105 protein-coding genes, 1 tRNA gene and 1 pseudogene (1 of these 107 running past the window's edge) are annotated in these 115,343 nt (G+C 47.5%); 63 read left to right on the top strand and 44 right to left on the bottom strand.

Annotated features, from left to right (window positions below; genetic code table 11):
* Window positions 1-149, bottom strand: the 5' end (the start) of a protein-coding gene (locus KME12_07310) for a SpoIID/LytB domain-containing protein (GenBank protein ID MBW4487581.1). The gene continues 1,492 nt to the left of window position 1, outside the view; 149 of the gene's 1,641 nt are visible here — the first part of the coding sequence; it begins with the start codon at window positions 147-149; its stop codon lies beyond the left edge, outside the window.
* Between the two features lie 252 nt (window positions 150-401).
* On the opposite strand from KME12_07310, the gene KME12_07305 reads away from it, so the two are divergent.
* From KME12_07305 to KME12_07285, 5 genes are all read left to right on the top strand, one after another.
* On the top strand, window positions 402-665 hold the full coding sequence (locus KME12_07305; protein MBW4487580.1) for a ParB N-terminal domain-containing protein: 264 nt from the start codon (window positions 402-404) through the stop codon (window positions 663-665).
* A gap of 139 nt (window positions 666-804) precedes the next feature.
* On the top strand, window positions 805-1,296 hold the full coding sequence (locus tag KME12_07300) for a DNA starvation/stationary phase protection protein (GenBank protein ID MBW4487579.1): 492 nt from the start codon (window positions 805-807) through the stop codon (window positions 1,294-1,296).
* 102 nt (window positions 1,297-1,398) lie between these two features.
* Window positions 1,399-2,100 (top strand): helix-turn-helix domain-containing protein, encoded by a 702-nt coding sequence (locus KME12_07295; protein MBW4487578.1) that lies wholly within the window; start codon window positions 1,399-1,401, stop codon window positions 2,098-2,100.
* Between the two features lie 140 nt (window positions 2,101-2,240).
* Window positions 2,241-2,780, top strand: a complete 540-nt coding sequence (locus KME12_07290) for a DNA starvation/stationary phase protection protein (protein MBW4487577.1) — start codon at window positions 2,241-2,243, stop codon at window positions 2,778-2,780.
* A 278-nt stretch (window positions 2,781-3,058) separates the two neighbouring features.
* The gene (locus KME12_07285) at window positions 3,059-3,259 is read left to right on the top strand and encodes a hypothetical protein (GenBank protein MBW4487576.1); all 201 of its coding nucleotides are present in this window, start codon (window positions 3,059-3,061) and stop codon (window positions 3,257-3,259) included.
* Window positions 3,260-3,263: 4 nt separating this feature from the next.
* On the opposite strand, the gene KME12_07280 is transcribed toward KME12_07285, so the two are convergent.
* Complete coding sequence (locus tag KME12_07280; protein MBW4487575.1) at window positions 3,264-3,677, bottom strand: response regulator; 414 nt, start codon at window positions 3,675-3,677, stop codon at window positions 3,264-3,266.
* A 238-nt stretch (window positions 3,678-3,915) separates the two neighbouring features.
* On the opposite strand from KME12_07280, the gene KME12_07275 reads away from it, so the two are divergent.
* Entirely contained in the window at window positions 3,916-4,188 is a 273-nt protein-coding gene (locus KME12_07275) for a hypothetical protein (protein MBW4487574.1), read from the top strand.
* A 383-nt stretch (window positions 4,189-4,571) separates the two neighbouring features.
* On the opposite strand, the gene KME12_07270 is transcribed toward KME12_07275, so the two are convergent.
* The 5 genes from KME12_07270 to KME12_07250 all read right to left on the bottom strand — a co-directional run bounded on the left by KME12_07270 (window position 4,572) and on the right by KME12_07250 (window position 7,920).
* The gene (locus tag KME12_07270) at window positions 4,572-6,116 is read right to left on the bottom strand and encodes an AAA family ATPase (GenBank protein MBW4487573.1); all 1,545 of its coding nucleotides are present in this window, start codon (window positions 6,114-6,116) and stop codon (window positions 4,572-4,574) included.
* A 376-nt stretch (window positions 6,117-6,492) separates the two neighbouring features.
* Window positions 6,493-6,566: transfer RNA gene (locus tag KME12_07265), tRNA-Pro, on the bottom strand.
* 46 nt (window positions 6,567-6,612) lie between these two features.
* Complete coding sequence (locus KME12_07260; protein ID MBW4487572.1) at window positions 6,613-6,978, bottom strand: DUF1818 family protein; 366 nt, start codon at window positions 6,976-6,978, stop codon at window positions 6,613-6,615.
* Window positions 6,979-7,075: 97 nt separating this feature from the next.
* Window positions 7,076-7,696 carry a hypothetical protein gene (locus tag KME12_07255; protein MBW4487571.1) on the bottom strand — a complete coding sequence of 207 codons (621 nt, stop codon included), beginning with the start codon at window positions 7,694-7,696 and terminating at the stop codon, window positions 7,076-7,078.
* Window positions 7,693-7,920: a DNA-directed RNA polymerase subunit omega gene (locus KME12_07250; protein MBW4487570.1), complete on the bottom strand. Its 228-nt coding sequence runs from the start codon at window positions 7,918-7,920 to the stop codon at window positions 7,693-7,695. The genes KME12_07255 and KME12_07250 overlap by 4 nt, the downstream gene beginning before the upstream one ends.
* Before the next feature lie 160 nt (window positions 7,921-8,080).
* Between KME12_07250 and KME12_07245 the strand changes: the two genes are divergently transcribed.
* Window positions 8,081-8,797: a G-D-S-L family lipolytic protein gene (locus KME12_07245; GenBank protein ID MBW4487569.1), complete on the top strand. Its 717-nt coding sequence runs from the start codon at window positions 8,081-8,083 to the stop codon at window positions 8,795-8,797.
* Here KME12_07245 and KME12_07240 read toward each other — a convergent pair.
* From KME12_07240 to KME12_07225, 4 genes are all read right to left on the bottom strand, one after another.
* Window positions 8,783-9,289, bottom strand: coding sequence for a pentapeptide repeat-containing protein (locus KME12_07240; GenBank protein ID MBW4487568.1), 507 nt, complete (start codon window positions 9,287-9,289; stop codon window positions 8,783-8,785). The two genes, KME12_07245 and KME12_07240, sit on opposite strands and share 15 nt — an antisense overlap.
* Before the next feature lie 35 nt (window positions 9,290-9,324).
* Window positions 9,325-10,020 carry a hypothetical protein gene (locus KME12_07235; GenBank protein MBW4487567.1) on the bottom strand — a complete coding sequence of 232 codons (696 nt, stop codon included), beginning with the start codon at window positions 10,018-10,020 and terminating at the stop codon, window positions 9,325-9,327.
* 99 nt (window positions 10,021-10,119) lie between these two features.
* Window positions 10,120-13,248 carry a phosphoenolpyruvate carboxylase gene (gene ppc / locus KME12_07230; protein MBW4487566.1) on the bottom strand — a complete coding sequence of 1,043 codons (3,129 nt, stop codon included), beginning with the start codon at window positions 13,246-13,248 and terminating at the stop codon, window positions 10,120-10,122.
* A 264-nt stretch (window positions 13,249-13,512) separates the two neighbouring features.
* Window positions 13,513-13,740, bottom strand: coding sequence for a hypothetical protein (locus KME12_07225; GenBank protein ID MBW4487565.1), 228 nt, complete (start codon window positions 13,738-13,740; stop codon window positions 13,513-13,515).
* A 388-nt stretch (window positions 13,741-14,128) separates the two neighbouring features.
* On the opposite strand from KME12_07225, the gene KME12_07220 reads away from it, so the two are divergent.
* The 3 genes from KME12_07220 (at window position 14,129) to recR (ending at window position 20,307) form a co-directional block, all read left to right on the top strand.
* Window positions 14,129-17,494 (top strand): hypothetical protein, encoded by a 3,366-nt coding sequence (locus tag KME12_07220; GenBank protein ID MBW4487564.1) that lies wholly within the window; start codon window positions 14,129-14,131, stop codon window positions 17,492-17,494.
* A gap of 78 nt (window positions 17,495-17,572) precedes the next feature.
* Window positions 17,573-19,063, top strand: a complete 1,491-nt coding sequence (locus tag KME12_07215; GenBank protein ID MBW4487563.1) for an MBOAT family protein — start codon at window positions 17,573-17,575, stop codon at window positions 19,061-19,063.
* 626 nt (window positions 19,064-19,689) lie between these two features.
* Entirely contained in the window at window positions 19,690-20,307 is a 618-nt protein-coding gene (gene recR / locus KME12_07210) for a recombination mediator RecR (GenBank protein ID MBW4487562.1), read from the top strand.
* A 57-nt stretch (window positions 20,308-20,364) separates the two neighbouring features.
* On the opposite strand, the gene KME12_07205 is transcribed toward recR, so the two are convergent.
* Entirely contained in the window at window positions 20,365-20,931 is a 567-nt protein-coding gene (locus tag KME12_07205; GenBank protein ID MBW4487561.1) for a response regulator, read from the bottom strand.
* Window positions 20,932-21,416: 485 nt separating this feature from the next.
* On the opposite strand from KME12_07205, the gene lipA reads away from it, so the two are divergent.
* Window positions 21,417-22,379 carry a lipoyl synthase gene (gene lipA / locus KME12_07200; protein MBW4487560.1) on the top strand — a complete coding sequence of 321 codons (963 nt, stop codon included), beginning with the start codon at window positions 21,417-21,419 and terminating at the stop codon, window positions 22,377-22,379.
* Window positions 22,380-22,559: 180 nt separating this feature from the next.
* A complete protein-coding gene (locus KME12_07195; protein ID MBW4487559.1) occupies window positions 22,560-22,697 on the top strand; it encodes a photosystem I protein PsaX in 138 nt (45 codons plus the stop codon).
* Window positions 22,698-22,757: 60 nt separating this feature from the next.
* Here the strand turns inward: KME12_07195 and KME12_07190 are convergent, their stop codons facing one another.
* The 5 genes from KME12_07190 to KME12_07170 form a co-directional block, all read right to left on the bottom strand.
* The gene (locus KME12_07190; GenBank protein MBW4487558.1) at window positions 22,758-23,657 is read right to left on the bottom strand and encodes a branched-chain amino acid ABC transporter permease; all 900 of its coding nucleotides are present in this window, start codon (window positions 23,655-23,657) and stop codon (window positions 22,758-22,760) included.
* An 86-nt stretch (window positions 23,658-23,743) separates the two neighbouring features.
* Entirely contained in the window at window positions 23,744-24,232 is a 489-nt protein-coding gene (locus tag KME12_07185; GenBank protein ID MBW4487557.1) for a CYTH domain-containing protein, read from the bottom strand.
* Complete coding sequence (locus KME12_07180) at window positions 24,232-25,218, bottom strand: carbohydrate kinase (GenBank protein ID MBW4487556.1); 987 nt, start codon at window positions 25,216-25,218, stop codon at window positions 24,232-24,234. Before KME12_07180 ends, KME12_07185 begins: the two co-directional genes overlap by 1 nt.
* 299 nt (window positions 25,219-25,517) lie before the next feature.
* Complete coding sequence (locus KME12_07175) at window positions 25,518-25,919, bottom strand: DUF4168 domain-containing protein (protein MBW4487555.1); 402 nt, start codon at window positions 25,917-25,919, stop codon at window positions 25,518-25,520.
* An 80-nt stretch (window positions 25,920-25,999) separates the two neighbouring features.
* Window positions 26,000-26,329 carry a hypothetical protein gene (locus tag KME12_07170; protein ID MBW4487554.1) on the bottom strand — a complete coding sequence of 110 codons (330 nt, stop codon included), beginning with the start codon at window positions 26,327-26,329 and terminating at the stop codon, window positions 26,000-26,002.
* Between the two features lie 655 nt (window positions 26,330-26,984).
* Between KME12_07170 and KME12_07165 the strand changes: the two genes are divergently transcribed.
* Genes KME12_07165 through hisS form a run of 3 tightly spaced genes read left to right on the top strand, consistent with a single transcriptional unit; the run spans window position 26,985 to window position 28,913 of the window.
* On the top strand, window positions 26,985-27,260 hold the full coding sequence (locus tag KME12_07165; GenBank protein MBW4487553.1) for a helix-turn-helix domain-containing protein: 276 nt from the start codon (window positions 26,985-26,987) through the stop codon (window positions 27,258-27,260).
* 19 nt (window positions 27,261-27,279) lie between these two features.
* Window positions 27,280-27,576: a hypothetical protein gene (locus KME12_07160; GenBank protein ID MBW4487552.1), complete on the top strand. Its 297-nt coding sequence runs from the start codon at window positions 27,280-27,282 to the stop codon at window positions 27,574-27,576.
* A gap of 32 nt (window positions 27,577-27,608) precedes the next feature.
* Window positions 27,609-28,913 (top strand): histidine--tRNA ligase, encoded by a 1,305-nt coding sequence (gene hisS, locus KME12_07155; GenBank protein MBW4487551.1) that lies wholly within the window; start codon window positions 27,609-27,611, stop codon window positions 28,911-28,913.
* A gap of 125 nt (window positions 28,914-29,038) precedes the next feature.
* Here hisS and KME12_07150 read toward each other — a convergent pair whose 3' ends face one another.
* Entirely contained in the window at window positions 29,039-29,281 is a 243-nt protein-coding gene (locus KME12_07150) for a hypothetical protein (protein ID MBW4487550.1), read from the bottom strand.
* 353 nt (window positions 29,282-29,634) lie between these two features.
* Between KME12_07150 and KME12_07145 the strand changes: the two genes are divergently transcribed.
* The gene (locus KME12_07145; protein MBW4487549.1) at window positions 29,635-31,236 is read left to right on the top strand and encodes an Hsp70 family protein; all 1,602 of its coding nucleotides are present in this window, start codon (window positions 29,635-29,637) and stop codon (window positions 31,234-31,236) included.
* Window positions 31,237-31,274: 38 nt separating this feature from the next.
* On the opposite strand, the gene KME12_07140 is transcribed toward KME12_07145, so the two are convergent.
* Window positions 31,275-31,793 carry a L,D-transpeptidase gene (locus KME12_07140; protein MBW4487548.1) on the bottom strand — a complete coding sequence of 173 codons (519 nt, stop codon included), beginning with the start codon at window positions 31,791-31,793 and terminating at the stop codon, window positions 31,275-31,277.
* 83 nt (window positions 31,794-31,876) lie between these two features.
* The gene (locus KME12_07135; protein ID MBW4487547.1) at window positions 31,877-32,524 is read right to left on the bottom strand and encodes a bifunctional 4-hydroxy-2-oxoglutarate aldolase/2-dehydro-3-deoxy-phosphogluconate aldolase; all 648 of its coding nucleotides are present in this window, start codon (window positions 32,522-32,524) and stop codon (window positions 31,877-31,879) included.
* Window positions 32,525-32,878: 354 nt separating this feature from the next.
* On the opposite strand from KME12_07135, the gene KME12_07130 reads away from it, so the two are divergent.
* From KME12_07130 to KME12_07120, 3 genes are all read left to right on the top strand, one after another.
* On the top strand, window positions 32,879-33,787 hold the full coding sequence (locus tag KME12_07130) for a DUF2382 domain-containing protein (GenBank protein MBW4487546.1): 909 nt from the start codon (window positions 32,879-32,881) through the stop codon (window positions 33,785-33,787).
* 166 nt (window positions 33,788-33,953) lie between these two features.
* The gene (locus tag KME12_07125) at window positions 33,954-34,970 is read left to right on the top strand and encodes a DUF2382 domain-containing protein (protein MBW4487545.1); all 1,017 of its coding nucleotides are present in this window, start codon (window positions 33,954-33,956) and stop codon (window positions 34,968-34,970) included.
* Between the two features lie 658 nt (window positions 34,971-35,628).
* Window positions 35,629-36,057 (top strand): YsnF/AvaK domain-containing protein, encoded by a 429-nt coding sequence (locus KME12_07120; protein MBW4487544.1) that lies wholly within the window; start codon window positions 35,629-35,631, stop codon window positions 36,055-36,057.
* A 139-nt stretch (window positions 36,058-36,196) separates the two neighbouring features.
* Here the strand turns inward: KME12_07120 and ftsH3 are convergent, their stop codons facing one another.
* The 3 genes from ftsH3 to KME12_07105 all read right to left on the bottom strand — a co-directional run bounded on the left by ftsH3 (window position 36,197) and on the right by KME12_07105 (window position 39,828).
* The gene (gene ftsH3, locus KME12_07115) at window positions 36,197-38,044 is read right to left on the bottom strand and encodes an ATP-dependent zinc metalloprotease FtsH3 (protein ID MBW4487543.1); all 1,848 of its coding nucleotides are present in this window, start codon (window positions 38,042-38,044) and stop codon (window positions 36,197-36,199) included.
* Between the two features lie 84 nt (window positions 38,045-38,128).
* The gene (locus tag KME12_07110; protein ID MBW4487542.1) at window positions 38,129-38,935 is read right to left on the bottom strand and encodes an aminotransferase class IV; all 807 of its coding nucleotides are present in this window, start codon (window positions 38,933-38,935) and stop codon (window positions 38,129-38,131) included.
* 95 nt (window positions 38,936-39,030) lie between these two features.
* The gene (locus KME12_07105; GenBank protein MBW4487541.1) at window positions 39,031-39,828 is read right to left on the bottom strand and encodes a hypothetical protein; all 798 of its coding nucleotides are present in this window, start codon (window positions 39,826-39,828) and stop codon (window positions 39,031-39,033) included.
* A gap of 167 nt (window positions 39,829-39,995) precedes the next feature.
* Here KME12_07105 and KME12_07100 point away from each other — a divergent pair, with 167 nt between their 5' ends.
* The 17 genes from KME12_07100 to KME12_07020 all read left to right on the top strand — a co-directional run bounded on the left by KME12_07100 (window position 39,996) and on the right by KME12_07020 (window position 60,940).
* A complete protein-coding gene (locus tag KME12_07100; protein MBW4487540.1) occupies window positions 39,996-40,826 on the top strand; it encodes an ABC transporter permease in 831 nt (276 codons plus the stop codon).
* Window positions 40,827-40,841: 15 nt separating this feature from the next.
* Window positions 40,842-42,128: an ABC transporter ATP-binding protein gene (locus tag KME12_07095; protein ID MBW4487539.1), complete on the top strand. Its 1,287-nt coding sequence runs from the start codon at window positions 40,842-40,844 to the stop codon at window positions 42,126-42,128.
* Window positions 42,129-42,142: 14 nt separating this feature from the next.
* Window positions 42,143-42,874, top strand: a complete 732-nt coding sequence (locus KME12_07090; protein MBW4487538.1) for a hypothetical protein — start codon at window positions 42,143-42,145, stop codon at window positions 42,872-42,874.
* On the top strand, window positions 42,871-43,584 hold the full coding sequence (locus tag KME12_07085; GenBank protein MBW4487537.1) for a class I SAM-dependent methyltransferase: 714 nt from the start codon (window positions 42,871-42,873) through the stop codon (window positions 43,582-43,584). Before KME12_07090 ends, KME12_07085 begins: the two co-directional genes overlap by 4 nt.
* Window positions 43,585-43,726: 142 nt before the next feature.
* Window positions 43,727-44,953, top strand: a complete 1,227-nt coding sequence (locus KME12_07080; GenBank protein ID MBW4487536.1) for a glycosyltransferase — start codon at window positions 43,727-43,729, stop codon at window positions 44,951-44,953.
* Complete coding sequence (locus KME12_07075; protein MBW4487535.1) at window positions 44,941-45,777, top strand: methyltransferase, TIGR04325 family; 837 nt, start codon at window positions 44,941-44,943, stop codon at window positions 45,775-45,777. Before KME12_07080 ends, KME12_07075 begins: the two co-directional genes overlap by 13 nt.
* A complete protein-coding gene (locus tag KME12_07070) occupies window positions 45,761-46,489 on the top strand; it encodes a class I SAM-dependent methyltransferase (protein ID MBW4487534.1) in 729 nt (242 codons plus the stop codon). The genes KME12_07075 and KME12_07070 overlap by 17 nt, the downstream gene beginning before the upstream one ends.
* Before the next feature lie 4 nt (window positions 46,490-46,493).
* A complete protein-coding gene (locus tag KME12_07065; protein MBW4487533.1) occupies window positions 46,494-47,486 on the top strand; it encodes an NAD-dependent epimerase/dehydratase family protein in 993 nt (330 codons plus the stop codon).
* A gap of 14 nt (window positions 47,487-47,500) precedes the next feature.
* On the top strand, window positions 47,501-48,589 hold the full coding sequence (locus KME12_07060; GenBank protein ID MBW4487532.1) for a DegT/DnrJ/EryC1/StrS family aminotransferase: 1,089 nt from the start codon (window positions 47,501-47,503) through the stop codon (window positions 48,587-48,589).
* Entirely contained in the window at window positions 48,576-49,532 is a 957-nt protein-coding gene (locus KME12_07055; GenBank protein MBW4487531.1) for a hypothetical protein, read from the top strand. The genes KME12_07060 and KME12_07055 overlap by 14 nt, the downstream gene beginning before the upstream one ends.
* 16 nt (window positions 49,533-49,548) lie before the next feature.
* Window positions 49,549-50,457, top strand: a complete 909-nt coding sequence (locus tag KME12_07050; protein MBW4487530.1) for a glycosyltransferase family 2 protein — start codon at window positions 49,549-49,551, stop codon at window positions 50,455-50,457.
* A 9-nt stretch (window positions 50,458-50,466) separates the two neighbouring features.
* A complete protein-coding gene (locus KME12_07045) occupies window positions 50,467-51,390 on the top strand; it encodes a glycosyltransferase (protein ID MBW4487529.1) in 924 nt (307 codons plus the stop codon).
* Between the two features lie 33 nt (window positions 51,391-51,423).
* A complete protein-coding gene (locus tag KME12_07040; protein MBW4487528.1) occupies window positions 51,424-52,200 on the top strand; it encodes a WecB/TagA/CpsF family glycosyltransferase in 777 nt (258 codons plus the stop codon).
* A gap of 133 nt (window positions 52,201-52,333) precedes the next feature.
* The gene (locus tag KME12_07035) at window positions 52,334-53,803 is read left to right on the top strand and encodes a sugar transferase (GenBank protein MBW4487527.1); all 1,470 of its coding nucleotides are present in this window, start codon (window positions 52,334-52,336) and stop codon (window positions 53,801-53,803) included.
* A gap of 17 nt (window positions 53,804-53,820) precedes the next feature.
* Window positions 53,821-56,391 carry an O-antigen ligase family protein gene (locus tag KME12_07030; GenBank protein ID MBW4487526.1) on the top strand — a complete coding sequence of 857 codons (2,571 nt, stop codon included), beginning with the start codon at window positions 53,821-53,823 and terminating at the stop codon, window positions 56,389-56,391.
* A 75-nt stretch (window positions 56,392-56,466) separates the two neighbouring features.
* Window positions 56,467-56,862, top strand: a complete 396-nt coding sequence (locus tag KME12_07025) for a tetratricopeptide repeat protein (protein MBW4487525.1) — start codon at window positions 56,467-56,469, stop codon at window positions 56,860-56,862.
* Between the two features lie 40 nt (window positions 56,863-56,902).
* Complete coding sequence (locus KME12_07020) at window positions 56,903-60,940, top strand: glycosyltransferase (protein ID MBW4487524.1); 4,038 nt, start codon at window positions 56,903-56,905, stop codon at window positions 60,938-60,940.
* Window positions 60,941-61,027: 87 nt separating this feature from the next.
* On the opposite strand, the gene KME12_07015 is transcribed toward KME12_07020, so the two are convergent.
* From KME12_07015 to KME12_07005, 3 genes are all read right to left on the bottom strand, one after another.
* Window positions 61,028-63,274: an O-linked N-acetylglucosamine transferase, SPINDLY family protein gene (locus KME12_07015; GenBank protein ID MBW4487523.1), complete on the bottom strand. Its 2,247-nt coding sequence runs from the start codon at window positions 63,272-63,274 to the stop codon at window positions 61,028-61,030.
* 169 nt (window positions 63,275-63,443) lie between these two features.
* On the bottom strand, window positions 63,444-63,977 hold the full coding sequence (locus KME12_07010; GenBank protein ID MBW4487522.1) for a type IV pilin-like G/H family protein: 534 nt from the start codon (window positions 63,975-63,977) through the stop codon (window positions 63,444-63,446).
* A gap of 136 nt (window positions 63,978-64,113) precedes the next feature.
* On the bottom strand, window positions 64,114-65,433 hold the full coding sequence (locus KME12_07005; protein ID MBW4487521.1) for a methyltransferase domain-containing protein: 1,320 nt from the start codon (window positions 65,431-65,433) through the stop codon (window positions 64,114-64,116).
* Window positions 65,434-65,528: 95 nt separating this feature from the next.
* Between KME12_07005 and KME12_07000 the strand changes: the two genes are divergently transcribed.
* The 4 genes from KME12_07000 (at window position 65,529) to KME12_06985 (ending at window position 69,813) form a co-directional block, all read left to right on the top strand.
* Complete coding sequence (locus KME12_07000) at window positions 65,529-66,683, top strand: glycosyltransferase (GenBank protein ID MBW4487520.1); 1,155 nt, start codon at window positions 65,529-65,531, stop codon at window positions 66,681-66,683.
* A gap of 129 nt (window positions 66,684-66,812) precedes the next feature.
* The gene (gene trxB / locus KME12_06995; GenBank protein ID MBW4487519.1) at window positions 66,813-68,183 is read left to right on the top strand and encodes a thioredoxin-disulfide reductase; all 1,371 of its coding nucleotides are present in this window, start codon (window positions 66,813-66,815) and stop codon (window positions 68,181-68,183) included.
* A 95-nt stretch (window positions 68,184-68,278) separates the two neighbouring features.
* Window positions 68,279-69,184, top strand: coding sequence for an ABC transporter permease (locus KME12_06990; protein ID MBW4487518.1), 906 nt, complete (start codon window positions 68,279-68,281; stop codon window positions 69,182-69,184).
* 44 nt (window positions 69,185-69,228) lie between these two features.
* The gene (locus KME12_06985) at window positions 69,229-69,813 is read left to right on the top strand and encodes a hypothetical protein (protein ID MBW4487517.1); all 585 of its coding nucleotides are present in this window, start codon (window positions 69,229-69,231) and stop codon (window positions 69,811-69,813) included.
* Between the two features lie 28 nt (window positions 69,814-69,841).
* Here KME12_06985 and KME12_06980 read toward each other — a convergent pair.
* Window positions 69,842-71,095: pseudogene (locus KME12_06980) on the bottom strand (transposase).
* Between the two features lie 178 nt (window positions 71,096-71,273).
* On the opposite strand from KME12_06980, the gene KME12_06975 reads away from it, so the two are divergent.
* A complete protein-coding gene (locus tag KME12_06975) occupies window positions 71,274-72,206 on the top strand; it encodes an ROK family protein (GenBank protein MBW4487516.1) in 933 nt (310 codons plus the stop codon).
* 1 nt (window position 72,207) lies between these two features.
* On the opposite strand, the gene KME12_06970 is transcribed toward KME12_06975, so the two are convergent.
* The 4 genes from KME12_06970 to gcvH form a co-directional block, all read right to left on the bottom strand.
* On the bottom strand, window positions 72,208-72,420 hold the full coding sequence (locus tag KME12_06970; protein ID MBW4487515.1) for a hypothetical protein: 213 nt from the start codon (window positions 72,418-72,420) through the stop codon (window positions 72,208-72,210).
* A gap of 41 nt (window positions 72,421-72,461) precedes the next feature.
* Window positions 72,462-74,102, bottom strand: coding sequence for a CTP synthase (locus KME12_06965; GenBank protein ID MBW4487514.1), 1,641 nt, complete (start codon window positions 74,100-74,102; stop codon window positions 72,462-72,464).
* Window positions 74,103-74,396: 294 nt separating this feature from the next.
* Window positions 74,397-77,429, bottom strand: a complete 3,033-nt coding sequence (gene gcvP, locus KME12_06960; GenBank protein ID MBW4487513.1) for an aminomethyl-transferring glycine dehydrogenase — start codon at window positions 77,427-77,429, stop codon at window positions 74,397-74,399.
* Window positions 77,430-77,633: 204 nt separating this feature from the next.
* Entirely contained in the window at window positions 77,634-78,023 is a 390-nt protein-coding gene (gene gcvH / locus KME12_06955; GenBank protein ID MBW4487512.1) for a glycine cleavage system protein GcvH, read from the bottom strand.
* Between the two features lie 146 nt (window positions 78,024-78,169).
* Here gcvH and KME12_06950 point away from each other — a divergent pair, with 146 nt between their 5' ends.
* Window positions 78,170-79,006, top strand: a complete 837-nt coding sequence (locus KME12_06950) for an alpha/beta hydrolase (protein ID MBW4487511.1) — start codon at window positions 78,170-78,172, stop codon at window positions 79,004-79,006.
* Between the two features lie 77 nt (window positions 79,007-79,083).
* Here KME12_06950 and pyk read toward each other — a convergent pair whose 3' ends face one another.
* Together pyk and KME12_06940 are read right to left on the bottom strand one after the other, a co-directional pair.
* The gene (gene pyk / locus KME12_06945; GenBank protein ID MBW4487510.1) at window positions 79,084-80,865 is read right to left on the bottom strand and encodes a pyruvate kinase; all 1,782 of its coding nucleotides are present in this window, start codon (window positions 80,863-80,865) and stop codon (window positions 79,084-79,086) included.
* A 394-nt stretch (window positions 80,866-81,259) separates the two neighbouring features.
* Entirely contained in the window at window positions 81,260-82,003 is a 744-nt protein-coding gene (locus tag KME12_06940; protein MBW4487509.1) for a COP23 domain-containing protein, read from the bottom strand.
* A 517-nt stretch (window positions 82,004-82,520) separates the two neighbouring features.
* On the opposite strand from KME12_06940, the gene KME12_06935 reads away from it, so the two are divergent.
* On the top strand, window positions 82,521-83,492 hold the full coding sequence (locus tag KME12_06935; GenBank protein ID MBW4487508.1) for a fatty acid desaturase: 972 nt from the start codon (window positions 82,521-82,523) through the stop codon (window positions 83,490-83,492).
* Window positions 83,493-83,572: 80 nt separating this feature from the next.
* On the opposite strand, the gene aroH is transcribed toward KME12_06935, so the two are convergent.
* Together aroH and sppA are read right to left on the bottom strand one after the other, a co-directional pair.
* Window positions 83,573-84,004, bottom strand: coding sequence for a chorismate mutase (gene aroH / locus KME12_06930; protein MBW4487507.1), 432 nt, complete (start codon window positions 84,002-84,004; stop codon window positions 83,573-83,575).
* Window positions 84,005-84,162: 158 nt separating this feature from the next.
* Window positions 84,163-84,993, bottom strand: coding sequence for a signal peptide peptidase SppA (sppA, locus tag KME12_06925; GenBank protein ID MBW4487506.1), 831 nt, complete (start codon window positions 84,991-84,993; stop codon window positions 84,163-84,165).
* A 491-nt stretch (window positions 84,994-85,484) separates the two neighbouring features.
* Here sppA and KME12_06920 point away from each other — a divergent pair, with 491 nt between their 5' ends.
* The 4 genes from KME12_06920 (at window position 85,485) to KME12_06905 (ending at window position 90,235) form a co-directional block, all read left to right on the top strand.
* Entirely contained in the window at window positions 85,485-86,582 is a 1,098-nt protein-coding gene (locus tag KME12_06920) for an EamA family transporter (protein ID MBW4487505.1), read from the top strand.
* 302 nt (window positions 86,583-86,884) lie between these two features.
* Window positions 86,885-88,177 carry a HEAT repeat domain-containing protein gene (locus KME12_06915; protein ID MBW4487504.1) on the top strand — a complete coding sequence of 431 codons (1,293 nt, stop codon included), beginning with the start codon at window positions 86,885-86,887 and terminating at the stop codon, window positions 88,175-88,177.
* A 79-nt stretch (window positions 88,178-88,256) separates the two neighbouring features.
* The gene (locus KME12_06910; protein ID MBW4487503.1) at window positions 88,257-89,348 is read left to right on the top strand and encodes a glycosyltransferase family 4 protein; all 1,092 of its coding nucleotides are present in this window, start codon (window positions 88,257-88,259) and stop codon (window positions 89,346-89,348) included.
* Complete coding sequence (locus tag KME12_06905; GenBank protein ID MBW4487502.1) at window positions 89,345-90,235, top strand: LD-carboxypeptidase; 891 nt, start codon at window positions 89,345-89,347, stop codon at window positions 90,233-90,235. The genes KME12_06910 and KME12_06905 overlap by 4 nt, the downstream gene beginning before the upstream one ends.
* Before the next feature lie 39 nt (window positions 90,236-90,274).
* Here the strand turns inward: KME12_06905 and KME12_06900 are convergent, their stop codons facing one another.
* The 4 genes from KME12_06900 to radA all read right to left on the bottom strand — a co-directional run bounded on the left by KME12_06900 (window position 90,275) and on the right by radA (window position 93,995).
* Window positions 90,275-90,751 carry a tetratricopeptide repeat protein gene (locus KME12_06900; GenBank protein MBW4487501.1) on the bottom strand — a complete coding sequence of 159 codons (477 nt, stop codon included), beginning with the start codon at window positions 90,749-90,751 and terminating at the stop codon, window positions 90,275-90,277.
* 306 nt (window positions 90,752-91,057) lie between these two features.
* A complete protein-coding gene (locus KME12_06895; GenBank protein MBW4487500.1) occupies window positions 91,058-91,741 on the bottom strand; it encodes a HEAT repeat domain-containing protein in 684 nt (227 codons plus the stop codon).
* Window positions 91,742-92,076: 335 nt separating this feature from the next.
* Window positions 92,077-92,478, bottom strand: coding sequence for a biopolymer transporter ExbD (locus KME12_06890; GenBank protein MBW4487499.1), 402 nt, complete (start codon window positions 92,476-92,478; stop codon window positions 92,077-92,079).
* Window positions 92,478-93,995: a DNA repair protein RadA gene (gene radA, locus KME12_06885; GenBank protein ID MBW4487498.1), complete on the bottom strand. Its 1,518-nt coding sequence runs from the start codon at window positions 93,993-93,995 to the stop codon at window positions 92,478-92,480. Before radA ends, KME12_06890 begins: the two co-directional genes overlap by 1 nt.
* Window positions 93,996-94,167: 172 nt before the next feature.
* Between radA and KME12_06880 the strand changes: the two genes are divergently transcribed.
* From KME12_06880 to KME12_06850, 7 genes are all read left to right on the top strand, one after another.
* Window positions 94,168-94,899, top strand: coding sequence for a response regulator transcription factor (locus KME12_06880; protein MBW4487497.1), 732 nt, complete (start codon window positions 94,168-94,170; stop codon window positions 94,897-94,899).
* A 319-nt stretch (window positions 94,900-95,218) separates the two neighbouring features.
* On the top strand, window positions 95,219-96,253 hold the full coding sequence (plsX, locus tag KME12_06875; protein MBW4487496.1) for a phosphate acyltransferase PlsX: 1,035 nt from the start codon (window positions 95,219-95,221) through the stop codon (window positions 96,251-96,253).
* Complete coding sequence (locus KME12_06870) at window positions 96,250-97,248, top strand: ketoacyl-ACP synthase III (protein MBW4487495.1); 999 nt, start codon at window positions 96,250-96,252, stop codon at window positions 97,246-97,248. Before plsX ends, KME12_06870 begins: the two co-directional genes overlap by 4 nt.
* A 41-nt stretch (window positions 97,249-97,289) precedes the next feature.
* The gene (fabD, locus tag KME12_06865) at window positions 97,290-98,171 is read left to right on the top strand and encodes an ACP S-malonyltransferase (protein ID MBW4487494.1); all 882 of its coding nucleotides are present in this window, start codon (window positions 97,290-97,292) and stop codon (window positions 98,169-98,171) included.
* 24 nt (window positions 98,172-98,195) lie between these two features.
* The gene (locus KME12_06860) at window positions 98,196-98,834 is read left to right on the top strand and encodes a 1-acyl-sn-glycerol-3-phosphate acyltransferase (protein MBW4487493.1); all 639 of its coding nucleotides are present in this window, start codon (window positions 98,196-98,198) and stop codon (window positions 98,832-98,834) included.
* Between the two features lie 142 nt (window positions 98,835-98,976).
* On the top strand, window positions 98,977-100,080 hold the full coding sequence (locus tag KME12_06855; protein MBW4487492.1) for an AI-2E family transporter: 1,104 nt from the start codon (window positions 98,977-98,979) through the stop codon (window positions 100,078-100,080).
* Between the two features lie 34 nt (window positions 100,081-100,114).
* The gene (locus KME12_06850; protein MBW4487491.1) at window positions 100,115-100,411 is read left to right on the top strand and encodes a DUF2288 domain-containing protein; all 297 of its coding nucleotides are present in this window, start codon (window positions 100,115-100,117) and stop codon (window positions 100,409-100,411) included.
* Here KME12_06850 and KME12_06845 read toward each other — a convergent pair.
* On the bottom strand, window positions 100,408-101,070 hold the full coding sequence (locus KME12_06845; protein MBW4487490.1) for a YdcF family protein: 663 nt from the start codon (window positions 101,068-101,070) through the stop codon (window positions 100,408-100,410). The two genes, KME12_06850 and KME12_06845, sit on opposite strands and share 4 nt — an antisense overlap.
* 286 nt (window positions 101,071-101,356) lie before the next feature.
* Here KME12_06845 and KME12_06840 point away from each other — a divergent pair, with 286 nt between their 5' ends.
* From KME12_06840 to KME12_06830, 3 genes are all read left to right on the top strand, one after another.
* On the top strand, window positions 101,357-102,730 hold the full coding sequence (locus tag KME12_06840; GenBank protein ID MBW4487489.1) for a beta-glucosidase: 1,374 nt from the start codon (window positions 101,357-101,359) through the stop codon (window positions 102,728-102,730).
* A 25-nt stretch (window positions 102,731-102,755) separates the two neighbouring features.
* Window positions 102,756-103,124 (top strand): hypothetical protein, encoded by a 369-nt coding sequence (locus KME12_06835; protein MBW4487488.1) that lies wholly within the window; start codon window positions 102,756-102,758, stop codon window positions 103,122-103,124.
* A 501-nt stretch (window positions 103,125-103,625) separates the two neighbouring features.
* Complete coding sequence (locus tag KME12_06830) at window positions 103,626-104,426, top strand: hypothetical protein (protein ID MBW4487487.1); 801 nt, start codon at window positions 103,626-103,628, stop codon at window positions 104,424-104,426.
* 69 nt (window positions 104,427-104,495) lie between these two features.
* Here KME12_06830 and KME12_06825 read toward each other — a convergent pair whose 3' ends face one another.
* Complete coding sequence (locus KME12_06825) at window positions 104,496-105,404, bottom strand: alpha/beta hydrolase (protein ID MBW4487486.1); 909 nt, start codon at window positions 105,402-105,404, stop codon at window positions 104,496-104,498.
* A 417-nt stretch (window positions 105,405-105,821) separates the two neighbouring features.
* Between KME12_06825 and KME12_06820 the strand changes: the two genes are divergently transcribed.
* The 3 genes from KME12_06820 to KME12_06810 all read left to right on the top strand — a co-directional run bounded on the left by KME12_06820 (window position 105,822) and on the right by KME12_06810 (window position 107,857).
* Window positions 105,822-105,962 carry a hypothetical protein gene (locus KME12_06820; GenBank protein ID MBW4487485.1) on the top strand — a complete coding sequence of 47 codons (141 nt, stop codon included), beginning with the start codon at window positions 105,822-105,824 and terminating at the stop codon, window positions 105,960-105,962.
* 109 nt (window positions 105,963-106,071) lie between these two features.
* On the top strand, window positions 106,072-107,355 hold the full coding sequence (locus KME12_06815; GenBank protein ID MBW4487484.1) for a CIA30 family protein: 1,284 nt from the start codon (window positions 106,072-106,074) through the stop codon (window positions 107,353-107,355).
* A gap of 79 nt (window positions 107,356-107,434) precedes the next feature.
* Window positions 107,435-107,857, top strand: coding sequence for a DUF1824 family protein (locus KME12_06810; GenBank protein MBW4487483.1), 423 nt, complete (start codon window positions 107,435-107,437; stop codon window positions 107,855-107,857).
* Between the two features lie 4 nt (window positions 107,858-107,861).
* On the opposite strand, the gene KME12_06805 is transcribed toward KME12_06810, so the two are convergent.
* A complete protein-coding gene (locus KME12_06805; protein MBW4487482.1) occupies window positions 107,862-108,569 on the bottom strand; it encodes a phycobilisome rod-core linker polypeptide in 708 nt (235 codons plus the stop codon).
* Window positions 108,570-108,640: 71 nt separating this feature from the next.
* On the bottom strand, window positions 108,641-109,114 hold the full coding sequence (locus tag KME12_06800) for a phycobilisome protein (GenBank protein ID MBW4487481.1): 474 nt from the start codon (window positions 109,112-109,114) through the stop codon (window positions 108,641-108,643).
* 251 nt (window positions 109,115-109,365) lie between these two features.
* Here KME12_06800 and KME12_06795 point away from each other — a divergent pair, with 251 nt between their 5' ends.
* From KME12_06795 to KME12_06785, 3 genes are all read left to right on the top strand, one after another.
* Window positions 109,366-109,845, top strand: a complete 480-nt coding sequence (locus tag KME12_06795; GenBank protein MBW4487480.1) for a hypothetical protein — start codon at window positions 109,366-109,368, stop codon at window positions 109,843-109,845.
* 349 nt (window positions 109,846-110,194) lie between these two features.
* Window positions 110,195-110,992, top strand: a complete 798-nt coding sequence (locus KME12_06790; protein MBW4487479.1) for a DUF2993 domain-containing protein — start codon at window positions 110,195-110,197, stop codon at window positions 110,990-110,992.
* Window positions 110,993-111,144: 152 nt separating this feature from the next.
* On the top strand, window positions 111,145-111,792 hold the full coding sequence (locus KME12_06785; GenBank protein ID MBW4487478.1) for a MotA/TolQ/ExbB proton channel family protein: 648 nt from the start codon (window positions 111,145-111,147) through the stop codon (window positions 111,790-111,792).
* Window positions 111,793-111,859: 67 nt separating this feature from the next.
* On the opposite strand, the gene KME12_06780 is transcribed toward KME12_06785, so the two are convergent.
* Window positions 111,860-114,838, bottom strand: a complete 2,979-nt coding sequence (locus tag KME12_06780) for a GAF domain-containing protein (GenBank protein MBW4487477.1) — start codon at window positions 114,836-114,838, stop codon at window positions 111,860-111,862.
* Window positions 114,839-115,343 lie beyond the last annotated feature (505 nt).

Genomic DNA, 115,343 nt, shown 5'->3' with positions numbered 1-115,343 from the left:
GCTTGGAGCGTTAGCTCATCGGTAGGTTTGGTGCCAAATCGTTGCACTACGCCAATTTGTAGCTCTGGTTCAGCTGGCGCTGCCGACACCCTCACGGAGGTGCCTAAACTAGCCAAGCCAACGGCGATCATCAGACCCGATAACCGCATTAGCCAAGGGAGAGGCAATTGGTGGTTTTGAATCTTCAAGTTTTTAGATTTGGGGTAATCAATCGGCTGAAGCGTTTGACTCACAGGTCGCTGCATTGCAAGAAGACTTCTTTGACAGAATACGCCAGTTCGACGAAAAAAACAGGGGAAAAGATCCGCAAAAATCATTAGTGAATCATAAAAAATATTGCAACTCATAGTCATAATGAGTATGATTTAGAATATAAGCAACACATCGCTCGGCAACATCCGATGTCAAGAGTTGAAGATATCCCCATCCAAAAAATTCGTCGTCCCTTATTCCGCCAAAACGACCAAGCCAAAGTTGCAGCTCTGATGACCTCTATTCAAGCAGAGGGCTTGAGAGAACCGATTGATGTCTTGGAAGTTGAGGGCGAGTACTACGGGTTCTCTGGTTGCCACCGCTTCGAGGCTTGTAGTCTCTTAGGTCATGAAACGATTCGCTGCAATGTGCGTCGGGCTCCGCGATCGGTTTTGCGGATGCACCTGGCATAAGGCAAACCGCAGCAACTTGGTAAACTGCCTTTTGGGTTTACCCTGACGCTTGGCTGTAACTATCCACCTGCCCTGCCATAATCTAGAAGCAAGCTGGACAGTGAGCTAACAAAATCCTTTAGTTAATTACGGAGATATTATGCAAGCCCAATCTAAAGGTATCGCCATTAATATCGGTATTGATGAAGCCGATCGCAAGGAGATTGTGGATGGACTTTCCCGTCTGCTCGCAGACACCTACACGCTTTACCTCAAAACTCATAACTTCCACTGGAACGTAACGGGTCCAATGTTCCAGACTCTCCACCTCATGTTCGAGACTCAGTACACCGAATTGGCTCTGGCCGTAGATCTGATTGCGGAGCGGATTCGGGCCTTAGGATTTCCTGCTCCTGGCACCTACAGCGATTTTGCTCGCCTTAGTTCCATTGAGGAAACCCCTGGTGTCCCCTCGGCTGATGAAATGATTCGTCTTCTGGTAGCAGGTCAAGAATCTGTGGCTCGAACTGCTCGTTCTGTCTTCCCGGTCACGGAGCGGGTCAATGATGAACCCACTGCTGACCTGCTAACCCAGCGGATGCAAATTCATGAAAAAACCGCTTGGATGTTGAGAAGCCTACTGGATCAGTAAGATCTCGAATTCATCAGTTCAGGCTGGATTAACTTTGGGCTCACTAACGGGTAGAACATGAGATGGTATTACTTCATAGCTACCCGTTGAACTGTAAGTAGGATGATCCAATCAAACGCTCCAGACTACACCCATCAGTTGCGACAGCTTATGCAACAGGTGGGTGTTTCCAGCTTTAAAGCCCTCAGCCAAAAAGCTAGCGTGTCAGAGTGGCAGGTGAGGCAACTGCGGCAAGGCCAAGCGGCTCAGATGCGAGCAGAAGCTTTGATCAAGCTGAGCCATGCTTTACAAATTTCGTTACCTGAACTGATCAGCACTTTCTCTCAGTCTCTAAAGCTAGAGCTACCCTCTACTCTGCCTAGTAGGGATCAAGCTAGCGGGGGTCAAGCGGCTTTAGCCACTGACTTAGCAGCTGTAAAGTTGGAATACGAGCGATCGCAAGCTCAGCTAGCTCAACAACGAGAGGTGCTTTGGCAAGAGTTTCAACAAGCTACGTTGCAAGCGATCGAATCTTGGCTGTTGCAATGGCCCACAGCGGCTTATGCGGCCCAACAGAACCCGCAAGCTCCAGCTCTGAAACTTCTGCCTTTACTTCAACCTATTAAAAACCTGTTGCAGGAATGGGGTGTAGAAGCGATCGCGGAAGTTGGAAAAGAACTACCTTACGACCCAACCCAGCATCAACTGATGGAAGGAACTGCTCAGCCTGGTGAGCTTGTGCGAGTGCGCTATACAGGCTACTGCCAAGGAGAAAAGCTACTCTATCGAGCTAAAGTAAGTCCCGTAGTGCTCAGAAAGCCCTGAGCCAGCTTAAAACCTAACGTTTTAGCATCCGCCAAGATTCAGAACCTGTATCTCTTGCATAATCTCTCATTCGACTGATGCTGCAATTGTGTGGATTTGTTGCAGTAGTAAGGAGAGCTAAAGCGTGGAGAACAATAAAAATGCGTAAGTTAAATATTGGTTTGACTGAAGAACAGCGTCAGGGCGTGGTTGGCTTGCTTAATCGCGATTTGTCTGATGCTTATTTACTTTTGATCAAAACTAAGAAGTACCACTGGGATGTCGTTGGTCCTCAATTCCGCTCTCTACACCAGATGTGGGAAGAGCATTACCAAGCTCTAACTGAAAGTATTGATATGATCGCTGAGCGAGTCCGCATGCTAGGTGGCTACCCTGTCGGAACTGCTCAAGGCTTTTTGGAAAATGCATCTATTCAAGAGCATGGTGGTGATATTCCCACAGCGGAACAAATGGTCTTTAACTTAGTCGGTGACCACGAGCAGGTGATTCGTAATCTGCGTGACCATGTGGATCAGTGCGGCGACAACTTCCATGATCAAGGAACGGCTGACTTCCTCACAGGCTTGATGGAACAACACGAAGAAATGGCCTGGATGCTACGTTCCTTTATTGAAGGACAATCCATCCAACCCGATGGTCAGACTAGCGCGGAACCCAAGCTAACTGTAGCTGCTGGCTAGATTCACTAGATTAATTTTGTAGGGCGTAGGAGGTGGAATCTAATTTCCACCTCTTTTTATTTGGTTGTTTGGGTAAAATTAGCTTTTGTGAAATGAAGCGATCGCAAAAGGCTTTTTTTGACTTGTTTCTGTAAAGGTAATTAGTAGGATTGAATGGTTAGGCGGAATCGCTGATAGAGGTTGAGTCATTTGGCTAGGGGAGTTTAGGGGTCTGCGAGTACAGAATTGGATAGTTAAGCGCAAATATTCCATTTCTGGCTTGAAGAGACCTAATCCCTATGACACCGGAAGAATTTAGAGAGGCTTATTTAGCAGCTCAAAATGGCTTGGGCAATGATCTGCAAACTTTAGTGAGTCTATCTAGAAGTTTTAGTGAACTGGCAACTAAATTTAGCGACTTAGCAGATAAAATTCCTGTAAATTACAGCAAAATCAATGAAATTGTTGAATCATTCATTGAGGAGCAAGAGGAACCATAATGGGTCATAGAATTGAGCAGATAGCTTCTAGCTGAGCTTCAATTGTTTTTACCAAATTCTCAAGAGCGATCGGTTTTGTGAGATAAGAACTAGCTCCTAAATCGATCGCCTTTCGCTTCTCGCTCTGGAAGGCATAGGCAGAAGCGATGATGACTGGAATAGCAGCCCAAGGAGATGCTTTCAACTGCTGTAACAGTGTAAAACCATCAATACAGGGCAACTTGAGGTCGAGTAAGAGCAAGTCAGGCTGAAACTTGGCTACAGATGGAAAGAAGTTGAGTCCATCAGGCAGGCTGAGAACGGTGTAACCCTCGGCTTCTAAGCAATCATGAGTGATTAGGCGATGAAGCTCATTGTCCTCAACGATCAAAATTCGCTTTTTAACCGTTGTTGAATTGCAAAGCTTAGTGATTGGCATCAGGCTCTCTATATCAAGTTTGTGTGAAGTTACAGACTCCCTTTATTGTGCGCTCAGTTTTCTCTACTGTACTCACTAAACTGGCGGAACTATAGTTAGCGAAATCGCTGAATAGCGGCTTTCCAATACCAGGCTGCAGGATGTCCGCTTGCTAAAACGCTCTTTTCGTAGAGCACCATTGAAAACATAGCCAAAGGGCTTGATGCAATCTTAAGGGTATATTTCATTCATGTGGTTAATGCTGATCTCTTTAGCTGCGCTCACCGGAGGCATTTGCGGCTGGATTTTCCAGGGGTATCGTTCCGTTATTCTAGGAGGTGCAATTCCTTGGTTTGGGCTGCTGGCGTGGCTACTCTACAACGAGTATTTCGTCCCCTACCAAGGAGGTGGAGCATCAATGTGGCCGATCGCTCAACTTTTTGCTGGCTCTATAGTGGCTGTGGTGGGTGTCCTTGCAGCGGTTGCTGTCCGTGAAGTCAAAGCGAGATGGCGAGGAAACAAGAGACTATAAAACTGGGCGTGCACAAATTGAACCCGTGCGAATCGCTCCCCTATTACCCTTCGTTGCCATTTGCTGACGGAATCCGGGAACCTGAGCGCGGAGATGAAGGCAGGCTCATGACGATTCAGTGGAAACGGGTTTTGGTGATGATCGCTCTAGGCAGTAGAACTGTATTTTACTCTCACCATTTGCAGCTTATGGGCTGCATCGTTACCGAGTTCATGCGGCGGGTGAAGTTTGATGCTTTCGCGCTCTTGCAGATGGTCGAGAGCAGGTTTTGTATAGGGAGGTTGACTGCGACTTGACCCCTAAGAGCGTTGTTTCTTCACCTCAGTAGGGCGATCGTCTTCCTATTGTCCCTCGTCATTGCTATTGCTGACAGCACACAAAAGCTACTGCTGAGGTGAAGCTAAGTTAACTTCTATTTGTTTCAGAATCGAAATAACTTCTGCTGCTGATGTCACAAAGGCAGTTTTAGCTGCTTCAGGATTCTCGTTAATCCAAGTTTCTACTTCATCAAAGAGATTTTTTTTAAGGCTTCGCTGAGGTTTTTTGTCCGATTGAAAAACTTGGCCCACCTTTGGTTGAAATTCCTGAGGATAGTACAGTTCAAAATCATGTTGCTGAAATTGTAAGAAGTGATCTTCCTGCCATCCACTAGAGACATATTGATTCTTTAGATCCTCAATCACTTCCTTCTCTTTGCTACCTCCATCAATGATGACCCAAACTAAATTTTTGTAGATGGGCTGAAGATGCAAAAATACAAATAGTCTATTAAAAGCCTCAAACTTATCTTTGACCTCGCTTAACGAGCGAGCTGAAAATGTTCTAAGCTTACCTTGTAATTTAGGAGCAAACCAAGGGATTAAATAGTCTCTAATAATTTTTTCTGCTGTGGCTTCTTCAAGAAATAGCCAAGCAGACCACAGATCGAAATCAAAAAACTCGTAACCTAGTTCTTCAAGAATGAGTGAGCGGGCTTCTCGGGAATTACCTACTTCTTCAACTCTTGAGGTGGGAATTCTATTTTCAAAATTCATTTTTACTTGAAATAGTTTAGTTTCAGGCTGTGCTCCTAAATACTTCACAACAATGTTTGAATGAGTTGTAATTATGAATTGATTATTTTCAGACTTCTCAGTAATAAGATTAAGAAGTTTCTTTAGGGCCTTTGGGTGAACATCATTTTCTGGCTCCTCAATCAAAAAAAGCTTATCATCAGCAATACACAAATCCACAATAAGGCCCACTAAGTTAGCAATACCTTCTCCCATTACTTCTAATGGTATGCTCTCAAAATCGCTAACAGTATAAGCTGCCTTTTTTCCACCTACTGAATTTACTGCTGTTATTCGAAATCCTATTATTTCTTCGCATGCTTTAACATATTGTTTATTTGCTGGTATGTCAGGGTTGGATAGGCGATCAATTTTTGCATACAGGTTATAAAAGTTTCCTGACACAAGATTAATGTGATCTAAATTGACTTGCTCTCCATAAGCGGTCACTTTTCTCTTTGATAAATAAGGGTATATAAAGTTTTTTGGCTCAGAATTTGAAATACCATAAGTATAGGCATTCGTAGTTTGAACTCCGCCGCCTGACTGATCTCCTACTAAACTAACATCAGAATTTTCCAGCTTAATTATTCCATTCAAAAATAGGTAGACTTTAAGTGTTTTTCTTAACTCAGCTTTTTTGCCAAAATATTTCTTGGGATTGTCAAATCGTAATTCAATGAAGCCATTATCTTGAAAAATACGCAAATCGCTAGTAAATACTTGAAAACCCTGCTGAACCCACGACACAGACTTTAGTAGTGTTGACTTTCCTGAGTTATTAGGTCCAATAATTAGATTGATTCCTTTGGATAAATTGATATTTGCGTCAACAAAACTTCTAAAATTTTTTAACTTTATTTCAGAAATACGCATGCAATTCTCTCTATTTACAGAAGTGGAACTAAGACTACATTTTTTGCTTTCGAAAATCAGGTTAGTTTAGCTAATTTAAGTGTCTCTTTTTCTATTTACCACCTCAAGTCGAACAAATGTATAAAAATCTTTCATATATTATGCTGTTCAGGTAGATTAAGGGATACGCTTCACCTTTACTATTAACTTACCAAGACCTCAGTCTTATCTATTGCTCGTGTCAAAGAAGATAGCCAAAAGGCGATCGCTCCCTCCCAAAAAACAACCCACTAGTTGCAGACTTTGGGGTTGTGAGCTGGCGATCGCTCAGTTCGGTGTAAAAATTTCTGTTTAAAACAACAAAACCTGCCCAATTAAATGAGCAGGTCTTATACGATCGGAGCGGCGGGATTCGAACCCACGACCCCTACTACCCCAAAGTAGTGCGCTACCAAGCTGCGCTACGCCCCGTCGTGCTTTACAAGCATAGCATAACTCTCCAATTCAGCACAAAAAATTAGAAAACCTTTAGTACCTGAAGGGCTTGCAGAAGATCGGGCACCGCTGAAGCAGGCCAACTGCCCTCTCCCCGTCGCCCAGATTGCAAAATAAAGCGCAAGCTGTAGGCATGGGGATAGCCTTCTGTTTCTAGCCAGAGGAGATCACTTTCCGCCTCACAACTGATCTTTTCTTCATCCATTAGCTCAGTTGCCATGTGCTGCATCGTGCCAGCCAGCTGTTCACTGAGTCGGCAAAGATCGTTTAATTCCGCCTCCGTCAGCTCGATCGCCCAGTCTTCGCCACCCACTAAACCCTGAAATTCTAGGGCGTTAGGGTCCCAGCCCAGCCGCCAGCCAGACCCACTCTTGACTAATCGTTCCATCTCGTCGCTTTAACATTCACAAAAAAATAGGGATAGCTGAGTGAACCAAGATCTAAGCGTCACTCAACTATCCCTCAAACTAAGTTGAACCAAACTCTTAGGGCAAGAGCAAGCGGGCATCCCCTGGCTTGGGTTGAAGTAGCCGAGGTGGTGCTGTTGCGGGTGGCTGAACCGCCCTCGATGGCACCCGATTACTTGGCGGCGCTTGAGTAGGAGTCGTCTGGCCTGTCCGAGGGCTAAACGCATTAGCCAAAGCTTGGGCTAAAGTATCGCGTTGGGATCGATTCAGCCGACCAATAGCAGTGCGATCGCCCTCTAGAGGATTCGTTTTTAGGCTGTCATACCCTGGATACCGGGATTCCTGCATCAGGCTATTCACACCCAAGTAATCCGCTAAGGTCAGCTTCCAGTCGAGGCGGTATCCCGGTGGTCGCCCTTTCACATAGACGTGATAGCGAATCATTCGCCGCACTAATGTGTTGTTAGGGTCTATTTTCCCCGTTTCTGTACTGACGTACTGGTTTTCACGGGGTAAGTTGGGAACCTGCTGGTAGACTTGCGGCCCAACATCCTCCAGTCTCACCAAGCTTTGCGAGAAAGCAGGAGTGGGATGGAATAAGCTAGGGTTGCCCAAAGTCATGACAGCCGCGATCGCAGTCAAACCCGCCACGCTAAGAACAGTCGCAATAAACTTTAGAACTCGATTTCGTCTTTTCACTCGCCGATAATTTCTGGTTGAGTTAGCTCATCCGACATTTCCATGATCGCCCGCAACACAGGTTTCATCTTGGGGTCATCAATGCTGTCAAAATCTTCAAACCGACGACGCTTCGCCCGGTTGGCAACTTGAACCGTGATTCGATAACGATTAGAAGCGGCACCAATCAAATCTTCAGCCCGTCGCATGATTTGGGTGGTATCGAACACAGAACGCTTGTGCATAGAATTTCTAACTTGGGAGAGCAATCTCTAGTCTATCAGGAGTCTCCAAGACGCTGTTTGATCGGTCAAAGTTGCCTTTATGTCTGCTTCTATAGGTGCATCAAGATTTGCAAAGTTTTTGTTTGAATGATAAAGTCCGATTCAGCGTTCAGGCGATCGCATGCGAACCCTTGAATCTCCTATTTCTCAGCAACAACGCGGGCTTGTCTTCAAGCATCACCCTCAAAAGATCGTCGCCCTAGGTGACAGCATTGTGTACGGATTTGGCGATCCAGTCGGGGGTGGCTGGGTAGATCGGCTCCGTCGCAGTTGGATGCTTCCGGACAGCCCTGGCCATGTCCTTTACAACTTAGGCGTGCGGGGAGACGGAGTCCAACAGGTAGCACAACGTCTAGAAAGCGAGTTTCGGTATCGCGGAGAGCTAAGAAACCGAGTACCAGACCTAATTGTGCTCTCGGTTGGTGTAAATGATTCAGCTCGCCTAGGCCGACCGACCGGACGCAACTTTACCGACTTTGAGCTGTTTCAAACTGAAATGAACGGTTTACTGGACCAAGCTAAGCAACTATGCCCAGTCTTGTTTGTGGGTATGGTGCCAGTGGACGAAGCCAAAATGCCGTTTCTAGATTGCTTCTATTACAGTCACTCGGAACAGGTACGCTACCAAGAATGCACGCAATTAGCCTGTGCAGAGCGGCAAATCCCTTATCTAGATGTATTCCAAAATTGGATAGAGCGGGGTGAAGACTGGTGGCGATCGCGCCTCTGTGACGATGGCCTTCACCCCAATGTAGCGGGATATCAGTCACTGCTAGAGGATGTCTTAAGTTGGCCCGCAATGGCTCAGTGGGCAGGACAAACGCTAACGACAGCCTAAACTATCGCGCGTCGCTACTTCTGTGACTGGATTAACTCCTTCAGCTCGTTTGCAAAGCTGAGCAATCTCGTAGCGATCGAGCACAGCATCGGTGAAGTCTGCCCCAGTAACAGTCGCACCCTCAAAGCTGGTGCGGGTCATGATGGCTTCCTGGAAAATCGCATTGGAAAGATCTGCCCCTTGTAAAAAGACGCGATCGACCAAGGCTCCAGTGAAGTTAACTCCCCTTAAGTTGGCATTGAGGAAGACACCTTTCGTTAAGATCGCGTTGGTCAAATCCGCCCCCTGAAAATTGCTCTCTCGCATTTCGGCAGCGACAAACGTTTTTCCGACCAAGTTGGCATGGGAAAAGTCTTGGTTGTTTAAGTTGGCGTTGTTATAGTTCACCGTATCTATCTGTGCCCAAGCTGGAGTAGCCGACAGAATAATCCACAACCACGCCAAGCTCAGCAGCAAAATAATTCCTAAGCAGCGCCGCAAAATAGGTTGAATTGTTTTCACAGAGAATAAACCTCCTGCACATTTATCTAGGTTAGCGGAGGCGTTGGGCCTGCTGCTTGTATCAGTTGCCAAGCTTGGTCTACGGCCTGAACCGAAAAACCAGCTTCAATTAATAGCTGACGCGCTTCATCTACAGTCACAAATTGTAAGTCTGGAAACTGGGTCACGTCATAGGTGTCTGATTGGGATCGCGCCATTGCCTCCGCCCAAGTTCGCAACTCCGGTAAGCTGGACGATGCAACGGGGGTAGTGATTGACTGTGACTCATCACCCATCGTCTCAGAACTAAGTTGCTTGGCCGTCAGAAGCGCCAATAGACAATACAAAACTTCTGCTTGGAGTGAAGTTAAGGCGGCAGGAACTGCTGTGATTGCTGGCTCTGGGGAAGCGATCGCAGGTGGAGGAGGTGCTGCTTTTGCTGCTGCTTTTACAGGCTTTTTGTCTGGGAAAGGCGTAGTTGAAGAAATAGTTTTTGCGGTTTTACGGGTTGCCACACCCGCTAAGAAAGCTCCTAAAATAGCTCCAGTTCCTAGCCCCGTGAAACTTCCTTTCCACATAGCTCCGGGAGCAGTAGCAACTTTGCAAACCAATTTAGGCCCCAAAAAGCGAGCTTCACAGGCCCGATTTTGGGCAGAAACGCCAAGCTGTCCTCCCAGGTACGCCCCAAAAACACCTGACGTGAGCGCAGTAACCGTGCAAATTAGGGTACGTCTAGGAGACATCAGCGCCTCTGGCGGGACTTTTAGATGGGCTTACCAAGCTGACTTAGGTTTATTCTAAGCCAGCTTTTTAATTCAGCCTAGCTTTTTAGCTCAGCTAGATCAGCCCGTATTCCGCATACCCGCAGCAATGCCGTTGATGGTGAGCAAAGCTCCCCGGAGCAGTTCTCCCTTGCTATAGCGGGAGCGAATAATGGCAGTAGTAGAGCTGCTACGATGCTGGCGCAAACGCTTGAGCAGAGAAACCTGCAAGAATCCCAGCGGAACAATCGTGCCATTGCGAAGTTGCACCGATCGCTGTAGCTCTGGGTCACCATCCAGTAAGCGCTTATGACCCGTGATAGTTAGCACCAAATCTCGTGTCAGGTGGTATTCCTTAGCGATCTGCTCGTACAAAGCTTCAAATCGGGCACGGTCTTCTGGCTCTGACAGCTCTCCTACATAGTGGTGGGCAATTTGTAAGTCCACCTTGGCCAAAGTCATTTCCACCTTAGAAATCACCATCTTGAAAAAAGGCCACTTGTAGTAGAAGTAGCGCAACAGCTTCAGATGCTCTTCTGGTTCCTCTTGTAAAAATTGATCTAGAGCAGCGCCGACCCCATACCAAGATGGGACTAAGAAACGGCTCTGAGTCCAGCTAAACACCCAAGGAATAGCCCGCAAACTGCCCAGGTCTTTTTTGCCGCCCCGACGCGCTGGCCGAGAGCTGATTTGCAGTTGACTAATTTCTTCGATCGGGGTGACTTGGTGGAAGAAGTCAACAAAGTCTGGCTGCTCGTAGATCAAAGCGCGATAGTGGGTCCGCGATCGCCGAGACAGTTCCTCCATAATTTCGTTCCAGGGTTGAATGTCATCAAACCCGTTCCGCAGCAAGCTGGTTTGAATCACCGCAGTCGTGACGGTTTCCAAGTTAAAGAGCGCCAGTTCGGGCAAAGAATACTTAGAAGCTAAGACTTCTCCCTGCTCGGTAATCTTGATCCGACCGTTGACGCTCCGACCGGGCTGCGCCAAAATCGCTTCGTAAGCAGGGCCGCCACCGCGACCGACCGATCCACCCCGACCGTGGAAGATCCGCAGATGAATTCCGTAGGTTTCGGCAATCTGCTGCAATGCTTGCTGAGCCTTATGAATTTCCCAGTTGCTGCTGAGGAAGCCAGAGTCTTTGTTGCTGTCCGAGTAACCCAACATCACCTCTTGCAGCATCGGCAGCATCAGCTCTGGGTTGGTTGCTGCTACATAGCCCCCTGCCAGAAAAGCCCGATACAAAGGCAGTTCAAAGATATCTAGCATCACCGAGGGCGCTTGCTTCAAGTCTTCCACGGTTTCAAACAGAGGCACAACCTGAAGCGTCCCCATACCCGTAGCGGGGTCGTAAAGTCCTGCTTCTTTGGCCAAGAGCAGCACTTCTAGCAAGTCGCTAGCCTCGTGACTCATGCTAATCACGTAGGTTTGGCAAATTTCAGGGCCAAACTCCTGCTGCAATTTCCGCACGACCCGGAAGGTTTCAATAATTTCGCAGGTTTTTTCGGAGAAGGGCAGCTCGGCTGGAATCAACGGTCGCCGCGTTTGCAACTCAGTAGCAAGCCAGAGCGATCGCTGTGCCTCTGACATGTCGTTGTAGGACTTGGGCAGAATTTGCAGATATTCTGCCACTTCGTTAAACACATCTGAGTGGCGGGAGCTTTCTTGACGAATATCCAAATGAGCCAGGTTGAAACCATAAATCTCCACCTGACAAATCAGATTCTCTAGCTCGCGGCAGCTCAGCCCCGTCGCGGTCAAGTTGCGATGAATCAGTTGCAGTTCTGCTAAGAACTCAGCCCCAGAGCGATAGGTATTGGCAGGCTGGCTCTCTAGAATTTCGTTTTGCAAATAATCGCCCGTCTGCAAGCGGGAGTTGCGTGCCTGAGTATTTTCTAAGCGTTGGAGGACGTAGGCAAGCTTGAGGCGGTACGGTTCTTGGCGATAGCGAATGGCCAATCGGTCATACACGTCAGGCAGTTGCATTTGGTCCTGTTCTAGAGATTCCAGCAGGTCAGGTAAAACATCGCACCAATGCAACGAGAGGCTCAATAAGTTGGTGAGCCGCCGCACCGACTGGAGGTATTTTTCTAGAACTAAGTTGCGCTGGTAACAGGCCGTTTGCCAAGTAATTTGAGGCGTAACAGAAGGGTTGCCGTCTCGGTCTGACCCAACCCAAGAGCCGAATCTACAGAAACTATGCTGAGGCGGACGCAAACGCGGGAAAGAAGTGTCAAGCGCCCGTTTGAAGCGTTGATAGAGCTGAGGAATCACATCAAACAACACTTCTTGGAAATAGTGCAACGTATAGTCCACTTCATCCAAGACCGTGGGCTTAAACTGGTGCAACTCGTCGGTACGCCACCAAAGCCGAATTTCTTCAGTCAGTTGTTCTCGCAGGGCTTCCAATTCCCAGGAAGAAACGAGGTTGGCTGCATCACCACCTTCCTCAATGCGATCGAGCTGGCGCAGAATTTTGGCAATCCGTCGCTGTTTGTCCCGAATCGTATGGCGAACAATCTCGGTGGGGTGCGCAGTGAAGACCAGACGCACATCCAATTGATCAATCAATCTTTGAATATGCTGCGGGGGCACATTCAGTTCTCGTAGCTTGGGAAACAGCCCGTGAAATGTCCCCATCTCTCGGCGGGGTGGGTTGGTTTCTTGCAGGCTCTTTTCTAGGAGATTGGCCTGTAAATCTAGTTGTGGCTCGGCAGCAGGCTGTTCGAGGGGTTCGCCCATGAGCGAGGCGATTAAGTCTTGGGAGCGATCGCTATTTTGCGATCCACCCCCCTCGTACGCAGCTCGATATTGTTGCTGTTGGCCCCGCTGCTCGTAATGCTGCTCGACAATATTGATTAATTGAAAGTACAGCGCGAAAGCACGAGCGGCCCGAATCGCTTCGTTGAGGTCGAGCTTTTCGACGACCTTTAACACCTCTGGTTCCAAAGCATTGGCGGCTTGTCCTTCCGGCGAACACATGGCCCGCAGTTGATTTAACAAGTCCACCAGCTCTTGACCGCATTCTTGCTGTAGCACCGATTCCCACAAGTCTTCCACGACTTTTAGGCGTTCGCGTAGGGGAAATGGCGTTTTTTGATGCGGAAACAGCTCTGAGGTAGTGCTCACAGCCATTGTTTGTGATGCCTCTGGGGCCGACATGGCTACAGAGCTGTAGGCATCATCTGACGAATGGAAGGTTGAACTCATGGAGTCTGTTCCAGCGCAGTTAAAATACTCAACAATTTTATGGGTTAAGCTCTAGTTTTGGGGGTTTTAGCGTCAATAAAGCCTGACTCTACCCCAATCTTTCGCTTGTTTCAGTTCATTACTAGCATTGAGAGCTGTCGCTTTCTTCAGGCAGTCTGGCAAACTAACTTCAAGTAGTTATTGAGACCAATCTCAGGCAGTATAACGAGAACTCGCTAGATTTTAGAGTTAAAAAATAGTATCAGAATTCCAGTGACTTAAAGTTCACTCAGAAATTTCGGAGTTAGCTGGATGAGGCGTTGGAAAGTCTATAGGGGGTAGGCGATCGCCTCTAAATACTTCCTCACTCATCTGCCCCAACTCTTGCATCCACTCGGCTAAGGCTTTACCGCCCAACAAGGCTATAAGTAAAGGGCCAGTAGCTAAGCTCAACCAGGGGTTAGGGTTGGCTCTGGATCGATCAGGGTTAGGTCGCTTTGAGGTGGATGGCATAGCAAGGCCCTACAGACTGCTAATCAAGCGTTGAGTTGGAAAACTGTCAGGTTGAGGCGGCTTACTAGTCTTAACTAGCATGTGGTACGCTGCGTCAAAGCTCACCCTGTTATAGTCAGACGGACAAACCAGTTGTAAAGCTTTTTTAGCAATCCTCAGCCACTTTTGGAGCTTGGTATTGCTCTAGTAATACTCTAGTAATAAAAGACTTAAGCTGGTATTTGCACAGCGTCTTAGGATGAGATAGTCTTCGTCAGTATAACGTTTCTGGAAGCGATCGCATCTGTCTTAGAAGTTTAACCAAACTTAGGGGTTTAACCAGGCCAGAGGGCGTTATTCGTAAAAGGCGGGCTGCTCAGTTGAATCAATCCAACGGGTCGGGGCTTTGATGGTGAATGTAAATGAACGGGCTTCAGGTCGTCAGGCCGTCATCGCACAGTGGGTTGTCCGTGCCATTAATTTGCATGGCGTACGGGTCCACGTTAGGTTGCGCGGAAATCTCCTCCATATTCTGTGTGAAGGACCGCAACCTCCGGACTCGGCTGTCGTGATGAGTCGCGTGGTAGAAGCGCTAGCTCAAGCAGATTTGGCTGCCTTGCTGCCTCCCGATCCACATCCGATTTACCAGATTTTCCTCTATGGTCGTGGCTTAGGGAGCGATCGCCCTAGTTGGTCAGAGCCCATCTATCTCAACCAGCTCGATCAGCATTTAGAACAGCTGAAGCATCTCCAACCCCCACCTCCTGATCTCTCTAGCTTTGCCTTACGGCAACCGCCTCTACAATCCCGTGACTCAGCCACGACTGCGCTCAAAGCAGTTCCTACGACTCAGAAAGCCAATAGACCACCCTCTAATAAACTGGCAAGTTCGCCAACAGCAACTCAACCCAAAGCTCCTGCCCCTACAGCTCCTCGCTCTGCCTCGGCAGCAGGTACAGCCCTCTTGGTTCCCAACCGCACTTTAGCAAAGCAAGGTAAACCAGAGGCGATCGCTCGTTATTTGAGTGAAACCCTGGGAGCAATGGGAGTTGCGGTTGAAGTAACGGCTAAGGCGATTCCCTGTACGCCTGATGCTGCCACCGATCACCAGCATCGCAACCAGCGGCTTTGGATTATCTGTGAAGCACCCTACAGCCCCGATCCTGCGACTCTCGCCGAGCCGATCGCGCAAAAGCTCCGAGGTTTGGAACTAGATAGTTTTCGAGACGCTCTAGTTTTTAGTCAGGTCAGCGGTGAGGCTCGACCCGATTGGCGGCTGCAGGTTGACTTAACCCCTCCCGATGAAATGCTCAAAGACTGGGCGCGTTGGGGAGATGTACAAGCGATCGCCCGCCTCCTCAATCGCCCCCTGGCCGTAGAGAAAATTGAAGTGGTAGCAGAGCTAAAAGAATCAACCCTGCATCTACTTTGTAGTATTGCTAACTCGGATGGCAAAAAAACGAGTGAAGCGCCCAGCCGAGCAACGGTAGTCCCGACAATTTCAACTTTACTGGAAGCTTTAGCACCCCAAGGGATTCATGCAGCCACTCTTTACGGGCAGGTGGCGGGTCAGGAAGCGCCTGCTTGGGTAGATTGGCTCAACTTACCTGCGGCTCAACATGGCGCATTAACAGACTCAGCGCTGGTATTGGCGCAACAAGGCGATCGCCCTGCCTTGCAGTTTTTATTGAGTCGCCTACTCAACCCCAACCTCGATCGGCGCTTGGCGACTGGAGGAGTACGCATTCAAGTCCTAGATCGAGAGGATTTGTTGCACATCATGAGCGATGCGCCCGTTTGCCCCAAGCAAAAGCAGGTGGGGCAAACCGTCGCTAAATTTGTGCGGCAACTCAAGATTTCTCACGTAGCAGGCATTCGGGTGTATGGCCGCCGCGCAGGTCAGAAGCGTCCATTGTGGAGTTATGGCGCTGACTTTGCTACCCGCGATCGCCTCGTACCAGAAGCCACTCCAGAGTTTGCCGCTTCAGATGCTTATGTCAATGAGTTATTAACCCAACCCAACGAAATTGGTCTACGCCCTGAGCTAACTTCTGAAGCCCTACAGGCAGCAGTCAGCCAAACGACCCAGCGCGTAACTCAAACGCTGCAACAGATTTTGCTGCGATCGCAGTTATTCCTGCCCAACGATCAACCTTTGGGGCAGCAAGGCAGCTATAAGGCAACAGCAGTGGCTGTTGTTTGGGGTACCTTAGGTCTGCTGTTAACCCTGCAAGCAGACTGGGTCTTGGGGCAAATTCTTCAAGTGAGAACCAATGTAGCCTCGGTAGATGCTCGGCCCACAACTGCATCCGCTAAAGGAGCGGTAGAAGGATCGGCAGAAAGATCGGCCACTCAAGAGTCTGTAGCTACGAAATCTGCGGCCACCCGACCACGTCCTCCCTTAGCTGTGCCTAAACCCCCGGTATCGCTCAAGAAACCTCAGGGGAATGATCAAAAAGTCTTTAATGCATCTGGCTTTACCGAATCAATTACTCCAGTAGAAGCCTTGGCAAATGGCAGTGGAATCGCCCCCAAACCTTTACCCGCAGAACCGCTAAAAACGACTGCCACTTCAGCTGCTATTCTGGCCGCAGCCCGATCGCCTTATCCCACCTTCAACAGTCGTCAATTAGATGAAAAGTTAGCCCTTTACTATCAGCGTCTCGCGGAATCTGGCCCCCCCGACATCTTGGTTATAGGAAGTTCCAGAGCCTTGCGAGGCATTGACCCCGCCGCCCTCCAGAAAGCTTTGGCCACTCAAGGTTACGCTGGCTTGAGTGTGTTTAACTTTGGGGTAAATGGAGCGACCGCTCAAGTTGTAGATGTCATTTTGCGCCAGGTGCTCACGCCTGACCAGATGCCGAAGCTGATTGTGTGGGCGGATGGGGCGCGAGCGTTTAACAGCGGTCGAGTTGACATTACTTACAACGCGGTCGCTGTTTCTGAAGGGTATCGGCAAGTTTTGGCGGGTAAGATCCCTGATACACCGAATGGTGCGGCTTCGAGCGCTGCAACTTCAGTCGCCACAAACAACCTGAGTACTGCAACTCCAGCAGGGACGCCCTCTGATACCAACCAGGCTGTTGGCACTTCTTTGGCAGCTAGTTATCAAGCCTTGAACCAATGGATGAATGAATCCTTGGGTACCTTTTCGGCAACCTATGCCCAGCGCGATCAACTGAAACAGTTATTGCAGCAACAATGGTCAGGTGTGTTGAAGCAAAATCCAACTTTAGAGGAATTACTGGCGACTCAAGGCCAATTTGCGGCAAAATCAGCCTCGCCTAATGCTGAGGGAGTTGAAGCAGATTCACTCCTCTATGCAATCGATTTTGATGGTTTCTTGCCACTGTCTCTGCGGTTTAATCCCGCGACTTACTATCAGAAATACGCCAAAGTTTCGGGAGACTACGATAGCGACTATGATGCATTTGAGTTGAAAGGCAAGCAAATGCAGGCCCTCACGTCTTTGGTGCAGTTTACCCAAGCCCAAGACATCCCCCTAGTTTTTGTGAACCTACCCCTGACCCAAGACTATTTAGATGCTGTCCGGATGGAGCATGAAGTTGAGTTTCGCCAGCAGATGCTCCAGCTAGCCACTGAGAATGGATTTGTCTTTCGAGATTTGAGTCAGCTTTGGCCTGCTGAAAATGACTATTTTTCTGACCCTAGTCACCTGAATCGCTACGGAGCCTACGAAGTCTCAAGCCGCTTGGCTCAAGACCCCCTAATCCCTTGGCCGCGATCGCAAACTTCAACCGCTAACACCCCCTAAACTTTGCCAGTCCCAGATAGCCATTTCTGATGGGACAATTCTGTCGTATCCTCGGCCCAGTTGGTTCTGCTCCTACCCATGACCTTTCTTTCGCTGACCTACGGACTCTTTCTGCTCATCATTCTCGGCATTTACTGGTCGGTTCGGGAACCGTGGTGGCGGTTGTGGACCCTGTTGATTGCTAGCTTGGTGTTTTATGCCTCCTTGCAGGTGGTCTATATTCCCCTGCTGTTTGCGAGTTTGTGGCTAAATTTTCGGGTTGGGCAAGCGATCGGTGAGCCACCCGATTGGCGAATTGAAGACTGGCAGTTCGCGCAACAGGATTGGAATCGCCGTCGAGCTCAGTTATTGTGGTTTGGCATCATCGCCAATGTCCTGCTGCTAGTGGGCTTTAAGTACGTGCCTTTCTTACTCTCCAGCCTAGGAGGTGGGCTAAATTGGGCCGCTGCGCAGCAAAATGCTAGTTGGCTAGACGCAAACCTAGTAGTACCGCTAGGACTAAGCTTCTTTACGTTTGAGTGCATTGCCTACTTGGTCGATGTCTATCGCGGTGCTCCCGCCACCCAGCAATTTCTCAAGTTCTCTGCTTATAAACTGTTTTTTCCCAAGTTGATTTCTGGGCCGATTACCCGGTTTCACCTGTTCGCCACCCAATTTAAAGCACAGCGGTTTCCGAAGCCAGATCAGATAGTAGAAGGGATCTGGCTGATTGCCTGTGGTGCGCTCAAAAAAGGGCTTTTGAGCGACAACATTGGTACTTTTGTCGATCTTTGTTTTGGGAATATCCAGCGGGCGGGTAGCGGTGACTTGTGGCTCGCCACTTTTGCCTACGGCTTGCAACTTTATTTAGATTTCAGCGGCTACGTTGATATTGTCCGAGGCAGTGCCATTTTGCTCGGCTTCAACCTGCCACAAAATTTTGACTTTCCCTACCTCTCCACCAGCATTGCCGATTTTTGGCGACGTTGGCATATGACTCTGGGGGACTGGCTGCGGAACTACCTTTACTTTCCGCTCGGAGGCTCCCGTCAAGGATTACAGCGAACCTGCCTCAACCTGATGATTGTGATGCTGATCGCGGGAATTTGGCACGGAGCCGCTTGGGGCTTTGTGGTTTGGGGAGCCATCCACGGGCTGGCTTTGGTGGTGCATCGACTCACACAGGCTTATAGCGATCGCGTCCCTGCACTCAAAACCTTCTGGCTCAGCATTCCGGGTGGGGTTACTGCTTGGTTGATTACGCAACTGATGGTGTTTACAGCCTGGATTTTCTTCCGCCTCCCCAATTTAAAAGACTCGCTTTGGGTGGTGCAACATCTTTGGGGTCACACAGCGGATGCCCAATTTACCCAAAAGATTTATATAGAAGGGTTAAAAATGGAGCGACCTCAAATCGCCCTATTGTTGTGGTTAATTGTGGCGTTAATGGGCATTGCCTATGCTTTTAGCCGAGGCCTGAAGTTACAAATCAATTGGCCGCTAAAACTGCTGCTAGTCCCGATTAGCTTCTACCTAGTTTGGTTGCTAGCCCCTCAAGGCAGTCTGCCCTACATCTACTTTGACTTCTAGAGCCATCCCTAGGGGGTTCTAAATGAAGCGCTAAAAGCAACTTTAAAACAAGGAAGCCCTGGTCAAATTGATCAGGGCTTCTGTTTATTAAATGCCAGCTAATTTATGTAAGTCGCTGGCGGCTTTTATTTGTTTTTTATTTGTACAATCATCTTCGCTAACTTCTGGCTCCCAGGCTAGGGTTAATCTACCCATTCATTACCCAAGGCTTGTAGGTAGCGGCTTTAGAATCTTTTTATGATTGCTTCGACAAGACTCTAGCTGCGGAAAAAACCAAATAATTATGATACCAAAATTCCTTTACAAAAATTAATTACTCTGTAGTTGAACACTCCCAAGGAACGAACATTATTTAACAACATTGAGGAGAGAAATTAGGTTAAACCTATATATTAGGTAGCCAGGTTTTGGCCCCCTTAACTGCTTCATCTCAATACATCCAAGCAAGTTAAAGGCTCTCTCCACACAGAGGGCGCTTTTTTCATTAGGCTAGAAATAGAATCGGGTGACGTTACAAGAGGCTACCTGGACGAGGTGAGTACCTTTTGCGGCCTGAGCTTCACTCACAAGCGATCGCCAGAATTTTTGTGAGTCGAGCAACTGCAACCGTTATGATTTGAGCTTGGATGAATTTAGGAGGCAGTCCCACGGTTTACGCACGTCCCTTAGCTCGCTTAATTGAGCAACTACAACGCTTACCAGGTGTGGGGCCTAAAACCGCGCAACGGCTCGCTTTACATATTCTCAAACGTCCAGAAACAGAGGTCCAAGCACTTGCTCAAGCTTTGATGGAAGCAAAGCAACAGATTGGCCTGTGTTCTGTCTGTTTTCACCTGTCGGCTGAACCTGTTTGTGAAATTTGTCGCACCGCAAATCGCGATCGCACTACGCTCTGTGTCGTAGCCGATTCACGAGATGTGATTGCGATCGAAAAAACCCGAGAATATCGCGGTAAGTATCACGTATTAGGCGGCTTGATCTCACCGATGGATGGAATTGGCCCCGACCAACTCTACATCCATCAATTGGTGCGGCGAGTCAGCCAGGATAAGGTTCAAGAAGCCATTCTAGCCATTAGCCCTAGTATTGAGGGTGAAACGACCACCCTCTACGTCGGCCAGCTATTGAAGCCGTTTACAAAAGTGACTCGGATTGCCTTTGGCTTGCCAATGGGGGGCGACCTAGAGTATGCCGATGAGGTGACGTTGGCAAGGGCACTAGAGGGCCGACGAGAGTTGGACTAGAAGTAAGTTTATGGCACTAAAACGGTAGGCGATCGCCCCTCACCCACCTGCCATAAACTACTTCAGCTTTTGCTTAATGAAGGTGACAATCTGCGTTAGTTGTTTCTTCAGCCCATCAATTTCTGTCTGCATCTTGGCAATCTTCTCATTCAGCGCTTGAATCTCAGCAGCCGATGCTCCTGACTCTGTAGGTGCTGCTGCGGTTGCTGTGGGGGCTGCGGCTGCGGGGGCTGGTTGTACCCGTGGCAGTTTTGCTTTAGCCATTGAGGCCTTAATCGCTTCAATTAGCTCTTTCTGCTCAAAAGGCTTTTCAATAAATTCGAAAAACTCAAAAGGCTCAGGGATTTTCTCGGTCACTTCTTCGCGACGCCCTGACATCACCACGAGGGGAATGCTTTGTAAATCGGATTGATTCTGAATCTGTTGAAATACTTCCCAGCCACTCATCCGGGGTAGCAGAAAGTCTAGCATGATCAGGTTTGGCCGTTCTTGCCGGATTAAGTTAAGACCTTCAACCCCATCTTTTGCTTCGAGAACTTCAAAGTTACCTTTGGGTAACATATCTCGCACTCGCATCCGGATGACTCTGCTGTCATCGATAACTAGGATCTTGTGACTTGCCACAACTGACTCCTTAGGGGGTGACTCAAGGTTTAGTGAAGATTTGGATTATTATTTCTCGACCGTCCTGCTGTTTGATCCTGTCGGAGGATAACCTTAGGTGAAGAATTAATCAATGCACAGTTAAGTAGAGAAATTTGGTATACATCACTCAAGTGATGTTGAGTACAGGCATAGTGGTAATTCTATGACACCATAAACCAGCGTAGCTTCTGCAAGTGAAATTACTCTAATTTCGGCTGGGTTAAACACCTGTCTGGTGATGTTGGCACAGGACAGGCATTCTAATATGCCCAAAATCTCCCCAAAATTAATCTAAAAGCAAAAGCGATCGCGCTACCGTTGACTTTCGCATAGATTGCGTTTTGGTGACTGCCGCTATTATCAGTGACGCGAAAAGTCAAAATTGCAATTTCGATAACAAGTTCTAGAATTTGTAATCAGACGACCTGAACTCGCTAACCCCTGGCTGGAGCCACCCAAGTTTTATGCCTGCCGAAGTAGAGCCAACCCTACAACCAACCCTACAGCCAACTTTACCGACCCCATCTGCTGCTACCCGTCGAGCTGAGATTACCAGCATGCCCGAATGGCTCCGGCGTCCGGTGGGTAAGGCTAGTGAGATTTCTACGGTTCAAAAGATTATCAAGCAGCGGCAGATTCACACAATTTGCGAAGAGGGACGCTGTCCGAATCGGGGAGAGTGTTACGCCCAAAAAACGGCAACCTTCCTGCTGATGGGGCCTATCTGTACTCGTGCCTGTGGCTTTTGTCAGGTGGATAAAGGCCATGCCCCGATGCCACTTGACCCTCAGGAACCAAAGAAAATTGCTGAATCAGTTAAGTTACTAGGGTTAGAGTATGTAGTACTGACCTCAGTCGCGCGAGATGACTTGCCCGATCAAGGAGCGAGTTGGTTTGCAGCTACGATGGCAGCGATTCGCAAAACGAACCCCAAAACTCAAATTGAAGTGCTGACCCCTGATTTTTGGGGTGGCCGAGCGGCTGATTTAGAGGCAGCAGAGATGCAGCGGCAGCGAATTGCTAAAGTGGTTTCGGCTCAGCCTGCTTGCTACAACCACAACATTGAAACAGTGAAGCGCTTACAAGGCCCAGTCAGACGTGGTGCAAAGTATGAGCGATCGCTGCAAGTCCTGCAAGTGGTGAAAGAGCTAAACTCCCAGATTCCGACCAAGTCTGGCTTAATGTTGGGGCATGGCGAAACCGAATCAGAGGTGATACAGGCCCTGAAGGATTTGCGGGCCATTGATTGCGATCGCCTCACCCTGGGTCAATACATGCGCCCATCTCTAGAACACTTACCCGTCCAAAGATATTGGACTCCCGAAGAATTTGAGCACTTAGGGGCGATCGCCCGTGAAATGGGGTTCTCTCATGTGCGCTCTGGCCCCTTAGTGCGTAGTTCTTACCATGCTGGGGAAGCGGTTTAGCCAGCCTAAGGGTTTAGTAGGGAAGTCCCTCGCGGGATTGAGAAAAATCTTCGCTAAAGCAAAATAAAATCTTCCTACTGGCGCGTGTGTTCGACCCAGGCTCTTTGGTATCTCTGTTTAGTAGAGTTACACAGACACAGTCGAGTTACACAAGGAGCTTGTTTAATGAACGCTCAATCAATGAAATCATCTGTTAAAACCAAAGCAGTTGTGGATGAGTCTAAGCCCCCTTATCCATACCGCACTATTGTTAGCTTGGTTCTCTTAGCTGGCAATTTCTTGGTTGCAGCTATTTACTTCCGTGCGATCAACCCTTAGTGGTCTCAGACTTCTGCTTTGGTTCGGTTTTGGTCTACTTAGGTTAGGCGCTAGTGTTACTCAAATTGTGCCCTTAAATAAGCCTTGTGGCCGCACGAGTAGCACTAGCACCATGATTAATAAAGCTACTCCTAGCTTGTATTCGGTGGGTAGCCAGTAAGTGCTAACTTCTTGGGCCACCCCAATAATCAAAGCACCCGCGATCGCGCCATAAGGATTACCAATCCCGCCTAGGATGACTGCGGCAAACATGGGCAAAATCAGAAACCAGCCCATGTTAGGACGCACGGCGGTAATTAGACCGTACATGCCACCCCCCAAGGCGGTGAGGCTACCCGCAATCACCCAAGTCCAGATTACGACTTGGTCTACGTTAATTCCCGACACCCGGGCTAAATCGATGTCATCCGCCACAGCTCGCATCGCTTTACCGATTTTGGTGTTTTGTAAGAGGTAGTGCAGGCCCAAAATCACTAAAATCGCTAGCCCCACAACAATCAGGCGATAGTAAGCAATTCGAATCCCAAAAAGGCTGACGGCAGAGGCGACTGGTAGGTCGTAGTTTTGATTCCCACCGCCCCAGAACAAAATAATGCCGTTGCGAAGAAATAGGGCTAGACCAATGGAAATGATGATTAGGGTGGTGGAAGAAGCTCGGCGATCGCGCATAGGCGACCACAACAGTTTTTCGATGAGCAACACTGCCAAAATAGTCCCGACCACGCCCAGGACTACGGCCAGCCAAATGTTAAGCCCAAAACCGTTAGCTAAGAGCGTGAGGTAGGCTCCTAGCGTCAGAAAATCACCGTGGGCAAAGTTAGCTAAGCGCAAAATTCCATAGGTGAGTGTCAGACCGACAGCTGCCAGAGCAATGATGGAGCCGACTGCAATGCCATTCACAAGGAGTTGAGCCAACTGCTGACTGAGGAGCTGACCCGACAGCTGAGCCAATAAATGCATAGTTTGGGTAACCGTCACATGTTCTATCGCTCTGATTGTCCCTAAACCAGAGCCGTTTGCAAAGCTAACTCAGCCACCAATCTCAATTACCAACGATTAAAGGGATGCTTGGCTAGATTAGCGTTGTAATAACGAGGGTCATGGGAAACTTCTTCGCCAGCCCAATTGGGTAAGGTAATAGCTTGGTCCGCATCGCTCAGTTCAACTTCCGCCACCATTAACCCTTGGTTGTCGCCAGCAAACTCATCCACTTCCCAAATTAAGTTGTCCCAAGCAACTTTATGGCGAGTTTTTTCGATTAGAGGCGGCTCACAAAGATGATTGAGCATGGTTTCTGCGTCGGCTAGCGGAATACTGTACTCAAACTCCGAGCGAGAATAGCCAACCGTGGGGCCTTTGATCGTGATGAAACCGCGATCGCCCGCAATTCGGATTCGCACCGTTTTAGTGGCGCTAGAAGAAATGTAGCCTTGGCGATAGCGGGTGCTGCTCAGCAAAGTGGGATCAGAGCGCTGCTGGAATTGCTGCCACTCTTCCGGTTTAACGAGAAATTTACGTTCGATTTCAGTAGCCATTAGCCAGATAGTTGTTGATTGAGGTAAAGAAATGCCTCAACTTCTGCTGGGGTCGGTTGAGCGGCGATCGCGCCTGGTCGTGTGGTGGTTAAAGCTCCAACCGCACTGGCGTAGGTGACGACCTTTTTGGCTGTTTCGGGATCGCTGAGGCTTTGCAGCCCATTTTGAGCCACTTGATGCAGAAACCCAGCGACAAAGCTGTCACCTGCGCCTGTCGTGTCTTCTGATTCCACCTCAAAGGCGTTTAAGTGACCTTCATTCCCGCCCAAGTAATAAGCGCAGCCCTTGGCTCCAGCCGTCACTAGCACACTCTCGGTGTTCCCCAGACGATGGGCGATCGCGCCGGGATCACTAGTGCCGAATAGCCACTCCGCTTCTTCGTCCGCGAGCTTGAGAAAATCAACTCGCTTTAGCAAATCTTGAATCATGGCAGGCGCAATTTCTGGATCAGGCCAGAACATGGGTCGCCAGTTTACATCCACTAAAGTCTTGACATAATGCTGCTCTGCTAACTGCAAAGCCCGTTCTGTAGCGGCTCGGCTCTCTGGGTAGGCTAGCTCCAAGGTGCCTAACACCAAGAAATCAGCTGCCTCAAACAGCTCAACTGGTAGCTGGTCAGCTTGCAGGTGAGTATCGGCAAATTCTGCCGTATCTAGATCCCCAAAGCCAGAAAACATGCGATCGCCTGTCTCTGAACGCAACACATAAACTTGGCGCGTAGGAGCGGTGGGATGCTGCTGCACTCCCCTGGTGTCCACGCCCACAGTTTGCAACAGTTGAACCAAACTGGCTCCTGGCTCATCTTGACCGACACAGCCGACGAACCCAGCTGTGGTGCCGAGCTTAACCAGCGCACAAGCGACGTTAGCTGGAGCCCCACCAGGATAGGGAGTCCAAGACTCTACTTGCTCTAGCGATCGCCCCAATTGATTCGCCAAGCAGTCAAATAAAATTTCGCCAAGACAGAGGACTCGCGGGTGAACCACACCAACACTCCTTCTTCATTTCTCCAAGCCTATCAAACACCGCCTTTTAGTAGCGGTCTTTAGCCAAATTGCCGCTTTCCCAAGAAACTGCAACTGAGCTAAGTTAGAGCCTTATACAAGTAACAGACCCGACTGTCAGGAACCACCCTAGACGCCTATCATCATCAGAAAATTGGGTCTGAAACCCCGTGCTTCTAGCACGAGCAGAAAACTTAAGTCGTGAGGCTTGGGAATCACCGCACTTCTAGGGTGGTGAGGATGTCAAAGGGGCGAATTTCACTTTTCTCGCGGGTCAGAGCTTAATCAGTGGCCTCCTGGATCTGAGCTGCCACCCGCTCTCCAAATTCTGAATCTGTATTGGCTAAGCCCAATAGTTGCAGATATTCGGTTTTGGTGAGTCCTACGGTCGCAATAATTTCTAGGGCTTCAGTTTCTATATCGCGTTGAACTTGCAGAGATTCGGATTCAGTTTCGGCTCCCTGTAGCTCACCTTCCCGGCGTTCAATCAGATCCAGTACTTGCAAAAAAGCATGGACAAACTGATTCACCTTCTCGGACGGAATATCGTTTGAGTCTGGGCTGGTGCGACTAGATGCAGAGGGCTCTGTCGATAGTTCTAGCCCCTCGGAAGCTGCGGATAATGATTCTGCCCAGGCGATCGCGGGTATGCTCTCCACAGAAATTAGCAAAACCACGACCATCACCAAGGCCAGTAATCTAGCCCGGACAAAACTCCGTAAAAGTTGCATCCAGCCGCACGTCATAACGCGGGAAAGCCAGATCAGGATACAGCGCCCACTAAGCTAGGAGTGAGTGGCTCTGCCAAGGATGGTTCATATTCGGGCCAGGGAGAGCGTAGGCTAATCCAGAGAATGTAACGTTGGTCAGCAGGGGCCGTATTGCGATCGCTGATGCAAGTAATAACTGCCTGGATACCTCGTTGCGCAAGAGCACAGCCTAAGCTGTAGGCATGATTGCGCCGATGGGTACTAAAAGTTCGAAAGTGACGAAATAGCTCATTGCTGTAGCACATGCCTTCATGCACGGCATCGTTGTGCCAAAACTTGAAGTACGAGGAACTTTGCTGCTCAGTGACGACCAATGGTTGCATAAAAACGTTTACCCTCAGGCAAGAATGTAGCGTTTGGCATTGGAGTTAAAAAATTCTTTAAATATGGATGCTTATTGAAATCAAAAGGTTAACGGCAGGAGCCTTGAACCTCCAATTTCATTGAATTCAAGCTTGCGAAAACAGCGGAAGAACCCACTGACGGTTTTTAGGTAGAAGCCTAAGTTTTGCAATCAACTGATCGCAAACTCGCAATAGCGACTCACTACTCTAAATCAACTCACCAAGACCAGGACACACACCTTAGGAAGGCCACGTTACGGCAGGGAACTAAACAAACATCGAAGTAGGTTAAACACCTAGGCGATGGGGAAACTAAATGACACTTGGTAAGTTCCTACTCTAAATTACCTCATCTAGAGTAAAAAAACATCGGAAAGCACCAGTGTATCAACCGCTACACTGGTGCTTTCCTCACCATAAATTCAAGTTTCTTCGAGCGATCGCCGTAAAAATTTGAAAGAACTTTACGCGAGTTCACGATTATTCGCTTTGTTATATGCTTGCAGCCGTTTGCCCCTCTTTAGGAGGAGAGATCAAAAATTAGTCATGTAACCCTCTGAAACTGGGGTGTTTATGAAAATTACCTCTAGAATTAGAGTAGGAATAAGTAAATATACACGGATAGGGATAGGTTATGTCTGGTGTCGGGTCTCAGAACCACGGAGTCCTCTCAGACCGAGAGTTGCAAGTGATTGAACTAGTGGCTGCTGGCTTGACTAACCAGGAAATCGCAGAAAAATTGGCCATTAGCAAACGCACGGTTGACAACCATATCAGTAATATTTTGACTAAAACCGCTACAGAGAACCGAGTAGCACTCGTTATGTGGGCATTACAGTGGGGTAAGGTTTGCCTCAATAATGTGAACTGCTGCCCTTTACCTTCTGCCAACGACGAAGTAATTAGTTAAACGTAAGTTTTAGACAAAAATGCAAGCTGCTAATCAGGAACAGTTAAGGCATGAATTTTACAATCCCACTTTACCCCTAGCTGTATACCGAGAAATTGTGGCTCACCTCCATCAGGTTAGTGGAGTCAAAGCGGGACTGATCCCTCAATCAGCCAAAGAGTTTGATTACACCTATAGTCAGGTGGGCGGCTTGTGGTTAGAGTATCCACCGGAAGGTGACCAACCTGAGCTGAGTCGAGCAATGCGACGACGGATTGATCAGATTTTGGCCTACTATAGCGATCGCTATGGTGCTTGGAAAGCCCAGCAAGATTGACAATACTTTTTGTAATTGGAACCTGAGAGGGAATGGGCGCGATTCAAGCATTACGCGGAACCCGTGATATTCTGCCGGACGAAGTTAAATACTGGCAACAAATAGAGTCGGCGGCTCGGACGATTCTCAGTCGCGCTGCTTATCAAGAAATTCGCACCCCGATCTTCGAGCAAACAGAGCTGTTTGAGCGGGGCATTGGCGAAGCGACCGATGTAGTCGGCAAGGAAATGTATACCTTTAAGGATCGCGGCGATCGCTCAATGACGCTGCGACCCGAAGGCACGGCTGGGACGGTTCGCTCTTTTATTGAACACAGCCTGCACGCACAGGGTGGAGTACAGCGCCTCTGGTACACTGGCCCCATGTTCCGCTACGAACGCCCTCAAGCAGGACGGCAACGCCAGTTTCATCAAATTGGGGTAGAAGTTTTAGGTAGTGCAGACCCCCGCGCTGATGCGGAGGTAATAGCGATCGCTACAGATATTCTCAGAACCCTAGGTGTGGTTGATCTACACCTACAACTCAACTCGGTGGGTAATGCAGATGATCGTCAGCAGTACCGGGATGCCTTAATTGCTTACTTCACTCCCTACAAGGAAGAGCTAGACTCCGACTCTCAAGATCGTTTGACGCGCAATCCACTCAGAATTCTAGATAGTAAGGATGGCAAAACTCAGGCGATCGCGCAAAACGCACCTAGCATCCTGGATTATTTAGGATCTGAGTCTAAGCGCCACTTTGATCAAGTTCAGCAATTTTTAACTGACTTAAACATTACTTATCAACTCAACCCTTGCCTAGTGAGGGGCTTAGACTATTACACTCACACCGCTTTCGAAATTCAGTCTACTCATTTGGGTGCCCAAGCAACAGTCTGTGGCGGAGGTCGCTATGATGGCTTAGTTTCCCAGTTGGGCGGCCCTAACACCCCAGCAGTGGGTTGGGCGATCGGGCTAGAACGCTTGGTGTTGCTGCTACAACAATTGAGTGCAGCCCCTCAATCAACACTAGATTTCTACTTAGTGTCACGGGGCGATCGCGCTGAAGCTCAAGCTTTGGTTTTAGCTCAGAAACTGCGTCAGGCTGGCTTTGCAGCGGAGCTAGACCTAAGTGGTAGTGCCTTTGGTAAACAGCTCAAACGGGCTGATCGCAGCGGAGCATTAGCTTGCTTAATTTTGGGAGACACCGAGGCAGAGAACCAAACCGTTCAAATTAAGTGGTTGGTTTCCGGAGAACAACAGGCGATCGCCCAAGCAGAACTGCTAAATAGTCCTGACGAGCTGAAGCAGCGCATTGCAGAGTTAAGAACACGTGCTCACGTAGAAGCAACTAAATAGTTGACTTTGAACGAGCTACCGTAGCTACTGGCAAACAAGACGTAACTTCAGGGTGCTGATTTGGCGATCGGTACCCTTCTTGGTTAGTGCGCACAGTTCTACACAGCATTTTGACTGCACTATTCTTAAGTTCGGTTCACGGGTGCCCAAGGCAATAGCTTGAAAGAAGCAGGCTTGAGAAATAACCAACTCAGAAAGAAAAAGCTAGCTGTCAAGAGCTGCATCAGGTCAATGGCGGACAGGTAGCCATCTGCAAGAGAAGCAATGCTTCTATCAGTGATACCGAATAACCAGGAAGAAACTCCTAAGAGCCAAATTCCATTCTTAAGAGTGCCCATGAAATCGTCTGTAGAACGTCCGTTATCCATGCCGTTATTCATGATGGGGCCGTTTCCTAACTAACTGGGTGGGAAAACAGCGGCACTGCTACTTGAGGACGACTGACAACCTCATGGCCGTTGTTACTACTATGTTAAGAAATGTCATTTACACTTGCCATAGATCCAGGGATATACATTGGAAACAACAAAACTACGACTCTCCTATATCCGGGCTTACCTTACCGAAGGCCAAATCCAGCTTCATTAGAGCCGAGATAACTAGATATCTGCGTAGACTCCAACCCTGGTAGAGAGTCCAGCCGAGCAGAAATTGAGATAAAATTTGCCTCGGTTCAACTTCACCGGATTTGTGGAATCTCCCTATCGGGAACAGAGACTGAATGGATATTGCAATTGATTTTGGGACTAGCAACACAGTTGTCGCTCGTTGGAATCGCGCTACGCAACAGCCAGAAACCCTCGCTTTACCAGGCTTATCATTTCAGTTGGGGCAAAATCCGCCTTTAATTCCTAGCCTGCTTTACGTAGAAAATGCTGCTGAGAATCGAATGGTATTGGGGCAAGCAGTCCGCGATCGCGGCCTCGACCTCAGCAGCGATCCTCGCTTTTTCCGCAACTTTAAGCGTGGGATTGGCTCCCCCATTTCAGGCTTTGTCCCAGAATTGGATGGTCAGCTAGTCACCTTTGATCAAGCAGGTACTTGGTTTCTAGCTCACATCATTGAAGAACTCAAAACCAGTTATCCAGAAGTTAAAGAATCACTGGTGTTTACGGTGCCAGTAGACAGCTTCGAGGTGTACCGCAACTGGCTCGGACAAGTTTGCCAATCGCTACAAATTGAGCAAGTCCGGATGCTGGATGAACCCACGGCGGCAGCACTGGGTTATGGACTGGCGGATCAAGAAATTCTGCTGGTGGTTGACTTTGGCGGCGGTACCCTAGACCTTTCGCTAGTGCGTTTAGATTTAGGAAAACAACCCAATAACAAGCCTTTGGGCTTCATTTTGCAGTGGGGTCAGAAATCCCTGGCTGACAGTACTAGCCAACGACCCAAAATAGCTCGCGTTCTAGCCAAAGCAGGTCAAAATTTGGGTGGAGCCGATATTGATCACTGGTTAGTTGATTACTTTGCAGCCACTCAGGGACTCGCAAAAACCCCGCTCACCACCCGCTTAGCAGAGCGCCTAAAAATCCAGCTATCGCTCCAAACTCAAGCCAACGAAGTTTACTTTAACGACGAAACCTTCGAGAGTTATGAATTAGCCCTCGATCGCGATCGCTTTGAATCAATCTTGCAGGAAAATCAGTTTTTCGATCGCCTGGATGACAGCATGACTCAAGTGCTACGCCAAGCCAGACAACAGGGCATCGAAATTGAGGACATCAGTGGCGTGTTGCTGGTAGGAGGAACCGCGCAAATCCCCGCCGTGCAAACCTGGGTGCAGCAGTATTTTGATATTGCCAAAATCCGCTCCTCCAAACCCTTTGAGGCGATCGCTCAAGGAGCCTTGCAACTGAATCAAGGGGTAGAACTCAAAGATTTCCTCTACCACAGCTATGGTGTGCGCTACTGGGACCGTCGCCAAAACTGCCACAACTGGCACCCGATCGTCAAATCGGGCCAACCTTATCCGATGACAGACCCTATAGAACTGGTACTAGGAGCTTCCGCAGAGGGACAACCCAGCATTGAACTGATTTTGGGCGAAATGGGGTCTGAGTCAGGTGGTACAGAAGTGTACTTTGATGGCGATCGCTTGGTGACTCGGAGCTTAGCGGGTGGTCAAACCCAAGTGCAACCCCTAAACGACCGCGAAGGTGCCCGGACGATCGCTCAACTCACACCGCCTGGATATCCAGGTAGCGATCGCATTAAGATTTTGTTCCAAGTTGATGCTCAGCGTTTCCTGCGGATCACCGTCGAAGATTTGCTGATGAATCAAACCTTGCTCGATGACCAAGTTGTGGTGCAACTCAGCTAAGCGATCGTTAAAATTAGCCAAATCTAATTAGCCAAATCTCAAGAATGTACGACTACTGAGGTACCCACCGTCGCCCAGTCGAATAGCCAGTTGGCGTGGTTCACGGCCACATTGACGCAGCCATGACTCACTGGTGTCCCGAATCTGTGATGCCAATAAGCACCATGAATCGCGTAGTTGCCAGAGTAATACATGGTGTAGGGCACGTCAGAAATATCGTAATCAGCCCCTCGCATTCGCGCTTGACGATGCTTGGTTTGAATGGCAAAAGCCCCTGTACGAGTAGGAGTTGAGGACTTCCCCGTAGAAACGATAATGGCGTAAACCGGAGTTTGGCCTTCCCAAGCAATCAAGCGCTGGGATGAGAGATCAATTTCAATCCACCGCTGATCCGATTGACGCAACGCCTGCATTTTGGTCACGAGTGGGCCTGCCTGCTGAGCCGCAACCTTTGCCGTAAAGGCAGGTTCTACCCCCAACACCGCTAATGCCAACGCCGTACTCAACCAAATTCGGTGCCAACGTTGCTCCCCTTTAAATTGGGTAATACTGCCCATCCTAATAGCCTCCTAAAAAACGAGAGGAATATTTGCCAATAGATAAAGCACCCGGATGGCTATTTTTCTATGTTCACCATAAATCATGAAATCGAGACATTTGCAACTTGCTGGCGCAGATTTCTTGCTTGTTGGGCGATCGCTTGCCAATTACCTGCTTGAATCGCTGCCACTGGAAATAAATTACCCGATAAGCCTACGGCGATCGCCCCTGCTGCCAAAAAGTCTTTGGCATTCTCAAGGGTGACCCCACCCGTCGGGATGAGAGGAATCTGACCCAATGGCCCCTGCAAGTTACGAATATAGCTAGCGCCCCCGACTGCCTGAACCGGAAATACTTTGACGCTACTAGCTCCAGCTTGCCAAGCCGTCACAATTTCGGTTGGCGACAAAGCCCCAGGCACAATCGGTACGCCTTGCTGTAAAGCCAATTGAATCAAGCCAAAATCCACATGCGGCGTAAATAAAAATTGCGCTCCAGCGGCGATCGCAGACTGCAAATGCTCACGATTTAGCAAAGTACCTGTACCAATTAAGCAGTTGGGTAACTCAGAGCGCAGAGCCGCAATCAGCTCGGGAGCGCGATCGCTATTCCAAGTGATCTCAATTAATCGCATACCGCCTGCCGCCACTGCCCACGCCATTTGTTGACCTAGCTCAAACGTAGGAGCACGAATGACCGCGATCGCCCGTTCTTGTTTTAAGGTTGATAACCAAAAATGCTCAGACATATTTTCTGATAATTTCACTCAGGCAATTTCGCTGCCAAAAGTTTTTCAAATTTGCCTAAGCCTCATTCAATTTAAGGAACTATCACTCTACACTCACTCTTTCGGCGTACCAACTTGTGTCGAAAAGCCAATTTGATCCCATTTGTAAATTTATCACCAATAGATTTGCTAAGCCTTGAGGACACTAGCTTGTATTCATTACTCCCAACTGTAGATGGATCACAATTTTAATTAGTTTTCAGAAGAAAGAACTTCGTTTAGGTCAGCCATCCGGGAGATGAACTTCAACTCACAGCTTCCTAACCTGGGAGGTGAATGCAAAGTTGTTTTAAACATTACTTAGGAGGAGCATTCATGGCTCTCACAAAACTTGAAACCTATTATCCAGATTACAAAGACCACAACAACGGTGATGACATCAAATCTTTAGATGTTTACGCCCAAAATGACAAAGTTGGTTCAATTAATGACGTTTTGGTAGATGAACGTGATGGTAAGTTCCGTTACCTCGTCGTTGATACAGGCTTTTGGGTCTTAGGCAAAAAAGTATTACTTCCCATTGGTTTGGCTCAAGTTGACTACTCTCAGCGTCGCGTCAACGTCAGCGGCCTGACCAAAGAACAAGTCGAAAACTTACCCGAATTCACCGACGATCTCAAAATCGATCAAGACTACGAAGAAAATGTCCGGGGAGTCTACCGTCCGATGGCAGCTGGTAGAACTGGTACTGCCCAGACAGGTAGTACTGCTGCTAGCACCGCGAGTACGGCTAGCACCGCTGGCAATGTGCCCTTCAACCGTGACACCTATGACTACAAGCAAGATGCCACGCTATATGACATGAACGAGCGCGACCATCAGACTCTACGGTTGTATGAAGAGCGGTTGGTTACTAACAAACAGCGCCAGAAGACTGGAGAAGTCACAGTTGGTAAGCACGTTGAAACCGAAACTGCCAGAGTTTCTGTACCTGTAGAAAAAGAGCGAGTCGTCATTGAACGCACCACTCCGACTGGTGCTGGTACTCCAGTTGCACCTGGAGACGCTGCTTTTCAAGAAGGCACTGTAGCTCACGTCGATATCTACGAAGAAAGAGCCGACGTACACAAGGAAGCTTTTGTCCGAGAGCAAGTCAACATCCGCAAGGAAGTTGAGCAAGACACAGTGACCGCCGAAGAGCAGATCCGTCGTGAAGAGTTAGACATTGATGATGCAGGTCGCGGCATTATCGACCAAGGAACCACCAACCGCGATCGCCGTTAAATCAGCCTGAATCTTCTAGGCCACTGATAGGCCGTTAAGTTGATTCAATACCAAGGGTGCAGGGAGGCTTGACCTGCCTGCATTTTTTCGCAAATCTAGCGATCGCCTTTTCTAAACCAAATTGGGGTGAGGCGATCGCTGACATTAACCTTTTAGGAGCAAGTCTATGGCTCTCTACAAACTAGATGATTTCTATCCTGACTACCGTCAAGAATTATTTGACGGTAACGATGTCAAAGGACTAGATGTCTACACCGAGCAGGACGAGAAGATTGGCAGCATTCACAACGTTCTAGTTGATGAAGAAGGTCATTTTCGTTATTTGGTTGTAGACACAGGTTTTTGGATTTTTGGCAAAAAAGTATTGCTTCCTGTAGGTCGCTTCCGTAGCGATCCACAGGCTCAGCGGATCTACACGGTTGGCTTGACGAAACAACAGGCAGAAAACTTGCCTGAGTATAACGACAGCATGACCGTGGACTACGACTACGAAGAACGAGTTCGTGGTGTTTACCGTAGCCCTGCGTTAGAGTCCTCAGTCCCCCTTGAGGCATCTGCTCCTCTCGAAGCTTCTGTTCCGGTAGAACGGACTTACACAGCAGGTAGCACTCTTTATAAACAGAGTCAGCCTGCACCCGTCGAAGCTTCTATTCCGGTAGATAGTGCGGCTCTAAGAGGTCGTGACCAAACTCGTCCAGTAGCTCCTACTACCCGCCCAGCTTACGATTACCACCAAGAACCAGCTCTCTACAATATGAACGAGCAGGATCACCAAACGATTCGGCTATACGAAGAGCGATTGGTCGCTAACAAACACCGTCGCAAAGCGGGAGAAGTTTCTGTTGGCAAGCATGTCGAAACGGAGACTGCTAGAGTTGCGGTGCCTGTCGAGCGGGAACGAGTGGTCATTCAGCGCACCAACCCGACTCAAGTTGGCACTTCTGTGACACCTGGAGCTGCTGACTTCCGCGAAGGTGAAGTTGCCCGGGTAGAAGTTTACGAAGAAACAGCAGACGTGCATAAGGAAGCCTTTGTGCGAGAGCAGGTCAACATTCGCAAAGAGGTCGAACGTGATACTGTTACCGCCGAAGACAAAATTCGTCGCGAAGAACTGGACATCGATACTCAAGGCCGTTCTATTCGAGATAACCGCCCAGGTAGCTCTCCTCGCGATCGCCGCTAAACTAACCGCTTCGTCTGAGTTATAGATATGACTCAACTAGAGGAAGCGCCAACCAAACGGTGCAGGTAGGGCAATGTTAAGCTCTGCCTGCATTTTTTCACCCGAATTTTAATTTTTTACTTCTTGATCACTCAACGGGTGTTTTATGAATAATTCACTATTTCCAGGTCAATCCAAACCTGATAGCAAACAAGCTCGTCTCGATACTTTAGTTAATAAAGTACGCCACAAACTGAAAAATTTTGCGGTGAGAGATAGCCAAGGCGAGTTAGTGGGTGAGGTACGAGATGTGCAGCTCACATCCGATCGCCAACTTCAGTTTGTGGTTTCTCTACCAGACGCGCATAAAGGATTCCGCCTAGTTTTGTTAACTAGCAAATCCATCCACAGTATTGACTCCGCCAACCGTTCAGTGCTGACTCATCTGAGCGCAGCGGAAATCGCCCAATTGTCCGAATCCTCGCTATCTAGCCCAGTGGGTGCTCAATCCTCAGCTTTACCCTCCAAACCTGTGGCCTTACCTTTTGAAGCGAGTAGCCCCAATTCTCCCCAAAGTTCTAATTCAATCCCAAACCCTATGGAAAGTTTCACCGATTCAACCCCAAATCAAAATCCTCTAGATCTTCCTATTGAAGACGATCGCATCGATGACACAGCCATGACTCGGGTTGTCGAAGAAGAAGCCATTCGCTTATTAGAAGAACGCCTCGTTGTAGACCGTAGCAAGCATAAAATCGGCGAAGTGATTGTCCGCAAAGCCGTCGAAACTCAAATTGTGGAAGTTCCAGTACGCCGCGAAAAACTAATTGTGGAGCAACTCAGCCCAGAACGTAGGCAACTTGCAGAAATTGATTTGAGCCAAGGCGACCTGAGCGCGGTGGAGCTAGCCAACGTGATGACTGCTGACAATCAACAGTCTGTGGTTCGCGGTGAGTTCACTTCCCCTGGTGCAGCCAGCCAGTTCCTGGATGCGATCGCTAAAACTCATCGGCATGGCTGCGAAAAAATCCAAGTTGAAATCATCTTATCCGATCCAAAGCTGCAAGAAACTTACGCTAACTGGCTCGCGCAGTACTCCGCTCATTAATCCCAAATCACAAAAATAAAATCAAATCATAAAAAGAGTCGAGGCTCAAAACCTGAGAATTTCAGGACTGACCTCGACTCTGCAATTTTAAGGAGGGTTAACCGTTTTCGGAGCGATGTTGCTTATGCCTAACTGGGGCTTACGCGATCGCTGCGATCTTCACGTCATTGTTGCCAAGCAACTCTTGCAACTCTTCCGCATCCACCGTTTCTTTCTCAACCAGCATGTCTGCTAGCTGATCTAAGACGTGACGGTTCTCGATCAAAACTGACTTAGAGCGACGATATGCTTGCTCAACCAAGTTACGAACTTCGTCGTCAATCGTGGCAGCAGTCTCTTCCGAGAAGTCCCGCTCAGCAGCAATATCTCTTCCCAGGAACATGTTGCCTTGTTGGCGACCCAACGCAACGGGGCCGAGGCGATCGCTCATGCCGAAGCGAGTTACCATTTGGCGAGCCACACGAGCCACTTGTTGTAGGTCGCTGGCTGCACCAGTCGTCACTTCTTCTTCGCCAAAGATGATTTCTTCAGCAATACGGCCACCTAAAGCTACCGCCATCTGGTTTTGCAAATAGGAGCGGCTGTAGAGACCAGAATCCATGCGGTCTTCACTAGGAGTGAACCAAGTCAGACCACCTGCACGACCACGAGGAATAATGCTGATCTTTTGCACGGGGTCGTAATCTGGCATCAGGGCACCAACAAGTGCGTGACCTGCTTCGTGATAAGCCACTAGCTGCTTGCGCTTCTCGCTCATCACCCGGTCTTTCTTCTCTGGACCTGCCAAGACGCGATCGATCGCATCGTTAACTTCATCCATCGAGATTTCGGTTAAGTTCCGACGCGCCGCTAGAATTGCCGCTTCATTTAGCAGGTTAGACAGGTCAGCACCAGTGAACCCAGGGGTACGACGCGCAATCCGGTCTAAGTCCACATCCTTAGCTAAGGTTTTGCCACGAGCATGCACCCGCAAAATTTCTGAACGACCGGCAAAATCAGGGCGATCGACGACAACTTGACGGTCGAAGCGACCCGGACGCAACAGCGCTGAATCTAATACGTCTGGGCGGTTGGTTGCCGCAATCACAATAATGCCATTGTTGCCTTCAAAGCCATCCATTTCGGTCAGCAACTGGTTGAGGGTCTGTTCCCGCTCGTCGTTGCCACCACCTAGACCCGCACCCCGCTGCCGACCAACCGCATCAATTTCATCAATAAAGACGATACAGGGAGCATTGGCTTTGGCTTGCTCGAAGAGGTCACGGACGCGAGAAGCACCCACGCCTACGAACATCTCTACAAACTCTGAACCAGAGATGGAGAAGAAAGGCACACCTGCTTCACCCGCCACTGCACGAGCCAGCAGGGTTTTACCTGTTCCCGGAGGGCCGACTAGCAGCACACCCTTAGGAATCTTGGCTCCAACGGCGGTAAAGCGATCGGCGTTTTTAAGAAAATCTACAACTTCATTTAGTTCTAGTTTTGCCTGGTCAATTCCCGCGACATCGCCAAAGGTAACCTGGGTTTGAGGCTCCATTTGGACTCTAGCCTTGGATTTACCAAAGTTCATCGCTTGGCTACCAGGGCCGTTTTGGGCACGACGCAGTAGGAAGAACAAACCAACCAGCAATAAGACTGGGAAGAATAGACTGCTCAAGGCCTTGAGCCAGAAGCCATCGTCGGTTTGAGGCAGAACTGAGATATCAACATTATTTTTAGTCAAAGTATCAATCAGCTCAGGATCGCTGGGCAGATTAACCAAAACCTTACTACCGTCTTGAGCTGTGACTAAAGCTCTGGAGCGATCGGAGCTAAGGCTGACTTTTTCTACTCGATTGCCTTCAACTTCTTGAATAAACTGACTGTATCGCCACGTCTCTCGACTCTGGGGTTGCTTATCAAAGAGTGCAGTTGCCAGTGCAACCACCACAATTGCTAGAAGCGCGTACAGTCCCGCATTTCTCCACCGTTTGTTCACTGAGGTCAATCCTCCTAGTTGTAAGTTGCGGGGACTTTTTTCAAATTTGCTTTGTTAACTAATATTAACCTAATTTCAGAATCAGGTTAACAATCAACCCAGGAAAAGCCCCCGCAATTGCTGAAAACCTTGATGGGTGGGGTCATAGGCAAGCTGAGAGTGATGTCTCAGAATTCCGTGAATCGGGACGATTTCTACTACGCTATTACAGTAGGCGATCGCCTCAAACTCCATTACCAGATCCAGACACCAAGGTTCTTCTCTTATTGTCCTATTCTGGCTCATCAACCAAGAAATTAGCTGCGATCGCATCAGTCCAGGTAAAATTCCTGCCTTTAGGGGGGGAGTCCACCAATCGCCATCAAGCCATCCCCAGAGATTGCCCGTACTAGTTTCTAGCCAATCTCCCTGATGATTCACCAAAATCGCTTCTTGTGCCCCCTTCTGCATAGCGCTTTGCCGAGCTAGCCATGCTGGTAAGTAATTTCCTGTTTTATGTACGGGTAGCGATCGCTCAAACCGAGAAGATTCAGCCAACCAAGCTACAATTCCTTGCTGTTGCCATTCACCCAAGCTTGCAGGGAGCGATCGCCCAGTAATCCACTCCCGACCATCGGGAAACAGCGTAATCCGAAGAACGGGAAAGTAAGGGATTAAAGCCTCAGCTCCTTGCCGCACTCGTTGCCAGTTTGGAGCTTGCCAACCGAGCGATCGCAAACTCCGCTTTAACCGCTGGCAATGTCCTGCCCAGTTGGTTAACGGTGCTTCTAATGATTGGGAGTAAATCCGCAATGTCGTAAAGAGAGTAGCACCATAGAGCAGCCCTGGTTCATCCACAGGCAGCGTCACAGAGCCAGCACAAACCAGTTCCCCAGCGTACCAGAAAAATTGCGAGTTCAAGTTCAGCAACTGCCCGCCTGACCCTAGTTGAAGAAGATCCAGACAAATCTTACAGTTCCGAGCAAACGGGGATCAATGGTGCTCGCTAGACTTGATTAATCTCGTGGGGGTGACTTAATCCTGGATGTTCCATCTGGGCCTGTGATCACATCTCCGCCTAAAGCCCGAATCCGTTTAACCGCAATCTGACGAGTACGGTCATCGGTGGCATTGCTTAAAACTTGGGACCACGTTGCCACCTGAGCAAACTTACTTCGAGGATTACGAGCTAAAAACTGAGCGGTGCGCCGCGAAAATGCAGCGATGCTTTGACTCTCTGAGTCTGTATAAGTACTAGCCCAATTTGCTGCCATCTCAAAAGAGTGCTGCGCTGCCTTGGAGTCACCTAAAAATAACAGTTCATCAGTTCCCTTGTAACGCCACACATAGTAAGCATTAGGAGGGACCTTGGGAGAGAGACGTTGCAAGCTTCGGTTCATAATGTCAACAGAACGCTCTGGCATACCTGCAAATAAGGAGGTACTGCTAGAGAGAAAGAAGTAACCATCTAAGAAATAGGGATCGCGGCTGAGAATAACCTCAAAATATTCTGGGCTTAACTCATAACCAGTTTTTTCTCGGGCTTCATCATCACCAAAGTATTGCAAAAAATTTAAGAAGACCCAATCTGCTAGCAAGTTACTGAATCCGAAGGTCGGTAGCTTTTCTAGCAAGTTGAGGCGCAACTTCTCCGCCGCAAGTTCTCGGTTCAGAACCGCCACGGGAGCCGTACTGGTTTTGGTACTGATCTTTCTTAGTTGCGGCAATTGCGTGGCCCCAATAACAGCGGCACAGGCTAATGCAACTAGGGAAGGACCAATCAGCTGGCCCCAAGCTTGCCGAGAGAACACCATCATTTGTCCTAGTTACAACTTTAGCTACCGGATTCAGGCTGCAAACTACTGAAAAACTCGCCAAGGCGATCGCTTGAGCTAGATTCTAGGGCATTCTCAGAATCAAGTTACTCTAATATTCATATCGAGCGATCGCCCCCACTCTTACTCGCTCACTTTGCCCGTCTATGAGTCCACATCCTCCAGAACTGATCATTGAAGCAGGTCGTACAGAGAGTCAATATTGGAAAGACCTCTGGCGATACCGAGAGTTATTTTACTTCTTGGCTTGGCGAGACATCCTGGTCCGTTATAAGCAAACCGTAATTGGCATTGCTTGGGCATTGATTCGCCCCTTCCTCACCATGATTGTGTTCACCATCGTCTTTGGCAATCTGGCTAAGCTACCATCTGGCGGTGCGCCCTACCCAATCTTAGTCTTTGCTGCCATGCTACCTTGGCAGTTTTTTGCCAGTGCCTTAGCCGAGTGTAGCAATAGCCTCATTGTTAATTCCAATCTGATTTCTAAGGTTTACTTTCCCCGGCTGATTGTGCCTTCCAGCGCTGTAATCGTTAGCTTTGTAGACTTTCTGATCTCTGGAATAATTTTGCTGGCCTTAATGATTTGGTTCAACTTTGTACCAGATTGGCGAATTGTAACTTTGCCTCTATTTATTCTGCTGGCCTTTGCCGCTGCGATGGGGGCAGGTTTATGGCTGGCAGCTCTAAACGTGAAGTACCGCGATTTCCGCTACATTGTGCCGTTTATTGTGCAATTCGGCCTCTATATCTCCCCCGTAGGCTTCAGCAGCAGCATCGTGCCACCACAATGGCGACTGCTCTACTCAATTAACCCAATGGTGGGTGTTATTGATGGCTTTCGTTGGGCAATCTTAGGAGGTGAGGCTCAGTTGTACTGGCCAGGATTTATGCTCTCAACAGGTCTAGTTGCGCTACTGTTGCTGAGTGGCATTTGGTACTTCCGCCAAACCGAGCGCACGTTTGCAGACGTAATTTAAGTAGGAATGACGGGTGTGTCTGATACAGTCATTCGAGTTGAAAATTTAGGCAAAAAATATATTATTGGGCATCAGCAGCAGGGGCGATCGCGCTACACAGCCCTGAGAGATGTGCTTGCTGATGGTGCTAAATCTGTTGGTCGTCGAATCCTCAATCCTTTTGCTCAACAACCTCTCTCACCTACAAAAGAGGAATTTTGGGCACTCAAAGATGTGTCATTTGAAATTAAGCAAGGCGAGCGCGTTGGCATCATCGGTCGCAACGGCGCTGGAAAATCTACACTTCTGAAACTATTAAGCCGAATCACTGAACCTACAACAGGCCGTATTTCGACCAAAGGCCGTGTTGCCAGTTTGTTAGAAGTAGGCACAGGTTTCCACCCAGAATTGACAGGCCGCGAAAATATATATCTCAACGGTGCCATTCTTGGCATGAGCAAAGCTGAGATTAAAAAAAAATTTGATGAGATCGTGGCCTTTGCTGAGGTAAAGAAGTTCTTAGATACCCCAGTTAAGCACTACTCTTCTGGAATGTATGTCCGTCTTGCATTCGCCGTTGCTGCTCATTTGGAATCAGAAACGTTGATTGTAGATGAAGTCTTGGCAGTCGGTGATTCTATTTTTCAGAAAAAGTGCTTAGGAAAAATGAGTGATGTAGCACATAAAGAAGGAAGAACAGTTTTATTTGTCAGCCATCAAATGGCAGCAATACAAAATCTATGCCAACGAGCGATCCTGCTCAAAGAAGGAGAAGTCTTGGTAGATGATAAAACAGATTTTACAGTCAGCAAGTACATCAGTGAGTTCTCTAATTCACCTCAAATATTACTAAATAATAGAAACGATAGACAAGGAAGCGGCCATATCAGATTCACCTCCGTTTCTCTTCAGGATCTCAATGGGGAGAGTGTTAATTCATTCTACAGTGGCCAGGATGTGCAGATTCTATTCAACTACAGGAATTATCTGAATCAAATAATCAAAAATGTACATCTTGCAATAGGAATCGACAACCAGTTCGGTGAAAGGATAACCCTGTTAAGCAGTGAAATGTTAGATCAGAACTTATCGGAGATAACACCGGATAATGAGTCCATAAAAGTATGCATTGAGAAATTACCGCTTATGCCGGGAAGATATGCATTTACAATTTACTGTGCCATCAACGGCATTGTTGCTGATTGGGTACAAAATGCAGGATTTTTTGATATCGAAGCAGGGGATTATTACGATACTGGCAAAATACCGCCAGAAAGCCAAGGATTTTTTTTAGTTGACCACTATTTTTCAACATCACATTAAACCTCCCCTTAACGATGCTACCATTCAAAAAAATTAAAAATTCTTATATTTATATACAAGAATCTATTAAGTTAAAAGCATCAAATCCAGAACATTCTTACAGCCAGGATTTGCGCTATTTCCCTCGATGGGAACACAGTTTACAAGCCCTTGCAAATCCCTTAGAAGATGAACAGCCCTGGATAACATTTCCAGCTATAAATTTTCTAGAGAAAATCTTAATGAAACATATGAGCGTCTTTGAATATGGCTCAGGCGGTTCTACTGTTTTTTTTAGTAAAAGAGCAGAGGAAGTAGTCTCGGTTGAGCATGATAAAAGTTGGTATTTAAAGGTTTCAAATTACTTAAAAGTAAAAGATTATACAAATTGCCAACTCCATCTAATAGAACCAGAATCAAACTTAGCTTCCACCATTAAAAATAGTGCCGATCCAGGCTCATACATTTCAAGTTCAGACATATTTTGTGAGAAATCATTTAGGGGCTATGCTAGCAGTATAGAAAAATATCAAGATAATTATTTTGATGTGGTTTTAATTGACGGTCGTTCACGGCCATCATGCTTTCATCATGCATTTTCTAAAGTAAAACAAAATGGTTTTATCTTATTAGATAATGCAGAACGATCACATTACTCTTATATACATGAATACCTATACGACAAAGGCTGGAGAAAATATGACTTTTCTGGCCCAGGTCCTTACAATCACTATTTTTGGAAAACTTGTGCTTGGAGAAAGCCATGAACCAATTAGTTCAGTTTGAATATAAAATAAAAGGTTATTTAAAGGAAGCACTACCATTCTCACTCAAGTCACTAAAAAGAGGATATGGACCCGAACTAGATCGGTATTCATACCAAACAAAGTATATTAATTTTAATATAAAGCCAGACGAAAAAGTTCTTGATATTGGTAGTGGAGGTTATCCATTTCCTTTAGCAACTCATTTAGCAGATCGCTACGAAGGTTCTACTACTCATAGAACTGAGAAACTCAAACGGGATTCTCGGCCACTTACTATTTGCAGCGTTGAGCAAACTCCCTTTCAGGACAACGAGTTTGATTTTGTTTATTGTTCACATGTTTTAGAGCATGTCTCTGATCCGGCTAAAGCCTGTCGGGAAATAATGCGCATTGGAAAACGAGGATATATTGAGACACCGTCAAAGCTCTCAGATGTGATGTTTAACTTCACGAAGTTGCATGATCATCACAAGTGGCATGTCCAGTTAGTGTACAACACTTTAATTTTTATTGAATGGCAAGATAGCGAAAGACGAGATTTAGGTACTGACTACTTCTTTCGTCAGTTTCATTCTCGCTGGAAAAATCCCTTTCAAGATCTGGTTCATAAAAACCGAGATTTATTTGTCAACATGTTGTTATGGAAGGAAAATTTCAATTACATAGTTATAAATAAAAATGGAGAGATTTTAGATAAATTCAGCGATTAGAAACACAGATATAGTATATTCAACCCAATCCGAATTCAAGATTAAGCACTTTTTCTCTAAATTAAGAGTTAAATCAAAATACTCAACCACGAATATTATTTCATCGAAAATATTATTTCTTTGTCTAATCTAGAAAATTAAAATGAGAATATTAAAAATTACTACTGCTTATCCAGCATATTTGAAAAGATTTTACAATAGCTATTCTGATCTTCTTAGTACTTGTCATCATGAACAAAAGTCAAGACTAGATTACGATGCTTTTGGCTGGAGCGATTTTTGGTCTCATGCTCTTACTCCTTTTGGCTATGAAATGATGGAGGTTTTGGCCAATGCAAAACCCCTTCAGATGAGTTGGGCTTTAGAAAGGGGATTAGAATTTAGCCTAGGTAATTGGCTTTTGGATATCACTTTTGAACAAGTTAAAAGCTTTCAACCAGAAATTTTGTTTATGGAGGACTACTCTACATTTAGTTATGCATGGCTTAAAGAGATACGGCAGGTTTGCCCATCTATTAAGTTAGTGATGGGTTGGTGTGGTGCACCTTATGAAGATGCAACTGTCTTTCAAGCATATGATGTTGTTCTATCATGTGTTCCGGAGCTAGTCGCACAATTTCAAAGAATGGGGCACTTAAGCGAACATATTAATCACGCTTTTGATTCCCGATTACTTGAGCGTATCGACAGATATAGTCAACCAACAATTAATTTCTCTTTTATTGGCCAAATTGTTTCCAACTATAAATACCATTCTGAACGAGAACTGATTTTAGAGAAGCTAGTTAATGAGCTTGCAATAGAAATATACTCACCTAGCACCTTTCATCAATGGAATAGTGAGTTAAAGGTACTATTGCAAAATAAGATTTACAGATTCATGCAAGGATTACAAAGAATAGGTATATCGCAAAGTTGGTTGAGGAAGCTACCTAAAATAGGTAAATTTGCTTCACAAGGTAGTATGCCAACACAGATAGTTAGCCCTCGGTTACGCCCTTTTATAAAGCCTGCTGTCTTTGGCCTTGAAATGTTTCAAACACTTCAAAACTCCAAAATAACGTTCAATAATCATATTAATATTTCACCTCGCTCAGCTTCTAATATGCGTTTGTTTGAAGCTACTGGAGTAGGGACATGTTTGGTCACAGATTGGAAAGAAAACCTTGCAGAATTGTTTGATCCTGACAACGAAGTAGTAACTTATCAATCTGCTGATGAATGTGTTGAAAAAGTTGAGTGGTTACTTGAGCATCCTCAAGAGCGAGTAGCGATCGCCCAAGCAGGACAGGCTCGAACCCTCAAAGATCATACATTTGAAAAGCGGGCCCTTCAATTAGATCAGATCATTCGTAAATGGCTACTATAAAGTTTCAAAAGCTAAAGTTCATACTTAAAGAGCTAATACCTCCAGTTATATTGGAGGCTTATAGATCCAGGAATCGGGCATATAGTTTTTCTGGCAATTATAAGTCTTGGGCTGATGCTCGAGAAAACTCCTCTGGATATGATTCGGATTTAATTCTAAGTAAAGTTAAAACTTCGCTTTTGCAAGTCAAAGAGGGCAGAGCGGCTTATGAAAGAGATTCTGTTGTATTTAATAAGTTAGATTATTCTTTTCCGCTCCTTGCTGGATTATTAAGTATCGCGATTGAAAACAATAATTGTTTGAGCGTATTAGACTATGGAGGCTCTTTGGGTAGTTCCTATTATCAGAACAAGAGATTTCTGTTAAAACTAAAAGAATTTCAATGGAGCATTGTTGAACAGAAGAATTTCGTCAGTTGCGGCAAGGAGCTATTTGAAGATGAGTATTTAAATTTTTTTAATGATATTCAAAGCTGCGCACAATCCCGAAATCCAAATGTAATACTGCTTTCTAGTGTTCTTCAATACTTAGAAAATCCATATGGTGTTTTAAGAGAGCTGATTGACCAAAATATAGAATATATTATTGTCGATAGAACTCCTTTCATAGAGAGCAATGTGGATAGGTTGACGGTACAAAGGGTATCTTCTAGGATTTATGACTCTAGCTATCCAGCATGGTTTTTTAGTAAGCCAAAGTTTTTAAATTTCTTCAATAAGGAATATGAAATTATATTTGAATTTAATTCAACCGACAAAGCAAATATTCCCTCTCAGTTTAAAGGATTTACTCTTAGAAAGATGGCTTATGTTAAAGCAGATTAAGGAAAAAATCAAAAAGGAGCAATTTAATCCGTCTGTTCTTGGCATATTCATTAATCCCTTCTATTTTGCTCGTAAGGGATTGATTAATCATATTACTGATTTAAGCCAACATATTCATGGTAAAACCTTGGATATAGGTTGTGGACAGAAACCCTATCGAAGTCTCTTTCACGTTTCTGAATATTTGGGACTAGAAATCGACTCGCCAGAGAATCGTGTTCATAAGTCTGCCGACTATTTTTACGATGGTGGAGTTTTTCCATTCGAGGATAAGCAATTTGATTCTATTGTTATTAATCAAGTTTTTGAGCATGTTTTTAATCCTGATCATTTTTTAATTGAAGTTCGACGAGTAATCAAACCTAAAGGAAAATTGCTTATAACTGTTCCTTTTATTTGGGATGAGCACGAACAACCTTTTGATTACGCTCGATATTCATCTTTTGGTCTTAGATTTATCTTAGAAAAAAATGGTTTTGAAATCAAGGAGTGCAGAAAAAGTGTTAATGATATCAGAGTGATTTTCCAACTGATAAACACTTATTTATACAAAAAAACCAACACAACCAATAAATACCTTAATTTCTTGGTTGTACTATTTCTGATCGCTCCATTCAATATTTTTGGGGAACTCCTTGGAAAAATTTTACCTACAAATGAAGACTTATATTTAGACCTTGTTATCTTGGCTCAAGAAAATAGTGCGGAATGAATTAATGAATCATATCCAGAATCTTGAAAACTCCAATATTCTTATCACTGGAGGGTTAGGATTTGTCGGCTCTTCTTTAGCTCGCCGATTGGTGCGCTTAAATAGCAAGGTAACCTTAGTAGATAGCTTAATTCCCCAGTATGGAGGAAACTTATTTAATATTCATGATATTAAGGATGACGTGAATATAAATATTACAGATGTACGTGATCCTTATGCAATGGCCTATTTGGTTCAAGGCCAAGACTTCTTGTTTAATCTAGCAGGGCAAACAAGTCATATTGATTCAATGACAGATCCGTTAACTGACTTGAATATTAATGCATCTGCTCAATTATCAATTTTAGAAGCCTGTCGAAGACATAATCCAAAAATTAAAATTATTTTTGCCAGCACTCGTCAACTTTATGGAAAACCTGAGTACTTACCTGTAGATGAAAAGCACTCAATTCGGCCAGTAGACGTAAATGGAATTAATAAGCTAGCGGGTGAGTGGTATCACTTGCTATATAACAATGTTTATCAAATCCAAGCCTGTGCCCTACGACTCACAAATACTTACGGGCCTGGTATGCGAGTAAAAGATGCTCGACAAACATTCTTGGGTGTGTGGATTCGTAATTTAATCGAGGGCAAGCCTATTCAAGTATTCGGTGATGGTGCTCAACTACGTGATTTTAATTATGTTGATGACACGGTAGAGGCATTATTGAGGGCTGCAATTGATCCAAAGGCTAATGGGGAAGTATTTAACTTAGGTAGTAGCGAATACATCAACCTTAAAGACCTGGCCGAGCTTATGGTTGAACTTTATGGAGAGGGTAACTATGAACTAGTACCTTTTCCGCCTGACCGGAAGGCAATAGATATTGGTGACTATTACAGTGATTACTCCAAGATTAATCAGGCATTAGGGTGGTCACCGATTGTCTCTCTCCGAGAAGGACTCAAACAAACCTTGGCTTACTACATCCAGCACAAATCGTATTACTGGTAGCAACTATGATCCTCATGAATGACTTTCAAGCAGAACCAGAAGCTCTTCTAGAGCAAGAGCTGGTTGCTGTCGAGAGAGTGCTAAGGTCTGGTTGGTATATCTTAGGAAACGAAGTTAAAAACTTTGAGTCAAAATGGGCGAAGCAATGTGGTACTAGCTTTGCCCTTGGGGTTGGTAACGGCATGGACGCAATCGAAATTGGCCTTCACGCCCTTAAGATTGGCCCAGGTGACGAGGTGATTACGACTCCTATGACAGCTTTTGCCACTGTTTTAGCAATTATACGAGCAGGAGCAACTCCAGTTTTAGCAGATATTGACCCAACAACAGGTTTGCTTGATTCGTCTAGTGTAGAACGTTGTCTGTCGCCTCATACCAAAGCCATCTTGCTAGTACATTTATATGGCCAGATACGTCAGATGCATCAATGGCATGAGTTATGCGATCGCGCTAATATTCATCTTTTAGAAGATTGTGCCCAAGCTCATCTAGCCTACAGCAATGGTAGGACGGCTGGGAGTTTTGGTGCCTGGGGTGCCTATAGTTTTTACCCTACTAAAAACTTGGGAGCAATCGGAGATGGAGGAGCGCTTGTAACCAATAGTGAGGCGATCGCTCAACAAGCTCAAATACTCCGCAATTACGGTCAAACACAACGTTACTATCATCAAGAAATCGGGTTAAATAGTCGTTTAGATGAATTACAAGCTGCCTTACTTTCAGTACGATTAACCTGGCTAGATACTTTCACTAACCGACGGCAACAGATTGCTAGAGCTTACTTTAAGGGCATTAGTAATTCCAAAATTAAACTGCTTGCCAAACCGCTACAAGCAGAAAACCACGTTTATCATCTCTTTGTTGTACTTTGTGAGCAACGAGAGCACTTTAGTAATTTCCTCAAGGCTCATGGAATTAGTAATCTTAGCCATTATCCAGTTCCTATTCATCATCAGCCTCCTGCTAAAAACCTCAAATGTGACCCAAAAGGTTTGCCCAATGCAGAGTTATATGCTCAATCGTGCTTATCAATTCCCTGCCATCCTCAGATGAGTGATGCAGATATTAATCGAGTAATCACAATAGTGAATGAGTACCAGTAAAACGACCGAGCATTTTTGCACGCTGTTTGACTATAATTTTCTTCCAATGGGAATGACATTGCATCACTCATTAATGATGCATGCTCAACCGTTTCATCTATGGATTCTATGCATGGATTCAAGCGTAGAAAAGCATCTGCAACAACTCGCTTTACCTCACGTTAGCTTAATTCCTCTTCAGGATGTTGAAACTCCTGAATTGCTAGCAGTCAAAGCAGGAAGAAGTAGAGGCGAGTATTGCTGGACCTTAACCCCCTTCAGCTTTGAAGCTGTCTTTAAACAAAATCCTTGTGTGCAGCAAGTTACATATCTAGACGCTGATCTTTTCTTTTTCGATGATCCGCGCATCTTGCTACAAGAGCTTCAACTCAATCAAAAACAAGTTTTAATTACTGATCATGCCTATGCACCTGAATATGACCAGTCCCTAGTGAGTGGGCGCTTCTGTGTGCAATTCATAACCTTTAAACGGTCAGAAGCCGCGGCTAATCTGATGCATCAGTGGCAGGCTCAGTGTCTAGAATGGTGTTTCAATAGATGCGAGGATGGGAAGTTTGGCGACCAGAAATATTTAGATTCTTGGCCCACTCATTTTAATAATGAAGTTCACATCTTACAAAAAGTTGAAAAAACTTTGGCTCCTTGGAACGTCAATTTTTTTACCAAGCGGCAATTAGATAAACTGCATCCAGTTTTTTACCATTTTCATGGATTTAGAATTACCAGTCCAACCCATATTCAACTGTTTTTTGGGTATCGAATTGGCATTCGAGGACTAGGACTTTATGAAAAATATATTGACTCACTTCTAGAAAGTATCACCTACCTCCACCATAGCGGCATTTCAATACCTTATATTGCCTTTCAAAAAGGAGTGTATGCAACCGTACGCCGTTGGAAATATTTAATTACAGGCGAAGCCCAATATAGGCGAATTCTATAGCTTTGGTAACTGAATTATGTGTCGAATAGAAAAGTTACCTGTTCATATCATTATTCCAGTACATAACCGTAGGCGGATCAGTTTATCTTGCCTATGTACGCTTCATAAAGTGGGAGATTTACAACGCTACCATACATTCATAGTGGATGATGGCTCAACCGATGGCAGCGCGGAGGCAATTCAAAAAGAATATCCGGACGTGCAGATCCTGAAGGGAGATGGCAATCTGTGGTGGACGGGGGCAATCCATAAGGGGATGGCCTATGCCTATGAGCAGGGTGCAGAATTCTTGATTTGGCTGAATGATGATTGCCGAGTAGAACCAGGAGCGATCGCAGATTTAGTTAGCTTTTGCCGTGAACGCCCCAAAGCAATTGTAGGGGCACAGGGCTTTGAGACTGATAGTCCAAATCAGCTTTCCTTTGGGGGTAAGGTCAAGACCTGGAAGGGGTATCGGTTCATTCAACCAACTCCAGGGCAAGTCATCCCCTGTGATTTGCTCAGCGGCAATTTAGTGTGCATTCCTCGAGCAGTAGTAGATGCGATTGGCTATCCTGATTGTAAAATCACACCTCACTATGGTGGCGACTCTCTGTACTTGATCCGGGCTCAAAAAGCAGGATTTCAGCTTTTTGTAGATACTCGCCATGCTGCTTGGAATCTCCCTGGTGAGCCTCGGCTGTACCCCTCCAATTGGTTATTGGCTGATGGAGATCCTCTCAAAATTTTGAAGCTAGTCTTTGTACTGCAATCTGGCTTAAGTTGGCGGGTATGGTGGCAGCTGAATTGGGAAGCCTATGGACTGTGGGGTCTGGTAATGTTCTGCAAGAAGTATGCATCAATCGTGCTGATCAGTGCCATGCGGCTCTTGCCTATAGGATTAAGACAGCGAGGTGCTCATTTGCTTAAAACTTTGAACTCATAACTCCACATGATGACAGCTGTTAGCAATATTAGTGTGGTAATCACCTGTTACTCAGAGGGGGAGTTGCTTTGGGATGCGATTCATAGTATTCAGCAGCAGTCTTTTCCGGCGCTAGAAATTCTTGTGGTGAATGATGCTTCAAGGCATCCTGACACAGTCAATGTATGCCATCAGTTAGAGATGCAACCTGATGTTCGGGTGATTTGGCGACAGCTAAACGGCGGGCCCTCAGCAGCGAGAAATGACGGCTTCAAAGCAGCGAAAGGCGAGATTTTAGTGCCTTTAGATGGAGATGATGTGCTGCCTGAACATGCTTTAGCAGCCATTCATCAAGCGTTTCAAGAGCATCCAGAGGCTGGTTTTATTTACGGCGCTTATTTGCGGCAGGACCGTGCCGAGGGTGACGCGATCGCAGTTCATCCAGGCGATGTATCTCTGCAAACCATGCTGCGCTCTAAGCCTTTTTCCCTAAGTTCAAACTGGAAACTGATCGGAACAACCCCCCTGCGTAAATCTCTCTGGCAGTCTGTAGGTGGATACGATACAGAGTTTGGTGTAGACGATCTACATGACGTCGAGTTTTGGATACGAACGATCGCTACTGAGTGCGACTATCACGCAATTTCCCAAACTATTTATACATGGCGCAAATACTTAGGCAGCAATAGTCGTTTAGTGACACCTTTGGCTTGGTATCGGGTGGTTAAACGCCATTTCGATCTCTATCGTCAGCTTGGCTTAGAGTACCGGGCCTATGAACTGTTATTGCTGGGCAGTAAATGGCTAAATCAAGCTGAAGATATTAAAAATAATAGCCAAGCTTTGATGCGTTGTCTCCGCAATGGGCAATTTCGCTCTTCAACCCTGGTAGCTTTAGCAATTCCAGCCTTTGGATTGCGAGGCTTGGCAAGTTATGCGCGTCAGCGCCGGTAAGCAGGCAAAGCCTTAGAAGGGCATAGGAGGAATATGAGCAAAGCAAATCAGGAATGTCCTGTTGTCACTGTCATCTTAACTCCTGTTTATGCGACGAGCTATATTGATGCCTGCGATCGCATCCAAATTTGGGCTGAGGCCCGAAACTCCTGCTACATCGTCGCTGCCAATGTTCATGTGGTGATGACGGCTTATTGGCAGCGGCAGTACCAACAAATCATTAATCAAGCGGCTCTGGTCAGTCCGGATGGCATGCCGCTTGTCTGGGCCTTGCGACTGTTGGGAATCAAAGACCAAACCAGAGTGTATGGGCCAGATTTAATGCTGGCTTGGTGCGATCGCGCAGCTCAGTTAGAAATGCCTATCTATTTATATGGTGGCACCGAGTCAATGCTAGAGAAGCTAAAGCACAATCTGACTCAGAAATTTCCGGATTTGGCGATCGCAGATAGCTATGCGCCCCCTTTTAGGTCTCTGACTCTAAAAGAGGAGGAGTCAGATGTGCAGCGGATTAATGACTCTGGCGCATCTGTGGTTTTTGTGGGGTTAGGCTGTCCCAAGCAAGAAGAATGGATGGCTCGGCAGCAAGGCAAAGTTGCTGCTGTGATGATTGGTGTGGGAGCAGCTTTTAGTTTCCACAGTGGTGAAGTGGTTCAAGCCCCCCGGTGGATGATGAAACTAGGGTTGGAGTGGTTATATCGTTTTTCACAGGAGCCAAGGCGCTTGTGGCAGCGTTATTGCATCAATAATCCTGCCTTTGTCATTTTGTTTGGTTGGCAGTTGTTACGTCACTGGCTGCGACTCAAATAATTCAATTTTGGGTTCTGTCAGGTTTGTTTGGATTTTGCGGAATACTGAATGAAGTTGCTGCTTCATCATTTCTTCAAAAATAGTGATAGCCGAAGCAATTCCTACTGCATCTCCGCAATCTGCTTATACTGCAATGATTGAGTTTTCTGGCAGAGCTTCCAACAATTCCAAGCTAGATATTCGTGCTCCTGGCAAGTTGAACTTGTTACAGCTTCGCGGTTGGCAAGGGTATCGAATGCTAGCACTACTGCTCAGCGACGTCTTAGCGTTGGGAATGGCTTGGCAGATTGCGGCACATTTGAATCAATTTTATTCACCTTTACCACCGGAGCTGAACTGGTGGAGCTGGTTGGGTCTGCCAAGTCTATTTTGGCTATTTGCTGCTGCGACGTTGCTGTTTTTTGCTTACGGGGGGTTGTACTCCTCGGCAACGCAATGGAAGAACTACCTCCGGGCAGGCAAGTTGGTGAGCATGGTTTATTCGCTCTCCTTAGTGATGGGGTATTTTTATGACCCTAAGCTAGACCCACCGCGATCGCTATTCTTTACAGCCTGGTTGAGTAGTGTCGGGTTAGTAATAGGATTTCGGCTGTTAACAACCTTAATTTTGCGTCAGTTTGAGCAAAGCCAGTCTCCGATTCCTGTTTTTTTGATTGCCCCAGGCGATCGCTTGTCAACTTTGGCCCATGTATTAGAACAGCGTTTAAATTTCAAGGGTCAGGATGCCTCACGTTATCAAGTCGTTGGCGCAGCACTAGCAACCACCGCTCATGCTCCGACTACTCTACAAACCATTTTGGCATCCAAGGCCAAAGAGGTTTTAGTCGAGAACTTACCCAACACTGCACTGGCCTCAGCGCTTTATTGGCAGCTACGTCGTCAGGGCATTACTTTGCGCTTGCTACCTTCCAGTGTAGATATGTTGCATCGTCGCGGTCTGCCTGAGATCTTTGCTGGTTTACCAACTCTGCGGGTAGAGCCGCGTTTCTTAAGCAGTTTGGAGTATAGCTTAAAACGTTGGATGGATGTCTTCGGGGCTTTAGTTGGTGTGATTCTGCTGTCGCCTCTCTTTTTGGCTGTGGCGATCGCGATCAAGTTGTCTTCTCCAGGCCCGATCTTTTTCCGGCAAGAACGAATGGGGTTGCATGGCAAAGTCTTTCATATGTGGAAATTCCGCACAATGGTGACAGAAGCCGAAGCGTTACAGGCTCAGTTGGAAGCTTGTAATGAGATCAAAGGCGGAGTCATGTTCAAGATTAGACATGACCCTCGAATTACTCGCCTGGGTCGTTTCCTGAGATCTACTAGTATTGATGAGTTGCCCCAACTATTTAATGTTCTGCTAGGCCAGATGAGCCTGGTTGGCCCTCGTCCTTTGCCCCTCCGAGATGTGGAGCGCTTTGACACCTGGCACCACATTCGCCATCAAGTTCTGCCTGGGATTACAGGGTTATGGCAGGTTTCGGGCCGCTCTGATATTGCCGATTTTAGTGATGCAGTCCGCCTAGACCTTTACTACATTGACAACTGGTCGCTCAATCTCGATCTTGATATTTTGGTAGAAACTTGCCGCATCGTTTTGTTTGGTAAAGGTGCCTACTAAACTCTCCATACAAGCCCATGACTGGCGATCGCCCTCTAATTAAAAAAGCCCCACCCGCAACTTCCAATCCCAAAGGCTCGCTTTTAGGATTGTTAGTCACCTGTTTCTATATACTCTTCACACTGCTTCCTGACAGCAATACCTTAGTTGTTTCATGGCCCTGGGTATTTCTCTGGCAAGTAGGTTTAGCTTGCCTACCTTTATGGCTTTTGTGGATGGTATGGCGTCGGCAGGAATGGCTCTGGCTGGGTAACGGCTTTGATGCGATCGCGGGTCTTACTGCTATTGGCCTGATTACTTCAGCTGCTGTCGCTGAGTTTCCTATGCAAGCTCGTTGGTACGCTTGGGCCACTTTATGTTTTCTGGCTGGCTTGTATGCGCTCAACTATAAAGTTCTGACTTCCCGCGATCGCTACAACCTACTAGTGGGGCAAGGGTACTTAAATCTAGCCTTTATTGTCGTGAGCCTTGGTTTGTGGTTAACCCAAACGATCTTGCCAGAACTGGATCGGTTGCAAGCCCTACGCCAGTCAGGTGTTAATCTTTCACTAAACCTCTCAACGTTAGAGTTACGCAATTGGGCACCGCTCGGTCATCCCAACTACGTAGCAGGCTATCTCCTCTTAGCTCTCCCTTTGCTCCTGGCGCTGAGTATTCTGCAAACTGGAAAGCAACGCCGGCTTTGGCTGACAGGAGTAGGACTGGGGTTGATTGCTCTTTACACCACGGGTTCGCGGGGGGGCTGGTTAGGACTCGCAGCGCTTTGTATCGTCGGGTTTGTTCTACTACTATTCCGCAGCTCTCTGCCACGTCTTTGGCTAGGCTTAGGAAGCCTTTTCATGCTGGCTTTTTTGAGCCTGTCAGTACTCACAAACGATCGCCTTAAAACAGCAATTACTGCCATACTCAGCGGTCAACTAAGCGGCGACTTTGCCTACCGGATGATTACTGCTGTAACAGGTTGGCAGATGGGAATCGCGCATCCAGTCTTCGGGGCTGGGCCTGGTAGTGTTCCGATTGTCTATCAGCAATATCGCCCTGGATGGGCAGGCCGAGAAGCAGAACTAACCTACCAACTTCACAGTACTCCAGTGCAAATTTGGGCTGAACTAGGTTTGTGGGGAATTGGGACGAGTGTAATTGCGATCGCTCTCCTCACCTACTTAAGCATTCGCTGGCTTAGTAAAATCTCAGCTCAGCCCGTTTCCCGTCAACATACAGACCAAATTCTTGTTTGGAGTATATTGGCAGGTCTTTTAGGTTATGGGATCAGTAGCTTGACCGATTACCAGCTCGATAATGTTTGCATCGGTGGCACTTTAGTTCTCTTCATCGCTATCCTTGCCGCTGTATTTCGCGAGACTTTTTCCGAAACTTCAGTGAGCGCCCTACCTAAATTTTCAATTACAGGACGAGCGGCCCAAGGCGTAACTTATGCTGGGTTAGGCCTGCTGCTCGTGGTCAGCGTCTGGCTAGTTCCGATTCATCGAGCTTGGCAATTATCGAGTCAGGGTTTTATTGCTCTAAGCCGAGAAAACATCCCTGGGTTTGTGCAACGCCTCAGCCAAGCTGCTCAGTTAGCGCCTTGGGAGCCATATTATCCTTACCAGCTAGGTTGGAACTTGGGGAATCTGAGTTTGCAAACTAACGATCCTCAACAACAAAGCCAACTTCAGGCCGATGGCATTACTTGGTTACAGAAAGGCATCCAAGCCTCTCCCTACCAAGAATTTGGGCATACCAATCTAGCTTGGCTCTTATTAAATCAAAATCCTCAAGCTGCAACCCAAGAGTTTATTCGCTCTGCTCAGCTAGTTCCTGCTAAGAGAGGGGTGTTTTATGGGTTGGGGCTTAGCTTATTAGCGCAAGGTAAAGTCGATTTGGCGACAGAAGCAGTAGCTTTGGAAGCATTACGTGATCCGCTGCTCATTACCAGCCCTGTTTGGCGAGCGCCTACCATCCAGCCTCTCTACACACCCATGCTGGATCGTGTTGCAGCAAAATGTACAGAGCTATTACAGGCTCCTGCTCAGCCGGAACAAATTAGTACCTACTGCTACCAACTGCGGGGTGGGGTGAACTGGTGGCGAGGTGATTTCGAAGCAGCGCATAAAGACTGGGATAGTCACGGTACTCCCTTAAGCCAAGTCATCCTACAACTTGCAGAAGGCAAAAATGTAGAGCCACAAATACAAGCCTTACCTAATTCACCAGGTAAATTAGCGATCGCAGCTTGGCTCAACCCTGGTCAACGCCAATCTCTTTTGCGAGAAGCATGGATACAAGCAGAGCAAAACAGCCTACCCCCCGAACTTTGGGAAGCTCTAGTCACAAGCATGAATCGTTCATCATCCTTTGATGAATGGCTGAAACGGAATGCACCGAGTCGTCAATATCGTCGCACCCGTACTGGATTCGGAGTTCTCAGTCGCCATATTGATGGTTCTGCTCCTGTCGATTTCCTTACTGTTGCAGACAGTGTTGTAGTAACTGAACTATTACCTGAGATTTTGTTCTCACCTCTCTATTTTTCTGATTGGGATTTAGTTTTGCAAGCATGGCGTGATGCTTTAATTCAAAAAACTTGAAAGACTTCAAGACTAGAGTGGGTAATCTAAAGAGTGAAGAGCCTTTCACTGAAGTTACACAAACTGGAATTCAGCATGAGCAGTTTTAATAATTATGTAGAGCTACGCCAAACTCAAATCAAGCGTAAACAACGATTGATAGCATTCGTCTCTACTGGGCTGTTTTTAGGGTCAACAGTATTTGCAGTGGGAGGTTTCTTTGCTGATACCTTCCGTCAGATCACCCAACCAAAAATGAGTTCTACAATAGTACAATCACAGCCAATGATGGAGGAAAAAGGATATGAGCTAGTACTGCAACGAGAACCAGAAAATCAGGTAGCTTTAGAGAGCTTAGTGCAAATACGTATAAAAAGGGGTAACTTAGAGGGCGCTCAGGAGCCTCTGAAAAAATTGATTAAGCTTAATCCTAATAATGCTACTTATAAAGCATTGTTGACCCAAGTAAAGAAAAAAGCTGGCAATCGCTAAAAAATCCTTGGCTAAAATTATAAATTTTTACGAGATTTCTGTGAATATGATTAAACATATCTTATTGTCAACCACTGATCCTGGTGTTGGCGGTGTTGCTCAATATAACCACTCTATTCTATGTTTTTTGATCAAAAAAGGATATAGAGTTACCTGTTTGCAACCTCAGAATGATCATGAGAAGATTGTGTATCAGAAGAGCTTGGGTATTCATCACATCTGGTGTAATGGTAGCCAAGAAAAAGAGTTCAAAGAAGTTTTAACATCTTTAGAATACAAGCCTGACCTATTGATTTGTAGTAATACAAATCCTTTTTCAAATTTCTCTACCAAGCGAGTCTGTATTCAACTTGGAATACCCTACATTGTAGTTGAAGGTCTCGTTGAACCTTGTTTGGCTAATCAATTTTCTAGCTACATAGATGAGTTGGCAGAGCATTACGCAAAAGCTAAGTCAGTTATTGCGGTTTCTCATAATAACCTGGATTTGCTACGTGAGCTATTTGGTCTTCCTAAATGCAAGGGGAAGGTCATACATTATGGACGACCTCGTCATTATTTTACCCCCTGCGATCTGTCTATCAGAAAAGAACTGCGAGAAACTTTAAGCATTCCTGATGACGCTATAGTTTGTTTTACAGCTGCTCGTATAGAAAGCCGTAAGGGATATCAATATCAACTAGAAGCTATTAGACAATTAATGAAAACTGCTGTCTGGCCCCAGCTTTATTTTGTATGGGCTGGGGGCGGGATTTTTGAGCCGCAGCTTGAAACTCACCTGAGGCAAGTTGTAGAGCAACTTGGAATTGCAGATAAGGTAAAGTTTTTAGGCCAGCAATCAAATGTTTTAGAGTGGCTCAATATCGCTGATATTTTTATCCTTCCTGCACAGCTAGAAGGTATGCCTTTGTCTGTTATGGAGGCAATGGCTAAAGGACTACCAGTTATTGCCACATCTGTTAGTGGAATTCCTGAAGAATTAGGTTCTACTGGCAAGCTAGTTTCTGACCCTAATTCTAATTCTCAATCTACAGTAAGAGAATTGGTGAAGGCAATTCAAGATTGGTCTGTAAGCCCAACTCTACGCATGTCTGTTGGCCAAGCTTGCAAACAACGGGCAGAGGTAATGTTTCAAGAAGAAAGAATGCTCGAACAAACACTGAAAATTATTGAAGGTGCTCTTTTGCCTATTAGAGATTACGTTTCGCCAGGACTATCAATCATTCAGCCTGACTATGCCTTTCCTGAGATGGTTGCAGGAAATCCAAGCACCTGTGCTTGGCCATATTTACGTCGAGATATTCCTCACAACTGGTATGTTGACAGGCGGCAACCAACAATAGGGTTTCTTAGCCGAGATGAAGCACATATTCTTTACAATACTGCTCTCAAGTTTGAAGGTAAGAAAGGTCTAGAAATTGGTTGTTGGCTAGGATGGTCGGCCTGCCATATAGCGCTTGCAGGCGTTGAGTTAGACGTGGTTGATCCTGTATTGGGTAGGCCTGAGATTTTTGAAAGTGTTAGCACCTCATTAGAACGGGCTGGGGTTCTTAATACAGTCAATTTAGTAGCAGGTTATAGCCCCCAAAAGGTAGAGGAATTAGCTGTTCAATTGCAACGAAAATGGCCTTTTATCTTCATTGATGGTAATCACGAAGCACCAGGGCCTCTTGAGGATGCGATCATTTGTGAGCAGTTAGCAGAAGAAGATGCAGTGATTGTATTTCATGATCTAACTTCCCCTGATGTAAGCCAAGGTCTAGACTACCTGAAGCATAAAGGCTGGAATACCATGATTTACCAAACTATGCAAATCATGGGTGTTGCTTGGCGCGGGGAAGTTGAACCAGTTATGCACCAGCCAGACCCAGAGGTTGATTGGACTCTGCCAGAGCACTTGAAGCAGCATGCTGTGAGTGGGTTTTCACATCAACTAGCTACTGATGAGTTTCAACAGATACTCAGCATAATTCGTCCTTACACCCTATTAAGTGAAGCCCGCTTGTTTTCTCTTTACTCGTTAGCAAAGCAGATTTGCTTGGAAGATATTCCTGGAAGCTTTGTTGAATGTGGTACCTATAAAGGAGGGGCAGCAGCACTGCTAGCTACTGTTATTCAGCGTTACAGTTTGCGTCCAAGGCTTTTGTATGCCTTTGACACATTTGAAGGAATGCCAGATCCTATAGAGGTTGATCGGCATGACGGAATTCCAGCAAACTTAACAGGCTTTGGAGTAGGTACTTTAAAGGCCCCTATCGAAGAAAATTTAAACAAAGTTTGTCAAGAACTTGGTGTGACCGATATCGTCGTTCCTGTAAAAGGTTTATTCGCAGATACCTTACCTGAATACAAATTACATATTAACGATATTGCCCTTCTACATGCTGATGGGGATTGGTATGAATCAACTATGGATATATTCAATACGCTTTATGAGTGTATTGTGCCTGACGGAGTTATCCAAGTAGATGACTATGGCCATTGGGAAGGTTGTAGAAAAGCTTTACATGAGTTTGAGGCTCTTCAAAACGAGAAATTTAATCTCACGAAGATTGATGATACTGGAGTTTGGTTTCAGAAATTTACAAAAGCTAAGACTGGTAAGCCAACCATTGTAGTCGATGGGGTCTTTTTTCAGCTCTATAAAACTGGGATTGCTCGTGTCTGGAAATCTGTACTAGAGGAATGGTCTACACAGAGCTTTGCACAGAATATTGTTGTCCTCGATCGCGCTGGTACGGTTCCTAAAATTCCTAATATTCGTTATCGACTTGTGCCAGCTTATAGTTATAGCGAAACTGAGTTAGACCGCCAGATGTTACAGCAGGTGTGTGACGAGGAAGGCGCTGATCTATTTATATCAACTTATTACACAACACCAATAGCAACTCCTTCTGTGTTCATGGCTTATGACATGATTCCAGAGGTACTAGGAGCAAATCTTCAAGACCCAATGTGGCGAGAAAAGCAGTTGGCTATTCAACATGCCTCAGCTTATATTGCAATTTCTGAAAATACGACACATGACTTATGCAGTTTTTACTCAGATGTACCTCTGGAGGCCGTGACAGTTGCCCATTGTGGAGTGCAACCTAGCTTCTCACCCAGTAGCACTGTAGAAATTAATGCCTTTAAGTTGAAGTATGGGATTTCTAAACCCTACTTTCTTTTAGTGGGTGGTGGAGCAGGCTATAAGAACTCTCTACTGTTTTTCCAGGCATTTGCTCAACTGCCAAGTAAGCAAGGTTTTGATATCGTTTGTACTGGTAGCAACTCTCTGCTAGACACTGACTTTAGAACCTATACGGCTGGTGTAACTGTTCATATGTTACGGCTAGATGACGATGAGCTAAGAGTTGCTTATTCAGGTGCGATCGCTTTAGCTTATCCATCCTTATACGAAGGTTTTGGACTGCCGATTGTGGAAGCAATGGCTTCAGGCTGTCCAGTAATCACCTGCCCTAATGCCTCAATTCCAGAAGTTGCAGGGGATGCGGCTTTATATGTGGACGACAATGATGCGACTGCTCTAGCCAATGCTCTATGTGAGGTGCAAAAGCCTGAAGTACGTCAGGCTTTAATCGAGATGGGCTTAGAACAAGCTGCAAAGTTTTCTTGGTCAGCGATGGCAAACAAGATTAGCTCAGCGCTTATTACAGCTACGCTGACGCCTTTAAATCTAAGAGAAATTAATTTGCTGATTTTTCCTGACTGGAGTCAGCCAGAAGAAATGCTTTACTCAGAACTAGGAGCAGTAATTCAGGCGATCGCTTATCGTCCCGACAAAAGCCAGATCACTTTGCTTGTGAATATGAGCAACATCTCTGAAGAGGAAGCGAACCTGGCACTGTCGGGCCTTACAATGACGTTACTTTTACAAGAAGAAGAATTAGACGTAACGGAGGGTCCGGAAATATCTCTTGTAGGTGGTTTGAGTAGCATCCAGTGGCAAGTCTTGTTGACTCGTGTTCAATCTCGATTGCCACTGGAGCACGAAGACCAGCAAGCGATCGCAGCAGTTGGAGCAGGTAATCTTGCTATCTCAAATCTGGAAACTCTCGAACAACATTTAACCTGACCAAGTTGACTTAATCGAAAAGGACTCCAGCATCTTGCATCAAAACAATACTGGAGTCCTTTCTGAGTTATGGCACCTGAGCTCTAATCACTTTGCTTCAATGTACCTCATCCACATTTGTTCGTAAGCATTTTCCATTTCTTGGGTAAACTGCTTTGCATTCCATAACGGAGATGTCTGACGTGATGCTCGCATTTTCCAAGCAATCTGTTGGCGTAGAGCCGCATCTTTCCCTAGCCGTACTCCCCACTCCACGTATTCTGCATCAGTCCAAGCAATACCCTCAGTTACACCAATGTTCATCATCATGGTGTAGCTATTCCGACTAACAAACTGTTCTCCAACTCGTGTAACTAGAGGAGTTCCCATCCAAAGAGTTTCTAGAGTTGTAGTAGCCCCATTGTAGGGATAAGTATCTAGGACAACATCAGCAATCCCTAAGTTGGCTCTATGAATAGCTTCTCCTGCAACTTCTGGCAAGAAACGCAAGCGATCGCAATTCACGCCCTCTTCTTCCGCAATTTGATTGAAAAAGCTTTTGATGGATTTCTCATCACCTAAGCCTTTAATCAGGAAGTAGCTGTTAGGTACTTGCTTTAAAATTTTCATTTGCAGTCTAACTGCATCTGGATGACGCTTATGTCCCTTTTGAGCACTTAGGTATACTACTGCATCATTAGGAATGCTCAGCGCATCTCTCCGCAACGTAGGTATACCAATCTCAAACCCATCAACTGCAATATATGTTTGGGGCAAACGCCAGATCTTCTCGGAGTAGTACGTTTGCGCGGCCTCAGGTAAGACATAAGGATCAGCAATATAGTAGTCAACAGCTGGGATTCCTGAGGCGTCCCAACCTAACCAAGTTACCTGTATGGGTGCTGGTTTCAAGGCCATGACTGCACAAGTAATATCAACCGTAATACTATCTAGGTCAATTAATATATCTATCTCATCTTGGTGAATCTGTTGAGCGATTTCTGACCAATTTATACCTAAGTAATGAGCTTGATGTACTTTCTCAACAAACCAATTTTGTGTAAATAAATCTTCTTTAGGCTGATTGATAAAATAGGTATAAATTTGAAAGCGTTCGGAGTTGTGATGTTGAAATAGCCAACGAGCTAACCAGCCTACAGAATGCCGCTTCAAATAGGCAGAAATATAGCCGATTCTTAAACGTCTACCAGAAACTCTCTGAGAGGATAGTGTGCTGTGACGCTGGCTAAACTGTTCAACTAAATGCTGGGCTGAGCGTTGGAGATTGATTTGTCCAAGGTTAGCAACTTGATTGTGAAACCAACGGTTCTTTTGGGGATCATCTCTCAAGTAAGGAGCAAAGAACGTAGAGGTAAACAGGCTCGTGACTTCACTAGGATTTAGTTCTTCTGGTTGCTGAACCAGGTTAGAGAGAGACTGTTCGTGTTCTTCAAAAACCTTGTAAGCTTCTTGCCAAGATCCGCCAGCGCTCAGTAAACCTCTTAGGACTAAATAGCTGCCATGAATTCGCCTCGCTAGGGATTGAGCCAAATCATAGAAATGCCTTGCGGTTTCTACTCCCTTATCGTGATCACCCATCTTTTGATAAAAGGCAGCCAGGTGACTTAAAGGCTGAGGATTAGTAGGAGCTATTTGTAAGCAAAACTCTGCTAACCGAGCAGCAACCTGTACTTGCCCCAAGGAGTACCCAATTTTGATGGCAGCAGGCATGAAGACATCAAGTAAAGACTGGGGATCATCTACTAGGGGAGGTTTGCCTGCTAAAACCAAGCAAGCTTCTGCGAACTGTAAAGTTGCAGGATGGACCGGGTCATACTCCAAAATGGCACTAAGCGTACTCAGTAGTAGAAATAAATCAAGACTAGTAGGCTGTTCCGACTTCAGTAGCTTAATTAATTGAAAGGTTTCTAAATCTTCACCCGTGAATGTATCTAGCTCAATTGCCAACTGAACAATTTTTAAGAGGTTATCAAAGTCGGCTGGAGTAATTTCTCGTATATGCTGACGAATGGCCCAAGCCAATTTGTATTCTTCTAATGCTGCTTGTCGTTCAGCTTCTGTATTAAGAACTTGTAGTAGCTCATTAGTCCAAACTTCCACCTCATCTGGTTCTGCCTCGGCTAGAGGTAAAAACCAACTAGTTTGAGCTTCCTCTTCCTTACCCTGAAGGAGAAATACTAGTCCTAAATACCAATAGTTTAATCTGTTACTTGGTTCAGCCTCGATCGCTGCTTCATACAAGCTCACAGCCTTGCTATAGTCACCCTCAGTGAAGGATTGGTAAGCTTGCTGTTGCAATTTTGTCAGGCTAGAAGCAGTGTGCTCAGAGGACATACAATTGATGGGGGAATGAAGGATTGCTAAAAGCTCTACACTAGTTTAATCGTCAGGTAAAATTAGCTGTAAAAAAGCAAAGAGCGGGTTAGATATCTACCCACTCTAGCTGTATATATTTTACCTATGCCATCAAGACATTCCTAGCTTTGAAATGCGAGAAGGGAGCTTACTTGGTATCGAGGGGCTTAAAGTCGGTAGCACAGGCACCGTTAGATGCAGCAGTGTTAGTTGTTTGGCTTGCAAGAGGCTTCACGGATTCACACAGCAGAGCTAGCGTTGTTGCTTCACTGGTAGTTGCTACTGTTCCTAGCCATACTCTGCCGTTATAGTGCTTGAGAGCCTTTTTGGTCGGCTGTGGAGTACCGAGGTTTGTGACAGCACTGTTAGTATTATCAAGCGTTACGACATAGCTGTAGTTGGTGGTTTGGGTTTGGATACCAAGACCCAAGTTGTCAACACTAGAGCCAAATTCACTGTTTTCTAGATAGTAAGCTTGTTGAGCGCGGTTCATGGAACCAACGTATTGCTTAGCTTCAGATTGCTTCGCTTTGTTAGCTTGGTTTAGGAAGGAGGGCAGCGCGATCGCAGATAGAATACCGATGATGATGATAACAACGAGAAGTTCAATGAGGGTGAAACCTTGATCTTCTTTCTTCTGAGCTAGGTGCTGTAGAAATCTAGCTTGAAATTCAGTCTTCATTAATTTATCTCCTTGAGGTGCGGTGCGCAGTGGTTTCTAACTCCTGAATTTAATTTACCCAGGATGATCAGCTTTCATATCATCCACCTGTAAAAACTTTTGGTCACACAGTTTCAATTCCGGGACTGAGGCCGCTCTAAAACTCTAAAAGGACGTATAGATAAACCTCTAAGCTACTTAGGAGTTGCTTCGTTTCCTCAAAGGCTGTTTGTGCACTCACAGGTTCTAAGGTGAGCGCATTTACAGGCTGTACAGTCTGCCAACGCTCAACCAAGGACATAAAAGGTTGCGGCCCCTCCCAAAGAGGTAACAGGCAAGCTGCTGCCATCTGGTTATCGACAGTAATGGAGGTGAGCGCAGGTAGAGAAATCAACTGACTGATTTCAAAAGGCCGATGGGAGTTCACACAGTCAATCAACTTCTCTTTAGCTGATTGTGTTTTAAGTTGGGGATGTAGGTGTACCTGAGCTTGCTGCCAATCTTGAGTACTCCACTCACTAACAGGTAGGTAGTCCTCTGCTTGATTAGGGTGAGCGCACCAGAAATCTAACAAGCGGTGAACTGGATGTAGCAGTTCAAACAGATATAGTCTTTCTTCTAAGGGAACTTCAGGCAAACTCATGGCCAAGAACGCTGGCAGGTTTGCTGGGTCTTGAAACAGATCCATCAATTCCCAGTGCCGCCAATTCACCATGCTGACAAACTCTAAATTGGCAGCCTCAAGAGCTGCAAAAAGCTCTTTAACAGTAGAGCCTTTGTCCCCTTTCATCAAAAAGTTCACACGTACTCTTTCGGCATCTGTATCAAAGTATGGCTTCCATACAAGCATTTTGAGATAGACATCACTCTTCAGCGATCGCATAATTTCTCGGAGAAGCTCAACCTCTAGCTCGTTTGGTGCTTCGTCCATCAACCCCATCATTTTGAAAACCTTCTGGGCTCGGAAGTAAAACTCTCGCTGTAGAGAGCTATGTAGGTTTGCGCGGATGATGCCATTCGGTTTAAGTACCGACTGCATAGCCTTTAGTCCAGCCACTGGGTCGGGTAGCAAATACAAGACCTCATCACAGTTGATGTAGTCAAACTGGAGGTTTAAGCTTGGCAGTTCCTCAGCCGCTAAAGTATAGAACTCTGAGTTTGCAAACCCGTGATACCGCGATCGCTGGCGTGCTAGATCCAACGATTTCTCGGACATATCTATGCCGACAATTTTGGCTCCTGGATTGGCTTCAGCTAGCGTCAGTGATGTGTATCCACTACCACAACCCACATCTAAAATTAGTTTCTCTCTTGTATCGATAATCCTATGGTTTCTCAGGTAAAACGGAGTTACCAAGTTATGGAGGTATAAACTATTGGCATCTCCTTGGGGAGAGGTTTCCAGAGGAAGCTCTGGATAGGGAGTTGTCTCCCATTGCTGGCGAATTTTCTCGCGTTCAGATTCATGCCTATCCATACAAAAATCCTTGTTTTTCTTTTGAGTGACAAACTAAGGCTAGGTTTGATCTGTCATCTTCTTCCATTGTTCTCACAGTTTGGATCTGTGTATCCATGACCAGTTCATCAGTTTCATCCACACCCCTGCTTTCACTGTGCATGATTGTCAAGAACGAACAGCAGAACTTGGCTCGCTGCTTAGCCAGTGTGCGATCGCAAGTTGATGAGATGATTGTGGTCGATACTGGCTCTGAGGATGGCACGATTGCGATTGCTCAGCAGTATGGTGCGCAGATCAAGCATTTCCAGTGGTGTGATGATTTTGCTGCGGCCCGGAATTTTGCGATTGCCCAAGCTTCTGGTAAATGGATTTTGATGCTAGATGCTGATGAAGAGCTAGTAGTGGAGTTTGAAGGCTGGCGTGAGCAGCTGAGTTTAGAACAGACAGCTTTAGCCTATTGGATACCTCTAACAGACCTTCACCAGGCAATGACCAATTTGCCTACTCTGCGACTGTTTTGCAATCTACCAGATCTAAGATACGGCGGACGCTATCACGAGCAGTTGCTGTATCGTGAGCAACTTATTCCCGCAGAGCTTACCCACAATGCCAAGTTGCTCAAGATTCTGCACTACGGCTACGAAGAGCAGCTACTTCTCCACAAGAATCTCAACCGAGATATTCCTATATTAGAGCGAGTACGACAGCAAGAGTCTCTCAGCCTCCTGTTACTGATGACTCTGGCAGATACCTACGTACGGACTGGCCAAGTAGAAAAAGCAAGGAAGTGTTGGGCAGAGGCTTTTGAGCGCATTAGCTCAAGTTTGTTGACTGGGAGTTTACCTCAAGAAACGGTTCGACTGCCAGCTCTGCTATTTACGCTGGGTCTGGACTTACTTCATGAACAAGAAGACTATGAAACAGCTACATTGGTGTGTCGGCGAGGTTTGGAATGGTTTCCTAACTATCCACCCCTCAACCATTTAACGGGTTCCTTATTCATGCAGTTAGGGTTTCCTGTGGCCGCGATCGCCTACTTTGAGAACTGTCTGCAAATGGGCCGAGATGGTACTCATTTTCAGCGAGAACCCTTTGATTTGCGCTTTCTAGGCGTATGGCCAGCTCACGACCTGGGCTCGGTTTACATGGAGCTGAATCGTATCCCAGAAGCGATCGCCGCTTTTGAATTGGCCCTCTCATTTGAAGCGGATTACCTTCCTGCCCAGGAAGATTTGAAAATAGCACAGCAGAAACTACAGCAAAACTGAGTTTAGTGAGCAGTAACTCAGTAGAGACCTCTAAGCCTAGGAATAGTTAGGTGAAAACCCAGCACTGGATTTTTGTCCAGAACTTGTTACACTAACTAACATGTAGTCGTTATGAGTTTGTCTAGACCCATGACAAATCCAACTGTTGAAAATTTAGTCATTATTGGTTCTGGCCCTGCGGGATATACGGCTGCTATTTATGCTGCAAGGGCAAATCTGAAGCCGTTTGTGTTTGAGGGCTTTCAGGCAGGGGGGCTACCGGGTGGGCAGTTGATGACGACCACTGAGGTGGAGAACTTCCCTGGCTTCCCGGAAGGAATCACGGGACCGCAGTTAATGGATCGGATGAAGGCTCAAGCAGTGCGCTGGGGAGCTGAACTGGTCACTGAGGATGCGGTGTCGGTGGATTTCAGTCAGCGTCCTTTCGTGGTGCGTTCTGAAGAGCGGGAAGTAAAAGCGCACAGTATTGTAATTGCAACAGGTGCGACAGCAAAGCGGCTAGGTTTACCTTGCGAACACCAGTTTTGGAGTCGTGGCATTTCGGCTTGTGCCATTTGCGATGGAGCAACGCCAATTTTTCGGTCTGCTGAGTTGGCGGTTGTAGGTGGGGGTGACTCGGCAGCAGAAGAAGCTGTGTATTTGACCAAGTATGGGTCGCATGTGCACCTATTAGTACGCGGTGAGAAGATGCGGGCTAGTAAGGCCATGCAGGATCGAGTGCTGAAAAATTCCAAGATTACCGTTCATTGGAACACGGATCTTTGGGATGTGTTTGGGGAAGCGGAGCACATGAAAGGGGTTCATCTCCGTAATAACAAGACAGGGGAAGCGAGTGAGCTACATGTGCGGGGTTTGTTCTATGCGATCGGTCACACCCCCAATACCTCATTGTTCCAAGGGCAGCTAGAACTCGATGACATCGGTTACATTGTGACGAAACCTGGTTCTGTAGAAACGAGCATTGAAGGTGTGTTTGCTGCTGGTGATGTCCAGGACCATGAGTATCGACAAGCTATCACGGCAGCGGGCACGGGTTGTATGGCGGCTATGCTGGCGGAGCGTTGGTTATCGGCTCAGGGTTTGGTGCAAGAATTCCATCAAACAGAGACATCGGAGAAGCCAGAAGCAGAACAGGTGGCCAAAAAGTCAGAAGCTGATCAAGAGTCTGAATTTAGCGTGGATGCAACTCGGCATGAAGGTGGGTATGCGCTCCGGAAGCTTTACCACGAGAGCGATCGCCTGATTGTGGTGAAATATGCTTCGCCTAACTGTGGACCTTGCCACACATTGAAACCCATCTTGAATAAAGTAGTGGATGAGTTTGAGGACAAAGTCCATTTTGTCGAGATTGATGTGGAGCAAGACCCAGACATTGCTGAGGCCGCAGGTGTTATGGGTACGCCAACCATTCAGTTCTTCAAAGACAAAGCCAAAGTGGGTGAGATGAAGGGCGTGAAGCAGAAGAGCGAGTATCGCCAACTGATTAGTAGCAATCTCTAACTCATTCGGATTCGTAACTAATCCGGATTAGCAAGGGGGGACTGAGCTTGGTAGATTAGATCAGCCTATCGCGATCGCTGGCTTGCACTAATTTTATGGCCTCTACTAAGCTCTGGTTACCTCGGTTTCGATTTGCCGAACACCCCAGCCTTTCCATGCGAATGATGGGGGTTGGGCTAGTCATTACAGTTTTCTTTATTCTGGTGGCCCTCCTTGCGCCTGTGTTTCAGGCTTGGGGCTGGCTCCAGAGCCCAGACACTTTTTCATTAATTGATCCGACTAAGTCACCCCCTTCAGCAAGTCATTGGTTTGGGACCAATTCTGAAGGTTACGATGTTTTTTCACGGACGTTGTTTGGTAGCCAAGTCGCGCTGCAAGTTGTGATTTTAGCAACAGCGTTAAGCTTGGCAATCGGCGTACCACTGGGTTTAGTGAGTGGCTACGTGGGGGGGAGGCTCGATCGCGGGTTACTGTTCTTGATGGATACGATCTATACCTTGCCAGGATTGCTGCTCTCGGTGGCACTGGCGTTTGCGGTAGGCCCAGGGGTATTAAACGCTGCGATCGCTCTGAGTATTTCCTATGTGCCGCAATATTATCGAGTGGTACGCAACCACACCGTTTCTGTGAAAACAGAATTATTTATCGAAGCAGCTCAAGCAATGGGTGCTTCTACTTGGACGGTACTCTCGCGCTATCTACTACTCAATGTGATTCAAAGTGTGCCAGTGCTGTTTACGTTGAATGCGGCGGACGCAATTTTAACACTAGGGGGTTTAGGTTTCTTGGGCTTAGGACTACCTGCGGACGTACCAGAGTGGGGGCGTGATCTGCAAAAAGCTCTAAGTGGTCTGGCAACAGGAATTTGGTGGCCTGCTTTTTTCCCTGGTATGGCAATGACCTTAATGGTGGTGGGCTTATCTTTGCTAGGGGAAGGATTGAACGAGTTTGTCAATCCGCTGCTGCGACGAGAAAACTGGAACCGGAAAGCTGGTAAGTAAAAGCGTATTTATTAGCATCGTCAGCTCGCTCGGATGTGTGCCCTATGCCACTCAAGACTTCACTGCTCATGACAGCCCTTTGCTTCACGTTGGTTGCAGCGGCAAACGGTAGTTTTCGAGCGAACTCTGAGCAGGGGCGATCCTCTGATGCTGCGGTTAGTCTGGCTCCTCGCTCTGGCAGCTCCCTGACGGCTGGGACTGAGCCTGCTGGGACTGAGTTGCCTAGCGATCGCACCGCTCATCCGGATGAGCCTGTTAAAGATACACTCGATCAAAGATTTTCCGTTGAGAACTCACTGGCAAGAATGCAGCAAATTGAGTCAGCTCTGACGAGTTTTCGGCAATTGACCGCGAAAAGTCAGAAAAACTTGGGGCAGACTGAGGTTACTGAGGTTAGCAATACGGACTGGGAAACCCAGAATTTAGGCTTCCATAATTGGGTAAGTGCGGTAGAAGGAACTCTACTGAAACAAAATCACCAAATTGCCCAATTGGAATTAGAGTTAGCGCAGCAGCAGTATGCAGCGGGGAAAATCACCAAAGCTGAACTAGCCCAGAAACTTGCGCATGAGAAAAAAGCAGCTCAAGAATTTGAGCAATTCTGGGAGTCTTTTAGCGTTGCCGACTAGGGAAGCTTTGACATCCTCTCCACGCAAATCAAAGATTATGCGCGGAAATTCCTTGGGTCGCCTCAAAGAGTTCCTGCTTCCAAGCCAGCCAACTAGACTGAGTGACCCCAGCCCCCGCCGCATCGACTCCACAGGCATTTTCAATTCCCCGTTGCCCACGGGTACTGATGACTTGAGCTGCTGCCACATCGCGAGGCTTAGTTGAGCCGCAGTTGTGACAGTGATGAATTCGGGTGCTTAAGTCTTTGCGAACCTCAGCCCCACAATCTGGACACTCCTGAGAAGTACCTCTAGGATCAACTTTGCCGTAATACACATCTCGCTTCCAGCACACCCACGGCAAGATCTGGTTCACGAATTGACCCAGCCCTGCATCTAAGATGTGCTTGCCTAGCATTCCTTTAGCCATAATGCGAAAGTCTAAATCTTCCACAAAAATCACCCCAGCATTGTCGCAGAGATGATGGGCTAGCTTGAAATGCCAGTCTTTGCGAGTATCGGCAATCCGTTGATGCACTCTCCCAATGTTCTTCTGAAGCTTCAGCCAATTGTTGCTCCCTTTCTGCTTTGTCTTGAGTCTGCGTTGCAGTAATTTCAACTTGCGGTGCAGCTCATTAAAAAAGCGGGGTCGCTTGACTTGGGCTCCGTCTGAAGTGGAGAGGAAGTATTCCAGTCCGACATCAATGCCGATGGGATGCCCCCGTGGTATCGTAGCAGGGACATCCACATTCGCTTCTAAGCTCAACAGGACAAAGTAGCCCGATGCCTTGCGAACAATCCGGGCTTGCTTGACCTGAAAGATTTCAGGCATCTCCCGTGACCAGCGCACTTTGACCAGACCCAATTGAGGTAGCTTAATGCCGTTCTCGCTGAGGCAGCTCTTGAGCATCTGCGGAAAGACAAAGCTTCTCATTCGACTGGGCTTTTTGAACCTGGGCAACCCCGACCTCTTCAGTCGCCATGACTCCCAAGCGTTTTCCAGCTTTCTAAGAACCTGCTGAAGAACCTGAGCATTGACGGTTTTGAGTCTAGGAAATTCCGCTTTAGCTTCAGTGAGCGCCTTGCACTGCCTTGCATAAGCGGGGAGCGACGCGTCCGCTGGCAAGATAAACTCTTGCCGAATTGAACAGGCATTAACAGGCGACTTACGAGACTCTAGCCAGTCTTTACGTTCCCGCAGGGCAAAATTCCAGACATTGCGACACACATCAAGAATGTGCTCAATCTCTGAAACCTGCTCCGCAGTCGGCTCTAGCTTAAATTCCCAAGTTCTGATCAGCATGACTCTAGTCTAGCCTACAGCAAAGCTTATATTTCGTAGGTACAGTTCTCTGGATTGCTTCCTTTAGTCGCACATCGCCTCACCACCCCCTAACCGTTTCGCGTATAGGTGGAGCACTACGATGATCCTTGGTAGGATTGTAGACCGTCATCTTTTCAATTACCGCATCATTGGAAGTATGGGGACAACGCCCGATGTTTCAGCCCAACCAAACCAAACACCTCAGGTCTTAGGTATTGACTTAGGTGGCTCAGCGATTAAACTAGGTCGCTTTAGTCAGGATGGTACTTGCCTACAAGCTATGACTGTCCCAACGCCACAACCTGCTTATCCAGAAGCAGTTTTAGCGGCAATGGTTGATGCGATCGCCCAGCTTGATCCAGACCAGACCAGCTTGGCCATTGGAGTCGGAACGCCAGGCCCCGCCGATCGCCAAGGTCGCATTGCTAGAATCGCCATTAATTTACCTGGATGGCAAAATATTCCAGTAGCAGATTGGCTAGAAGCGAAAACTGGGCGGCCTACGGTAGTTGCCAATGATGCGAATTGTGCTGGCTTGGGAGAAACTTGGTTAGGCGCAGGCCGAGAATTTCGAAATCTGATTTTACTAACTTTGGGTACAGGAGTTGGCGGAGCAATTATTCTCAACGGCCAACTGTTTACAGGACAAGATGGGGCGGCGGGTGAGCTGGGCTTGATTACCTTAAAGCCAGATGGCCCAGCCTGTAACAGTGGCAATCATGGTTCTTTGGAGCAACATGCCTCGGTGCAAGCAATTCGTCGGCGTACTGGGTTAGAACCTCTGGAGATGGGTCTGAAGGCACAAGCAGGCGATCGCGATGCTTTAGCGTTTTGGCAAGAATATGGCCGAGATTTGGGAGCGGGCTTGACCAGCCTCATCTATGTTTTAGCGCCCGAAGCAGTCGTGATTGGTGGAGGAATTAGTGCTAGCGCTGAGTTCTTCTTGCCAGCCGTGCAAACAGAAATTCAGCGACGCGTCTTACCGAGTTCTCGCACCAGCTTGCAGCTATTAAAAGCTCAGTTAGGAAATCGCGCCGGAATGGTCGGGGCCGCAAAGTTAGCCTGGCAGTTAATAGATGCTAACTGCTAAATCAAGGTAAGGTGTGCCCGGTAGATTTTTCTACGTAGTCCATGACTTGCTGAAAGGCTTCGGGGTGGCCTTGCTGATTCAAAATCATATGGGTTCCCCCCTCTGGCAAGTAAAAAGACAACCTACCATTGGGGGTAAAAGCAAAGGCACTAACACGTTCCAGATCAACTACATAAACGTTCCTCTCGTAATTAATTTTGACCCAGTACCCCACGAGCACTCCTCATTAGGATTGAAAGTATTTTAGTCTGGAGACTAAGGCTGACTTAGGCTCGGCTCTAGCGATCGCGTGGACTCATCGGCATAAGCGAGTGCCGCTTGAATAAATCCTTTGAACAGAGGATGAGGGGTACTCGGACGCGACTGAAATTCGGGGTGAAATTGCGTCGCCAAGAAAAATGGATGCCCTGGGAGTTCAACTATTTCTACTAAACGCCCATCCGGTGAAGTGCCACTGATGACGTAGCCCGTCTCTAAGAACAAGTTACGGTAGGCGTTATTGAACTCATAACGATGGCGATGCCGCTCATAAATAACTTCTTCACCATAAAGACTAAATGCAATCGTATTGGGCGAGATCCGGCAAGGATATAAACCTAGGCGCATAGTGCCGCCTAAATCTACGACATCTTGCTGCTCAGGCAACAAGTTAATCACTGGGTTTTTGGCATTGGGAGCAAACTCAGCACTGTTGGCATCCTCTAGGCCCGCCGTGTGTCGCGCCCACTCAATCACGGAACACTGCATTCCCAAGCACAAGCCAAAGAAGGGAATTTTCTTTTCGCGGGCATATTGAATGGCACTAATTTTGCCATCTACACCTCGCACGCCGAAGCCACCCGGCACGATAATGCCATCAATGTCTTGCAGATAGCTTTCGGCTCCGTAAGCTTCGATGTCTTCGGAGTTAATCCAACGCAGGTTGAGATCGGCTCCCTTGGCGATCGCCCCATGCCGCAGCGCTTCAACCACAGAGAGATAGGCATCGGTAAGCCGAACATATTTACCCACGATCGCAATGTTGACCGATTGGCTGGGACGATACAAGCGATCGACTAGGGTTTGCCATTGAGTTAAGTCAGGTTGTCGCTGGTCTAAGTGCAAAAGATCTAGCGCCTGCTGAGCTAAACCTTCTCGCTCTAAAATCAGTGGGACTTCGTAAATGCTTCTGGCATCTGGTGAGGTGATGACACATTCAACAGGAACGTCACAGAACTCAGATAACTTGTCCTTCAGACCAGGGTGCAAAGGGCGATCGCAGCGGCAAACCAAAATATCCGGTTGAATCCCAATCGAGCGGAGTTCTTTCACCGAGTGTTGGGTCGGCTTGGTTTTCATTTCTCCCGCCGCTGGAATCCAAGGCATCAGCGTGACGTGCATGTACAACACGTTCTGCCGTCCCACAGCTTTACGAAATTGGCGAATAGCTTCCAGAAAAGGTAACGATTCAATATCTCCAACTGTGCCACCAATTTCCGTGATCACCACATCAGGATTAGTATTTTTGGCAACCCGTAAAATCCGCTCTTTAATCTCGTTGGTAATATGCGGAATGACTTGCACCGTACCACCCATGTAGTCGCCCCGGCGCTCCTTGTTCAGCACCGCCTGGTAAATAGAACCAGTGGTGACGCTGTTGAGGCGAGACATGGAAGTATCGGTAAAGCGCTCGTAGTGTCCCAAGTCTAAGTCGGTTTCCGCACCATCTTCGGTCACAAACACCTCACCATGCTGGAAGGGGCTCATGGTGCCAGGGTCAACGTTAATATAAGGGTCTAACTTGAGGATGGAAACGGAATAGTCGCGAGACTTCAGCAATCGGCCCAGGCTCGCCGCCACAATGCCTTTGCCAATGCTAGAGACCACGCCACCCGTGACAAACACAAACTTAGTCATAGAATTCTAGGAGCACAGCCTTCTGGAGATCCACCCGTCAATTGTGCCACAGGCACGCCAGACCGCGTGGGCAGGGGAGTATTTTTTTGTACATTCATGTCGCTTTAGTCAATGCTTCTATAGTTCAGTTTCAATGCATAAGGACACGTAGGAGCGAGTCGCCCCTACATATGTCGTTATCTACAGCTATCAGCGGCGGAGCGCCAGAAGCAGGAAAAAGTTATTGGTCGCTAGTAGGTATCTAGTTTTCCTAACTTCTAATTCCTAGCTTCTGACCTGTGACTGGTGGCACCTCTAACTCGTATAGGCATCCATCGGTAAGCAAGAGCAAACCAAGTTGCGATCGCCGTAGGCATTATCAATCCGGGCGACTGCGGGCCAAAACTTGTTTTCGCGAGTCCAAGGGGTGGGGTAAGCTCCTCGTTCACGAACATAAGGTTTGTCCCATTCTGTCGCCATTAAAGCCGCTGCTGTATGGGGGGCATTTTTCAGCAGGTTGTTTTGCCGATCAACCTGACCCGCTTCGATTTCAGCAATTTCGGCTCGGATCGCAATCATGGCATCACAGAAGCGATCGAGTTCTGGCTTCGACTCACTCTCGGTTGGCTCCACCATGATCGTGCCGGGAACAGGCCAAGAAACAGTGGGAGGGTGGAAACCATAGTCGATCAAGCGCTTGGCAATGTCATCGACTTCGATGTCAGCCGTTTTCTTGAACTGACGCAAATCCAAAATGCACTCGTGGGCGACTAAGCCATTCTTAGCTTTGTACAGAACTGGGTAGTAGGTTTCTAGCCGCTTAGCAATGTAGTTGGCATTGAGAATGGCAACTTGGGTCGCTTTAGTCAGGCCAGTGCCGCCCATCAAGGCAATGTACATCCAAGAAATCGGTAGGATGCTGGGGCTACCCCAAGGTGCTGAGGCGATCGCTCCAATGCCTTGCTCGCTGCCAATGGGAACGATCGCATGACCTGGCAGGAAAGGCACCAGATGGGGCATAACACCAATCGGCCCCATTCCAGGCCCGCCGCCGCCGTGGGGGATACAGAAGGTTTTGTGCAGGTTCAGGTGACAAACATCGGCTCCATAGTCACCGGGACGGCAAAGCCCCACTTGAGCGTTCATGTTGGCTCCATCCAGATAAACCTGCCCGCCGTTGGCATGGACGATCGCACAAATTTCTCGGATGGGTTCTTCAAATACACCGTGGGTCGAGGGATAAGTGACCATGAGCGCGGCTAAGTTTTCTTGGTGCTGCTCTGCCTTAGCTTTGAGGTCAGCTACGTCGATGTTGCCATCGCGATCGCAAGCCACCGGAACCACTTTCATCCCTGCCATCACGGCACTGGCGGGATTGGTGCCATGCGCCGACTGTGGAATTAAGCAAACATGGCGGTGGAAATCGCCTCGCTGCTCGTGGTACTGGCGAATCACCAGCAACCCTGCATATTCCCCTTGAGAACCCGCATTAGGTTGCAGCGAAATCCCTGCAAAGCCTGTAATTTCGGCCAACCACTGCTCTAACTGTTGAAAAAGAGTTTGATAACCCTGGGTTTGGTCGAGGGGGGCAAAAGGATGAATCTGCCCAAACTCAGGCCAAGTGACAGGAATCATTTCTGCCGTGGCATTCAGCTTCATCGTGCAGGAGCCGAGGGGAATCATGGCTGTGGTCAGCGACAAATCCTTGGACTGCAAGCGATAGAGGTAGCGCAGTAGCTCCGTTTCCGAGTGGTGTTGGCTGAAAACTGGGTGGGTGAGGTAAGCACTGGTACGCGCAAAGCGATCGCTGAACTCAGCATCTACTTCTGTTGCCAATTCTTCGGGGATGAAGGGAGGAGTGTGGTTTCCAGCAAAAACTTTGAACAGCGCCAGCAAATCATCAGCAGAGGTGGTTTCGTCTAAGGAGATGCCGATGGTGTGGGCATCAATCAGACGCAAATTCATTTGATGCGCAATGCCTCGCTCCACAATATCCGTGGCTCGCTTTTCGCCTACATCCACCCGCAAGGTATCAAAGTAAGGCGCTGAACCAAGTTTGTACCCTAACCGACTCAATCCTTCTGCCAGAGTAACGGTTAAGCGATGAATACGCTGAGCAATGCGCTGTAAGCCCGTTGGGCCGTGATAAACAGCGTACATACTAGCAATGACTGCCAGGAGAACTTGGGCCGTACAGATATTGCTGGTCGCTTTGTCACGACGGATATGCTGCTCTCGGGTTTGTAGCGCTAAGCGTAAAGCAGGCTGACCTTGAGCATCTTTAGAAACACCTACCAAACGTCCAGGAATTTGCCGCTTATAAGTGTCTTTGGTAGCGAAGTAAGCGGCGTGGGGTCCGCCATAACCCAGAGGCACACCAAAGCGTTGGGTGCTACCTACCACAATATCTGCTCCAAACTCTCCTGGGGGCTTGAGTAGGGTCAAGCTCAAGAGATCCGCTGCGACTGTCACTAGCGCTTTGGCTTGGTGGGCGCGCTGAATAAAGTCTTGGTAATCGTAGATGGCTCCATCGGTGGCGGGGTATTGCAGAAGTGCCCCAAAGATCGGCTGATCGAAGGCAAAGGTTTGATGGTCGCCTACCAAGACTTCAATCCCTAGTGCCCGTGCCCGTGTCTTTACGACTTCAATAGTTTGAGGATGGCAGGCATCTGATACCCAAAAAGTTTTTTCATCCCCCTTCGCTAGCCCGTAGCTCATGCCCATCGCTTCTGCCGCTGCGGTGCCTTCATCCAGCAGTGAAGCATTAGCAATTTCCATGCCTGTCAAGTCAATCACCATCGTCTGGAAGTTGAGCAGAGCTTCCAAGCGACCTTGAGCAATTTCAGGTTGGTAAGGAGTGTACTGAGTATACCAACCAGGATTTTCCAAAATGTTGCGCTGAATCACAGGTGGCGTGATGCAGGCGTAGTAGCCCATGCCAATAAAAGACCGAAACACCTGGTTTTGGCAGGCGATCGCTTTTAGCTCTTGCAGCAATTCATATTCACTACGCCCCTCCTCCAGTTGTAGCGGTTGCTGGAGCCGAATTCCTGGGGGCACAGCTTTGTCAATGAGAGCTTCTAAGCTAGAAAAACCTAACTCGGAAAGCATTTGATCCACTTCCGCCCCACTAGGGCCAAGATGGCGGTCTGCAAATTCGTCTGTTAGGGTAAGCCCCCTTTGGGTTTGGGTTGGCTGAACACCATGAGCACCACCGTTGGTTCTTGGCAAATCAGATCCATTCACGGTTGCTTTAGAAGAAGTCACGGGTTCGATCGCTGCTAGGGGGTCAGATTTAGAATGGCTCAATCCAGTTGCACCTTGCTCGTAGGTAGAAGGCTCGGACATGAAAGACTCTGGCATGGAACTTAGGGACACAAGAAGGTCATTTCTGACCATTTTGCAACAATTTGCAATGGATAGTTGACCCTGATTTCACCAGAATACGCTTGCGTCTTTGATATTTTGCTCAGTTATTTTGCGCAACCTAATGCAGTTAACTGCTGCTACTTGGCGATCGCTTCCTCCAAGCCTTCAGGGGCCTTCTGGAAATTATTCGCCTTCGACCTGTTGGCGATATTCTTCCGCCGAAAGGGCTTCGTCTAATTCATCAGAGTCGTCAACACGGAGCTTGAGCAGCCACCCTTCTCCATAAGGATCTTCTGCTACTTGTTCCGGCGCATCCACCATTGCTGTATTGCGCTCAATTACAGTCCCTGTCACTGGAGCATTGAGATCTTCAACAGCCTTGACTGACTCAACCGTACCAAAGGTCTCTCCTTTGACTAGCTTGTCACCAATCTCAGGTAGCTCTAGAAATACAATGTCACCCAGTTGATCGACGGCAAAGGCACTAATACCAATCGTAGCGATATCGCCATCTAAGCGCACGTACTCATGGCTGTCTAGGTACTTTAGATCATTGGGATATTCAAAGGCCATACCAATTCCTCACCGGATAAGTCACTACACTTCCAATAAGCTTGCAAGATTTAGTCGGTTCTGACAATGTCTTGTAGCCTATTTGGGCATAGTAGGAAGTATTCTTGCGGGTCTTACCGCCTTGCCTCTCTCCACGCTAGTCCTCAATGAAGTCAAAAACACTCAAACGGCTGGTCTTGGGTGATTTTTCAGCCAAGCGGTTCGTACGCTCTGCCCTGTTGATCTATATAGTTCTGTGCTTTTACGCTTTCTTCTTGACTGACCGACAGATCTTTCAGCCGCAACCCGCTACTTATCAAGACACAGAGGCCATACTCAAACTCAGAACAGCAGATGGTGCCCTCATTTCAGCAACTTACCTACCCAATTCTCAGGCACGCTATACCATTCTCTACAGTCATGGTAACGCTGAAGATTTGGGGGACATTGAAGCGGCACTCACCACAATTCATGAGGCTGGTTTTGCCGTGTTTGCTTACGATTACCGAGGCTATGGCACTAGCCAAGGTCAGCCTTCTGAGCAGCATGCCTACCAAGACGCTGATGCCGCCTATACCTATCTCAGCCAAACTCTCAAAGTTCCAGCCAACCGCATTATTGCTTTAGGGCGATCGGTGGGGGGTGGCGTTGCCGTTGACTTAGCGGCTCGTAAACCTGTCGCTGGCTTAATTGTGGAAAGCTCTTTTGTCACAGCCTTCCGCGTGGTCGCCCATATTCCTATTGTCCCGTTTGACAAACTGGCTAACATCACCAAGATAAGGCAGATACACTGCCCAGTCCTGGTTATGCATGGAACTGCTGATGAAATTATTCCGTTTCAGCATGGGGAGCAGCTTTTTCAGGCGGCTAACTCGCCCAAGCAAGGCATTTGGGTCGAGAATGCTAACCATGACGACTTAATAGATGTAGCGGGTCCTAGCTATGCTAAGCACTTGCAGGCATTTGCTCAGCTGGTTCAAACTTCAGAGGCAGTATCCAAATAGGCTCAGGCGATCGCTCCTGCTAACTAAGTAATCGAGGGCGATCGCCTTGACTTTATGGATAAAAGGTTTGAAACCAGTTAAACCGTAATCGCTGAGTCAGTCTGAGCGGCGCCAACCGCACCAGAGTAAACTAAGCCCCGATGGGTATCGAGAGTCAAAATTGCGCCATCTCGAATAATTTCGGTCGCATTCTTAACTCCGACAATCACAGGTACCCCTAAACGTAAGCCAATCACTGCGGCGTGGCTAGTTAAGCTGTCGTCTTCAGTGATGATGCCAGCGGCTTTACGAATCATCTCTACATAATCAACACTGGTGCAGGAAGTGACTAAAATGTCGCCCGGATTGAAGTTACTGACTTCATTACTCGCATGAGCCACTCGTGCACGCCCACTGACGGAGCCTTGACCAATGCCGATCCCTTTGCCCAGGACAGCTGTCACCACTTCTACTTTAATTAAGTCGGTGGAGCCAGATACCCCCTGCAAAGTGCCAGCAGTCATGACGACTAAATTACCTTCAGAGAGTAGCTCTTTTTCTTGAGCGACGTTAAGCGCGGCCTGAAAAGTTTGCCCAGTAGAAGGCAAGTCCAGCACTAACAGGGGTTTAACACCCCACACGAGTTGCAACTGTCGGGCCACATCTACATGCGGGGTCACTGCCAAAATGGGGGTATGAGGCCGAAATTTAGAAACGTTACGAGCTGTGGCTCCCGTTTTGGTCAGCGTCATAATTGCAGATGCATTTAGCTGTTCGGCAATGCGAGCAACTGCTTGGCTAATGGCATTGGGGATCGATCGCCCGTCGCTTTCTAGGTTGCGGCGAATCTGCTCTTGCTCGGTACGAATCGCAATCCGGGCCATTGTTGCAACTGCCTCAATGGCATACTTACCAACTGCGGTTTCGTTCGACAACATAACGGCATCTGTACCATCCAGAATGGCGTTGGCTACGTCCGAAATCTCAGCACGGGTGGGACGCGGATTACTCACCATGCTGTCTAGCATCTGGGTAGCGGTGATCACCGGAATGCCTAACCGATTAGCTGTGGCGATCAATCGCTTTTGCAAAATGGGGACATCCTCAGCGGGTAGCTCTACGCCCAAATCACCCCGCGCTACCATGACGCCATCACAGAGGCAAAGCACATCCTCCATCTGCTCAATGGCTTCGTGCTTTTCAATCTTGGCAATTACCGGGACTTGCTTACCCGCATTGGAAATCAATTCTTTGATCTCCAGCACATCCTGGGGATTGCGGACAAAACTGAGGGCTACCCAATCAACGCCTTGGTCGAGACCAAACGTGAGGTCTTTGCGATCTTTGTCGGTCAACGCCTTAATCGACAGATAGACCCCTGGAAAGTTAACGCCCTTGTTGTTGGACAGGACGCCACCTACTACCACTTCGCAATGCAACTCTTTGCGATCGCGGTCTACTTGCTCGACTCGCATTTCCACTTTGCCATCGTCGAGCAAAATAGTGGCCCCTTCAGGCACTTCCTCTGCTAGCGGCTCGTACGTCACAGAACTGATTTCTTGCGTACCAGGGACAGCGTGACTCGTCAGGATAAAGCGATCGCCACGGTTGAGCGTAATAGGCCCGTTTTCAAACCGCCCTAACCGAATTTTGGGTCCTTGGAGATCTTGCAAAATTCCGACAGGTTGATTCAGCTCAAAAGAAATTTGCCGAATCAGACGAATACTGCGTTGATGATCTTCATGCGTTCCATGAGAAAAATTGAGACGCAGAGTAGTTGCACCCGCTTCAATCAGGGCGCGCAGAACTTCTGGGCTACTAGTAGCGGGGCCAATCGTTGCGACGATCTTTGTCCGACGCGGAGAGTTACGCAGTTGCATGGATTCCAAGAAGGTAAAAATAGACTGAAGGAGACCCTACCGCTGATGTCCTCAGGATACTGGCTTAGCGGTGACTTGCTGCACTTTTCAGCCTAGGCGTGAAATGAAAGCCTGAAGTGAAGTGCAACAAGAAAATAACTCTAAACTATCAATAGTCGCATGCGTTGATAGCAAAGAATTAACGGCTGAGGAAAATGCTGTTGCCTCTTTGCAAGGCGGCAACAGGGATACTACCACGTTTGGCTAGTCCCTTTTGCAAAAACCTGCAAGGGCAAGCGACAGAATCTTTAGGTGCCTTCAGTCTCTAGGGTGGATTTAATCAGGTTTAGTAGGCTTAGTTGTTCAGGGCGCTAAAAAAACTAATCTGCAAAACCCACCCTACTTTAATCTTTACCTAACGAAAATTAGCTGGATTGAGGCGAGGACTGTTGCGAGTAGACATACCTTGACCTAGCTTGTTGCCTGTTCCACCATCAGCGGGATCGAGGAAGGGTCGTAAGTTGATGTTGCTAGAACGCTCCTGTCGCTCACCTAGAAGCGAGACACCTAAGTTAACCAATTCGTCCAACTTGTCACCCCCTCGGCTACTGCCGCCTACACGACTATTGCCTACACGACTGCTACTTACAAACGTATTAGCAGCTTGAGTTTGTTGGCCGCTGTCAGCAATCGTCAAGTTTTGAAAGACGCGATCGCGAGTCGTCAGTGGGTCTTGATTCGGCGGGACTGTCAGAACGATGCGGCAAGTTGAATTTTTCTCGGTGGTAACACAAACTGTGTTGTAGTTATTTTCCACCGCTGTTCGCATTTCCTGTAGGCCATCAGGACGGTAGAACTCTAGGCGACGACTGATTTCTTGACAACGAGCTTGAGGAGTCCAACCACCGCCTAGTTGGCTGGGTGTCGCCCAAGGATAGGATTCGCTGGGACGGCTCTCTGGGTGATAAACCACCGTGTACTGGCCATTGAGCATCTCACAAGTAAAGCGGGGTCTATTTGCTAGGCCAGTTTGAGGGGAGCCGCTAGTTGGATTCGTGGCGGGGGCAGACTCTGAATTCTCAGGCTCTGTTTGTACTTGAATATCCTCTGATGCTGATCCAGAACTGCTAGGTGTGGCAGCGATCGCGCTACTAGCCATACCTGCGAGCAAACCACTACCCAAGAGCACCGCAGTTCCTGTAGCCAAACTTGTGGCCTTAAAAGTGAGAAACGTTAGCTTGAAACGACCTTGAGCATCACCTTGAGATTGTAATAACACCATAATCAAAGCCCCTTCAGAGTGAATGACAACTAATCACCGCAACAGCACCACCCCTGATGCAATAAAGCCCTAATGCGACAAAGCACTCCTACAACCCTGATCACATTCAGACCTAGCATTTACATCGGAAGATCTGCCAACCTAGGAGGATGATTTCACCGAGTCTTCATTGAAGTTGGGTTTCTGCTGAAGTGTTTAAAGCTGAGGTTGTCAAGCAACGTCCGTGAACGTCTGAGGTTAAACTGTTCTTGTTGCTCTAAAAATTGGCTCAAATTATTTACTTGACGCTACTGTTAGCGAAGCTCTGATTAGATGAGCTAGTTTCACAAAACTTTATTATTAAGCATTCGTATCGTATACTACGCGAGGATGACAAAGAAGGAGTATGGATACGATGTCGGAGGCAGTGAAGCCCCTGACAGTGCCGAAGGAGTTAATGGGTCCTCCGGGTCAATTTAACCCGACGCTGCTAATGTTCCTGGCAGCGGTAGCCATAGAAATCCTGTCGATACTGGGTTACTGGTGTTGGGAATGGCTTGACTGGTGCTGCTTTACCATGACTGTCATTGCTCTACATATGGTGGGAACTGTGATTCATGATGCGTCCCACAATGTGGCTCATCGCAATCGCATCATCAATGCCGCTATTGGGCATGGCAGTGCTTTAATGCTGGGTTTTTCTTTCCCAGTCTTTACACGCGTACATATGCAGCACCATGCCAATGTGAATGATCCAGACAACGACCCCGATCATTTTGTTTCGACCGGGGGGCCGCTCTGGTTTATTGCCGCTCGTTTCATGTACCACGAAATTTTCTTTTTTCGCCGTCAGCTATGGCGGAAGTACGAACTGTGGGAGTGGTTTCTCGGTCGCTTAGCCGTTGCCGCGTTGATTTACACAGCCTGCCAGCACGACTTCCTGGGTTACATTTTTAATTTTTGGTTTGTGCCTCTAGCGGTTGTGGGCTTAGCTCTAGGCTTATTCTTTGACTATTTGCCCCACCGACCTTTTCAGGAGCGCGATCGCTGGAAGAACGCTAGAGTTTATCCCAATCGGATTCTGAACCTGCTGATTATGGGTCAGAATTACCATTTGATCCATCATTTATGGCCTGCTGTTCCTTGGTATAACTATCAGCCTGCCTACTATGCAACTCAGCCTTTGTTAGATGCTAAGGGTTGCCACCAATCACTGGGTTTATCGCAGTCCAAAGACTTTTGGCACTTTATGTATGATGTCTTCCTAGGCATTCGCTGGCATCGTCCGCGATCGCCGGAACCTCCAGAAGCAACTGCCCCTATTAGCCAGGTTAGCCAAGCCAACAGTAGCTTAGAGGTAACTCAGGGCTTAGAAGTTCACAGTTAAGCAACCCATTTAACCCCCGTCTAAACAACTAAAAAAGGGAGCAGAGTTAAATCTGGCTCCCTTTTTTGAGGATTTACTGGTTAGCGATGAGACTTGGCGACGGGGGAGGCTAAGCCTGTTTGGGCCAAGATCCAGTCGGGTCTTAAGCTTCTGGCCTGCCGCAGATAAGGGTGATGGATTTCCACGTTCGGATTTGGGGTATTGAAGTGAATTAAGAAGCGAATACAACGCTCTAAACTGCCTTCGACATGCATTTGTTGCACATCTAGTAAAGGAACGTTTTGCCAACGGGGACGTTCACGCGCTACTGAAGCCGGGAAGATGGCGTCCAAGTCGCGGGTAACAGAGAACGTCGCACTGATAATTTCTTCTGGATCGAGTTGATTGTGAGCTTCTAACTCATCTAACAGCTCAGCGACTGCTTCTCGAATTGCCTCAGCCGTGTTGTCTGAGGCAGTTGTTGCACCACGAATTGCCCGAACTCTCCATTCCACGCCCTCATCCTCCGTCATGTGATTAAACCAATATTCATCAAGTTGGATTTTTATGGCTCAGATCATCTAACCTGAGCGATCGCAACGATAACTGAAAATCTTGACAACGCGAGCCAATGTTAACAAAATCTAGGATTTTCAAGGCTTTAAATTGTCAATTTTAGGCAAATTGGTCGCTAGGGTCGGTAAAGCCACAAGGGCAGACCACTGGTAGACAACTCAAACTCCATCCAATCGAGGCCAGCTCTCATCCCTGAACTCCCTGAGCGGGTTTGCCCGGTACTAGGAACAACGCGACTCCAGAAGGGTTTGCGTTCCTCCAAGTTGTAGCAACGAGTTTTTTCTGGATCAAGACCTGCAAGTTCCGCCGCCCAACGACGAGCATCTTCTTCGGTGCCTAAGCGATCTACAACTCCTAGTTCTAGGGCTTGCTCACCCGTAAAAATTCGTCCATCCGCAAAGCTTTTAACTGTATCCACTGCCAGCTTACGGGCTTCAGCCACCGTCTGCACAAATTGTAAGTAACTCGTGTCAATCATTGCTTGCAGAATGCTAGCTTCTGACTCTGTCAGTTCTCGGTCAAAAGCCAAAATGTCTTTGTAGGGACCAGATTTAATCACCTTGAAGGAAACGCCTACTTTTTCTAGAAGCCGTTCCAAGTTGTTGCCCCGAAGAATCACCCCAATGCTGCCAGTAATGGTACCCGGATTGGCCACAATATAATTTGCGCCCATGCCGATATAAACGCCACCCGATGCAGAAATATTGCCGAAGCTGGCAACAATTTTGATTTTTTCGCTCAGACGTTTGAGCGCACTGTAGATTTCCTGAGAGTCCCCAACAGTACCGCCAGGACTGTCAATCCGTAGAAGCAGAGCCGGAAATTCTCTTTCTTCCACCGTTTTGAGGGCTTCCAGAACTCGCTTGCGGGTAGCTCCTGCGATCGCCCCTGAGACTTCAATGCGAGCAATTTGTTTTCGAGACCGAGGCTTGAAAGGCCAAATCATGAGTAATTGAGAACCAGTACGAAATGATGTCAGTCAATTTTGAGGAGGCAACCGACTCAGACTAGGATGACAGCCCAAGTTTTCAGCTTTCCTCAAGGAGCTGAAGCTGACCAGCAGGTTAGAAGTATTGCACTGTTAGCTGGAGCGGTCTGACTCCTAGTGTGCCTTAATTCTTGGACGATTGGATTGAAAAGGTTGGGGTTGCTACTGTCAAGGTGGCTATACTCTTCTAGATGCAATAGATGCAACGCTTAATAGGCTCCTCAGAATTAGCCGTTTGCCTGAACCTCGGCAGCGTAGTGGTAAACCCGAGTATGTTTATGTAAGCTACTTAACATAACTACATGCCTCAGTACAATCAGTAAAGACCTACTACGAGCTGTCACGAGCTGTGGCTCAGTTCTCTCGAACACTCAGCATCCTAGATCAGATCAGGATGCGGGCCTCAAGTTTAGTGTTTGGCACCGCCCAGCCTTTCCCGGAGTTATTGCATGCCTCTAAAACCCTCTGACTCAAAGTTAGCTGTAGCACCGCTCCTCTTGATTGCGCCTTTTTTCCTTTGGGGCACGGCGATGGTAGCAATGAAAGGAGTCATTCCGCAGACTACCCCTATGTTTTTAGCAGGGGTGCGCTTGGTGCCTGCGGGGATGATGATTTTAGCGATCGCAGCGCTGATGCAACGACCGCAACCACGGGGATGGGCAGCTTGGCTAGGAATTCTGAATTTTGCCTTGGTAGATGGAGCCTTATTTCAAGGCTTTTTAGCGGAAGGCTTGACCCGAACCAGTGCGGGGTTGGGTTCAGTCATGATTGACTCTCAGCCATTGGCTGTGGCTCTGCTGGCCTGTTGGTTGTTTGGCGAACACATTGGTTTATGGGGTTGGCTCGGTCTAAGCCTAGGGGTGTTGGGGATTAGCTTGCTAGGGCTACCCGATGAATGGATTTGGGGGTTACTGCAAGGAAATTTTGCGATCGCCTCCTTACCCTCCGGATCGGAGCTACTACACCAACTGTTTCAGAATGGCGAATGGCTAATGCTTTTAGCGGCTCTGTCTATGGCGGTAGGAACGGTCATGGCCCGCTTAGTTTTCCGCCATGCCGATCCAGTCACCGCAACGGGCTGGCATATGATATTGGGAGGTCTACCACTTTTCGCGTTTTCGTCGTTGTGGGAGTCCGATCAGTGGGTGCATCTTGACTTCTCCGGATGGATGGCATTGAGCTATTCCACGATCTTTGGCAGTGCGATCGCCTATGGGCTGTTCTTTTACTTTGCCTCTAGTGGTAGCCTCACCAGTCTAAGTTCTTTGACGTTTTTGACGCCTGTGTTTGCCCTGCTATTTGGTAATTTATTCTTAGCGGAAGTATTAAGTCCTTTGCAGTGGTTTGGGGTCGGTCTGACATTGGTCAGCATCTATCTCATCAATCAGCGCGAGGCGATCGCTCAGAAACTGCAACGCTCTGCCGTAGCGGAGCCAACTGCCCTAACCGAGGGAAATACCTCTCCTGTCGAGCGATCGCCCCAACCTGCAAGTAATATCAGTAATATTACGAGGGTGCCTCTACCAGTAACCGAATCAGAATCTTAGATTTAGCGGTGATTGGCGATTAGTACGAGTTATGAATCGTCGTACCAGTTTGATCAAGCCCGACTTGCATTTTGAGATCGGGACTTTAACTATCAGGGTTCTAAGTTACAAGTGCATTGATCACCCAGTGTTTTGCCACGTAAGCTTGAATGTAAGATAAGTCCTTCTAAGATGCCTTCCTATACCGTAAAACTAAGGAATCTTTTGAAGGCTTATGAGAGTCACAATCGCTATGTTAACTTCGCAGCAATCACACTCTCGCAGCTCGCCCTGGTTGTAGTTTTTAAGCCTTGGGTTTACTTATGACGCTCTACCGCTCCACTCTACTCCTGCTTACCTGTGTCACTTTCCTCGGTGTCATCCCTGAGCCAGCAAGGAGTTACCCAGGAGTTCGTTCTAGGGTAAATACTTCTGAGGCTCACAGTGCTTATCCACTCAATAGCACGCTCCGCCTAGCCCAAGCCCCTCCTAGTGAACCTACACCAACTACATCCCAGTCCCTCCCTAGTAGCCCAGCGACCACCCTCCAACCTGGGGCTCAAGGGCCAGCAGTACAGCAATTGCAAAGCACATTGAAGCTGCTAGGCTACTACGAGGGTTCCGTCAATGGCAATTACGAGCAAAGCACTGAAATTGCTGTTTTAAATTTTCAAAAAGCGATCGGGCTGAGTGCGGATGGTGTCGCTGGTCCCAGCACACTTTCCCGCTTACAAGAGTTGCAAAAGGCTCAGAGCGCAGCCCCGAAACCTACGCCAGAATCGGCTCCAGATCCTGCACCTGCGAAGCCACAGGGGAGATGGATAGGCTGGTTGATCGGGGTCATTGCGATCGCTGCCACTGGAACTGGCATTTTGTATTTACTGAACCGAGCCAGCAGTTCATCGAAGCAGCCTCACACTCTACCCGACCCTGATTCTTCTCCTGCTGGTTTCTTAGGGCCAGAGGTAAATCGTTCGGAACCGCCAGTCCCGCCTCAGGCCGACACTCCCAAACCTGCGGTTGAGATCAGTAGTAATGGTCATAGTGCTCCGGGTGTAGCAGTCAATAGTAGTAATTCATCACAGGCCAGAAATCCCAAGGAATTGCCCGTCAGAGAAACCACACGGTTGCCCAAAATCAACATTGTTGAGGAGCTAATTCAGGATCTCCGGAGTCCTGATCCGGCGAAGCGGCGCAAAGCCATTTGGGAACTGGGTCAACGCGGTGATACCCATGCGGTGCAGCCACTCGTTGATTTGATGATGGATTCCGACTCCAAGCAGCGCAGCTTAATCCTCGCTTCCTTATCAGAGATTGGGGTGCGAACCCTGAAGCCAATGAACCGGGCTTTAGCAATTTCTTTGCAGGATGAAAATCCAGAAGTGCGGAAAAATGCCATCCGAGACATCACGCGAATTTACGATTTAGTGGGTCAAATTAGCCAACTTCTGCGTCATGCAACAGAGGACCCGGATGCAGAGGTGCAAGAAACGGCCCGTTGGGCACTCAATCAAGTAAATCGGATTAAGACGCTTGCGAATGTGGAAGGCGTCCCAGCCCTGAAAAATGCTGTGAGTCCACCAGAAATTTTACCTGAGAATATCTCTGAGTCATAAAGGTTCTTTGACAATCTGGCCCGACAATCTGACTAGGACGATCTGACCAGAATCAATTTGTTCTTTTCATCAGTACTCAATGGGTGCAACTACTTCACTGGATAGCCCGCTCAAGCTTTTGTTGGTTTCTACCTCCGTGGGGCCTTTAGGGTCTGGCTTAGGAGGTGGGGTTGAGCTAACGTTGTACAACATTGCTCAAGAACTGATAAGTCGGGGCCACTCATTACAGATTCTTGCGCCTACAGGTTCTTGCTTGGGGTCATTGCCCATCATCGAAATTGCAGGGGAGTTGCAGACGACTGCTCAAACTCAGTTGAGAACTGACCCCATCGTGATGCCAGGTGAGGCGGTGCTAGCCAATATGTGGAATTATGCTCTTCAAGTTGCCGCAGACTACGACTTGTTGGTGAACTTTGCCTACGATTGGTTGCCTTTTTACTTAACTCCGTTTTTCCCACGTCCGATCGCGCATCTGGTGAGTATGGGTTCGCTGACCAATGCGATGGACCAAATCATTGCACAAGTAGCGCGACAATTTCCCCACACTATCGGAGTCCATAGCCAAGCTCAAGCAGCCACGTTTCCCTTCGCCGCAGAGTGCCGTTGTTTAGGCAATGGGTTCGATTTGTCTCTGTATCAATTCTGTGCAGAACCTCAAGCTTGGCTAGGGTGGGTGGGGCGAATTGCTCCCGAAAAAGGTTTGGAAGATGCGATCGCGGCGGCTCAAGAGACAGGCATACCGCTGAAGATTTTGGGCGCAATGCAAGACTCTGCTTATTGGCAACAACTCTGCCAAAGCTACCCCAAGGCTCCCGTTGAATACTTGGGTTTTCTACCCACCACTGAGTTGCAGCAAGTATTACGGCAGTGTCGCGCTTTGTTAGTGACACCGCGCTGGATAGAGGCTTTTGGCAATGTGGCGATTGAAGCGTTAGCTTGTGGTGTTCCGGTGATTGCCTATCGGCGGGGGGGGCCAACAGAAATAGTCAAAGATGGCAGAACGGGTTGGCTGGTGGAACCCGATAGTGTTCCTGGTTTAGTGGCAGCGATCGCCAAGATTGACCAGATCGATCGGGCGGCCTGTCGCCAACAAGCTGAGGCAGAGTTTTCGCAAGCGGCAATGGGCGATCGCATGGAAGAATGGTTTGCAGATATTTTGAGGCCAGCATGAACTGCCAACTTCCGCCTTTCCTCAAGCCTGGCGATCGCTTGCGCGTAATTGCCCCTAGCGGCACCTTGCGAGAATTGCAGGCCTTTCAGCAAGGGGTAGAAATTTGGCGATCGCGTGGCTATGCGGTAGAACTTACCCCAGGATTTGATCATCGGTGGGGATATTTGGCAGGGGATGATCCTAGCCGTCGCCAGCAGCTAGAAATTGCGTTAAAAGATCCAGATTGCCAAGGCATTCTCTGTGCTAGAGGGGGGTATGGAGGGGCGCGCCTTCTAGAAAATTGGCACTGGCCGCCGACACCGCCGAAATGGTTGGTCGGTTTTTCTGACATCACCAGCTTGCTGTGGAGCCTGAGTCAGCAAGAAGTTTCTGGGGTTCATGGCCCTTTACTGACGACACTGGCCGCTGAGCCAGATTGGTCAATTGAGCGCCTATTTAGCTGGGTGGAAGGACGTAATTCTCTGGCTCCGCTACAAGGCCAAGGCTGGGGAGGCGGACAAGCCAGAGGCATTCTGCTGCCTGCTAATTTGACGGTTGCCACTCACTTGCTGCACACACCGCATCAACCACAGCTAGAAGGTGTCATCTTAGCCTTCGAGGATGTCTCGGAAGCACCCTACCGAATTGACCGCATGCTGACGCAGTGGCGCTTAAGCGGAGCATTCCAAGCAGTGCGGGCGATCGCATTGGGGCGATTTAGCCAGTGCCAACCGCCTGTCAATGTGCCCAGCTTTAGCGTCGAAGAGGTATTGCGCGATCGCCTCAGCGACCTCAACATTCCCATTGTTTCTGGCTTGCCCTTTGGTCACGATGGCCCTAATGCGGCATTGCCAGTGGGTAGACTCGTTACCTTAGATGGTGATCAAGGACTATTGCACTTTGAGTAAAGTTAGAGTTTGAAAAAAGGCTGAGGCTAGTTGGGTCATTTAGAAGCTGGGCATTAAGTGATTTACGACTCCAGCTTGCTGAGTGTCACTTTGTTGTTTCAGGGTGCTGCGGGCTTGGCTGAGCACTACTTTAGCTTCCATAAATTTGCCCTCCTGAATCAACACCTGGCTCCAGCCTAAGTAAGGAGCGGACAACTGTGGATCGGCTTCAATTGCTTGACCAAAGGCAACGATCGCTTCGGAGTTTTTGCCTTGCTTTGCGAGTAAGGCTCCTTTGGCCGTGTAGGCTTCAGCGTAGTTCGGCTTGATCTCAATGGCTTGATCAAAAGCTACCAAAGCTTCAGGCAGTTGACCTGCGGCTCGTAACGAAAAGCCTTGTTCTAATAAATCAACCGCTTGGATCTTGCTAGCAGGTGCCTTGTTGGCGACACCAAAACCGTAAGCAGATGCTGCGATCGCTGCGGTCAGACTAAGGGCGATCGGAAATTTAAACCACCATGAATTAGAAACTAGCATTACGTTTGTCCCCGTGTTTTTGCGCTTAACTGTGTCAAAAAAGCTACCTTTGAGTTCCCTAACCGTAATTCGACTCTATCAAAGCCGAAAGCACTGGAAGCGCCTTGAGAACAAACTTTTTAGAGTCTTTATGGACTGGGGAGTAAAAGCGTTAAAAGCATCAAGGAAGTGTAATTCAACCTAGAGATGGCCTCCGTACACTGAGCTAGGGGCACCGCTTAGGGGTGCTCCGCTTTAGCTGTAAATGTGCGGGCAACAAAAAACCTGCCTGATTTAAAGCCAGACAGGTCTTATCATTAACAAACTTTATTCGGCAGCTTCTATTTGTTCGGATAAACGTTGGAGAGAAATTCTAGCCGATTCTGAAACGTGGGGATGGCCGTCTTTCTCTAAAAACTTCAAAGCTGAGACACTTTTAGGACTCGGAAGATGGCCCAAAGCTTCAGCTAGGCGTTGGCGCACCAGCCAATCCTCCGACTGGGCAAAACGCAGAATCTTGTCTACTGCCTCTACGGCTTTAATCTCACCTAGAGCCGCGATCGCCGCTTGTTGTACAACAATTTCACTGCTATCTAGCGCCTGAACCAACACATCATAAGCTCGGTGGTCCTTCAAGTTACCCAAAGAGACCGCTGCACTAAAGCGCACCAACCAATCTGTATCTTCATAAAAAGCTCGAGACAACGGCTCCAACGCACGCGGATCGGCTAAGTAACCCAAAGCTCCCGCAGCATCAGCCCGAATGCCATAATCTGGGTCGTTCTCTAATAAGCGAATCAAAATGGGGTAGCACTCTTCGGTAGGCTTGACACCTAAGGCAAACACAGCCATTGAGCGGATTTGTAAGTTTTCATCGTCCAGCACTTTTTTAATCAGGGGTACTGCGTCAACTGCTGAAACCCCCCGCAAAGAAGCCAAGGCTAACATGCGATCGCGCGAGTTTTCGCTTTCTAGCTGACTGGCAATCTGTTCTAGATGAGAAGGAGTCATATACTTTAATCTTGCTATATTACAAATTTTCACACTTCTCAAGATAGTTATGGGAGTGTTGATTCCACTCCATCTAGTTGAATAAATCCGAAAACAACTTGGAAGCTTTTTCTAGCTGAACTTGCAGAGACTATAGAGAACTCAAAAGCTAAAGATGGTACTACTGGTTTTTCTATTTTTTTTTTACAAAGACTATAAACATTTATGTATAGAATCTTAAATATTTTTTCAGAAAACCAATAGACTCACCCCACAAAAACATTGCCTCGCTGTTTCCATCTGAACAAATACAGGCCAGCGAGGCCATTAAACTGATGAAAATTGCAAGATTGCTGTTAGGGCTTTTGGGCCGCGATCGCCAAACGCGCTCCGGGAATCCGCCGCAAGCGATCCATCACCTGTACGACTTGTCCATGTCTAACGTTTTCATCAGCATTTAGAATTACCAGCGACTCCTGACCGGAAGGAATCAAGCCACGTACCCCCGTTTCTAAAGTCTCCAGCTGAATAGCTTTGCGGTTGAGGGCAATTTGGCCTTGGGAGTCAATCGTGATTGTAATGCGAGTGGCATTTTGAGCTTGGGCCGTTGCTGCTTGGGGGAGACTGACGGGTAAGCCCTCAGAGCGGGTCAGGTAAAGCGTTGAGAGAATAAAAAATGTCAAAATCGCAAAGATGACGTCGATCATCGGCACGATGTTGATCTGGGGCGGTATATCTGGTTCAGTAGGTAGACGCATTAATTGCTTTCCGCAGCATCAGGGATTTCTGTTTCTGGGGCATGTCGGTGTTGGCCTGGTAGCGCTGCAATCATGGCATCTAACACTTTGGCCACCGGAATAATTTCTAGTTCAACGTCTGGAACGGTTTGTCCTTTAGGAATAATTGCGCGTTTGAATCCTAGCTTAGCGGCTTCCTTCAGGCGTAACTCAATTTGAGAGACAGGGCGAATTTGTCCCCCCAAACCTACTTCCCCAATCAAAACGGTCTTAGGGTCAACAACGCGATCGCGGAAACTAGCAGCGACCGCAACCGCCACACCCAAGTCAGCAGCAGGCTCACCCACATTAAGGCCACCCGATGAAGCCACATAGGCATCTAGTTTAGAGAGGGGAATGCCGACCCGCTTTTCTAAAACCGCCAAAATTTGTAGCAAGCGATTGTACTCAATCCCTGTCGTGGAGCGGCGAGGAGAGCTGTAGCTGGTAGGGCTAACTAACGCCTGGAGTTCCACCACAATCGGGCGGGTACCTTCGCAAGCCACAATCGTAGCCGTGCCAGGAGCAACCTCTTCCCGATTGCCCAGAAACAACTCAGATGGATTGGAGACTTCTGCCAATCCGCGATCGGCCATTTCAAACACACCCAGCTCATGGGTTGCACCAAAACGGTTCTTCACGGAGCGCAGTAAGCGATGGCTAGCAAAGCGATCGCCCTCAAAATACAAGACTGTATCGACTAAATGCTCCAATACCTTCGGCCCCGCGATCGCGCCCTCCTTGGTGACGTGCCCCACAATAAACAGCGTGATATGTTCGCGTTTGGCCACATGCATCAAAGCTGAGGTACATTCGCGCACTTGGGATACAGAACCTGGAGCGGAACCTAACGCAGAGTAGTAAAGCGCCTGAATACTATCAATCACTGCTACCGTTGGTTTTAACGATTCCAACTCTGCCATCACAGTTTCCAAATCTGTTTCTGGCAATAGATATAAGTTCGGCCCTGGAGCCCCTGCGGCTGTTTCTTCGGCTGAGAGTTGCGGCACCTGCACAGGAGGTTGCTTACCAATGCCTAAGCGTTGCGATCGCAGCTTCACTTGCTGCCCAGACTCCTCCGCACAAACATAGAGAATGCGATGCTGAGTTCCTAATTGATTGGCGACTTGTAGCAACAGCGTTGATTTACCAATGCCCGGATCTCCCCCAATCAAAACCAAAGATCCTGGAACAATCCCACCCCCTAGCACACGGTCGAGTTCTGCATAGCCAGAAGAGATTCGCGCTTGAGGATGATCAGAGATCTGTTCAAAGGTGAGGGATGAGCGAGCCTGTACAGAAGCACTCGACGAAGCGCGTTTTTTACCATTGAGGCGAGCAGTTGCTGTGAGACCAATTGGAGTTGCAGTCCCAGAATTAGATTTAACGATCTGCTCCTCTAAAGAGTTCCAAGCATGACAGGATGGACACTTACCAAAATACTGCGGAGATTCTGCACCACATTGGTTGCAGACATAGTGAGATCGAGTTTTGGGCATTACTTAGCTATTCTTAAATACTCTTAAAGGCAAATTAATTGTTAAGAAAAACCGAAAGGCAATAATGATGAGAGTTTCAGCGGTATTCAACCATCCAAATAGGGTACTATCTTAATGATAAAGTACTAAAAATTAACTATCAGAAATCCTACTTACAGGAGCGTTGGATAAGTTGGAAAATCACAAAGAAAAGATACTAGTCGTTGATGACGAAGCCAGTATCCGCCGAATTTTAGAAACACGCCTTTCGATGATTGGCTACGATGTCGTCACTGCTGCGGATGGCGAAGAAGCGCTAGATACATTTCGCAATGCTGCCCCCGACCTAGTTGTACTGGACGTGATGATGCCAAAGCTGGACGGCTACGGCGTGTGCCAGGAACTTCGCAAAGAGTCTGATGTGCCAATCATCATGCTAACAGCCTTGGGAGATGTGGCCGATCGCATTACGGGGCTAGAGCTAGGAGCGGATGACTATGTCGTCAAACCCTTCTCCCCCAAAGAGTTAGAAGCTCGGATTCGCTCTGTACTGCGTCGGGTAGAGAAGACAGGTACCTCTGGAATTCCTAGCTCTGGCGTTATTCACGTCAACGCCTTACGCATCGATACCAACAAGCGTCAAGTTTACAAAGGTGACGAGCGCATTAGGCTCACTGGCATGGAATTCAGTCTCCTAGAACTGCTTGTGAGTCGTTCTGGCGAACCTTTCTCTCGCTCTGAAATTTTGCAAGAAGTTTGGGGCTATACACCTGAGCGACATGTAGACACCAGAGTGGTAGACGTACATATTTCTCGGCTACGAGCCAAGTTAGAAGATGACCCCAGCAATCCTGAGCTGATCTTGACCGCGCGCGGAACTGGCTACCTGTTTCAGCGGATTGTCGAACCCGGTGCTGATGAATAAGGCTCAGTTCACAACCTACTACGCCAAATTACTTCCCTGCTTCATCTGTTTCACACATTCTTACTTGGAAGCCTAGTGGCTGATCAGATGCGCGTTAATCATTTTTCGGCTAGGCTCTCAATCAGGGCTTAGCCGCCTGTAAGGAATGTGATTTGCTCAATCTTGACTTAAGGACTTAAGGTATAACTTGAGTAACATAATTGGGCGAAGTCTTTGCACTTCTGCGTAATTTGTTGAAGTGACTGAGTAGACTGTTAAGGATTAGCTATGGCGTAGAAGCCATCTGATAAAATTTGTAAGGTTTCTATAAGTTTGATCAATGGGACCAACTCGGGCACGGATCGCAATCGATGCTATGGGCGGGGACCACGCCCCTGCTGAAATAGTCGCTGGAGCGCTGCGAGCGCAAGAAGAACTCGGTATTGAAGCTTTGCTAGTAGGCGACCCTGACCAAATTCAGGCTTACCTCAAGCAACATAATAGCTCTGCTCATTTGGAAGTCATTCCATCTGAGGGCACAATCGAGATGACTGAGGAGCCCCTAGGTGCCCTGAAGCGAAAGCCTAAGGCATCTATTAATGTGGCAATGGATTTGGTCAAGCAAAAGCGAGCGGATGCAGTCGTTTCAGCGGGCCATTCGGGTGCCGCAATGGCAGCGGCATTACTGCGTTTGGGGCGGTTGCGTGGCATTGACCGACCTGCAATCGGCGCTGTGTTGCCAACCTTGGTAGCTGGAAAGCCAGTGTTGATTTTAGATGTTGGTGCCAACGTTGACTGTCGCCCGAAGTTCCTAGAGCAGTTTGCGCTCATGGGTACTATCTACAGCCAATACGTTTTAGGGGTTGAGGCTCCTAAGGTTGGGCTGCTTAATATTGGTGAAGAGCCTTGCAAAGGCAATGACCAAGCGGTGCGCACCCATCAAATGCTGCAAGATAATCCTCAGATTCCGTTTGTTGGAAATGCGGAAGGACGCGATGTCTTGTCTGGTCACTTTGATGTGATTGTTTGCGACGGCTTTGTGGGTAATATTCTGCTGAAATTTGCTGAAGCAGTGGGTGAAGTGGCTTTGCAAATTTTGCGGGAAGAATTACCCCAGGGACTGAATGGCAAGTTGGGTGTAACGCTCTTAAAGCCAAACCTGAAGCGGATCAAGCAGCGGATGGACCACGCGGAGCATGGGGGCGGCTTGCTGCTAGGAGTGGATGGAGTTTGTGTCATCAGTCATGGTAGCTCTCAAGCGCCTTCTATCTTTAATGCGGTGCGTCTCGCTAAAGAAGCTGTAGATCATCAAGTTCTAGATCGAATTCAATCGTGTTATGGAAGAAAGACTGCTCCTGCAAGTGAGGGAGAATAGTCGTGCTGCCATCTGGAATTGCGATTACGGGGAGTGGTTCAGCTGCTCCCAAAACTGTGTTAGACAATGCAGGACTAAGCCAGGTTGTAGAAACCTCAGATGAGTGGATTGCGACTCGGACGGGAATTCGGGAACGCAAACTGGCCAATCCACAAACTTCTCTTGCTGCGATCGCGACTGAAGCGGCCCAAAATGCGATCGCGATGGCAGGCATTACAGCGGCTGACCTCGATCTGATCATTCTGGCAACCTCAACTCCCGACGACCTGTTTGGCACCGCCAGCAAAATTCAAGCTGAACTGGGCGCTACTAAAGCCGTGGCTTTTGATTTAACTGCGGCATGCTCTGGTTTTGTATTTGGATTGGTGACGGCGGCCCAATTTATTCGCACGGGTGTTTACAAAAATGTCTTGTTGATCGGGGCAGATATGTTGTCCCGCTGGGTCGATTGGTCCGATCGCCGAACCTGTGTGCTGTTTGGGGATGGTGCTGGGGCTGTAGTCATCCAGGCTAATGAGCGCGATCGCCTTTTAGGCTTTGAAATTTGCAGCGACGGCACTCAAAATAGTTCGCTCAACCTAAGCTGCCAACCTCAACCTCAAGAACTCATTCCTGGGGTCACAGTAGGTTTGGGAGCTTACCAACCTGTGACGATGAATGGGCAGGAAGTGTACCGCTTCGCAGTCAAGCGGGTTCCGGAAGTCATTGAAAAAGCGCTGTATCGAGCCGAACTCAGCGTCGAGCAAATTGATTGGTTGCTCTTGCATCAAGCCAATCAACGGATTCTTGATGCAGTGTCCCAACGCTTGAAGGTGCCTGCCGAGAAAGTGATCAGCAACTTGGCTCGGTACGGGAATACTTCTGCTGCTTCCATTCCTATCGCCCTAGATGAAGCTGTGCGGCAAGGCCAAGTTAAACCAGGAGACGTGATTGCAGCTTCTGGCTTTGGAGCTGGCCTGACCTGGGGAGCGGCAATTTTTCACTGGGACCGATAAGTGATAAAGTTTGAATCTTGATCCGCTGATATCAACTAGACATGACAAAGACGGCATGGGTGTTTCCTGGGCAGGGGTCTCAGGCGATCGGGATGGGGGTAGATCTGCTAGAGCTACCCGAAGCAAAAACTAAGTTTGAGCAAGCAGAACAGATTCTGGGTTGGTCTGTTCCAGCAGTTTGCCAAAGTGAGGAAGATAAACTCTCCCGCACCCTCTATACCCAGCCTTGTCTTTATGTCGTCGAAAGCATCTTGGTTGACTTGATGCAAGCCAGAGGCCAACAGGCTGATCTGGTAGCGGGTCATAGCCTAGGCGAGTATGTGGCGCTTTATGCTGCTAAAGCTTTTGATTTTGAGTCTGGGCTGCGCTTGGTGCAGCGTCGAGCTGAGCTGATGGATAGCGCTTCTGATGGGATGATGGCCGCTATCATTGGCTTCGATCGCGAACAGTTAGAGCAACAGATCGCTCAAACCAAGGATGTAGTTCTCGCCAACGACAACAATGCAGGCCAAGTCGTAATTTCTGGCACTCCCGCTGGAGTGGAAGCAGTACTTTCGCAGATCAAAGCGAAACGGATTGTGCGCCTGAATGTATCGGGGGCATTCCACTCACCTTTGATGTCAGGGGCGGCGTCGGAGTTTCAGCAAGTTCTAGAAACTGTGAGTTTTGCGGACGCTCAAATTCCAGTGTTGTCGAACGTAGAACCGACTCCAGCGATCGCGGCAACCGAGCTAAAGAAGCGTTTAGTAAGGCAAATGACTGGATCAGTACGCTGGCGCGAAATTTCTCTGCGTCTACCGGAAGAAGGCATTCAACGAGTGGTAGAAATTGGCCCTGGTAAAGTATTAACTGGTTTAATCAAGCGCACCGCTCCTACTCTAGCCTTAGAGAATGTCAGCACTATTGCTGATCTCCCCAACTAAGTGAGCAGCAATAAATTAACCCTTATGGGCAGAAGCCGCGAACCTCGCATTAGCCTCTTCCTCTACCACCTATTTAAGTGGTCAGTCGTCAGTCCCATGCTCCACAGCTATTTCCGGGGACGAATTTATGGGGCAGAAAACGTGCCACAGCAAGGGCCGCTTGTAGTAGTAAGCAATCATGCCAGTGACTTTGACCCACCCATTGTGTCTTGCTGTCTGCGCCGACCCGTGGCTTACATGGCAAAAGAAGAACTATTCCGGGTGCCAGTGCTGAAGCATGCAATTCGGCTCTACGGTGCTTACCCAGTGAAGCGAGGATCTGCCGATCGCAGTGCTATTCGGGAGGCGATCGCTTCTCTCGACCAGGGCTGGGCCGCAGGTATTTTTCTGCAAGGCACGCGAACGGTGGATGGTCGCATTCCCAGCCCTAAATTAGGGGCCGCTTTGATTGCTGCCAAAACCCAAGCCCCATTGCTACCCGTAAGCTTATGGGGTACCCAAGCCATTATCCGTAAAGGCTCCTCCATCCCTCGACTTGTGCCCTTAACGATTCGGATTGGACAGCCCATTCTGCCGCCTCAATCCACAGAACGAAAAGCACTAGAAGTAGTCACGCAACAGTGTGTTGAGGCCATTCATGCAATGCATGATTTGGGCCGATAAATAATCGCTGGTTAACTTAGGGTGAATTACCACTAAAGAGAGTTTGCTATTAACCAGAGACACCACGAGAATAGGCATGGTTCTAAGCTCTATCGCTCACTAGCACCAATCGCAAACTTGTGGCTTGTTGCCTACTCCAAATATGAATGAACGGCCTGCCAGAGATTTCTGGGACCGACTGAACAACTCTGCACTCGTTCGCTTTTTATTGTTGTTTGCATCTGGCTGGGCTTTAGTTCAGTTATTAGCGTATTTTGAGACTGTTATTGTCACATTTACATTAGCAGCCATTTTGGCGTTGCTACTCAACTATCCAGTGCGCTGGTTACAACATTTTGTGCCTCGCAGTTTAGCAATTGGCTTAGTATTTATATTTAGTTTGGTACTGTTTGGTGGACTGGCAGTTACAGTTGGCTTTACTCTAGCCTCTCAGGCCCAGGAGTTAGTTAACAGAATTTCGGAAGTTCTCAATTCTTTAGTTCCATTGACTGAGCGCTTCGAGCAATTTCTGCGCGATCGCAATATTCCGATTCAGTTAGATGAAGTTCAAAGACAATTTCAAAACCAATTTTTGTCAGAAGTTGGAACTAGCATCGGTTTCGGTTTGGCAGCATTAAGAATCTTTTTCTCTAACTTTATTAATTTTATTTTGATTACAGTTGTGGCATTTTTTATGCTACTAGATGGGAGGCGATTGTGGCAGCTTCTCATCAAGTTAGTTCCCACCCATCTGCGTTCTCGCTTCACGCTAGTTGTGCAGCGCAAGTTCTTGGGATTCTTTCGAGGGCAATTTTTGCTAACGGCATTTTTGACCACAACCAGCTTTTTAGTTTTTCTGGTTTTACGAGTTCCGTTTGCTCTCTTACTAGCAATTATTGTTGGAATTCTTGATATGATTCCGGGCATTGGTGCCACGCTTGGAGTTGGGGTAGTTTCGTTAATTGTCTTATCTCAGAGTATTTGGTTAGCCTTGCAAGTTTTAGTTGCCTCGATTATTTTGCAACAAGTTCAGGACAATTTAATTGCCCCTAGAGTGATGCAAAATTCACTCAATATCAATCCTGTCATTGTCTTTTTCTCGTTGCTAGTAGGCGCTAGAGTCGCAGGTCTTTTAGGCATTTTTTTGGCGATTCCAATTGCGGCTGTTCTAGTAACTTTGTTTGAAATTGATGAGATGAAAGCGGAACCTATTGAGAAGCTCCTAGGCCTACAAGAAGACACGCTGCGAGAAGACACGCTAAAATGAGCCGAGTTTAAGCGGTAGTTTAAAGATGTCAGGTCTGGAAAGTGTCAGAGCAGATTTAGCAGAGATGTTGGATGAGGCCGAGTGGAATTGGTTAATGCCTCATGCTCAACGCGATGTCTTGCTGGTTGTAGCTCCAGAATTAAGTCTGTTGGATGTAGGCGTGGCGATCGCGAGTGATAACGTGATGGAAGTGCAAAATTGGATTCAGCAAAACTTGCTAGCCAAGCCAACAGCAACTCAGTTGTCTGATTGGAACAGCAACCAAGAGAAACGCTTTAGCGCTCTGATTGTGCGGCCTTATGTCTTGGTGCAAGAGCCAGCCGCAGCCTAACGCTCCTTCAGGTCAGGAAAACCTTGAATAACTTGTTCTGAGCCAGGATATGTGTTGAGGAGATGGCTCAGACGCGAACCAGTTCGACCTGTCGCGACCCAAAGTACAGCTCTAGCCCCATCTCGTACAGCCTTCTCAAGCGATTCTGGCGATTGCCCAGAGGGTACAGATATAGGCTTGAAGTCAATTCCTCGGCTGCCTAGAACGATCTCACCAATCACTCTGGCCCGGCGCATATGGTAGTCCGAGGTAATTAGGTAGACACTTTCAATGCCTTCTGCTTTGAATTTATCGACTAAAGTTGTGAAATTAGTAACGGTATCAACAGCCTCTCGATCGATAATTACGCGATCGCGGTCAATTCCTGCCTCAGCGAACGCCCACTCTGTATATTCTGGATTGCTACCACTTGAAATCCAGACCGATACTTGAGGATGCTCTCGTGCAAATTCAGCCGCAAACACTTCTCGCTCCGGCGCTCCACCCAGCACTAACACCGCCTGGGGTTGCTGGAAGTAACTTCTGATTTCTCGATACCCTACCCATAAGACAAGGGGCAGCACCAGCATCAACCACGGAAACGACTTGCGGCGAGACTGAGACTTTTTTGAGCGTTTAGATTGCTGTGCTCTAGGATAGATAGCTTCCCTCGACCGCATACTTAAAATCGTAGATAAGTGTAATCTGGAGTGCCCATGCTGTTCCTAGCACGACAGTGAGTAATTCCCCAGTAAAAGAGTACCCTCAAATTTAAGCAAACTTGTGGAGAATGACTCTTTTAGGATGAAATTCTGCGCTCCGTGCCACGGCTGACGTATGCTCCTTAGCATGGTTCACCTAATCTAGGGAATGGTCAGGAAAGGTGGCTGAATTTCATGGGCGATCGCTAACTGAGAACAGTACCCTCAAGATTCAGTAGCAAGAATTAGCAGCATTGGAGGTTCTATGGCCAGTTACTCCTTCCCAGATGATTTCACTTGGGGCGTAGCGACTGCCTCTTACCAAATTGAGGGGGCAGCTACAGAAGATGGCCGCCAGCCCAGTGTTTGGGATACCTTCAGTGCGACTTCGGGGCGGGTTCTAAACGGAGATACGGGCGAAATTGCTTGCGATCATTACCATCGCTACAAAGACGATATTGCCTTAATGGCTCAATTAGGAATCAAACATTACCGCTTCAGCCTGGCTTGGCCCCGGATTGTACCCAGTGGGACAGGTTCAGTCAATGAAGCAGGGATTGATTTTTACAAGCGTTTAGTAGATTGCCTCCTAGAGCATGGCATCACGCCCCATGCCACCCTGTTTCATTGGGATAGCCCCCAAGCTTTAGAAGACCGCTACGGATCTTGGCGGAGCCGGGAAATGGCCCAAGCCTATGCTGACTATGTTAGCGCGGTGGTCAGTCGCTTGGGCGATCGCATTACCCACTGGATGACGATTAACGAAATTTCTTGTTTTACCCACATGGGGTATGCAGTGAATCAAATTCCAGTCCATGCGCCAGGGACTTCGGTAAGGAGGCTGAAAGAAGTTTGGCAAACGTCGCACCATGCCATCTTAGCTCACGGACTCGGTTGCCAAGCAATTCGAGCGGCTTCTCCGGTTCCTTGTTCGGTAGCTTTGGTAGATAACTTCACCACCACAGTGCCATTGATCGAATCACCGGAGCATATCGCGGCAGCTCAGAAAGCGTTTGGTTCTCTCCTCTCCAACGGTGGAATTATTTTTCCAGTTTTAACGGGAGCTTATAGCCCAGCCTTACTAGAGCAACTCGGTGCCGATGCTCCAGATATTCAGGCAGGCGATCTGGAAATTATTCATCAACCTTTAGATGCGATCGGCCTCAACATTTACTTCGGCAGCTACGTCCAAGCAGCTGACAATGACCAAGGGTATGAAGTGTTGGACTTCCCCCAGGGTTATCCCCGGATGCACATGCCTTGGCTGCATATCGTCCCTGAAAGCATCTATTGGAGCATTCGCCATATCAGCGAAACGCTCGGCAGACCTGACTTGCCCGTTTTCATCACCGAGAACGGTTGTGCAGCTCAAGATGAAGTGCGACCTGATGGCACTGTCATGGATAGCGATCGCATTATGTATTTGCGTCAGCACCTCAAGTCGGCACAGAGAGCCATTAGTGAAGGCTACCCACTCAAAGGTTATTTTCTTTGGACCTTTATGGATAACTTTGAGTGGGCTTGGGGCTACGATCGCCGCTTTGGAATTGTTTATACAGACTATCCGACGCAAACCCGAATTCCTAAGGCTAGCTACCATTGGTATAGCGAGTGCATTCGCCAAAATCGCGTTGTGTAGTTCCCAACTAGGAAGCGAGACTTCGATGCATATCAAAATTGACAACGACAAATTTTGCATTGAGCTTAACTTCTGGGAAAAACTCTGGTCTTTGCAGTTCAATCACACTTGGCAAATTCCCCTCAGCCACATTGAACGTGCAACGACAACTGCGCCTATGAGTAATTGGAAAGAAATTAACTGGAAAGAAGTTAAAATGCCCGGAACGTTTGTTCCAGGGGTGATTAAAGCTGGGACTTACTACACAGAGAGAGGTAGAGAGTTTTGGTATGTCACAGATGACAAAAACTATCTAACCCTCGACCTAAAAAATGAGTTTTATCAAAAAGTGATTTTGACGGTAGGACAAAGTCACTTTTTGGCAGAGCAGCTTAATCGAAGTTTAGCAAGTTAAGCCGCCCCAAGAGACTCTTAATTTCTAGGCTTGCTGTGAGGTTAAGGACTAAGCTGATTACTTAACCTGACGTCAACTTGATTAAAGATTCAGTCCAACCTGGCTTAAGACTTTAGAGCCCTGTCTGCTCATGCTTTTGATTCATAAAAGTTCCAAGAGCTGCTTTAGTTCGCTTCGAGAATACTCCAGAGTAAAATCCTCTTCTTCACACAATCTTGATTCAATCTCAACTAAACCATATTATTAGTTTAAGTAAAGTTTAAGGAATTTCGGCAAGATTAAGTAGAGATTAAATTAAGATTGCATTCATCACCAAATTAAATCAACACTAAATTAACGCCAGTTTTTCACTCGAAAATGAGCGATCGCTGCTGGAAATCCCGCCGTCATTCAACTCATTACTTAAGGGGAAAGCGTTAATGTCTCGTTCCCATCCTGGCCTGAGGTGATGATTTTTTTGGCTACCTTGCTGAGTTCACGCTTCGGAGGTTCTGAACCACTATGATCTCTATTTCCTCTGGAAAAGTTGTTAAATTCCTAGCATTTGTGGTTCTGGGCCTAATTTCATTCAGTTTGTTAGGGCAACTTGCTAAGGTAATGTGGGCTGGAGATTATCCTTGGATCGTGTCACTGGCTCATCTCTTTGATGTGGACCGAGAGAAAAATTTGTCCAGTCTGTATTCTGCGGCAACGTTGCTGGTTTGTGCTTTTCTGCTAGCCGTTATTACTTGGGCCAAGCGCCTCAGTTGCGATCGCTACGTCCTTCACTGGGGCTTTTTGTCTTGCATTTTTCTCTTCCTAGCAGCAGACGAATGGACGAGTTTGCATGAAAAAACTATAGAACCGTTAAGAGCCTTGCTTGGTGGCAACAGGGGTGGTTTTTTACACTTTGCTTGGGTGATCCCAGGGGCTCTGTTTGTAGGAATAGTAGCGATTGCCTATCTCAAGTTTCTGAAGGATTTGCCTACCCGAACCCAGCGCCTACTTCTAGCTGCTGGCACGATTTATGTGGCAGGGGCTTTGGTGATGGAAATGGTAGATGGAGCTTATGCCCATCAGTATGGATGGCAAATCTGGAACCAACAAGGCTTAAAACCTACTGTGGCAGCCTTGGTCTATACCCTGATGATGACCTGTGAAGAAGCACTAGAGATGGTGGGAGTGCTGATTTGTATTTATGCCTTGCTATCCTATCTAGGCGATTGCATTCAAGAGGTTCGGATTCGGATCGATACTGAGAGGCATTCAATTTTGTCTGAGTCTGATGCTGAGGGTGCCATGACAAATAGAAGCCAAGCTTAGATACTGATGCTGAGTGAGGTTAGGTACTTCAGGTAGCCTGGGCTTAAGCACCCTCTGTAGTCAGAGACCCTACGCACTCTGTAAGTTCTGTAAGTAATGCTGTAGCAGCCCAATAATAATTGCAGGCTGTTCTAACTGTGGCAACACGCCTGCATCTGGAATTACCCGAAAAGCCTGGACTGCTTTGGGGTTCAACTCAGCTAAACGTCGTCCTAGACCAACGTCAGTAAATTGAGCCTGCTCGCCCCATACCATGCAACTGGGTATGGTGAGCTGCCCTAAGTACTGCGTTAAGTCAAAGTAGAGATCGCCCCGTAAAAAAGCCAGTGCCGCATATTCGGCGTTGGGTTGCTGCGCCGAAGCTAGATAAGCAGCCACCATTTCCGGAGAAACACGCTCTGGCCGAGCAAAGAGAAATCGTTCTAGAAAATTCCGTACCGCCACTTCGTTCATAGCTCCTAGTGTGTAAATGAAGCTGTCCAGTATTGGCGTGCGGATCAATTGCAAGGGGAGACGGCGGCCAGCGCTCTGCCCAAAGTCATCAAATCCAGAGGGACAAATTAAAAAGAGCGATCGCAAGAGGGTGGGCTGTTGAATGGCTAGACGAATGGCGATCGCAGCGGTGAGTGAAGCGGCAACGACACAAACAGGTTGCTCAGATACTTGTTGCAGAAACTCCGTTAGGGTAGTCAGATAATCGGCTACTTGGTAATCCCGCACCGGATGAGCAGATTGTCCCCAGCCAACTAAATCGGGCGCAATAATCCGGTGGGTAGTGGCAAAAGCGGCATAAACTTTAGACCATTCGTAGGCAGAGGCTCCACCTCCAAAGCTGTGTAAAAAAACGAGCGGGGGTAACCCTTCGGTATCGCTTGGAAACCAGGATTCTGGCTGGGTGGACTGAGTGTAGTAGGCGATCGAACCCAGAGAGGTTTGGACCACGCTTTGCCGAAAACCAGGAGGTTGAAACTGGAGCATATCTTGTCATGCTGAGTATCGTCACTCCTTAAGAATTTGACATCCTCACCGCCCTAGAAGTGCGGTGATTCCCAAGCCTCACGACTTAAGTTTTCTGCTTCATAGCAACTGCCTCCACCCGCAAGGAGTTTTATGGTCTTACGTTCGCTCCACAGACTAACCCCGTGTGTCCCACGGTTTTTATGTGTCGAAATCCCGAAAAGAATTTCTATGTTGTTGGTTGATTCAAGGGATGTTCACCATTGCCCCGTCCTCTTTTCCCGGTCTACCGATTTTGCTGCGCCGCCAGATGTGTCTGAACTTCGCTCGTTAGGCTGTCTGATCCATCGTCTCGGGTGGGTCATTGACCGGTTCAAGTATACCAAAAACTAATGCAAAGCCGTGCTAGAAGCACGGGGTTTCAGACCCAATTTTCTGATGAAACAAACTCTCACTCTGGGGACGGCGATCGCCCTCTCTTTAGCTACTACAGTTCCGGCTGGTACTGCTTTGCCCGATCAAAAAACCTACGATTTTGTCACCGAGCGCTACAGCTTGCTGCTAGAAGACACCTGCTAATTGGACCGAGCAACCCTACCAAAATGAGGAACTTGCCGATAAGGTTTGTTCGCTACTTTAGGAAGGGAGACGAAATCACTCCGTACACTTGAGAGGGTCGTAAAGCAGTATGGCAACTAAAAATTCCACGCAATGGGATGCAGGTCGGTTTCTGCAAACGTTGGCCTACTTTGATGTGTTTCCCTTTTTCAGTTGCTTACAGCGGCTGTTCAAAGGACAAACTCAGCATCCGACCAATTCCCCAACTGGAGCAAAGCGCATGGGTGTGGTTTTAGTGGTAGGAGCAACCAGCAACTTGGGGCAACAAGTCGTCCAACGCATACTGGCACAAGGGTATCAAGTGCGATCGCTCGTACCCAATTTATCGCAAGGGCAAGAAATTTTGGGCTCAGAGGTGAACTTGATCGTGGCAGACGTCACCCAACCCGAAACGCTGACTCCGAAGACTTTGGGTAGTATTGACGCGATCGCTTATTGTCCGGATGCTACCTTGCCATCTGTGGATATCAATTTCTCAAGCCCAACCGCATCCTTGGCCATACAAAACTTGGTTAAAGCTGCTGCCCGTGTCCTGAGCCAGCCTGGAGAAACTACCCTTTTTGATTTCACCTACCCCTCCGCGAATCTAAAAGAGCTTTGGGGCGCGGTCGATGACGTGGTGATGGGAGGTGTGAGCCAGAGCGAGATACGCCTCAGTGACAGCAGTGCCTTATTTGTGGGTAATGTCTCAACCGCTAACTCTGGCGGATTTGCCTCCATCCGCACTCGTAACTTCTCATCCGCGATCGCCTTAAGCAATTACCAAGGCATCAAGCTACGGGTCAAGGGCGACGGCAACCGCTATAAGTTTCTGCTGCGAACCGAGGAGAAATGGGATGGTGTCGCTTATTCCTACTCCTTCGATACCGTTTCTGATCAATGGATGGATGTTGAAATTCCTTTCAGCACTTTAATTCCAGTCTTTCGCGCTAAAACTGTACCTAACGATGGCCCGATTGACCCCAACCGCATTTGCTCTTGCCAGTTCATGCTGAGCAAATTTGAGTATGACGGAGGCTTAAACCCTCACTTTACCGCTGGTCGCTTTCAGCTCGAAATTGACTCTATCAAAGCTTATGGCGGCCCCACCCTAACTCAGTTTGTCTTGCTTAGCGTCGCCACCTCTCCCCAGCCAGATCAATCAGGGAGTGATTTAACCTCACTTTCACAGGACGAAGAGATTGTGCGATCGAGTGGCATTCCACACACGATCATGCGCCTCCACCCATCCACTGCATCACTAGGCGATCGCTTTTCAGAGTCAGTCAGAGCAGCAGATATCGCTGAATTGTGTGTACAGGTTTTAGAACAACCTGAAGCTTGCAATCGTACTTTTGAAAAAGCGGTGAATTGAGGGTGATATTGAGAGGGCGATCGCTCCCTAACAGGTAAGGTAAGGATTAGAGCCATAAATGAACGCATCCTGAACCCTCATGCAACCCCTGCCAGAACTGACAGTCGAAGCGGCACACAAAATTCTTCAAACCTTTACTTGTATTGAGCAAGGCTCTACCGAGTCTCTACCCTCAAATGCTCTAGTTCGGCAGGCCCTCCTGTTAGTCAGTGGTCTTTCCGACTATCAAATGTTTGGTATTTGTGCTGATACAGTGACTCAGGGGTTAGCCGCTCTCAAGAGTTATTTGCCAGCCTTGGGCTACAACGCAGACAAGCTTACAGTGACCCCAATTGAGGGGCCAGCCTACATCAAATTCAACTCCAAAACTGGCTTGTGTTATGCCAGTTCTTACCCAGGCTCCCATCGCGGCGTTTTAGTTTCCTGCCAGTCGGCTCTGAGCAATGGCATTAATGAAACCTATGGTCACTTACCTCTAGATTTATTTCTAGAAGCCCCATGAATTTCTAGATCATTGCTTTGCGCAAAGCTCGACGTTGCTCGGATGAGAGTGCCGCTACCGCCTGCTCAGAAGATTCAAATAACTTAAAGAAATCCCAGAGTTCCTCATCTTCACTAGAACCTAGGGGGGCTAAAACCTCATCTGCTTCAGGATGCCGACACACCCCGCCATCACAGTTAAGCCCTAACTGATGCCAGTAAAGGGTAGGAACACCCCAACCCCGCTGACCAAAATGCTCGTGATTTAACAAGTGAGATTCCAAATATGCTTTGGGGGACGCATAATACTTCTGCTCCCGGGGGTAGGGCACTGTGAAGCAGCCAAAAGCTTTCCGATATTCTTCTGAGTCTAGGATGGCAGTAACGAGCTGAGCCACTCCTTGCTTCATCAAAATATTGCAGTAGAGCTGGATTTCCTCTTGATTCATGGGAGCGCGGCCCATGAACTTTTTGAAGCACCAATCTAAAAACTTGAGATTAGAAGCATGGTGATAGAAGGCTTGCAGAAAAACTTCTGAATGGCCCAATTCTTTGAGAAATCGTCTAACCCCAATTTTGTCCTTCAAAAAGTTTTTCTCGATTTGAGCCAGACTCTGACGCTCATAGGCATAGGGCTGCCGTTCTAGCACTTGTCGATAGATTTGGGTCAAAGCAAAGCGGCGCTCATCTGGAGAAGAGTGACGGCTGACCATAATTGGTTGAACTTGGTTCATGGTGGGTCTCCCGTAAAGGTATTGAGGTGAAATACCTGAATCGGGCATATGGAGTTAGGAAAGCTTTGTGATTAAGCGTGAGACTGGAGAGATTGCAGCACAATATCTAGGTAAGGGCGTACCAAGGTGCCGCTGGTGGGAGACAAACTGCTAGTAATGGCTTCTTGTAAAGCGCGATAGGCGATCGTGCATTGACTCGTTTTGCGGTGTGCCAGCAAGATGGTATCGAGCCAAGACATCATCTGTTCTTTGAAGAAAACTTCATCGTCTCGCAAAATTGAGACGGCAATATAACGTAGAACCTCGGTCATGTCGTACTTGCAGCGCTGACCATGTTGCTGAATGATCTCTGGATAAGCCTGGGCCAACTTACGCAAAGCTTGTAAAACCAGTTTGTCGCTATGATCTCGTAGCTGTTGATAGGTTTCCACGCGAACTTTATAACTTTGAAGATATTGTTCTAGCGGGTCCAGCTCTCGTGAGTTGAGATAGCGGCCATCCGCTTCCAAGATATTTTTTTCCAGGGTGTGATTGAGAGTATGCATCATGGTTCGGCGCTGAACTAAGTCACTTTAAAGGCACTGCTTCTTCATCAGACTGCCCTGAGGCAATAACAAGCTCAACAGATTGAAGCGATTCTTAATACAATTTTTTTGTTGCTTTTACAAACTGGAAGCGTGGCAAGTTAAAGGTTCAGTTCGTATGAAGAAACCATGCAGTTTTACTGAAGAACAAGTTAGCCTAGAGGCAGGTGAGTGCTTGGAATCAACCATCAACAGACAGGTCAGCCGAAGCAATGAATTGGATTTTAAGTTTAGTTGGAAAAGCCCTGGGGATCGTATTGCTCTTTAGTGGTGGCACCGTTTCTACAGCCATCTTGTTAGGCATTGCTGCGAGCCACGCCACAGGAGGAATTCTGGCGCTGCTGTCTATGTTGCTGGTTTTCTTTGGTCTAGCACCTGCATTGATTGGCGCTGGGTTGCTGTTTCTAGGGGCATCGGCAAAACGGCGGCTGATCCGAGAGCGCTTTTTTCAAACTTTGCATATTCAGCAAGGGCGGTTGTCTTTGTTAGATTTTTCAGCGGCGGCTCGCTTGGAACCCGCGATCGCTCGTCGGCATTTAGATGGCTGGGCTAGAGAATTTAATGCCACCTTTGAGGTGAGTGATGAGGGCGAAATCTACTATGTGTTTGCACCCGTTGCAACTCCGCTCTATAACCGTGACCCCCTGTCTTCGCTAAATTACTTTATGCGGCGCTTAGAGGGGATTTTCTAGCATTCCAAATTGGGCCAGAAGTAACTTGGAAGTTGTAGTGTCTAGTTTATCTGGTCTTGTGAAGTGTCCCAGACAGGGGTCTATACATTGAAATATCCTGGGCTTATGATTAGGTAAACTTATTGAATATTCAAGGAAACGAGAGACATTTTTGAATTTTTTCAATCGCCTGGGATCATTACTGTGCAAGTGTTCAAGGCGAATTTAGGTGTGAGTTTTTCAAATTAGCGATCGCAGTCTCTCACCTTATCGGTTACTATCTTTTACTAAGCCCAAGGTTACAAATTGATTGCTGTGTTCTTCATATTTTGTTACAAAAGGTGAAGAGCTGTTTCAATTGAGAACCTGCATGTTTGGCGGTCTTTCTGGTTTGACAACTCCTCCCGGTTCCGGCACCGACTTTGGTGAGCGCATGCTCAACACGGTTGCCAGCCAAAGTATTCGTCACCTGTTTACCCAGAGCGAATCAGTGGAGGTTGCTGTCCGTTGCTTCCCTTCCAGCAAACTCCTCCAGGGCAGCATTGACAGCTTCAAGATGAGCGGTCGTGGTTTAATCATCCGCAAGGATTTTTGGGTCGAGGAAATGTCATTTGAAACGGATGCAGTTTCAATTGATTTTGGCTCGATTTTGGGTGGCAAAATTCGTTTGAAGCAGTCAACCCAAGCTGTTGCTCAAGTTACCTTGACCGAAGACGGCATTAACCAAGCGTTCCAGTCTGAGCTGGTGCAAAAGCGTCTTCAAAACCTCACCATGTCAGAACTGACTAACCTGTCTGGGGGAGAGCCAGTTTCATTTCGGGAAGTGCAGTTACAGTTGCTGCCCAATAACCAAGTCAAGATCTTGGCGAAGACTGACTTACCTAACTGTGACGCGGTTCCGGTCAGTATGAGCGCGACTCTTGATGTAGAACGACGGCGGCGGATTTTATTTCAGAATTCTCAGTTTGAGCCAGAGGCAGTCCCCGAATCCTTACGGGCTATCTCTGAAATTCTGACCAAGGCATTTGCTCAAGTGCTAAATGAAATGGTTGACCTCGATCGCTTCAACCTAGATGGAGTGCTGATGCGGATCAATCGCTTGGAAACGCAAGGCAAGAAGCTGGTTTTTAGTGGTTATGCTCAGATTGATCGCTTTCCAGGCAACTAAGCCTTTGAGTTGAGAGCTTAGAGGCAAGGGTCTAGAGGCAGGCGGTCTAGAGGCAAGTGGTCTAGAGGCAAGCGATCGCATCTCGTAACTCAATTATGAACTGGTAAGCTGTTCAAGGTGAACGTATCTCTCTGCTTGAAAGCTGATCTAGCATGGCATTCGCGAACTTATTCATCTTAGGCGGCGTTGTAATGTGGCCATTGTTAGGATTTTCGCTCCTGGCAATGGCTTTGATCTTGGAGCGAGGTGCCTTTTGGTTCCGGATTACTCAACGGCAAGACCGTGTAGTGCGCGAAGCGCTGAGCCTATACAAACGCAGCCCGCAAGCGGCATTTCAGAGACTAGAGCAGAATGCGGATCTGCCCATCACTCGCATTTTTTTGACTGCATTGGAGCTAGAGCAACCCTCACCAGAGGAATTTCGCTTGGCTTTAGAAAGTGCGGCCCAAGCAGAGCTACCCTTGCTCAAACGCTTTAATACTATCTTTGAGACCATCATTAGCGTCTCACCGTTGCTAGGTCTGCTAGGGACCATTCTGGGCTTGATTGGCTCTTTTGCTTCGTTGCGGGTCGGAGATTTGGGGGGTACCAATGCCACCGGAGTAACAGCTGGCATTAGTGAAGCCTTAATTTCTACCGCCTCTGGATTAGTTGTGGCTATCTTTACCCTGCTATTTGCCAATACATTCCGAGGGTTATATCAACGACAGATTGCGCTAATTCAAGAATACGGAGGGCAGTTGGAACTGCTTTATCGCCATCGCTATGAGCGGGGTGACTTGCCCTACGCTTCTCCTTAAAAGCCAACGCTGCGATCGCTCTGCGACTTCTCGTGGCTTCCGCTCCCCTCAGCGAAGAAACGGTTGATTAATTGAATTCTGCTTTCGGTAACTGAGCTTGGAGATGTACGGTAAAAATCGTTCCTAATCCCACCTGAGATTTGAAGTTGATGCTGCCGTTGTGCATTTCCACTAACTGTCGCGTCAAGGCAAGCCCTAATCCAGTGCCTTCATGTTTACGATTTAAGGCACTATCAATTTGCTGAAACGCTTCAAAGAGCAAGTGGTGCTTATCTGTGGCAATGCCGATGCCTGTGTCTTCTACTTCGATCGTAACTGTAGTGCCATCGCAACGCATGCGTAGCCAAACCTGCCCACCTTGAGGCGTAAACTTAATTGCATTCGAGAGTAGGTTTAGAAGGATTTGTTTGACTCTGCGCTCATCTCCCACAAAGCGATCGCAGTTTTGCAGACCCGTTAAGTCGTTACTGAGCCTCAACTTCTGGGCATAAGCTTTCTCGCGTAGCAGGGCAACGCATTGTTCCGCTACGTCTTGCAAAGAGAAACAGCTAATTTGTAAGGAAGCTTTGCCTGCTTCAATTTTGGATAGATCTAAAATATCGTTAATCAGTTGCAGCAGATGAGCACCGCTGTTATGAATAATCCCTAAGTACTCGCTTTGTTTGGGCGTCAACGAGCCAAATAAGCAGTTGAGGAGAGCAGAAGACATGCCAATCACTGAAGTGAGCGGAGTGCGTAGTTCGTGGCTCATCGTGGCTAGAAACTCACTTTTAGCCTGACTGGCTTTACAAGCAGCAGTTAAGGCATCTTGGAGTTGTTCGGTGCGCTCGGATAAAGCTTGACGAGTTTCAATCAGCTCAGTGATGTCGCGGGATGTCCCAAGCAGACCATAAACTTCACCGTTTGGTTTTTTAAGGGGTACCTTGAATGTGTCTAAGTGACGCATGCCACTCGGAAAAATAATGGTTTCTTGGGCGTGCAAGGTTTGACCCGACTGAAACACTTGCAAATTTTGCTCGGCAAAATGATTGAGTAAGCTGCTAGGGAGACACTCAAAGATGGATTTGCCTTGAATACATTGCCGATCGCTGTAACCAATTGATTTAGCAAAAGCGTGATTGCAAAACGATAAAGTCATGCCCTCGCGATGCAAGACAAAAATATGATCTGGTAGGGCATCGAAGAAGTATTCTAGCTCGGCTGTGCGTTGTGCCACCTGAGCTTCTAAGGTGTGATTGTGCCGTTGAATTTGTTGATAGAGAGTGGCTTGATGAATCGCGATCGCCAATTGATCGGCCACTGCCGTCAACAGTTCCACCTCTGAGGTATGCCAGTAGCGCGGGTAATGATCTTGGCGAAACGAGATGCAGCCCCACAAAGTTTGGTGATAATGAATGGGAACGATTAGCCAAGCCCCAGCAGTTTCAGTCGCTCCCGGATCATTCTGCCAAGGTCTGAGGGTGCGGACATCACTGATTTGGACGGTGTGTAAATTTCGCAGACGCGCAGCATAGGGATGAACTGGTTCAAAAATGGTAGACCCCACTGCTGAAGATGCTTCTGGATGTAAGCGATACTCTGTCTGCACCTGCCAATTTTGCGGTTCTTCTAGATATTGGAAAATGCTGCAACAGTCCACTACGACCAGTTGCCCCAGCTCCATTGCTACTGTCTCAAAAATGTGAGACAAATCTAGCGAAGCGCGAATCTGAGCTACGAGACGATTCAATAGGGCAGCCCGTTGCACCCGCTCATCGGCTTGTTGATAAATTAAGGCTTGATAGAGCACTTGCTCAATTTGGTGAATGACCATATGGAGCAAATACATCTCTTCAGGTTGCCAAACGCGATCGCTCTCCCATTGTTCGATACAGAGAAAACCACCCACCCATTTATCTACATGCTTTGGGTGAGATTGCGTCCAACTAGAAAGGGCGGCGCGAACAGTACGAGAGCCATTTACTTCGGTAGGTTCTGTTGGCAATGGCAATTCATCGGAAACCCAAGTACTGAGATGATGGTACTTATGGATCAGGTGCTCTACTGTCGCCCAGGCAGGATAGTGAGCGTGCCGATCCCAAGTCATGAGTTCGGGCGATCGCGCGATCGCTCCCCAAACCACCCGTTGATCTTTAGGGCTATAAAAGGCAATTAAGCAACGGCTGACGTTAAAAATCGTGCGAATCACTTCCGCAGAGCGACGTAAAATTGTTTGCGGATCTAAAGAGCTACTACTAACATGCAACAGTTCATGCAGCAGTTTTTCTTGCTGTAACCAGTGACGTTGCTGGTAGATAGTTCTAGTACTCAAGCGAGATTCTACGGCTATCTGCGGATTGGCTGATTGGGAACTGCGGTTATCGGCCAGGGATGGCGGTTGTCCGGCGTTGGCATCCAGGGCGCTGAGTAGCCTCAAAGTCAGCCCACTCTGTAACTCACTAGCGTTGGCCTGGGGCAATACTGCGATCGCCTCATCTAGAGCCGCTGCGAACGTGGGGAGGGTGGCAGCTTGACCCTTTAGAGCAACGCAAAATTTCGTAATGGCTGCGGCATCATAGATTAAATTAATTTGATGTTTAGGCTCGGAACTACTTTCCTTATTTGGTACTGAAGCATGGGAGCCAACTTGCCACAAAACCTGAAAGCGATCGCTGATCCCTAAGATAAACATTAAGGGTGCGTCAGCAGTTTGCTCAGCCAGTTGAAGATGGGTTGGCAGATGATTGAGATCTAAGCAACAAGAAAGCCAAGAATTCGCGTTGCCTCCTTCAATGGCTAAACTGGATTGCGCTAAAGGCGATCGCTGCTGGCTCGCGCTCCTGGGCTTGAATTTGAAGTAACTATTAGCAGCTGTTGAATTTGGGTCAACACCACTATCAACACCACTACAAGCCTTGAGATCTAAACCAAGCTGTAAAGGCATCCATTGAGGATCTTGTAAGCTGACTAGCACTAAGTTCAAATCAGATAGCTCTGTCAGAAACTCAAGCAAGGTAGAGGCCAAGGTCAGACAAGAAGATTGCTTCAGCGCATACTGATGATTCATTGCAAAAATGACCCTGATCTCTGTTCAAAACTCGCAACTTGCTGGAGAAGCTGACTGTAACAACGACTCATAAATATTTCTAGGTGATTTGGTCTTAATTCAGGTCAGCAGACACAGCTTCAATCTAAATTTTTACGACCCTTAAGGATGTATCAATTTATAGCAAGCGTGAATCAATTACTTTTGATCACTGAATTGGACTACTGCGCCACCCCATGTAGAAATTGTTCCCTAGAGGTCGGGAGATACAACGTATGCAAGTTAATCGTAGGAGCAAGCTAAACCGAGCCGAGTTTAGGATAAAAGGTTGAGAGTAGTGGCTCAATGTCGCTGGGATAGATCAGCCAAACTCGCTGCACAGGCTGAGTCAGAGTTTTTAGTGACATACTCCTACGCTGATACTGACGCATACAGCGTAGGCTTCTCAGTGACCCCTGCTATTGCATCGGGCGTAGCCTGAGCTTTATTGACGGAATGCCCTACCGCCAAATACTTGATGTTGATT

The organism is Trichocoleus desertorum ATA4-8-CV12 (assembly GCA_019358975.1).
Lineage (GTDB): Bacteria > Cyanobacteriota > Cyanobacteriia > FACHB-46 > FACHB-46 > Trichocoleus > Trichocoleus desertorum_A.
This window is presented reverse-complemented; position numbering and strand designations above follow the sequence as displayed.

Coding starts and splice junctions, on each gene's coding strand:
- KME12_06790 (MBW4487479.1), top strand. CDS start 110,195: ATGTTTGGCGGTCTTTCTGGTTTGACAACTCCTCCCGGTTCCGGCACC.
- KME12_07035 (MBW4487527.1), top strand. CDS start 52,334: ATGATTGAGTTTTCTGGCAGAGCTTCCAACAATTCCAAGCTAGATATT.
- KME12_06890 (MBW4487499.1), bottom strand. CDS start 92,478: ATGCGTCTACCTACTGAACCAGATATACCGCCCCAGATCAACATCGTG.
- KME12_07195 (MBW4487559.1), top strand. CDS start 22,560: ATGAAATCATCTGTTAAAACCAAAGCAGTTGTGGATGAGTCTAAGCCC.
- KME12_07245 (MBW4487569.1), top strand. CDS start 8,081: ATGCGAACCCTTGAATCTCCTATTTCTCAGCAACAACGCGGGCTTGTC.
- hisS (MBW4487551.1), top strand. CDS start 27,609: ATGGGCGCGATTCAAGCATTACGCGGAACCCGTGATATTCTGCCGGAC.
- KME12_06820 (MBW4487485.1), top strand. CDS start 105,822: ATGAAACAAACTCTCACTCTGGGGACGGCGATCGCCCTCTCTTTAGCT.
- KME12_07285 (MBW4487576.1), top strand. CDS start 3,059: ATGACACCGGAAGAATTTAGAGAGGCTTATTTAGCAGCTCAAAATGGC.
- KME12_06795 (MBW4487480.1), top strand. CDS start 109,366: ATGAATTGGATTTTAAGTTTAGTTGGAAAAGCCCTGGGGATCGTATTG.
- KME12_07085 (MBW4487537.1), top strand. CDS start 42,871: ATGAACCAATTAGTTCAGTTTGAATATAAAATAAAAGGTTATTTAAAG.
- KME12_06855 (MBW4487492.1), top strand. CDS start 98,977: ATGAATGAACGGCCTGCCAGAGATTTCTGGGACCGACTGAACAACTCT.
- KME12_07060 (MBW4487532.1), top strand. CDS start 47,501: ATGAATGACTTTCAAGCAGAACCAGAAGCTCTTCTAGAGCAAGAGCTG.
- KME12_07280 (MBW4487575.1), bottom strand. CDS start 3,677: ATGCCAATCACTAAGCTTTGCAATTCAACAACGGTTAAAAAGCGAATT.
- pyk (MBW4487510.1), bottom strand. CDS start 80,865: ATGCAACTGCGTAACTCTCCGCGTCGGACAAAGATCGTCGCAACGATT.
- KME12_06825 (MBW4487486.1), bottom strand. CDS start 105,404: ATGCTCCAGTTTCAACCTCCTGGTTTTCGGCAAAGCGTGGTCCAAACC.
- KME12_07185 (MBW4487557.1), bottom strand. CDS start 24,232: ATGGCTACTGAAATCGAACGTAAATTTCTCGTTAAACCGGAAGAGTGG.
- sppA (MBW4487506.1), bottom strand. CDS start 84,993: ATGATTTGGCCTTTCAAGCCTCGGTCTCGAAAACAAATTGCTCGCATT.
- KME12_07225 (MBW4487565.1), bottom strand. CDS start 13,740: ATGCCATCCACCTCAAAGCGACCTAACCCTGATCGATCCAGAGCCAAC.
- trxB (MBW4487519.1), top strand. CDS start 66,813: ATGACAAATCCAACTGTTGAAAATTTAGTCATTATTGGTTCTGGCCCT.
- KME12_06895 (MBW4487500.1), bottom strand. CDS start 91,741: ATGACTCCTTCTCATCTAGAACAGATTGCCAGTCAGCTAGAAAGCGAA.
- KME12_07270 (MBW4487573.1), bottom strand. CDS start 6,116: ATGCGTATTTCTGAAATAAAGTTAAAAAATTTTAGAAGTTTTGTTGAC.
- KME12_07080 (MBW4487536.1), top strand. CDS start 43,727: ATGAGAATATTAAAAATTACTACTGCTTATCCAGCATATTTGAAAAGA.
- ppc (MBW4487566.1), bottom strand. CDS start 13,248: ATGAGTTCAACCTTCCATTCGTCAGATGATGCCTACAGCTCTGTAGCC.
- KME12_07290 (MBW4487577.1), top strand. CDS start 2,241: ATGCGTAAGTTAAATATTGGTTTGACTGAAGAACAGCGTCAGGGCGTG.
- lipA (MBW4487560.1), top strand. CDS start 21,417: ATGCCTGCCGAAGTAGAGCCAACCCTACAACCAACCCTACAGCCAACT.
- KME12_07150 (MBW4487550.1), bottom strand. CDS start 29,281: ATGGATAACGGACGTTCTACAGACGATTTCATGGGCACTCTTAAGAAT.
- recR (MBW4487562.1), top strand. CDS start 19,690: ATGAATTTAGGAGGCAGTCCCACGGTTTACGCACGTCCCTTAGCTCGC.
- KME12_06915 (MBW4487504.1), top strand. CDS start 86,885: ATGACGCTCTACCGCTCCACTCTACTCCTGCTTACCTGTGTCACTTTC.
- KME12_07010 (MBW4487522.1), bottom strand. CDS start 63,977: ATGAAGACTGAATTTCAAGCTAGATTTCTACAGCACCTAGCTCAGAAG.
- KME12_06860 (MBW4487493.1), top strand. CDS start 98,196: ATGGGCAGAAGCCGCGAACCTCGCATTAGCCTCTTCCTCTACCACCTA.
- KME12_06910 (MBW4487503.1), top strand. CDS start 88,257: ATGGGTGCAACTACTTCACTGGATAGCCCGCTCAAGCTTTTGTTGGTT.
- fabD (MBW4487494.1), top strand. CDS start 97,290: ATGACAAAGACGGCATGGGTGTTTCCTGGGCAGGGGTCTCAGGCGATC.
- KME12_06815 (MBW4487484.1), top strand. CDS start 106,072: ATGGCAACTAAAAATTCCACGCAATGGGATGCAGGTCGGTTTCTGCAA.
- KME12_06985 (MBW4487517.1), top strand. CDS start 69,229: ATGCCACTCAAGACTTCACTGCTCATGACAGCCCTTTGCTTCACGTTG.
- KME12_06840 (MBW4487489.1), top strand. CDS start 101,357: ATGGCCAGTTACTCCTTCCCAGATGATTTCACTTGGGGCGTAGCGACT.
- KME12_07275 (MBW4487574.1), top strand. CDS start 3,916: ATGCTGATCTCTTTAGCTGCGCTCACCGGAGGCATTTGCGGCTGGATT.
- KME12_06900 (MBW4487501.1), bottom strand. CDS start 90,751: ATGCTAGTTTCTAATTCATGGTGGTTTAAATTTCCGATCGCCCTTAGT.
- KME12_07295 (MBW4487578.1), top strand. CDS start 1,399: ATGATCCAATCAAACGCTCCAGACTACACCCATCAGTTGCGACAGCTT.
- KME12_07000 (MBW4487520.1), top strand. CDS start 65,529: ATGACCAGTTCATCAGTTTCATCCACACCCCTGCTTTCACTGTGCATG.
- KME12_07015 (MBW4487523.1), bottom strand. CDS start 63,274: ATGTCCTCTGAGCACACTGCTTCTAGCCTGACAAAATTGCAACAGCAA.
- KME12_07045 (MBW4487529.1), top strand. CDS start 50,467: ATGACAGCTGTTAGCAATATTAGTGTGGTAATCACCTGTTACTCAGAG.
- KME12_07030 (MBW4487526.1), top strand. CDS start 53,821: ATGACTGGCGATCGCCCTCTAATTAAAAAAGCCCCACCCGCAACTTCC.
- KME12_07025 (MBW4487525.1), top strand. CDS start 56,467: ATGAGCAGTTTTAATAATTATGTAGAGCTACGCCAAACTCAAATCAAG.
- KME12_07050 (MBW4487530.1), top strand. CDS start 49,549: ATGTGTCGAATAGAAAAGTTACCTGTTCATATCATTATTCCAGTACAT.
- KME12_06935 (MBW4487508.1), top strand. CDS start 82,521: ATGTCGGAGGCAGTGAAGCCCCTGACAGTGCCGAAGGAGTTAATGGGT.
- KME12_07070 (MBW4487534.1), top strand. CDS start 45,761: ATGTTAAAGCAGATTAAGGAAAAAATCAAAAAGGAGCAATTTAATCCG.
- KME12_07120 (MBW4487544.1), top strand. CDS start 35,629: ATGACTCGGGTTGTCGAAGAAGAAGCCATTCGCTTATTAGAAGAACGC.
- KME12_07130 (MBW4487546.1), top strand. CDS start 32,879: ATGGCTCTCACAAAACTTGAAACCTATTATCCAGATTACAAAGACCAC.
- KME12_06975 (MBW4487516.1), top strand. CDS start 71,274: ATGGGGACAACGCCCGATGTTTCAGCCCAACCAAACCAAACACCTCAG.
- KME12_07300 (MBW4487579.1), top strand. CDS start 805: ATGCAAGCCCAATCTAAAGGTATCGCCATTAATATCGGTATTGATGAA.
- KME12_07140 (MBW4487548.1), bottom strand. CDS start 31,793: ATGGGCAGTATTACCCAATTTAAAGGGGAGCAACGTTGGCACCGAATT.
- KME12_06965 (MBW4487514.1), bottom strand. CDS start 74,102: ATGACTAAGTTTGTGTTTGTCACGGGTGGCGTGGTCTCTAGCATTGGC.
- KME12_06785 (MBW4487478.1), top strand. CDS start 111,145: ATGGCATTCGCGAACTTATTCATCTTAGGCGGCGTTGTAATGTGGCCA.
- KME12_07090 (MBW4487538.1), top strand. CDS start 42,143: ATGCTACCATTCAAAAAAATTAAAAATTCTTATATTTATATACAAGAA.
- KME12_07145 (MBW4487549.1), top strand. CDS start 29,635: ATGGATATTGCAATTGATTTTGGGACTAGCAACACAGTTGTCGCTCGT.
- KME12_07235 (MBW4487567.1), bottom strand. CDS start 10,020: ATGTCTCCTAGACGTACCCTAATTTGCACGGTTACTGCGCTCACGTCA.
- KME12_06805 (MBW4487482.1), bottom strand. CDS start 108,569: ATGAACCAAGTTCAACCAATTATGGTCAGCCGTCACTCTTCTCCAGAT.
- KME12_07040 (MBW4487528.1), top strand. CDS start 51,424: ATGAGCAAAGCAAATCAGGAATGTCCTGTTGTCACTGTCATCTTAACT.
- aroH (MBW4487507.1), bottom strand. CDS start 84,004: ATGACGGAGGATGAGGGCGTGGAATGGAGAGTTCGGGCAATTCGTGGT.
- KME12_07305 (MBW4487580.1), top strand. CDS start 402: ATGTCAAGAGTTGAAGATATCCCCATCCAAAAAATTCGTCGTCCCTTA.
- KME12_07260 (MBW4487572.1), bottom strand. CDS start 6,978: ATGGAACGATTAGTCAAGAGTGGGTCTGGCTGGCGGCTGGGCTGGGAC.
- KME12_07170 (MBW4487554.1), bottom strand. CDS start 26,329: ATGCAACCATTGGTCGTCACTGAGCAGCAAAGTTCCTCGTACTTCAAG.
- KME12_06810 (MBW4487483.1), top strand. CDS start 107,435: ATGCAACCCCTGCCAGAACTGACAGTCGAAGCGGCACACAAAATTCTT.
- KME12_06780 (MBW4487477.1), bottom strand. CDS start 114,838: ATGAATCATCAGTATGCGCTGAAGCAATCTTCTTGTCTGACCTTGGCC.
- KME12_07250 (MBW4487570.1), bottom strand. CDS start 7,920: ATGCACAAGCGTTCTGTGTTCGATACCACCCAAATCATGCGACGGGCT.
- KME12_07075 (MBW4487535.1), top strand. CDS start 44,941: ATGGCTACTATAAAGTTTCAAAAGCTAAAGTTCATACTTAAAGAGCTA.
- KME12_07160 (MBW4487552.1), top strand. CDS start 27,280: ATGCAAGCTGCTAATCAGGAACAGTTAAGGCATGAATTTTACAATCCC.
- KME12_07215 (MBW4487563.1), top strand. CDS start 17,573: ATGACCTTTCTTTCGCTGACCTACGGACTCTTTCTGCTCATCATTCTC.
- KME12_07125 (MBW4487545.1), top strand. CDS start 33,954: ATGGCTCTCTACAAACTAGATGATTTCTATCCTGACTACCGTCAAGAA.
- radA (MBW4487498.1), bottom strand. CDS start 93,995: ATGCCCAAAACTCGATCTCACTATGTCTGCAACCAATGTGGTGCAGAA.
- KME12_07055 (MBW4487531.1), top strand. CDS start 48,576: ATGAGTACCAGTAAAACGACCGAGCATTTTTGCACGCTGTTTGACTAT.
- KME12_07165 (MBW4487553.1), top strand. CDS start 26,985: ATGTCTGGTGTCGGGTCTCAGAACCACGGAGTCCTCTCAGACCGAGAG.
- KME12_06845 (MBW4487490.1), bottom strand. CDS start 101,070: ATGCGGTCGAGGGAAGCTATCTATCCTAGAGCACAGCAATCTAAACGC.
- KME12_06800 (MBW4487481.1), bottom strand. CDS start 109,114: ATGCATACTCTCAATCACACCCTGGAAAAAAATATCTTGGAAGCGGAT.
- KME12_06990 (MBW4487518.1), top strand. CDS start 68,279: ATGGCCTCTACTAAGCTCTGGTTACCTCGGTTTCGATTTGCCGAACAC.
- KME12_07065 (MBW4487533.1), top strand. CDS start 46,494: ATGAATCATATCCAGAATCTTGAAAACTCCAATATTCTTATCACTGGA.
- KME12_07190 (MBW4487558.1), bottom strand. CDS start 23,657: ATGCATTTATTGGCTCAGCTGTCGGGTCAGCTCCTCAGTCAGCAGTTG.
- KME12_07220 (MBW4487564.1), top strand. CDS start 14,129: ATGGTGAATGTAAATGAACGGGCTTCAGGTCGTCAGGCCGTCATCGCA.
- KME12_06940 (MBW4487509.1), bottom strand. CDS start 82,003: ATGGCTAGTAGCGCGATCGCTGCCACACCTAGCAGTTCTGGATCAGCA.
- KME12_07175 (MBW4487555.1), bottom strand. CDS start 25,919: ATGGTCGTGGTTTTGCTAATTTCTGTGGAGAGCATACCCGCGATCGCC.
- KME12_06905 (MBW4487502.1), top strand. CDS start 89,345: ATGAACTGCCAACTTCCGCCTTTCCTCAAGCCTGGCGATCGCTTGCGC.
- KME12_07105 (MBW4487541.1), bottom strand. CDS start 39,828: ATGGTGTTCTCTCGGCAAGCTTGGGGCCAGCTGATTGGTCCTTCCCTA.
- gcvH (MBW4487512.1), bottom strand. CDS start 78,023: ATGGCCTTTGAATATCCCAATGATCTAAAGTACCTAGACAGCCATGAG.
- KME12_07135 (MBW4487547.1), bottom strand. CDS start 32,524: ATGTCTGAGCATTTTTGGTTATCAACCTTAAAACAAGAACGGGCGATC.
- KME12_06920 (MBW4487505.1), top strand. CDS start 85,485: ATGCCTCTAAAACCCTCTGACTCAAAGTTAGCTGTAGCACCGCTCCTC.
- plsX (MBW4487496.1), top strand. CDS start 95,219: ATGGGACCAACTCGGGCACGGATCGCAATCGATGCTATGGGCGGGGAC.
- KME12_06830 (MBW4487487.1), top strand. CDS start 103,626: ATGATCTCTATTTCCTCTGGAAAAGTTGTTAAATTCCTAGCATTTGTG.
- KME12_06950 (MBW4487511.1), top strand. CDS start 78,170: ATGAAGTCAAAAACACTCAAACGGCTGGTCTTGGGTGATTTTTCAGCC.
- gcvP (MBW4487513.1), bottom strand. CDS start 77,429: ATGTCCGAGCCTTCTACCTACGAGCAAGGTGCAACTGGATTGAGCCAT.
- KME12_07005 (MBW4487521.1), bottom strand. CDS start 65,433: ATGGATAGGCATGAATCTGAACGCGAGAAAATTCGCCAGCAATGGGAG.
- KME12_07100 (MBW4487540.1), top strand. CDS start 39,996: ATGAGTCCACATCCTCCAGAACTGATCATTGAAGCAGGTCGTACAGAG.
- KME12_06835 (MBW4487488.1), top strand. CDS start 102,756: ATGCATATCAAAATTGACAACGACAAATTTTGCATTGAGCTTAACTTC.